The organism is Spirosoma endbachense (assembly GCF_010233585.1).
Lineage (GTDB): Bacteria > Bacteroidota > Bacteroidia > Cytophagales > Spirosomataceae > Spirosoma > Spirosoma endbachense.
Genome location: NZ_CP045997.1, coordinates 8,389,820 through 8,505,162, shown reverse-complemented (window position 1 = coordinate 8,505,162; position 115,343 = coordinate 8,389,820). Strand labels below are relative to the sequence as shown.

Below are 115,343 nucleotides of genomic sequence, written 5' to 3'. Positions count from 1 at the left end.
GTCAATAATCAGATTGCCTCTGAAGCGCTTACGAACCGGCTTGGTCCATTTGCACCGGGCGCAGGCGTTGGCCTTCGGTTGACTACCAATAAATTCTCCCGTCTGAACGTGGCGATTGATTATGGTTTTGGGTTAAACGACTCCCAAGGGCTCTTCTTCAACTTCGGCGAGTATTTCTGATTTTCTAGTGGCACATTGCGATTTGAAACGCTTCATCAAGTGGGGCCTGAGCTATGGGCTGTATAGAATCCGTGTAGAGAATCAGCCAGTTGTCGGCCTGCTCCAGACGGCCACGCAGCTGAACAGGTCGGCCAATGTCGGTCAGGATACTGGCGTTAAGCGATTGCCCCGTTGGCCCGACAATCAGGTAGTAATTAGCCTGCCCTTGGCTGTTACGTACCGATAATAAAGGCGGAATACCGCCTGAAATGCACCGTACTGCACACGAACGATGCGGCCGTCCTTCACCCGGCTTCATCACACCAAGCATGCATTTCGGATCGGTGATTTCGCCTGTTACTGTTATCATACCCAGATTGCCCGTTTCTGTCATAGGTTGAGCCTGAGTTCTGCCTGATTCAGGCCGGAGAGGCTGTGCTGGAACTGAAACACGGACTAATGCGTCGGCTTCTTCGGTCAATTCAAGAGCTGCTTTGCCATCGTGGTAAATGAGTGTCCCTCTTACTGTTAACGTTTTATTGGTTAACGATCCCTGCTTCGCTTCCCACTGATTGAGGGTCGAATCGGCGCCCCGTTTGTTATAGCCGATGAGCAACACACGCTCAAAAAGAAGCGCATTTCCGACAGCCTGTTTTACCGGAATTCGCAAAAAGGGTACGGGTGTCCGAATTAACTCACCTTCTAAAGTGGTTAGTTTGCCATACTCAAATACGGCTCCCGAAAAACCTTGCTGCTGCCACACAAGAAGCCCCGCAAGCAGGGGCAAAACTACCGCAAGTACTAGTATAGCCCAACGAACCGCTTTTCGAAATGGGGTTGGCACATCGGCCTGCCAGCCGATATAAAAATCATTGTCTGGTTTCATCTAGACTGAAGAGTAAAAAGAGTAAATGAGCGAAATGGGGCATAGGGCCTCAATTTCCATTAAATGAACGCTGGTGGTTGGGGTGTTCCGGGCGGGTTAGGCGTTGGGTTGACCCAAACTGTTGTACCCATGCATTTTACGGCATAGGTTTCCACTTTTTCGGTGAACGGAGGGGGCGACTGCCCGTTATGTGGCAGATACTGATAACCATGCCAGGGGCAGGTGATGCAACCATCAATGATTTTACCCTCGCCTAGTGGCCCATTCTGGTGCCGACATTGATTATTGACTGCCGATAGTTTACCGTCATACCGGAAAAGGGCAATGTTCTGTCCATTAATCATCAGCGTTTTTGCCCGATTTTCGGCAATGTCACGTACGTCGCATACCTGAACAAAACCGTTCGTTTCCTGACCTGATGGATGTATATCACGCCGTTGGCTCACGATGGCTGCGGCCAGATGAAGGCCAATAAGTTTGAGCATCCCCAGGCCAAGCAACATCGCATAAACGACTGAGGTTTCCTGCTGCAATACGCCCAGCAATACATGCATCACGATCAGGCCATAAGCTACGTAAACACCCATATGCAGCGTTTTCCAGATGCGGGGAGTCAGGTTTTTGAGCCAGAAATCGTGGCTCGTAGCAGCCATCAGGAATAGAATCAGCAGCGCAAAAAATCCCAGTGTCTGAAACGGAAACTGGGAAAAATGCCGATAGTCCGGTTCTGAGGTAAATAGTGAAATCAGCGGATCGACGTTTCCATGCGAATGGAACTGAATCAGGCCGAATAGGCCATGTACCGACGCGATCAGAAACATAGTTACCCCCAGATGCCGTCGGTTGTAGAGCAACGGTAAAAAGCGAGGGTTGAGTCGACAGAGTGGCCCAATCGCCAGGATGATGTGCAGCATCAGAAAGGCAAGCGTACTGGTCGCCCGAATGATAACCGTTTCGGCCGTTACATCGGGAAATAATACCATCTGGAGACCGCAGAAAATGACCAGATACAATCCCACAAAACTCGTAATGGCCCAATCGTATCGTGTTTTCTGACGGTTCCAGGAAACAGCTTGGTAGTGTAGTCCCATGATGGCTTAAAAATGAATGGTTTGTAGCGTCGTGTGATGGATCTCATCCACGAGCGTAATGGCAGGATGACTACTCGAATCAGGCAGGGGAAACCGATAGACGCCCGATACCTCCAGCGTTCCGACGGCAAGCGGATTTGCCCCGGTTCCAACCCGAACAACGATCGAGGGAACTTCCAGCGGTTGCCGGACAACTAGTTCAAGCTGTCGCATCGATGATTGAGCTTCCCGGCGCAGATTAACTGATATACCCGGCTTGTCGACGGCCTTTATCAGTATCGGTAGGGCCGGGGCTAGTGGCTGGCTGATCAGTTGCTCCTGTATGGGTGGTATTCTGTTCAATTGCAAAGCGGCCACGAAACCAATCGGCAGACCGATGGCCAGTAGAAACCACATGATGCGGTGTGTCCGCCGAAGTTTTACGTTCATGGCAATGAGGGTTTAGAATCGGTAGGCGAGGGAGGTTGATGCTGTAGTAACTTCCGTAAGAGTAACGGCCAGAGTGCGAAAGAGCCGGGCAGGAGCAACAGCCGAACGGCCAGACTTAGTGTTTTCGCTTCTTCGTCAAGGCGAGAAGCACCCCAGCCAATGAAATACAGTCCAAATACGGCTCCAACGAACAAATAGCCATAAAACAGCATGATAAATATTTCGATCATTGTATTGTCAGTTAAGCCCGGTTATAGATTTTTACGACTGTTTCGCGCGTCATACGCCCCGTATCGCTCACCAGAAAGGCAATTAAATCCGCTATTTTTTCGGCCGGAACCCAGTAAGCCGAATCTGCATCGGGCATGGCGGCCCGGTTCGCTGGAGTATCTACCGTACTGGGTACAACTACCGTAGCCGTGGTGTGATGCAGTTTACCCGCTGCATTGATGAGTTTGGCCAGTTCAAAAACCAATGCCTTGCTGAGGGCATAGGCAACCATGCCTTTGCCTTCGGCAGGATTTAGCGTGGGCCGTGCGCCAATCAATATAAACTGACCTCCACCCTGTTGTTCGAAGCGACTCATCAGGGGTTTGATGATGTTAAATGCTGACATGAAGTTGAGGTCAATCATTTTTTCCAACAGGCGACTATCGGTTTCCTGTATTGTTCCCATGGCAAAACCTCCCACCAGCAATACGACCGCCCGCAGATCGAAATCGGCAGTTGAGGTCATGAACGCATCAACGCTGGCCTCATCCAGCACATTCACCACATACGAACGAACGTTTGGCAGATGGTCATAGAGTTTTATATCGCGGTCGGTGCTAAAGGTTGCCAGAACCTGATATCCTTGTTGATGGAGATGCTCAACAACGGCTTTGCCCAGATTGCCTGCTGCTCCTGTAATTAGAATTGTTTTCATGATGGGATTAGTGATTTTTGGTAAATTTTATTCATTATCAGGTTGTTAGATGGTATGGCGTCAGCTGTCGTGCTGTCATTATCCAACAGCACATCTGAATTCAGGATCGCCCGAAATAGCTACATCATGTATCGTTTAACCTATCCTTCGTCTTTGCTCCACCACAATACCTGATAGCTCTGGCAGCCATTTCTCTCTCCGGACAAGTGCATCGCCATGGTTCGGCACTGGCCAAAACGTCGGCGGTAGTTGCGCCGGTAAAGCCAGCCCGCTAACCACATTCCCGTAATAGGCCCGACGAAATAAAGCCACCAGCCCGTCCATAGTTGTGCAGAAAAAGCGGAGCTAACCGTACGAGCCGGATTGATGCTCATCCCCGAAATAGGGGCCTCAAAGGTGATGTATAGCGCCACAACTAGGCCTACAAAGTATCCCGTGAAGGGAGCCAGCCGGAAAGAGTTACTGAGTGTAAGCACCATCATTAACATCCCAAAGGCCATTGCAAACTCGAACCCTAAGGCTGTCCAGATACCGGTTGGGCCAGGCTGCGTGGCCACGAAGTTCACCGTTGGGTGGGCCAAATAATTGGGAATAAGCCAGTACAGCAACGCAATTGCCAGTGAACCACCAACAAATTGCGCCAGAATGTAAGCCAGCGCATCAATGGTAGAGATCCGGTTAAGTCGCCATTGGGCAATGGTAACGGCCGGATTCAGGTGTGCCCCCGACCGTTTGCCCCAGCCTGAATAAATCAGGCCAATGGCCGTAAGCCCCATCGCGATACCGATCAGCGCCCGACGAATCATGGACGATGGGATAACCTCCCGAATCGGAAAGGCAGGATGCTCCACAACAATTACGACCAATGAGGCTGAGATCATGAACATCCCCAATGCCCAGGCTTCAATCAGGTACAGAGACCAGTTTTTCTGAAGAGTTTGCATCTTTAATACGGGGTAATTGTGCCGGATAGTCTGCTAACAGTTTGACAATGGCCCCTACCGACCATGCCTGATTGGCGGTTCCACGACCTTGCTGCGGGTGTAAGCCGTCGAAAATTTCGGAGATTCCGAACAAACAGTCGTGCTCATAAAAATGCTGTTTTAACGTAGCCAGTTCGGTATACATCCGCTTACGCATTGTGACCGAATCACCATGAACCCGGAAATAAGCGGGCCAGTATTCGCCCAGCAAAAACGGCCAGACAGTTCCCTGATGGTAGGCAGTGTCGCGCAGCCACGAGTCGCCCCCATACACAGCCACAAAAGCCGGATCAGTGGGTGCGAGCGTCCGCAGTCCATAAGGAGTATATAAATGCTTATCGACCGTTGCCAGAATTTGTTGCTGGTCGGCCTTGTTCAGCAGGGGAAACGGCAAACTGAGCGCATAGATCTGATTGGGACGAATGCTGCTATCGGGCGATCCACCAGGAATCACTACGTCGTTCAGATACCCTTTCTCGTTCCAGAAAGCAGGCCGAAAACTCTCCTCAAACCGTCGGAGCATGAGCGCATATAAATCGGGTTTTCGATGCAATTGCTTTGCGAAATAAATCGTGATCTTCAGCGCATTATACCAAAGTGCATTAATCTCAACCGGGCAGCCGTGGCGAGGAGTTACGACATAATCGCCTACGCGGGCATCCATCCAGGTCAGCTGAGCTGTACCTTTTCCGCCGTATAACAATCCATCGTCGGTAACATGAATGCCATAGCGAGTACCGCTTTTGTGCGCATTCAGAATAGCCAGCAACTGCTCGAAATGCTGTTCGATAAATGCCAGATCGTTGAATCGCTGGTGGTATTCATAAAGAACCACAAACAACCAGAGTGTAGCGTCTATGGTATTGTACTCAATCGGGTCCTGGCTATTGTCGGGGAAGCGGTTGGGCAACATGCCATCGTCCAGATAGCGAAAAAAAGTGGCCAGAATCCGTCGGGCTGTCTGCTGATGACCTAACGAAATGCACAGACCACGTAGCGCAATCATTGTGTCGCGCCCCCAATCGGTAAACCAGTGATAGCCCGCAATAATCGTCTCGCTTTGAGCGGCCGGCGATCCGGCGGCCGGCGATCCGGTTGATTGTCGCTGTACGATGAACTGGTTGGCCGAAGCGACCAGATCCTGTAAAAACGGTTCAGTCTGGCTTTGGCGAAGCTCTTCGACTCGCCTGACTTCCGAAGCCCTTAGGTCGGCGGGGGCCGGAATCAGGAGTTTCTCGTCGGTCGAAAAGGTAAGAAAACACTCTTCGCCCGGCTCCAATCGGGTCTCTACATGGCCAATTGAATAAGCATCTTCCGTGAAATCCAGGCCGCGCTGTTGTTCTTCCCGGTACGTAAACTGATTATACCAGGCGCGATTTTCGGTAAACGCTCCTGATGAAAACGCCCAATACACAGGTGCTGCTCCATAATGAGCATAGAGTTTCAGGTAGGGATAGGTCTGAGCAATGTAGTAGTTCGCATAGTCGCTCTGGTGAAACAGGCTATGGTAATCACGCTGAACGAACAACGGCATTAGCTGAAGCGTAACCGCCTTTTTGCCGAGGTTTTGGTAAACAACCATTGTTGTGTTGGCCATTTGTACCATAAACACGGTTTTAGAAATGCGATGTTCTCCTGCCTGATAAACCCATTTGGGTAATGGCAATCGTTCGAAAGAGACCAGGTGTTGCCAGCCCTGCGGATGAACAAAGTCGCCATAACGATTGCTCGACAAAGCAACTGCACCCTGCTCCGTCAACAGCGTTTCGTCAACTTTCGAGACCAGCACCTGCCGGTCGGTGGGTGGGTGCTGCGCGGCAACAAGTAATCCATGATACCGTCGGGAATTGGCCCCTGCCAGTGTACTGCTGGCATAGCCCCCCAACCCATTGGTGATGAGCCATTCGCGCTGGGCGATGTCATCAAAATTGCTGGTTAGAACGTAATGCATAAGGTTTGGGTTTGGTATTTGTAGTTGGTTGGCTGGCTGGCCCGCCGACTTCTTGTGGTGCCTGTTTAGCATGATAGCGTGGTGTCGGTTTTTTGTGATGTCAGTTTCTCAAAACTGACATCACGAACCACCGAACCAGAAAACTGGCGTTCTTAGCCAATCAGATCGGCGACTACGCCGGTCCAGCCCGTTTGGTGGCTGGCACCCACGCCTTGGGAATTGTCGCCGTGAAAATATTCGTAGAACAAGACGAGATCTTTGAAGTGCGGGTCAGTGGCATACCGGTTTTCCTTGCCGTTGACCGGCCGATGGCCGTTGGTATCGGGTTGAAAAATGCCCGTTAGCCGCTGAGCCAGCATAGAAGCCGCTTCGCCAAGTGCTACCCGGTGGCCAGAGCCTGTCGGAAACTCAACCCGTACCTGATCGCCGTAGTAGCTATGATACGTTCGGAGGGCGCAAATGAGCAGGTAATTCATCGGCATCCAGATCGGTCCTCTCCAGTTGGAGTTGCCGCCAAAAAGCCCGCTCGACGATTCGCCGGGTTCGTAGCGCAGACCAAATTCCTGTCCGTCGATATGCACTGAGTAGCCATTTTCGTGGATTTTTGAGATAGACCGAATACCACCCGGTGCCAGAAACTCTCGTTCGTCGAGCATGGCATGAAGCAATCGCTCTAACCGCTCCGGCGGAATCAATGTCAACAGCAGATCTTCGTTTTCGGCAATGTCATCGACAACCACATGCATCTTGCCCTGCTTCTGATACTGCTGAAACCAGCGCATCCGTTTGGTGAAATCAGGCAGTTTGGTAAAGATACTTTTCGGAATTTTCAGGACGGCAAACATGGTAGAAAGGCCCACTAATGATCTGATCTTCAGTGGAATATAGTGATCGCCGGGCAGTTCCAGAATATCGTAAAAGAACCCCTCATTCTCATCCCAGGAGCCATCCCAGTCTTCGCCCATGCGGTTGAGCGATTCGGCAATGTAAACGAAATGCTCAAAAAACTTGGTTGCGACGTCCTCGTATGTGACATCGGTTTTGGCGATTTCGAGTGCCATTTCCAGCATATTCAGGCAATACATCGCCATCCAGCTTGTACCATCGGCCTGTTCGAGCCGACCCCCACCGGGAATCTGATTGCTGCGGTCAAATACACCAATGTTGTCTAAACCCAGAAATCCACCTTCGAATACGTTGTTGCCTTTTGCGTCTTTGCGGTTCACCCACCACGTAAAATTGAGCAGCAGTTTCTGAAATACCCGTTTCAGAAAATCTACGTCGCCCACGCCCGTCCGTTCGGCATCTAGCTTGTAAACCGCCAGGCACGACCAGGCATGAACGGGTGGGTTTACATCACCAAAAGCCCATTCGTAAGCGGGCAGCTGCCCGTTTGGATGCATGTACCACTCGCGCAAAAACAGAATCAGTTGATTTTTAGCAAATTGAGGATCTATTCGGGCCAATGGTACGCAATGAAAAGCCAGATCCCAGGCCGCATACCAAGGATACTCCCATTTGTCGGGCATTGAAATGATGTCCTCATTATTGAGCGTCCGCCATTGATGATTACGACCGTTTTTGCGTTCGGTAGCCGGAGCAGGCTGGCCGGGGTCGCCGTTGAGCCACTGTGGTATATCAATATGATAAAACTGCTTTGACCAGAGCATTCCTGCAAAGGCCTGTCGCTGAATCTGTTTCGTTTCGGCATCGGCTTTCTGTGCCTGAATGGCGGCATAAAACTGGTCGGCTTCTGCAATACGTCTGGCGAAAAGTTCGTCAAATTCAGCCCCCAGAGGTTGACTGTTCGTGGCTTGTGTCAGCCGTAGTTTTATCGTAATGGATTCGCCGGCAGGTATGATAACCTGATAAAGGGGGGCCACTTTTGATCCTTCAACTCGTTGCGTTACTCCGTCGATAGCGCCACCAATGATGGCCTGGTGAAAAGCATCTTTGGTAAACGGATGTGCATTTGGAACGCCAAACAAACGGTCTGTATTGGTCTCATTTTCAGTAAACAGCACTTTGTCGGTCTGCTCAAAATACAGCGTATAGTCGCCCTGTTCAGGATGCTCAGTGGTCACACTACCAGAGCCTTCTCCGTCTGGACCTCGCCGGATGCGTGGCTTTCTGTCGAGCTGCCCAAATGACCAGCCATTCCGAAACCAGAGCGTTGGCAACAGATGCAATGGAGCTGCTTCAGAACCTCGATTATAGGCAGTAATCCGAATCAGGATATCATGGTCAGCGGCTTTAGCATACTCCGTGAATATGTCGAAATACCGACTTTCGTCAAAAATGCCGGTGTCCAACAGCTCATATTCAGGTTGATTGCGGTCGCGGTAACGATTCGTCTCAACAAGATCAGCATAGGGGAAAGCCCGTTGCGGATACTTGTAGAGGTGTTTCATATAGGAATGTGTCGGCGTACTGTCCAGGTAATAGTACAGTTCCTTCACGTCTTCGCCATGATTGCCTTCATTGCCCGTTAGCCCGAAGAGCCGCTCTTTCAGGATCGGGTCATGACCATTCCAGAACGCCAGTGCAAAACATAGCCGTTGTTTGTCGTCCGAAATACCGGCAATCCCATCTTCACCCCAGCGATAAGCCCGCGAACGGGAATGATCGTGTGTAAAATACTCCCAGGCGTTTCCATGGGTGCTGTAATCTTCGCGGACGGTTCCCCACTGCCGTTCCGACAGATAAGGACCCCAATGCAGCCAGTCGTATTGACCAGTATATTGCTCCTGCAACCGAAGCTGTTCGGCTGATTGACGTGTTTGCTTTTTTTGCGGTTTCATTAGAAAAGGTTTGGTGTTTGTAGAGATGCCTGCCTGCGTCTCATGACCAGATGGTTTATACTTTGGTACAGTCAGCTGATTCAGTGGTGTCGGGTTCTCAAACCCGACGAGAGAGGTTTCTTAAAACCTTGTTCATATCATGCTTACGAGGTTTTAAGAATCGCCATGGCGAACCGTCTTCTCTGTGTCGGGTTTGAGAACCCGACACCACTGAATCAGTGAAACGGCTTTCTGTTAGGCGGGGGCATTGGCTATATTTTGCGTCAGCCAACCCCTGCAGCGGACGGGTGTAAACAGAAATTATTTTATTACCCATTATCTTCAAAACCAGGATACAGCGTCATGCCACCATCGACAACGAGGGTATGGCCGTGAATGTAATCGGCTTCGTCGGAGCAAAGCCAGGCAACGGTCGAGCCAATGTCGGAAGTTTCGCCGATTCGTTTGTAGGGAATGAGCCGCATGAGACTCGACAGGGCTTGTGGTGTTTCCCAGGCTCCCCGGTTGATGGGTGTTCGAATAGCGCCAGGAGCTACACTGTTGACCCGAATTTTGTAGCCACCCAACTCCTGCGCAATGGATTTCATAAGCAGCATCACCCCACCTTTGGAGGCTGCATAGTTCGAATGGCCTGCCCAGGGAATAATTTCGTGGACTGAACTCATACAGATAATTTTGCCGATAGACTGCGAAACGTCCGGGCGTGTACCACGACGCAGGAACTCACGGGCGGCTTCGCGGGCGCATAAAAATTGACCAGTCAGGTTCACATCCAGCACAAACTGCCAGTCTTTGAGCGTCATGTCGATAAATTTTGCATCCTTCTGCAAGCCTGCATTCGCCACCAGAATATCGACCGTACCGAAGGCATCAACCGCATCGGCAAACATCCGCTGTACCTGATCTTCTTTACTCACGTCAGCCTGTGCGAGCAGTGCCTGACCACCGTTTTCCTGAATCAGGCTGGCAGCTTCTTCTGCCCCGGCTGGGTTGCCAATGTAGTTGATCACAACGCTGGCTCCTTCACTGGCTAACGCAATGGCAGTCGCTTTACCAATGCCCGAGCTGGCACCGGTGACAATGGCTGTCTGGCCAACTAATCGTTGATTTGGTTTCTGAAACATGAGAGATATTACCTTGAAAAGTGACTGTTTTTTGTAGTTTTGATACAACCCCAACCGACCTGGTTATGAGTGTTACTGAAGCCTTCGGCGACGTGGCTATCCAAATGGCCCAGATGGCTCCCGACAAAATCGTTACGCTAAAAGCATCGCCCCATCTATCTGCCCGGCTCGAAACCCTGGTTGATCGAAAAAAAGATGGAATTATCACAAGCGAAGAGAGCGTTGAACTGGAGCAGTTTTTGACGCTGGATTTATTTATCAGTTTAACTAAAGCCCGCGCCCGGCTCTTGTTAACGAAATGAGACAGGCAATACCCGCTAAGGTTCGGGAATTGGTGGCTAATCGTGCAGAGCATCGATGTGAATACTGTCGGTTTCATGAGGACGATTTGTTTTTCTCGTTCGAGGTTGACCATATTGTTAGTATCAAACACGGGGGCGGTAATGAACCTGAAAATCTAGCGTTCTCCTGTCCGCACTGTAACAATCATAAAGGGTCTGACCTGACGACGATTCTTGACGATTACAACGACATTGTTCGCCTGTTTAATCCGAGGATCCATGAGTGGGCTTCTCATTTTCAGACTGTTGACGGAGAGATTATTTCCCTAACTTGAATCGGACAGGCTACAATTAAAATACTTCGCTTCAACCAGGCTGATCTTGTGATTTTACGCCAATTGCTGACACAGGCCGGACGATATCCTTAATAATCCATTGGCTTCGCTAGTTTTCCTCCGTTGAGCGTTCTGATTTTGTATAAGCCAGTATGGGCCGTGAGGTAGAGCGTTTTGCCGTCGTCTCCCCAGGCCATGTTGGCCGGGCGTTCGGGGCCGATGATTTTGCCGAGATACTTCCCTTCGGGCGAAATGATCCAGACACCACCCGGTGCTGAAGCAAAAATGTACCCCTTCGTATCGACTTTGATGCCGTCTAAAGCCTCGTCATCGTCGGTGTTGTTCATGTCGAAGAAAACCTTGCCATTTGTTAGTGTGCCATCGGGTTTTACCTCAAAGCGCCAGAGCGTTTTGGTATTGTGAATGTCCCGAATGTCCCAGTTGGAGACGTAGAGGTATTTTTCGTCGGGCGAAAATGCAATCCCGTTTGGACCACCTAAATTGGTCGTCAATAAATCGGTTTTGCCGTTTCGGATGCGGTATACACCCGAATGAGGTTGCTCTTTACGTGAATCGGCAAAGGCATTTGGCAGACCATAGGGCGGGTCGGTGAAATACACATCACCATTACTTTTTACGGTCAGATCGTTGGGGCTATTCAGTTTTTTACTGTCGTAACCATCCGATAAAATGGTCATTGGCCCTTTGATTTCGTCGCGGATTATCCGCCGATTCCCGTGCTGACACACAATCAAATGGCCAGCGGGGTCAATGGCCAGTCCGTTGGAACCTGGCTGGTGGTACTCGCCGATGTCGAAACCAGTATAGCCCGTTTTAGTCATGTACACCGTTATGTTACCCATTGCCGGGTCGTGCTTGTAGATGACGTTGGCGTTTGGATCGCTGAAGAGCAGATAGCCGTCAGGGTGCCATACCGGCCCTTCGGTAAATTGAAACCCATCAGCTACTTTCTGAATCCGGGTGCTGGGGTCCATCACCTGTTTCAATTCATCCTGTACCATTGTTAACAGGCCGAGGTTCTTCCACTCTGCTGGTATCGGCTTTTCAGCATAAAAATCGAGGGTTGCACTCCGAATCCAGACGTAGTTGTTGGGCAAATCGGCGATAGGGCCGTTCGTTACCAGCACGGCCAATTCGATCGTTTCGCCGGGTTTGGCACTATCCGTGAGCCATACGCGCTGTCGGGCGTTATAGCCATTGATAACACCATTGGCCCTGGCCCCAAACGATTTTCGGAGCGTGCCATTTACCCAGACCTCGCTGTAATCGTCGGCTACAAGTTCAAACAGAACCCGCGAACCCGTTACGGGAACTGTTCCAACTGTTGCGGGAATCGTTATAGTTGTTCGATACCAGACGTGGCTCAGTAACCCATTCCCACGCCGGGTTTCCAGATCAGTTGCGGCTACGGCTGACCATTGCGCCTGTTGAAAGGCCGGAGTTCCACAGCGTGGCTCAAGTGTATATGTACTGACTGGTTTACCCGTTGGATAGAGGAGGAGTTTATCGGTCGTCGACGGGCCGGGTGCATTGAAAGAGGCTGGTTTAATTTGAGCGTCCAGACTTTGCCAGTTCGCGTTTACCAGTTGACTTCCTGCTTCTGTTCGCAAATCGACTACCGTTATGGGATTGCCCCAGGCTAATTCCCGAATTTCCTGCGCCCGCACCGAAACCAGTGTCAGGATCAATACGGCAAACGAAAGAAAAGGCTTCATAGTTAGTCGAGTTTAACCGCTATACCAACTTTCGCTACGTCGGTGTCCTGATCGGCACTTTTGGTGCCGCTAACCCCAATTGCTCCAATAACCTCCCCTTTGTAAACGATAAGCAAGCCACCCTGCAACATCACCGGGCCAACGGTCGTGAGAGCTACCCGTCCGCTGTTGATGTTGTCTTCAAAAGCTTTGGTGTCTTTCTTAAACAAAGCCGCCGTACGTGCCTTCTCATACGAGACTTCGGCGGCCTGCGCAAACGTGTTGTCCATTCGTTCGAGGTAGAGCAGATGCCCGCCCGCATCTACAATGGCGATACTGCCTCCTGGCGCTGCGTTATCGACGGCATATTTGATCGATGCAGCCGCAATTTTCTTGCAGCTTTCCTGGGTCAGAACGTAGGTAGTTTTGACTTGAGCTTGTGTCCTATGCTGGACCAGCAAACCGAAAAACGTGAACAGGACTAGTCGAAATAAATTCATGACAGGGAGTTTTATGAATGATGGTTATTAGTCAGCTTGAGTGATGTGTTGAGTGGTGTCAGTTTCTCAAAACTGACACGGAGAGGACGGTTCGCCGATGCGACAGTTCGCCGTGGCGATTTGAGGACCATGTAGTGCTTTCGCGCGGTATGCTTACGGTGTCAGTTTTAAGAAACTGACACCACTCGATTTAGGTAGCTGTCAGCAATCTATGGTGCTGACAGTATCCGGAATTTGCTTATTTGACGGGCCCCTCAAACGATGTTTTTGAGAGTGACTCCTGCGTTTCATCACCATGAAGAATATCGTATTTGGCATCCTTCTGGCTGACAGTCGGCCATTTTTCCTGAGCTTGTTTCAGGTGTTTCGAAGGCTTGGCAAGCCAGAGCTTGCGGGCTTTAGCATTGTGGTTCACGACCAAATGGCCGTCGGTAATGCCATGCGTCCAGACCTGAATCGGGCGGAGATTCCCCTCCGATACGGCTATGGCGCAGAAGCCACCATATAGGGGAGCATATTTGGCGGGGGCAGCATCGAATGTGGCTTTGTTTGCCGCCGTAGCGAACCAGTAGTTGGCTCCTTCAAAGCTGGATGCAAATTCTGATTTGCCTTTGATGGTCGAATCAGGCATCGTAAACATCGCTACACAGTCATAACCTTGCAGGGCACAGCCGTTGGCGTCGAGGTTCTGGAGGTACTTTCCGTCTACTTTAGCCGGAAACTGAGCAAATAAAGGGGCAGATACCAATAGGCCCAGGGCGAGAACAAGAAATGATTTCGTTTTCATCGTGAATGGTTTTTATTGATTGTACAGAAATTGAGCATTGAGTAAAGTGGAACCGGTTTATTCGCAAAGCAGCAGTACATGACCATCGGGGTCGCGAACCAATAGCCCACGTCGAGCCGGAATGCCCGGATAAGAAATCGGAACAATGCCCGGCGAAATCATAGAATATTTTTTCTGCTGAATAATCCGAAATACGGTATCTAACTGACTGATCAACAAGGTTGTATGCCAATGCCAGAGGTCATTTACGTGCGATGAAGCGGGGTATGGTCGCCCGCCCGGTGGGGTTAGGTAATCGAGCAGTTCGACACCCGGCCCGGCTCCGGCCGTAAGGCCCGTAATCAGCAAGTGCGCGCCAAATACCTGATTCAGGTGCTCCTGCTCCGGGCCGTAGTTTTCGCTGGAACCGCTGATTTTCAGTCCAAGAACATCCCTGTAAAACGCCAGTGATGAATCGGTATCGGCACTGCCAATAGCCGTGTGATCGATGCCTAGAAATAATCGATCAGCTTCCTGGCTACCGGTAGGCTGCCAGTTGGGTTTTCCTTTACCAGCCGGAAACGAAATGAGTTCAAGTACGTGTCCATCGGGATCGCGGAAGTAAAAAGCCTTTACTCCGGCAGCAGCCGAAATGTAGGCCGGGAGCGTTTGTGGAGACGATGATACATGGGCCACTTTATGCTGACGTAGCAGGCTATACGCTTTATCGATATCGCTTACTACTATGGCTACGTGCTGAAACCAACGGTCGTTGCTACGCGAATCGGCAGGGATTACGGCACCGGTTTCTGGTTTGCCAAAATCGAGCAGATCAAGGGTTTCATTGCCCAGGCGAAGTGTAGCAATACGGGCCGTCGCTCCGGCATTCTTCACGCCAAATAATTCACGTATTACCGCAATCGGTATGTCCTGAATACCAACCAGTTCAAATGGCAGGGTTTGGGTATAAAAAGGCAATACCCGGTCTAAATCAGATACTGTAACGGTAGGCCGTAACACTTCCTTTACAGTCTGGGCACTGCCAGGCAGCATTAGCAGTGAAAGAATGAAAGACTGAAAGAACAAGAGCACAATAGGTGTAAGGGTACGTTTCATAGCATGATCTTTTTGAGTTCAATCCGTTGATTAGGCAGCGTACACGGGAGGGCAAACAAACCCCGCCAATGCGGTCGAAGTGGAATGATCTGGCCTGAATTGCCATTGAGGCTATAAATCACTTGGCCGTAACCGTTCAGCAATTCGGCTTTCAGGAAGGGTAGTTGTAAGCGAATTTCGCGGGCGTTTTCATCGACACTAGCCAATGGTGACTCCTGGATGGGTGCGATTTCGTCGCTGAAAAGCCAGCGAACAGCGCGTTCCAGTTCGCGCCCCCAGAACCATTCGGCATGAGAGCCATCACAGTAAAAATCAAGATGAATTTTATGCTCGAAATAGCCATTGTCCAGTAGCGTATAGTAGAGTGCCAGCAAATCGGGTAGCATAGACTCCCCCGCGTAAACCTGTACTGTAATTCATGGCGCGTTGAGGTGCATCACCGTTCGATTACAGCACGTTTTTCAATAAATAGTCGCCTACCCGTAAGGCATTGGCTGCCGTTGTCAGCGACGGATTATAGGCACCCGACGAAGGGAAAAAGCTGGCATCAGCCACAAACAGATTGTCGAGTTCATGGGCTTTGCAGTTCACATCGAGCACCGAAGTCGCCGGATCGATACCGAAGCGGAGCGTGCCACATTGGTGAGAAACACCGCTGATTCCGAGGTCATAGCCCGACCAGTACACCGTTTTCAGAGCCGGGTCAATATCGCCTAGTTTCTCGAATAACTCTTTGAGTTTTAGCTTTAAGGCCTCAAAAGCCCCTACGTTGTTGCGTTCGCGGTGGTAGATGAGTTGAATGGCTCCATCGTGCGTGAGCGTTACTCGATTCTCATGATCAGGCAGATCTTCGGCAGTGAGCCAGAAATCAATACTGTGGGTCGATAGCCAATTGGCCTCTTTGTCGGGTAGGAAATCGGTAGCTAAACCAACCACCGTCGGTGGATCGTTTTTCCCCATTAATTGAATTTCACCCAGCGGATGCTGATGTTCGGGAGTCGATTCGTAATAATCACCGATGCAGAAATACTTCTGAAAAAACGAGGTGTTTAATTTGTCGGGCGTGTAGGCAATCAAACAGCCGTTGATATGGGCCATATAATTCCGTCCCACCAAGCCATTTTTATTTGCTAACCCATTGGGGTGCTGATCATTAGCCGATCGCAGGAGTAAAGTCGCCGAATTGATGGCCCCGGCCGCCAATACCACTACATTAGCCTGATAGGTTTCGGTCTGGCCGTTGCGTTGCACCTGTACTGCCGTAATGCGCTGGCCATCCTCATCGGTAATGAGTCGGGTAGCAACCGTATTTGTCAGCAGCATTACGTTAGGGTGTTGCAGAGCGGCCCGAACGCCGGTCACATGCGAGTCAGCTTTTGCTTCAGAAGGGTCGGGAAAACCATCAAAATTACCCAGCACCGTCGGCGCATCGGGTCGTTCGGGCTTGTCCTGGGCGAGCCGTACCGCCATCGGAATTGGGAAAGGCTTCAGGCCAGTCTGCCGAACGTTTTCGTACAATTCTTCAGCAAACGGCTCAGGCCTAATCGGCCCAAACGGAAACGGTTCGGCGGCAGGGGGCTCGGTGGGGTCACTGCCCCGCAGACCGTGAACACTAAACAGTTGTTCGGCCTGGTCGTAGTAAGGCGAAAAGTCAGCGTAGGTCAGCGGCCAGGCTGGCGAGATACCCGCCTGGTGTTGGGTCTGCCGAAAATCAGACTCCCGAAGCCGGAAACTGGCAGCACCGTACATCTTGCTATTACCGCCTACTACATAATGGGTGAACGGTTTAAAGGGTTGGTTATCTTTGTCGTACCAAACCTCATCGGTGCGGTAGCGGCCATTGACGACAACCTCCGTAACGTCCCAGTTTTCTTTTTCTTTCGGAATGAAATCGCCCCGTTCGAGAATCAGGATTCGCTTTCCCGACGGTGCTAAACGCTGGGCAATTGTACCACCACCAGAACCGGTGCCGATGATAATGATATCGTAGGTAAGTGTAGTCATGGTTAGAATTGGGAGGTTCTTTCTGTAATCGACCCAGTCTACTGTTCTTCAGCAGCCAGTCTACTTTATAGTGCCAACTACCATACCATTTAGCGAAGAAGGCAAAAAAATAGCCCCAGTTGCTCAGAAAGGCCGTTTTTCTATTTATACACAGCATACTGACCTGAAGGTAAATCCTGATATATCGGGAGTATATTGACATGTCAGGATAGAATACAGCATCTGAATAGTTTCTTTTTTAAGAATATCCTGATTAAGAGGGTGTTGTTGCCGTAAAACGTATGCAACTTCCGGACGTTGATACTGTCTTTTAAACGATCCTGCAACTGCATAAGCTGCTAACTTTATTACCCGTCTTTTTAGAATCACCTGAACGAACCCTATAACCACTATGTGTCGACGTTTTCAGCCCGCCCTCCTTCTTTCGTTTCTGCTCCTTATTACATATGCTCAGGCTGATGACCTGGACGATTTCATTCGGAATCAACTACAAAAACGGCACGTGCCTGGGTTATCACTGGCCATTATTCAGGATGGTAAAATCGTGAAGGCCAAATGCTATGGATACATCGACAAAACCGGTTCTACTCCACTCGCCACCACTACGTTATTTCAGGCAGGTTCTATCAGCAAATCGGTTGCTGCCGTCGGAGCACTCCGGCTCGTTGAACAAGGCAAGCTAGCGCTCGATGAGGATGTTAACACTAAATTGAGTACCTGGAAAGTACCCGAGAATGAATTCACGAAGGACAAGAAAGTAACGCTGAGGGGTTTGCTCAGCCACACCACAGGCTTAACCGTTCATGGATTCCCTGGCTACGAGGTAGGCAGTCCTGTGCCATCAATCGTACAGATTCTGGATGGTTCGCCCCCCGCCAATACGGCTCCCGTTCGGGTGAATTTTGTTCCCGGTACTCGCTGGCGTTACTCCGGTGGAGGGTATACGGTCATGCAACAACTCATGCTGGATGTGACGGGCAAATCGTTTCCTACTTACATGCAGGAGGCCGTACTGGAACCGCTGAATATGCAGGCAAGTACATACCAACAGCCGCTACCGGCTGATAAAGCGAGAGCCACGGCTAGAGGGCACTATGGCGATCGTAGTCTGGTTAAAGGCCACTGGCATATTTATCCCGAGATGGCCGCTGCGGGATTGTGGACAACTCCTTCCGATCTGGCGCGTTTTGCAATCAGTATTCAGAATGCTTTTGCCGGTAAGGCTGGTGCATTGTTGACACAACAAATGACAAAGCAAATGCTTACCGATCAAAAGGATAATGACGGGCTGGGTGTTTTCCTGCAAGGTGAAGGGCATACAATGCGTTTTGGACATAACGGTCGGGACGAAGGCTTCGACGCCCTGATGACAGCCACTGTTGAAACGGGGCAAGGAGTGGCCATTATGATCAATGCCAATGACAACTCTCAGATGCTCGGCAGAATCGTGGACGCGATCGCCAAAGAATATAAGTGGCCGGGTTATGCGGCCAAGACACCAGCCACACGCACAGTCGTACCCGTCAATCCTAAAGAACTAACCGCTTTTGAAGGGCGCTATGAATTGGCTAACAATCGAATGATTACCTTCCTGGCAGAAAATGGTCGGTTATTTACGCTGGTCGATGGTTTTGCGGATGAAGAATTTGTGCCCGAAACACCCACCCACTTTGCGTCGACAGATCGGGAGGTTTCTATAACATTCAATCCTGATGCAAAAGGTGAGGTGAGCGAATTAATCTGGAAGAATGGCAAAGAAGAACGTAAAATCCCTCGTATTGGTCCGCTTTTTCGGTTAACAAAGGCGATACCAGACCCAGACCCAACTCGTACCCGGCAAATCGAGACAGCTCTAAAGGCTATGTCGCAAGGGGGTAAAGCAGTTGAGGAAACGCCTGGAATCACGCCCGGAGCCCGGCGGGATTTTTCCGGAGGCAGCCGTGAACTAGCAGGACTAAAATCTATTTCGTTTATCAATACAATGGATGTCAAAGGGCATGGTATCGAGCGACATGATAGCCCGGTAGGTCAGATACTGGGTTATAAAGTGGTGACCGATAAAGACCCTCATTATGTAATCGTCCACTTGACTGCGGATGGATTGGTAACCGATTACGACGTAGTAGACAACTAATTGTTCTATCTTGTCAATGATGAATTGGGTCGTAAAACCTTCTTTTGAACATATTCAGAATAAAAAAGCAATGGCCGGGAATGACCCGGCCATTGCTTTTTTATTCTACCTGCGTCATAGCGCCATCAGCGGTAAGTCGGCACCTTCTTCGACAAATTTTTTCGCCGTGACTCCAAGCCAAAGTCCTATTAAAGATCTCTTAATCCACCATCCAGTAAAAGCTCCGCGCCGAGCATGAATGAAGACTCGTCGGAGGCCAGATAAACCGCACCGGCCGCAATCTCATCGGAAGTGCCGATCCGTTTAACGGGCGTAAAGTTGCCCATAGCCTCCATCATCGCTTTGGCCTCGTCGGCATTGCTGGTAACGCTATGGAAAACCGGGGTGTCTATCGGGCCCGGCGTTAACGTATTGACCCGGATTTTGCGATCGAGCAGTTCTGCCGAAAAGCTGCGGGCCAAGGAACGTACCGCAGCTTTGGTTGCCGAGTAGGCTGCGTGATTGGGAATTCCTTTACCATTTACGGTCGATGATACCAGAATAACCGAAGCGCCATCTTTTAAAACCGGCAACGCTTTCTGAACCGAGAAGAAAGCCCCTTTGAAGTTGATGTCGCTGACGGTATCAAACTGTTCTTCGGTAAAATCGGCCAGTGGAGCAAGGACATAAACACCCGCATTCACCACCAGCGTATCGACTTTGCCAAATCGTTCGTCAACGGTCTGGTAAACGCGGTTTAGATCATCCAGATTCGAAACGTCTCCCCGGACGCCCAATCCATTCGGTCCGATTTTCTGAAGTGCTTTATCAATAGAGGCCTGATTGCGTCCTGTGATGGCTACGTTAGCCCCTTCCCGGGCAAAGCGTTTTGCGATGCTCAACCCGATTCCACTGCTCCCTCCGGTGACAATGGCTACTTTGTTTTTTAATTTTCCTGACATTTTCCTGCGTGTTAATTACACTGCAAAATTGCCGGGTAAGGAAGGCTGAAAACGATGAAGTAGCTTAAGAAAAATGGGTGAAGTAGTTCACTTTTTATGCGCTTTATCGTTTCTGATTTTCGATAGAAACTCTCTGGTCATGTTCAGGTAGGAAGCGATCACATACTGGGGCAGGCGCTGAACGGCTTTAGGAAAGGTTTCTATAAATTCGGTGTACCGCTGTTCGGCATTCTGCGTCAGGTTGGAAACGATCCGGCGGGCTAAATAGGCCGCTGATTTTTCGGCCATCATCCGGAATAGGGTTTCCAGCTCGTGACTATAGGCTTTCAGGTCCTGTTCATCCTGGAAATCAACCTGCAAAATGATGCTATCTTCCAGAGCAACAACAAACTGGGTTGCCGGTGTCTGATAGATGTAGCTGTTGTAGTCGGTAATCCACCAGTCATCGATCGCAAACTGGATGGTATGCTCAATCCCTTTTTCGTCAATCGCATACGAACGAAAAGATCCTTTCAGCACATACGAACGATACCTGGCTACAAAGTCTGGCTGGATAATAAATTGTCTTTTCTTGACCCTGACCACCTTGAACGCTTTGAGCAGTCGATCCAGATTATCAGGCGACAGGCTTACTTTTCTGCTTACATTCTCAAGAAATGGGGCCAGGTCTTCCATGGTTTACACCTTTTTAGTACAAATGAAACAGTAATTGTCTTTTTGAATTAATCGGGTTTTGGATTTATTATCCAGACTTGATAAAACCTGGCGTATTGATTTTCGGAATACCCTGAAAATTAGCTTATTGTTGATCTGTGAATTAGCCGATGTTGTGTTGTGATGTGTTGTCAGTTTCTTAAAACTGACACAGGGAGGACGGTTCGCCGATGCGACGGTTCGCCGTGGCGATTTTCAAAACCTCGTTGTTCGTTCCGGATGCAGTTTCTTAAACCACAAGGGTCAGGTTGAAGATCCCGACTCCACGCTTCTCCGCGCTAACCAGGAACAGGCACAAATGGATAATTCATTAATTTCATGATATATCGTGAATGTTCGGATATGTCGTGAATGCGTCCAGTAATTTTTCCACTGCTTTTTACTGCATTTTCTTAGAAATGAGCTCCTATACTCATCTATGCCCATTTAGATCAGCTATCCATTCTGGTCAGAAAACAGGAATGAAACTTGATGGCTATTGGACAGGGCTCTAACGCCTTGATTACCTCCATTGGTCAGGTGATTCCGGTTTGACAATCAGAAAATGGCAGATAGCACGAAAACGGACGAGAAAACGCTGCGACTGTCGCACTTTACGGTTGAAAATGCGCTCGAAGCCATCATGCTGATTGATCAACATGGGCAGGTATATCGGGCAAATAAAGCAGCGGGGTATTTGCTGGATTATACGGTTAGTGAGCTAAAGCAACTGACATTTTTCGATTTCAGCATCGAGTACGATGCCAGTCGTTTTGCCCGTCTGTGGAAATCATTGGAAAACCTCCCGACGCTAACCTTTGAAACCAGACAGCGCCGGAAAAGCGGTCTACTGCTTCAGGCTGAGGTAGGCATGAATTTAATCAACTTCGAAGGCGATCGATACCTGTGTTGTTTCCTGCGCGATATAACCGAACGGAGTCAATTGGACGAAACGCTACGATTGATTTCAGAAGGAACGGCGGGCGTGACGGGTATGGATTTTTTTCAGACCCTCGTTCGCCATATTACCACCACGCTTCAGGTACGGTTTGCGTTGGTCACCGAATGCGCTAACGTAGAAAAAACACGGGTGCGAACACTGGCTTACGTAGAAGACGATCGGCTCCTTGAAAACATCGAGTACGACCTCTCCGACACACCGTGCAGTATTGTGATGCAGGGCCGGGATTTTTATTATCCCTACGATGTTGAACTGAATTTTACCAAAGAAGTCGGCATTGAGTCATACGTTGGCGTACCTATCAACGACCGGGGTGGCCAGGTAATCGGACATATCGCTATCTGCGACCATCGGCCCTTGCTGAACCAACAGAAATACCTGAGCATACTGCGCATTTTTGCATCGCGGTCGGGGGCCGAAATCGAGCGGAAAGTTGCGGAAGAAAAACTACTTCAGACGCAGGAACAACTGGAAGCAACGGTTATTGAGCGAACGCGGGAATTTCTGAAAGCCAAAGAGGCCGCTGAAATGGCGAATCAGGCCAAAAGTGAATTTCTGGCCAATATGAGCCACGAGTTACGGACTCCCCTCAACGGCATTCTGGGGTATACACAGCTATTCCGGCGAGACCAATCCCTGACTGGTAATCAGCAGAATGGCATCAATATCATTCATAACTGCGCCGAAAACCTGCTGGTGCTCATCAATGACGTATTGGATCTGTCGAAAATTGAAGCGCAGAAGCTGGAACTCGACCAGAACCCGTTCAGCCTGAATGAATTGTTGACCAATATCACCAGCCTGATTCAGGTGAAGGCAGAGCAGAAAAATCTGACGTTCTTCTACAAAGCCCCAGATCCCATACCTGAACTGGTACTTGGTGACGAGCGTAAACTGCGTCAGGTTCTCATTAATCTGCTGGGTAATGCCGTCAAATTCACCGACAAAGGAGGTGTTTCCCTAAAAGTGAACTATGCGCCCGGCGAAAATCAGGTCAGTTTTCAGGTTGACGATACCGGTGTTGGTATTCCGCATGATAAGTTAGATCAGATTTTTCTACCCTTTCAGCAACTCCGCGAAGAGGGGCGTTTTGTGGAAGGAACAGGATTAGGGCTGACCATTACCGAAAAATTAGTCACCATAATGAACGGCGAATTACGGGTTACCAGCACTCTGGGCAAGGGTAGTTCGTTCCGGATAACGCTCAATTTGCCCGCTATTGCTTCGTCGTGGCAAGTGATTGCCAAACGTAATCGTCAGATTAGCGGCTATCAGGGAACGCAGCGAACGATTCTGATCGTCGATGACCACTGGGAGAACCGGTCGGTATTGACAAACTTGCTGGAGCCGCTTGGTTTTCGAACAATAGAGGCCGAAAACGGAGCCGTCGCTCTAACGCGTGCACGGGAATTCACACCCGATCTGGTGCTGATGGATCTGGTAATGCCTTACATGGATGGATTCGAGGCTGTTCGGCAATTTCGCAGGCAGCACGCTTTTTCTGCCGTTAAGATTATTGCGCTCTCCGCCAGTATCCTGAACAGTTACCAATTAAGCATTGATGCGGGTAGCGACGATTTTCTGCCTAAACCCATCCACATCGAGCAATTGCTGAATGCTGTTCAGAAACAGCTACAATTAACCTGGATCTATTCCGATCTAGCTCCCCTGTCGGCAAGTGGACCGATGAAAGCGAACGATTTCGGTCCCGGAGGCAGTCCCGTTCGCTTTCCGCCGATACACCAACTCGAAGATCTCTACGCTACAGCCCTTACTGGCGATATTCAGGGCGTGCTGACACGATTGGATTCGATAGGTACTGCCGAACAGGATAGCACCGCGTTTGTCAACTCAATTCGAGAACTGGCTCGCCAATTCGACATGAAACAGATGCGTGAATACCTAAAATCTTGTTTAAGATAATAAGCCGCACCTCCTTGATAGTTAACAGGATATGAACGTTCGGAATTTACTGATTCTTGTTGGATTACTAGTCGGTTGGGCAGGAAGGGCGCAAGAAACGGGAAGTCCACTTATGCAGCATTTCAGCCCTAAAGATTATCAGGCACATCCCGAAAATCGGGCCATTGTTCAGGATCAACGAGGGGTCATCTATGTGGGTAATTACAACGGACTGCTCGAATACGATGGCTCCTCCTGGCGGCTCATCGATGTACCAGGACTAACCGTTCGATCTCTGGGCGTTGCCGGCAATGGTACGGTTTTCGTCGGTACTCAAACGGATTTTGGTTATCTAAAAGCCACCCCGACAGGGCAAACGCAGTTCGTATCACTGTCGCATAAGCTACCGGCTACTGACCGAAACGTGCCGCCTGTCTGGCGATTATTCTGTACGCCGGAAGGGGTCTATTTCTGTACATTCGAGAAGATCATTCGCTATCGGCCGAACGAGTCAGTGCGAGTCTGGTATCCGAAGCGCCAATTTAAGTTAGCGAGTTATGCCCGGCAAAGGTTGTTCGTTCAGGAGGATGGGGTTGGGCTGATGCAGATCGACAAAGGGGGAACGATTAAACCTGTACCGGCAGGAAATCAGTTTGCCAATGTCTCCATACAGTCTGTCCTGCCTTTTACCGATCAGACATTACTGATCGTGACGCAACACAATGGATTGTTTCTCTATGATGCACCATTCCTGCATTCCGGACCCGGTCAGGCGTCTGTTACACGATTTATCACAACCGAAGACGAGTGGCTCCGGCGCACTGATCTTTCACAGGCAATTGCCCTGCCGGATTCAACGACTGGGCGCATTCGTTACGCTATTGCGAGCCTTCGTGGAGGCATTCGTATTCTTGAGCAAGACGGTCGGCTTTGGCAGCGAATCAATGAGCAAACCGGCTTAACAAAGAACCGGGTGCACAGTTTGTTTCTGGATCAACAGCAAACGCTTTGGGCGGGATTGGCGAACGGCATCAATAAAATTGAAATCAATAACCCGATTACCCGTTTTGGAGCCACTCAGAATATCCGTGCTACCGTCTGGGATGTACTTCGACACCAGCAGCAACTCTATGCAGGCACCAATACCGGACTGGTTTATTTAAACGAAAAGACTGAATCGTTCCAGCCTGTACCTGGTTCCGAGTCGCCTTGCTGGGATATGATCTCCTTCAATCAGGATTTGCTGGTTGGGTCGATGGGAGCGGTTCTTCGGGTTCGGGATGGGAAAGTCCAGCAATCGGTACACATGAGTGGCGGAATGGCCTATGCACTCACTCGGTCAAGAATAGATACAACTGTAGTGTTTGCTGCCATGTTTGATGGGGTCAACGTACTGCGATTTACGAACGGACGCCTTCAATGGCTTGGATCTTTACAAGGTATTGCGGGCGAGTGCTGGTCGATTGTGGAAGATTCAACCGGAAATCTCTGGGTCGGTACGCACCTACAGGGTTTTTACTACGTCAATCTAGCAAAAGGTATCCGCCTGAATCCGCCGATTCGTCACTATGGGCTTACGAAAGGGCTCAATCAATTAACCTGGAATTACGTCTTTTCAACCCCAGAAGGGCTGTTTTTTACGACAAAAAATCGCATTTACCGATACCAGGTCCGAAGCGATCGTTTTATAGAAGATCCCCGCTTTACCGCTCTTTTTCATAATCCGGCGACGACCGGGTCGCCTTATTTCGCGCAGGACCAGAAGCGCACATTCTGGTTTTCGAGTCCACTGGGTGTTTTGCGTCACCAGGGTAATGGCGCCTTTGCCTACGATAGCACCAGTCTGTTGCCCTGCCAGCGTGGCGGTTTCGCGGTTTATACGGATACCGATGCCAGCATCTGGATTGGCAATGATGAAGCATTGTATCGCTACAACGACAGCAAAAAACTGCCCAAACGCCCCTATTCAGCCCTTATTCGGAAAATACGCCTGACTGAGTCAGACTCGCTCCTGGCAATCGGGAACCAGAGTAAATCGCCAGCCCTTAAACTCAATTATCACGATCGGGCCATCACGTTCCACTTCGCTGCGGGCAGTTTTGTGGGCGAGAGCGGCAATGAATTTCAATACCGGCTGATGGGTCATGGCCTGATGATGGACGATACGAACTGGTCGAAATGGACGAAGGAAACAAAAAAAGAGTACACCAATCTGCCCGCCGGGATGTATACGTTTTTCGTTCGGGCCAGCAATCCATACCATCAGCTTAGTCAGGAAAGTACCTACGTGTTTACTGTACTTCCACCCTGGTATCAGACGAAAATAGCCTATCTGCTCTACAGTTTTGCCATCTCACTGGGTCTGATTGGATTGATTCGCTTCTATACCCGCCATCTGACCAACGAGAAAACAAAACTGGAACGACTGGTGCAGGCCAGAACCGCGCAGGTTGTCCAGCAAAAAGAAGAACTCGAAGCGCAGGCTGTTCACCTAAAAGCGGCCAAGGAAGCGGCCGAAACGGCGAACCGGGCTAAAAGTGAATTTCTGGCCAATATGAGCCACGAACTACGGACTCCCCTCAATGGTATTCTGGGTTTTGCACAACTGTTGCGGCAGGATGCTGCCTTGACGGATAACCAGATGAAGGGCGTTCGGATCATTGAGGAAAGCGGGGCGCATCTGTTGACGCTCATCAATAAACTGCTTGCCATTACCCGAGTCGAAGGTCTTGAAAATGGCGTATGGAACGGAAATTTGGAAAGTATTACACTCAAAAGCATTGATACACAAACACATACCGAACCACTCCAGTTGCCCCCTGTTCAGTACCTCGAAGCCTTGCATGAGCTAGCCATGACGGGCGACATTCAGGGTATTTTGACCCAGCTCCGTCTTGTTGAAACGCTTGATTCGCACTATCAGCCCTTTGTGAAAGAGATTCGGGATATGGCCGACGAATTCGATACAAAGCATATCCGACAGTACCTTAAAACTTGCCTGGAAACCCATGATTGATCAGCCCGACAACCCATCTGCCAACATTCTGATTGTTGACGATACACCCAATAATATCAGCATCCTATTCGAAACCCTAAGTAGCCATGGCTACAAAGTACTGGTTGAACGTGATGGGAAAAGCGCCCTTGAGCAAATTCGGTATGCCCGTCCTGATTTAGTGTTGCTCGACGTGATGATGCCCGGTATGGATGGCTTTGAAACGTGTCGACGACTCAAGCTCAATCCGGACACACACGACATCCCGGTGATTTTCATGACAGCTTTGTCGGAAACGATTGACAAGGTCAACGGCTTTAACATGGGGGCCGTCGACTACATCACCAAGCCTTTTCAGCTTCAGGAAGTACTGTCGCGCATTAACACGCACCTTACGCTTCGCAAACTACGCTGGGAACTCCAGCAGGCAAACCAACTGCTCGAACAGCGTGTGGCAGAGCGGACAGAAGCGCTCTCGAAGGCATTAAAAGAGGTTGAAAATCTGACGACTCAGCTGCAGGCCGAGAATGTTTATCTGCGCGAAGAGATTAAGTCGAAAAGTAATTTTGAAGAAATCGTCACGGAGAGTAAGCCGTTTCGAAAAGTACTCTCGCTGGTAGAGCAGGTAGCCTCAACGAATACAACGGTGCTGATTCTGGGGGAATCGGGCACAGGAAAGGAACTGCTTGCACGGGCAGTGCATAATCTCAGTACCCGCCGAAACCGACCATTAGTCAAATTAAACTGTGCCGTTCTACCCGCTACCTTGATCGAAAGTGAGCTATTTGGGCATGAAAAAGGTGCGTTTACCGGCGCTACAATCCAGAAAATCGGCCGCTTTGAACTAGCGAATGGTGGTACTATTTTTCTGGATGAAATCGGAGAGATGCCGATCGAACTCCAGGCCAAACTGCTTCGGGTGTTGCAGGAAGGGGAGTTTGAGCGAGTGGGCAGCAGTAAAACCCTGAAAGTCAATGTTCGGGTGATTGCCGCCACCAACCGCAATTTAGAGAACGAAATTCGGGAAGGGCGGTTTCGGGAGGATCTGTATTATCGGTTGAACGTTTTTCCGCTCCAAAGCCCGCCTTTGCGCGAGCGGAAAGAAGACATTCCTTTACTGGTACAACATTTCTGCGCGAAACACGGCCCCAGTATCGGTCGAAAAATAGAGGTCATTACGCAGGATGTTATGGATGCCTTGATTGCCTACAACTGGCCGGGAAATATCCGCGAACTCGAAAATATTGTCGAGCGCTCGCTGATCATCTCATCGGGCCGCCGGCTTGAACTGGGAGAATGGTTATTACGCAAAGGTACACTTGACAAAAAATTAGGCCCCATTACGTTGGAGGAGTGTGAAAAGGCTCATATTTTATCCGTACTGGAAATGACTCGCTGGAAAGTAAGCGGTAAAAACGGGGCGGCAGCCATCCTGGATGTAATTCCTACCACGCTGGAGTCGAAGATGAAAAAATTGGGTATCAGCCGGAGTGCCTGATCGTTATACGACTCTAAACCCATTTAATTCGACTACAGGTTGGCCTGGTTTTCCGATAATGATCCCAGGCTTTCTAGTAATCTCATCGATCAGGTCAAGCCTGGGCGGATACCGAAGTAATACAAAAACGCCCGATCTCAAGGAGAACGGGCGTTCAATTCTATACACACTTTCAGATAATATATACTCAGTGGCCAGGTATAAATTATCTGAATCTAAAAGTACTTACCAGGAGGTTTATAACTAACGGATACAAATTCTGTCAGCATGAACGTATTCGGCATCCATTGCCCATGATCTGCAACAGAAAAGGACTCTGTCAACGGAAGGAGAAAGTCATTCAGCATTGACATTCCGGCATGAATGCCGGTTGGCAGGAAAAGCGATAGGGTTAATCATCGGCTGCGGTGGCAGGGGCGTCGCGAAAGTCCTGAGAACTCTCCTATAATTTACTGAAGATCAGTTTTTTCACCCGGTAAAATACGGGAATTTACCCGTGTGGCTGTGTTCCTGAAGGCTTACCTTTAGATGCCTTTTAGACCTTTAAGAACCCATGGCTTTCTTCTTTGATTCACACATTCATCCCTCGCTGAAAAAGCAGTTTGCTAACCCCGTTGAAGTGCCTGTTTCAGGGCTTCCTGCGGTTAACTCCTGGCGGACAATCGATACAGAAGATTTTAACGTGAGTCTACCTGCTTCGTTACCTATTGATAAGGTCGCAGATCGGATATTTTTTGAAAATGGACGTGATTTTGTCATTGCCCGACTGGATGCAATTAATGCGTTACCCTAGTGCTAGGTTTCCTTCAGGTCTACACAGCTATGCATCGATATTTATACGGCCTCTTTTTCATCTGGGTCTTGTCCGGTAGCTATAAAGTTGCTGGACAACCTACGCCTTTGTTTCCGCTAAAGCAGGGGAAAATAGAGGCCGTTCTCAATAAGGATTCGTCGAGGCTGGCGGTTAAAAAATTCCGGAACTACCTCTATAAAAAGCTATATCGTTGGAATGGGTTACAGAATTATGTGAGCCCTCCTTTTTCGGAATGGCACCTGGGAAACCAGACAACACATCGTAATTATTACCTCTCTGCTGATATCAACCCACATTTCTTTCTATTTAACGACATGAAAGGAAGCGTAGCGATCGATCTGACTCCCCGGTATATCGTACGAATTCTAAGAGACAGTAGTTACTCGCCCCGCGATCATCAAAATGCAACATGGGACCGGTCGTTTCCCGTACGGACGCCCAGCTATTTGCCTGGAGGGACCGTTTACTTTGCGATGCCCAATCTGAATCGTGAAAAACTGGAAGCCTTCAGCGTTTTTGAGTCGGAAAGCGATCGTTATCTGCCGTATCGTTATTACAGTTTCTCACTTTTCCATCACTCAAATGGGCAGGATGGGAGAAACGATGATCCTGCTCGTCCGCCCAATCGGAATTTCAACATCTATAATGGCAATTTCTCCGTCAATTTAGTCACTGAGTTAGGCGTTACCTGGGGCTATTGGAAAAAAGGGGGGCAAACCTCACTGAATGAGTTAGCTGCAACGAAGACAAACGTTCATAATTGGGACAAAATTCGGAGTTGGTTTATTGGCGTTGAACATGTGCTGATACCAGGTGAGCCTTCGCTGAAATGCAATTGCTATAGCCTCGCTAAACTGCATTTGCGGGGACAGTGGATTGATGTAGCCCACTATAATGACCCTCAGACCTTAGGCATCATACCCGATTCGCAGTATGAAAAACAGCGTTTTATTGTCGATGTATCGATCGGTTCCAGTAAATACATAGGTGCGGGTTCGGGTCCGTGGCGACTCTGGCCCAATGTTGAGTTTCGATACCATGCTGGCTTTTATCAGGCACTGCGTAGTTCAACGACATCGGCTTTTATTGCCGTCGGTTATCGCAGCCAGGATATTTATAATATCTATCTCGAAGACAGTTACCCGTTTGTCCAGCTAGGACTTGTCATGGGCTTTAAGGTTCACAATGATCAGCGGGAACCGTTTATGGATGGCTGGTTTGTTCCCGCGAAACAGGCTAAGCAATCTCAACAGGCTAAAAGTCAATAAGAGCGCCTTTACAGCCTGACCGTGTTACCTGTCAGGCCTTTGGCTTGGAGCCGTGCCACGGTTTCTAATCGTGTTTCTAGTAACCTTGGCACGGTTCCAAGCCAAAGGCTTACCTATAAAAGCAGCAAATAGTCCTCGCAGGTTTGACTAAAAATTACGGGGTTCTGGTAGTTAAAATCAACTTACAAACAGTTTCTAAATTCCTACTCCAATGTCTATTAGCCTAAATCCTCAACTCACAGCCGAATACGAAAGTCTGTTTGGCTCTTGTCTGATTAATCCCGCGAAACAGAATGAAGCCGTAAAAATCAAAAACAAAATAGTGGCCAATAAAGCAGTCTATGAACTGGTGGAGAACGCTACCAGTGTACCCTGGTTTGTTGTAGCCGTTATCCACAGCTTAGAGGGTGGGCTAAATTTTAAAACTCATTTGCACAATGGCGATCCGTTAAGTGCCAAAACGGTTCATGTCCCGAAGAACCGCCCTCCCGGAAAAGCCCCATTTACCTGGCAGGAAAGTGCTATCGATGCGTTAATTTTTGATGGTTTATCAGGTGTGCAAAATTGGCCTTTGCCCGTCATTCTGTTTAAACTGGAAGGTTTTAATGGGTTTGGCTACAGAATTAGGCACCCGGAAGTATTGACTCCTTACTTATGGAGTTTCACCAATCATTATCAAAAAGGAAAATTTACGCAGGATGGTAAATTTGACCCAAAAGCTGTATCAAAACAATGTGGTGCTGCGGCCATTCTGCAAGTAATGGTGGCTGATGGCGATATACTAATTTAGGCGTCGGTGCCGACGATGTATTTTGTTTAAAGTAAGTCAGAAAATAGTAAGTCGAGGAACGTCCCGATTGACTCGTTGTCGCTTACCGGGTATCAAAATCCCGAAAAACACCCATTTCTGCAACAATAAGCGAAATATTTGGTACTATATCAGAAGCTTTTTCGCGAGTATCGTCGGAAACTTGTAGCGGCAAAATCAACTTGATTTTGCCGCTACAAGTTTTTTTACGTTTAACCCCTCCTCAACTTATGCAAATTGATCAATTCACACGAGTTTTGACTACCTCAATTGCCCTACTTATGGTTGCCGTTAGCTGCACCTCAACACCAGATGAAGCCGATGAGAAAACAATAGCTCAAACCGACACGCTGGACTATTTCCTGCTACGGCCTGAGGTCGAAAAAAGTTACGGCTATTCAAACGCCGTCCGGATTGGCAACGATCTGAAAATATCGGGGGTCGCCAGCATGGACGATGCCGGGAACTTAATAGCCCCTGGCAACCTGAGAGAACAAATGAAAAACTGCTATGCTGACCTTGGCAAAGTACTGAAACACTACGGCTACACTTTCGACGACGTTGTGGTTGAGAATGTGTATACGACCAACATGCCTGAGTTTATCAATCAATCGGGATATAGAAATTCGATTTACCAAAAGAATTTCCCCACAGGTACGTGGCTCGAAGTCAAAGGGCTGGCGTTACCGGGTCAATTGATTGAAATTAACCTGGAAGCCCATAAGACCCAATAAGTTGGGTATATTGTCTTCATAAAACATTGGAACAGCCCAAACCATGAGCGTATCAAAAAAACTACTCCTCTCCGTGGTCACCGCTTTGTTGACGTTATCTGCTTTTGCCCAATCGACATTACCCGTTGCTTCGACTGGTAACACGGAGTATGGCAACAATGCCAAAGTTGGAAAATACGCCAAAATCCGGGGTTTCAACATGTATTACGAAGTCTATGGTACGGGTAAACCTCTGCTCTTCATTCACGGTAACGGTGGTTCGATCAATAACTTCAAAAACCAGATTCCGTATTTTACCAAAAATTACAAAGTGATTCTGGCCGATAGCCGGGCGCAGGGAAAATCGACAGATCCTGCCGATTCGCTTACCTACGAAATGATGGCCGACGACTTTAATGCCCTGCTGAATCAGCTGCATGTGGATTCATGCTACGTTGTTGGCTGGAGCGACGGAGGCATCGATGGATTGCTGTTAGCGATGCGGCATCCTGAAAAGGTAAAGAAACTGGCCATTACCGGGGCAAATTTATGGCCCGATACAACGGCCGTTGAGCCTGATCTTTTTCAATGGATCGTATCGACTAATGATAGCCTGGCGAAGGTTCCGCAAATACCGACGGTCAAAGCGCAGAAGAAATTGCTCAGCTTGATGATATTCCATCCGCATATCTCAACGGCGGATCTGAAACAGGTGAAATGTCCGACGCTGGTTATCGGTGGCGATAATGACGTGATTCTGCCAAAGCACACGATGGCCATTGCTCAGGCAATTCCACAATCGTATCTATGGATTTTACCCAATTCCGGCCATTCGACACTCATCGGTTACAAGGATATGTTCAATCAGGTCGTCGGCGATTTTTTCAAAACACCTTACCGAAAAATAAAAGGCATGGGCCAGCTCGACTAGGTGTACGAATAATTACTGCCTGAACTTTGCTCCTGTATGACTTTCGTGCTGTGCCACGGTTAGTCATGACACTTAAAAATAACCACGGTCCGCCGTGCAGTGACACGGCACGAAAGTCCTGATCTGAATACATCAACTTTCTCACTACTTAACCCATGCGTTTACTCTCCTTCCTTGTAGCGATTTGCCTTCTTGTTTCCTGCAAACAGAACGATACGTCAACGGCTGTCTCCGTCGCAGATTATTTTAGTTATGGTGATTCACTGGAATCGGCAGGGGTAAAACTAATCCCGATTAAAACGCCAGCGGGTGAGTTCAAGGTCTGGACAAAACGGTTTGGCAACAATCCAAAAATAAAGATCCTGCTATTGCACGGTGGCCCCGCCATGACGCATGAGTACATGGAATGTTTTGAGACGTTTTTTCAGCGACAGGGCTTTGAATTTTATGAATACGATCAATTAGGTTCTTACTACAGCGATCAGCCCAAAGACACCGGCCTCTGGACAACCGAACGATTTGTTGAGGAAGTCGAACAGGTTCGCCAGGCTATTGGAGCCGACAGTTCAAATTTCTATGTGCTTGGCAATTCATGGGGTGGTATTCTGGCAATGGAGTATGCCCTGAAGTACCAAAGGCATTTGAAAGGATTACTGGTTGCCAATATGATGGCCAGCGCCCCTGAATATGGAAAATATGCGGATGACGTGCTTGCCAAACAAATGAAGCCCGAAGTGCTTGCGGAAGTTCGGGCGATTGAAGCGAAAAAGGATTTCACGAATCCGCGTTATATGGAATTGCTCATTCCCAATTTCTATCATGAACATTTATGCCGTCTGGCCGAATGGCCTGATGGCTTTAACCGGTCTATGAAACATGCCAACAATGACATTTATGTGTTGATGCAGGGGCCGAGTGAGTTTGGGATTAGCGGTCGACTTGCCAGGTGGGATATTAAAAATCGCCTGAACGAACTGACAGTCCCTACCTTGATGATTGGTGCCAAACACGATACGATGGACCCCAAGGCAATGGAGGAGCAAAGCAAACTGGTCAAAAAAGGTCGCTATCTCTATTGCCCCAACGGAAGCCATCTGGCAATGTGGGATGACCAACAGGTGTTTATGAACGGAGTCATCAAGTTTATTCACGATGTAGATTCTGGAAACTTATAAAACCGACTATTCACATGACCAACCAGTTTACCGTACTCCTTTTCGTAGTGGCAAGCCAATTTTCGGTTTTTGCCCAGAAGCCAAGAGCAAGAGAAATTGGCATTCCTTTTTCGGGAACGCCCGGAAAATTCAATGCCATAACCGATGTAAAAGGCGTAGAAGTCGGGTATAGCACCATCATATCGGGCCAGGGGAAAAATATACGGGGAAAAGGTCCCGTCAGAACAGGCGTCACCGCTATTTTACCAAGAGGCAGAACGAATAACCCTGTTTTTTCAAATTGGTATTCATTGAATGGCAATGGAGAAATGACAGGAACAACCTGGATTACTGAATCCGGATTTCTCGAAACACCCATCATGATCACCAATACAAACAGCGTGGGGGTTGTTAGAGATGCCGTCCTGAAATGGTTCGTCAAAACGGGCTGGTATAAAGAAGATTATTGGTACACGTACCCAATTGTGGCCGAAACATACGACGGCGGACTGAATGATATTTACGGGTTTCATGTCAAAGAAAGCCATGCTTTTGAGGCATTAGACAAGGCTAAATCGGGCATTTTGGAAGAGGGCAATGTGGGCGGAGGAACAGGTATGATGTGTCTGGGCTTCAAAGGGGGGACAGGAACATCGTCGAGAGTCGTAAAAATTAAAGACTCCGCCTATACCGTAGGTGTACTGGTGCAATCTAATTTTGGTACCAAACGACATTTAACCATTGCAGGCGTACCCATTGGCGAAGAACTGAAAGATACGCTGAATTATGAGATCAAAGGCCCGCCATCCTACAAACAGGAAGGGGATGGGTCTATCATTGTGGTTGTTGCCACCGACGCCCCTTTATTACCCCATCAGTTGAAACGGATAGCCACCCGAGTTTCGCTGGGCGTGGGCATTGTTGGCGGTAAAGGAAACAATGGTTCGGGAGACATTTTCATTGCCTTTTCAACCGCAAACCCAACGGCTTTTCAACGGGAAAATATCGCCAAACTCGATCAACTGCCCAATGATCAGATGAATCCGCTTTTTGAGGCCACCGTTCAGGCCGTAGAGGAATCCATTATCAACGCCATGGTTGCCGCCGAAACGATGGAGGGCATTAATGGAAATAAAGCGTATGGCCTTCCGCATAAGCGGGTCGTTGATTTACTGAAAAAGTACAGGCGAATTAAGTAAACTCAGCAGGTTTCGATAGAAAACACTAGATCGGTCTAAAAGCCTGTTTCTGAGTTCAATAAGCTAAAAACACGCGCCAAAACTTTCTGACAGAGTCCATGAAAAACACACTACTCGTTTGCCTGTTTCTGGTTTCATCTGTGGCAAGTGCCCAGGTACAGACAACCAACCTGAAAATCAATCAGCAGCGGATACAGGATCGGCTGCTGGAGTTATCGAAAATTGGCGCATTGCCCAACGGTGGAGTTGGTCGGGTCGGGTATAGCAAAGCCGATCAGGAAGGCCGGGCCTATTTTATGGGCTTGATGAAAAAAGCCGGACTCGTCGTAACGGTCGACTACGCGGGCAATATCATTGGCCGACGAAAAGGGAAGAATCCAGCCCTGAAACCCATCGCCTTTGGTTCGCACATCGATAGTGTACCCAATGGCGGTAATTACGATGGGCCTGTCGGGTCCATCAGTGGGCTGGAACTCATTGAAACTCTCAACGAAAATAACATCATCACGGAACACCCGCTGGAACTGATCATTTTTGCCAATGAAGAAGGGGGTACAATCGGTAGCGGTGCCATAATCGGAAAAATTACCCCACTCGCGTTAAAGTCGGTAACTCAAAGCGGGCTGACGATAGCCGATGGCATCCGGGCAATTGGCGGTAACCCGGATAGTCTGAGCAAAGTGGTCAGAAAAAAAGGCGATTTGACCGCTTTTATCGAACTGCACATCGAGCAGGGCGGTATCTTAATGACAGAAAATTTACAGATTGGTGTGGTAGAGGGGATTGTTGGGATTGAACACTGGGACGTAACGATTGAGGGCGCGGCCAACCATGCTGGCACAACGCCCATGAATAGTCGACGCGATGCGCTGCTGGCAGCGGCTAAACTGATTGTTGCTCTGAACGAAGTAGTTACCAGTCACGAAGGCAGGCAAGTCGGTACGGTCGGCAAAATAGCGATCGAACCCGGTGCGTATAATGTCATTCCGGGTAAAGTAGTGTTAGGCATAGAAATCAGGGATTTATCGTACGATAAAATCTGGAAACTATTTCACGAAGTAGAAGGCAAAGCCCAGGAAATTGCCAAAACCTCCGAAACGACGATCACATTTGAAAAGTCTGGTGTGCCGGTAACTCCCGCTCTCACGGCCAAACCGATTCAGGACAAAATCATCGGTGCAGCCAAATCGTTGGGCCTATCGTACCGGTATATGCAGAGTGGGGCCGGGCATGACTCGCAGGAAATGGCACAAATCGCACCCGTTGGCATGATTTTCATACCCAGCGTGGGCGGTATCAGTCATTCGCCCAAAGAATTCTCAAAAGGAGTTGACATTGGACATGGGGCCAATGTGTTATTACAAACGATGCTGGCCATCGACCGAAACTAGTACTCTTGTGATTACAAACCTATAAGGTTTTTGATACCGCTACGGCGGCCCGGCTTATAGGTTTGTAATCACAAGAGCACGAGGCAATCAAGCATTAAAATTCAAACTGAGACACCACCCATTTAAAGAAAAAGTCAGATTCTTGACGGCGATGAACCGTACATTTTTTTAAAGGCAAACGAAAAATGTGACAGGTCCTCAAAGCCCAGGTCGAGGTATACATCCGAGGGGGCTTTACCTTTTTCTTTAATTAGGTAATGCGCTTCCTGTAGCCTTTTTTGCAGTAACCAGCGACTGGGCGAACTATGAAATATCTTCTCAAAATCACGCTTAAACGTAGCAAGGCTTCTACCCGTTAAATAGGCAAACCGTTTCAACTCCACATTGAAGTGAAAGTTTTTGTTCATAAATCCTTCCAGATCAATTTTGCCCGGTTCCGAAAAGTCGAACAAAACGGTCTTTAATTCCGGATTTGTTTGCAGCAAAATCAAAATCGCTTCCTTCAATTTTATGGACTGCAGGTTTTCATTGGCCGGCTGCCGTAGCTGATCATAAGGCATCAGCGAATTCATGTAACTTTCGTAAAGTCTGGCAGGCTTTAGCTGAAGTATGGAATCGCCTTCCTGATGTTTTTCGCCATTAAAGCCATATTCCAGACTAACATTTCGAAGGGTTTCCTGATCAAGATAGACGGATATAGATTTAAATTCACCGCCTTCGGGTGGCTGCTTGTTAAATTTAACCAGGTGATTTCGTTTGCAGAATCTGAAATCACCTTCATTAAAAATATACTCTTTATTCCCGTCATTCATGGCCAGCGTCCCCGCAATCTGGTAGCTGAAAATATGCTCAGGAATGAACTGTTCGCCCTCCCGGCTTCGGGTATGGTAGCAGGAATAGAGTATTTGTGCCGATCTCTTTTCGCCCTCGAGCAGCGTCATACGGATACATGTTTATTCAAATAAACAGAAGCTGCTTAACAGCTTACGGCAGCCCCTTTTCAGCGCTTACTTTAGGCGTTAAGCAGTTACTGTTACCAGAGTCTTTGGTGAACCCAAAGAACCCAAACGGGTCATTCGTGCGAGTTCAATGTGCTTAAAGACGAACAATAATTCGTACGAATTGAATCCCGCTGGACTATTAAATGAGTTCTAATGATCCTTGCCAATAGATCATTGATCCTGTTAAAATGCCGAGCGGATGGTGCCCCCATCGACACGCAGAACGGCACCACTTATATAATCGGCATAAGAACTCGCCAGATACGAAACGGCTCCGGCTATTTCTTCCGGACGGCCAAAACGTCCTATATCATTTGGCACAAAATCACGGGCCGCATTTCGTTCAATCTCGTCCCAGGTAGTGCCCCAACCTTTAGCTGGTGCAAGATTCATCAGCAACGCTTTAACACTTGGGACAAGAATGGCTCCCGGCGCTACAACGTTTGACGTCACTCCTGAGTCTTTCAACTCGCGGGCCAGCGAAACGGCCAGATTATGGCGAGCCGCCAACGAAGCATTATAATCGGGCTGCATCGGGATCGGCTGCTGGGCAAGACCTCCACCAATCTGGATGACACGACCCCAGCCTCGCTCACGCATCTGCGGCACCAGCCGGTGTATCATTCGTACGCCGGACAACACATTCGATTCGTACGTCTCGATCCAGTTTTGGGGAGTAGCTTCCATCCAGTTCATGTGGTGATAGGCTCCGGCGTTGTTGACCAGAATGTCGATTGCTCCGCCGTTCAATGCCGTATTGGCTACGGTATCGGCACCGGAATCGGTGGCCAGATCGCCGATGGCAACATCGGCCTGACCACCTTCTGTACGAATGGCCTCCGCAACGGCATTAGCCCGATTTTCGTCACGACCATGCACTACAACGGCTGCCCCTTCGGCGGCCAGCATCCTGATAATCGCTTCGCCCAAACCGGAACTTGATCCGGTCACCAAAGCACGTTTACCTACTAATTTCAGGTCCAAAATAACCTCCTTTTTTACTTTTTATTATTTTCTGACTTCCTGCAACGGTACCCGATGTTAGTCATAAAGGCCGTGTATCCGACTGACATACAGGTATATAGTTTTATTGCTATAGATCAATGAAGTGATCTCTGGCAACGAGTAAGACAACAGCTCTCGGGGCTGATGCCTATCGTTTAATCATTACCCTTCCGGTTCACAAACGCTTTCCCTAACGCTGTTTCCAGAAAATTGGCGGCTTCATCATGATCGGTGGAGATGCTTACCGGCATCCATTTTTCGAACTCAGCCTTTCGTTCGGCGTCGGCGTGTGTCAAAAGACTGGCGGCTTCACTGCCCAGTACCAAATGCACAGGCGGCTCCGGATGCTCGACCAGATCAATCATTGCTTTTGCGGCCTTATCGGGATCACCCATTGGAACAAAGGAGCCACTCTTAAAGTAATCGGCCCTTTGGTTTACAGTTGATGCATAGTCGTCAATTGACGGAGCATAGGTCATGGACTCACCAGCCCAATCGGTACGAAATCCGCCGGGTTCTACGCTCGTTACCCGTATGCCAAGGGGAGCCACTTCTTTATTCAACGCTTCACTAAAACCACCCAGTCCAAATTTAGCGGCCTGATACATCGTTAATCCGGCATTCCCGACTCGGCCGCCTACTGAACTGATTTGCAGAATGCGACCAGAGCGCTGCTTACGCATGTAAGGCAACACAACGCGGGTTACTTCGATCGGCGCATAGAGGTTCGTTTCCAACTGGCTGCGTACCTGCTCGTCGGTAAAGGCTTCTGCGGCACCAATGATGCCAAATCCAGCGTTATTTACCAATACGTCTATACGACCAAAACGGGTTATTGCCTGTTCAACAGCGGAGATGATCTGTGCTTTATCGGTAACATCCAACCGGACCGGGTAGATCTGATCCGGATACTTCTGGGTAAGTTCTGCTAATTGTTCCGGCTTGCGGGCTGTTGCCACTACGTGGTCACCATTGGCGAGTACGGCTTCGGTAAGACTCCGTCCAAGCCCCCGTGAACTTCCTGTAATAAACCAAACTTTTGTCATTGTCTGTGATTTTTATTTTGACAAAGGTCGGCTCTATTTGGAGGGGCAACTTTGTTGAAACGCTCAAAGTTGGTTTGTTGAAACGCTCACTTTACTCAGACAGGTCTTTAAAACAGAGCGGGCAGGAATACCCTCGATGAGGTCTCCTGCCCGCTCTGTTTATGACGATATGGCTTACGCTTCTTCTAATGTTTTGATGTCAAGCTTAGACATTTTCATCATGGCTTCCATAACCCGTTTTGATTTCTCCGCGTCTTTGCTCTGCAACAGGCTATTCAATACCGACGGCACAATTTGCCACGATACCCCGAATTTGTCTTTGAGCCAGCCACAGGGGCCCTTTTCACCACCTTCAGAAAGCTTCTCCCAAAAATTGTCTACTTCCTCCTGAGTTTCGCAGTTAACGAAGAGTGAAATACCTTCGGCAAACGTAAAATGAGGTCCACCATTCAAGGCTATAAATTCCTGCCCATCGAGGTGAAACATAACAGTCATTACCGTTCCTGCCGGTGCCGGACCTGCCTCACCATACCGGGAAATGTGGTCAATTTCTGCGTTTTTAAAAATCGACGTATACAGATTCGCGGCCTCTTCGGCCTGGTCGTTGAACGTCAGGAATGTCGTGATCTTTTGCATGTTGTTTACCTTATTGCCAGTTAATACTAAGGCAAATATACGCTTGATCGTTGCCGTTAATGGAGGGCGAAAACGACAAAAAGGGGGGCTATTGCGGCACATTATTCAACGAACCATACAATGCCCAAAATCAGGCGAGATTATGCTTTTCCTTGTTCTGGCGGGCTTCCGGGCAATAGGGAAACATGAACGAATCTACCTGAGGGTTGCCGTTTGCGACTGGGGCTGACTGGCCGGGTTTTTCTCCGACGAACCAGCACGTTGCACAAGAAGACGGTCGATCGAATAGCGACCACTGCCAATAATTAGCAAGGCCAGGCTCATGCCGAAAATGAGCAGGTCCATTTCGTAACCTTCTCCTTTCTGGTTGCCGAACCAGTTCATGGAGAAGCCAACTGGCAAATGTGTGGTCAGCATCGCTCCCAGCATAACAGTAAAGGTCGCCAGTGCATTGACCCGCCCCAGCAAACCCAGCAGCAGTCCGATAGCGCCAATCGTCTCGATGCCAATGGTCAAAAGACCAATAAGCCAGGGGATATGAACCGTATCGGTGAAGAATTGCATAGTATTGCTGAAGCCAAAGCCGCCAAACCAACCGACAGCTTTCTGCAATCCATGGTATAGCATTACTGTGCCGAGCGGCAAACGAAGTACCAATCCCGCCCAATCGCTGCGGGTGGCAATGATTTTTTGAAACATGATGTTGTAAGTTATACGGCGATTAACCGTTGGGCTTCGATGATAAAAAGAGTTCAGGCGGGTACCGAATCATAGAAGAATTGCTCACGAACGATTTTGTCGTTGCGCCAGTGCTGCACCGATACCTGCGTGTAGTTTTTGCGACCCCACTCTTTGTGCGTATAGTCATACTGCCAAACGACCATCGTTACGCCATCACCCGCGGCTGTGTCGAGTACCCGAGCCGTATGTACGGCCGTGAGGTTGCTATAAAACAGCTGTTCGCGCTGACGATTTGCGGCTTTACCGATTGTAGGCGGCAATGCATTTTCCTGCATGACGACCTGTTCGTCGTAGTAGTGCTCGAAGGCATCTATTGCCCGGCCGTCGAGCACGAGCTGGTTCAGTTGTTGAATGTTGTTGAGGAGCTTGTCCATTGCTTTGTCTTTTTTTAATTGTCGTCTTGTTTTGACAGGACAAAGCTACGGCAAGCCCTTAGGCGGGTTCCTTGATGTAGTTTAGGAAATAGTATTGATCTAGTTTAAGCTTTCCGGGTAGCCAGTTGCTTTCGGATGCGGCTAAGAAACTCGGGTGTAAAACCTAAATAGGAGGCTATGAGGTGTTGAGGAACACGCTGGTCGATGCCAGGGTAACGCTCGATGAAGTGACGATAACGTTCCTCGGCGGTTTGGCTGATGGTCGCAATCACCCGTTGTTCCGCTGCCACAAACGCCCGCTGACTGAGAATACGAAAAAATCGTTCAAATTTGGGGACACGCTCATACAGCTCATCCATCGATGCCTGATCGATCTGTAAAAGCTCCGAGTCTTCGAGGGCGTCGGTATTGTAGGCCGCTGGCGATTGTGTCAGAAAACTATACAGATCGCCCGTCCACCAGTTTTCAACGGCGAACTGTACCACATGCTCGTCGCCACGATCGTCCACAAAATAGGTTCGCAGACAACCTTTAAGCACAAATGAATCGAACTTGCATACATCACCGGCCTGCACCAGGTATTGGCGTTTGCGCAGCAGTTTATACTTCAGTAACGAGGTGAAATAGTCCGTTTCGGCCGGTTCGAGCCGGATATACTGACCTACATGAGCGAGGATCGGATCGTACATAGTCATACATCAACTTTACCGGCCAAATTTCAGCGTTGTGCCAATTCGGAACCCTACTCCCTGGTATTTGGCGTCCTGCCACTGCGAAATAACTTCCACCCGGAAAAATGGCAGCACCTGTGGAATCAGGCCATCTAAACCATAGCCAACTTCGGTGTAGTGCTGCGAATTCGGCGTGTAGAGGTAATGCACAAATAGGTTCTCTTTCAGGCCAATGAGCCGAACAATTGTCAGTTGAGTTACGAGAAACTTGCGGAATTCGGCCAGAACATGCCCCTCAACAAACCGCTTTCCGGTGCTGTATTGATAATACGGCAGTAGACGAAAACTGGAGACAACATCGCCCTGCTGGAAGAAAAACTGGTTTCCCGCAAAGTGCTTGAAATCGGGGAAATACACTTGTTTGTCATTCAGAAAAGCCCCGGCACTGATCTGATAATTCAGACGGCTCCGGATGCCGGTTTCAAATGAATGGCTGATGCTGGCCTGGAGAAAATCATAATCAACGTCGGAATCAGCAACGCCATGAATACCTTTTCGGTAATTTACGGTCAGTAACGGGCTATCATTATCGCGCTGGGCCGTCCGCCGTCCATTCCGGATGATGTATTGTGTAGAACCCAGCCGCGCCGAAGCCGTTAGGTTCAGTACCAGCGCATTGTGGACCGGGAAACCCGTGTTGGTCAGTTCCGCATTTTCGGGTCGGTTGGGCGTATAGACACGATTGCGCCAGTTTATCCACGGTTTAAGGTCTTCTTTGTAGTTGGTCAGTTCTGTTCGCTGGGCATATTCCAGGCTACCGGCTAGGTTTAGTCGTTGTTTAAACGGCGACGCGCTGACAGATAGGTTCAGGAAATCTTTCTGATAGAGTTTCGCAAAATTCTGCTCGAACAGGAGCGTTGTCAGCGAATTCAAAAATGGGCTGATTGGATTATCGGAATTGAACTGATATAAATACCGTCCGCCAGAGAGACCAATTCGGGTGTTTTTGTACTGGTAGCTGGCCTGCCCGTAACCAACAAACTGCTTGCGGCCAAACTGATAGCGGCCCGTTCCACCGATATTCCATTCGCCCAATGGAATTTGCCTGAACCGATTTACCGAATCTACTCTAGCCCGATAGCGGAAATTCCACGCCCCTTCCAGTGAGTAGCCTTCAACCGTATTGTACTCGATCCGGGTGATTGGGCTGGTATAAATCAGGGAGCTGCGTTTACTCAGGCGCCATGTGTTGCCGCTCAGTAATTGGCCAATGGAAAACTTATTCGGTGATTTCTTCTTCGTTGAGTCCCGTCGGGTGGTATCGGTAGTTCCGGGGGCCTTTATCTCACGGGTTAGTCCCAGGCTATCGGCTTTGCGGTAGCTTTTGATTTCGGCGGTTGTCAGCGGCACCGACCGCAGCGAGTCCCAGAAAACATTGGATCGTTTGCGGGCCAGTGAATCGACTACCAGTGAATCGTCGCGCACAACGGTTACGTCTTCTTTCCGATTTTTGCGGGCCTGTTTTTCCTGCTTTTCGTATTCCTTGACGAGCTGCCTTAAATTTTTGGTTGAAAATTCCTTCTGCTTTTTCACCAATTCATCCAGTTGTTTGCCCTTGATATCCCCTTTGGATAGTGTTGTGGCGGGTGGCCCTTTTTTCTCATCGGCAACCTCAATTTCCTCCACAAAGGCTGGATTGACCACGAATTCGCTAAACGTAAGGTTACGGATATAGTAGCCCGTTGCTTTCACGCCCAGGTAAGACCCACTGCCATTGTAGCGTTGGTTTGTCGGCATCCAAACGCCCTGGATAGGCGTACAGACATGGCGAACGGTGAAAGAAATTCCGATGTTGTTGACCGTCTCCAGCTGCAAACTGTGAATAGCCCAGGTGTTTTCGATGATGTAGATCGTGCCTCGGAAAACGCCCTCGCCATACTGCCTTGGAATAACCTGGATTTTGCTGATTTCTATCGCTTTCCCATCCGGCCCCGGCTCCCGAAAGGTGCCCTTGTATTCAAATTTATAGTACGCAAACGCTTTGGGCGATAGGGGTGATACCGAATTAGCGATGGTTGGATTGTAAAAACTGGCGTTATAAAACTGGTTGGGGCTCAGAAAATCGCCCTGCGAATTACGATTCGCAATGATTCGCTGCCGGTAGGTATTTGGCTGACTAAACGAAACTTCGGCCACGGTTTCGTTCAGCAATGGCACACCAACTTTGAAGTTGGCCTCCTTTTCCGCTTCTTTTAGCTGCTTCCGAAACGCCATCTCGGCCAGGTTGGGAAGGTCAAGCACTGTAACTGATGATTTGGTGTAGACTCTCGCCTTAAACCGCTGTACCTGCAATTGATGAAACCGGCTTTTGGCAATGGCCCGACGCATGATCGTATAGGCCGGATCTTCGTTGCCCGCTTTCGCTTCTACCTCCGCCAGGCGAAGGGCCTGCTCCTCCAGGGTAGCGTCTAAGGTGGTAAATCCGGTTCCAATCTCTACTGGCTTCTGGATTGTCTGAAATCCCAGAAATTGAAAAACAATGGTGTACTTGCCGGGTGCCAGCGCGATTTCATAGCGCCCCTCGGCGTTGGTAATCGTACCGTTGGGTGTACCCTTAACAATGACCGCAGCATAAGGCAACGCTTCGCCCTGAGCATTCTTAACCATTCCCCGTAGGCCCGTGCCGCCCGTTTGCGCGATGCCTATTGTTGAATAAAAGAAAGCGAACAGACTAAGTAGGGTGATCTTCATGCAAGAATAGGTTGTATAGTCAGTGTCAGACGCCAGCAAGCTAACGAACGTAATTTAGCATTTTATGCCCAAACATCAGATTTTGGGGAATCAGTCAGTGAAGGCACTCTGTAGGGCAGATGCAGATACGAATCAAAACGTTGTCTGAGCGTATTGTTAAAAATCTATAATGTCTTTGTGTATCTTGCTTCAAACTGCTCACAACCTGCATCCTATGTATAAATCAGTACACCTTTTCCTCTGGATATTTCTATTTTCGCTTGTTCTCTCCACCGCAATTGCCCAACCCACACAACCATCGACCGTTTTGCCGGAACGCGAACGGGCGCGCGTAATCGATGATATTGTGGATGATCGATTCACGAACTTCCTCCCAAAACTGATGCGCCGGGAAGGTCTCGATATGTGGATCATTATTTCCCGCGAATACAATGAAGATCCGGTATTGAGAACCATGCTGCCCAGTACCTGGCTATCGGCGCGTCGACGGACAATCATCGTTTTTTTCGATAATGGAAAAGAGGTTGAGAAGCTGGCCATCGCTCGCTATGATGTGGGCAATCTGCTGAAAGGTGCGTGGGATATTGACGTTCGCCCGAACCAATGGGAAGCACTGGCGAAGATCATTGAAGACCGTAAGCCCAAAAAAATTGGCCTGAATATGTCCACCAACTATGGGCATGCAGATGGATTATCCTTTTCTGAACACGAAGAGTTCCTTAAAAAGCTGCCTGCCGACTATCAGAAACGCCTTGTTTCGGCTGAGAAAGTAGCGGTTGGCTGGCTCGAAACCCGAACCGAAAAGGAAATGGCGATTTATCCGCTTATCTGCCGCTTATCGCACCAGATTATTCAGGAAGGTTTTTCGGAACAGGTCATTCAGCCGGGTGTTACCACCACCGACGACGTTGTCTGGTGGTTCCGCCAGCGCATTACCAGTCTGGGTCTGGATACGTGGTTTCACCCAACAGTTGACGTGCAACGGGCCGACGAACAGGATTTTAATCACCTTCGCACGTTCTCGAAACGCCCCGACAAACAGGTTATCATGCCGGGCGATCTGCTTCACGTTGATTTCGGAATTACGTATCTGCGCCTGAACACCGATCAGCAACAGCACGCTTACGTACTGCGACCCGGCGAAACCGACGTTCCAGAATCGATCAAAGCTGCCTTTAAGCAGGGAAATCGGTTGCAGGATATTCTGATCGAGCAATTCAAGTCCGGGAAAACAGGGAATCAGATGCTGCTGGCGGCTCTGGATCAATCGCAGAAAGAAGGCATCAAAGGCACGATTTATTCCCATCCCATTGGCGTTCACGGTCATGCCGCTGGACCAACAATCGGGCTGTGGGATCAACAAAAAGGCGTTCCAGGCCCTGGCGATTATCCACTATTGGCCAATACCGCCTATTCTATTGAACTCAACGCTGCCGTTGAGATTCCGGAATGGAAGAAAGTCGTACGCATCATGCTCGAAGAAGACGGTTTTTTCGACGGTCAGACATTTCGCTATATCGACGGTCGGCAAACGGAAATTTATACGATCCCCCGAAAATTGGGCTATGTAAAATAAACTAGAGACCGGTTCGTCAGTACAGTGCAACTCTGACCAGATTGATGTGTTAGCGAACCGGTTTCTACCTCATTTCACTTTAACCGGCGAACCATCCCGAATTTCTTCGGTGGCAGCTGTAATGAATTGATCGCCTTCGGTCAACTGGCCGAATACCTCGATTTTTTCATCCGCTTCAAGCCCTGTTTTCACCGGAACCCATTCGGCTTTACCATCCTTAACTTTGACAATAAAGACCCCCGTTGTTGAGTTAACAATGGCCGATTTCGGCACAATAAACGTATTGTTTTTTGTCGGCAGTGGCACGTTGACTTCAGCCACCATGCCGGGCAGCAGCTTCTTGTCATTATTGATGACATCGACCTCTACACGCTCAGAACGTAAGCGTTTGTCGAGCGCGCCAGCCTGACGTTTTACCTGGCCTGTGAATTTCTTGTCGGGGAAGGCCTTCACGGTAAAGCTCACCGCATCGTTCTGATCCACATAACCCGTATACGCTTCCGGAACTGAAATAACCAGGCGTAATTTCTTCTGCTCGGTTAATACGAACAACGGGAATTCGGAGCCTTTCCCGGCGGGACCGATGTAGGCACCCGTGCTGGCATTACGTGCGCTGATAATCCCGTCAAAAGGGGCGCGGATCTCAAGGTATTTCTTCAGGTCAGATACTTCCCGGTAGGCCGATTTAGCCGCTTCCAGTTGAGCCAGGTCGGCATTTCGTTTCGCAAGCGCCTGATCGACATCGTTTTTCGAGACTGCTCCCGAGAATTTACTGGCTTCCAGTATACGCTCATAATTGGCCTTACTTCCAATCGATATCGCTTCCTGTCCTTTGAGTTTCGATTCAGCCGACGACAGTTGGGCGCTCAATTCGGGCGCTTCGGCGAGGGCAAGCAGTTGGCCCTGCCTCACTTCAGACCCAACATCAACATGCAGGGCTTTGATGAAGCCACTCACTTTGGCATAAATATCAACATCACGAAAAGCTACCAGTTCGCCCGGCACTTGTAAGGACGACGATAGTTTTCCTTTTTTTAGCGAGAATACTTCCGTCGCTGCCGGTGCATCAGGAGCTTCCGCAGCTTCTTCTTTGCCTTCGGACGAATGACAACTGGTTACAGAACTGAGCAGGAATAAACTCCCAACAAGGGCAAGCAGATTAAAATATGGTTTGTTAATTAACCGGTTCATACGAGGATGGAATATAATACTTACTTTCTTTGTCTTCAGGATCGAGCGATACTGAATCGGTTGAGGTTTTACCCTGTACCCACGCAAATACCAGCGGAAGAATAAACAGGGCTGCAAATGTCGATGCGATCAGGCCACCAATAACGGCCCGGCCCAGCGGAGCGGCCTGCGAACCACCTTCGCCTATGCCCGAGGCCATCGGAATCATTCCGACAACCATGGCTACGCTGGTCATCACAATAGGTCGCATACGCACAGAGGCCGCTTCTCGGGCCGAAAGCAAGGCGTTCCCATTTCGCATTCGAAGTTCTTCGGCGTTGGTTACCATCAATACGGCATTGGAAATGGATACGCCGACCGACATGATCATACCCATGTAAGATTGTAGATTGAGCGTTGAGCCGGTCAGCATCAATAAGACCAACGAACCGACCAAAACGGCGGGAACCGTGCACAACACAACCAGCGAAACCTTGAATGACTGGAAGTTAGCCGCCAGCATCAGAAAAATGACGACGATGGCCGTAAACAACCCCGTTTGCAGGCTATCGAGTGTGTCAATTAACACCTGCGTCAGGCCCTGCATCTTTACCGTTAATCCCCGGGGCAATTCACCCAGCGAGTCAATGGCTTTCTGGACATCACGGGCCGCTGTTCCTAAATCGATGTCGTTGAGATTGGCCGTTACCGACAAAACCGGAATGGCACCAACATTGTCGTTTTCGCCGTAGGTCGTTCCTTTTTGCAGGGTAGCCACATCACTCAGAATTGGGCGGTTGGCATTCGGTGAAACGGGTATTTCGCCCAAATCATTGACGCTGGTCATCTGGTTTTCAGGTACCTGGACCTGCACCGTATAGGTCTGGCTCGATTTTGGGTCAATCCATACGCTTTTCTCGGTATAGCGCGACGACGAGGTAGCGGCAATCAATGACCGTGAAATAGCGGATATATCGGTTCCTAACTGAGCCGCCCGTGTCCGGTCAATGGTTACGTTAATGGCGGGGTATTTAGTGGCCTGACCAATCTGAACATCGCGCAGGTATGGAATCTTGTTCAGCTTGGCAATTACTTTATTGGCGTACTCTTCGTTTTGCTGTTTGTTTTTACCCGAAAGCTTTACCTCAATAGGTGTTGGCGACCCCTGGCTAAGAATCTTGTCGGTTAATTCTATCGGCTCAAACGACAGCTTTACTTCAGGTAGGTCCTTTTTCATGCTGGCCCTGAATTTATCCTTCAATTCATCCAGATCAACATCGTAATCTTCTTTCAGGCTTACCTGTAAAACTCCTTCCTGTGGTCCGGCCATAAAGAGATAGATCGGGCTCGTCGAAAACTGAGCCCCGTGCATCCCAACCATGGCCGAGGTAATCTCGATGTTTTCTTTACCGACCAGTTTATTCAGCACATCAATGGTTTTGAGCATGGTCCCTTCGGTTTTTTCGAGCCGTGTTCCATCTGGATTACGCAACCGAACCTGAAACTGTCCGCCACTTACTTTCGGCAACACATCACGCCCAATGGATGTGATCAGCAGAAAAGCAATCCCTATCGACCCGACAACATAAACCAGAACGATAGGTTTCCGGTAGGGAAGCATCCGCCCGATGAACCGCACAAACCGCGCCCGAACGCGCTCAAAGTAGCTGATTTTGCCGTTGTTGTCGAGGTCGACCCGATGCGCCAGTTTCTTCTTTTCCTGTAGCAGATCATCGTGTTCATCGTGTCCGTTCGACCCTGATCTGCCATTTGATTTGATCAGTTTCCCTTTTACGAGATCCTGCTTTGTCGCTTTCCCATTGCTGACAGGATGGTGTTCTTTCATCATCCAGTTGGCCAGTACGGGCACCAGCGTTTGGGCCATCACATAAGACGTGATCATTGAAAAACCAATGGCCAGGGCAAGCGGTAAAAACAACGCGCCCGGAATGCCCGACATCGTAAACGCGGGAGCAAATACGGCCAGGATACAAAACAGAATCAGGAGTTTGGAAAAGGCTATTTCCTTACAGGCATCCCAAATAGCCAGGGCTTTGGGTTTCCCCATATCCATATGCTGGTGGATGTTCTCAATCGTTACGGTACTTTCATCGACCAGAATACCAATAGCGAGCGAAAGGCCGCTCAACGTCATAATGTTGATGGTCTGGCCAAATAACGACAGGAACAAAACCCCCGAAATGATACAGGTCGGAATGGTTATGATCACAATCAGCGCACCCCGTACATCGCCCAGAAACAGCAGGACCATTAAGCCGGTCAGGATCGCCCCAATAGCGCCTTCGGTCATCAGACTCTCCACGGCATTGATCACATAGACCGATTGGTCGAACGTATAGGTCAGCGTTACATCTTCCGGCAACAGGGCCTGAAAACGAGGCAGTGAGGCTTTCAGGTTTTGTACGACCTCCCAGGTAGAGGCATCCGCCGATTTAGTAATGGGTAAATAGACGGATCGTTTCCCGTTAACCAATACATAACCCTGCGTAATATCGGCTCCATCTTCAATGGTGGCTACGTCTTTCAGAAACAGGTTTTGAACCGTTCCGGTATAGAGCGGGATATTACCGAAGTCTTCAATATTCTTGACTGTCGTGTTAGCTGGCGTAAAATAGTTCAGGTCGCCAATACGCACGTTTCCTGCCGGTGTTGCCTGGTTATTGATCCGTAGGGCAGCCACCAACTGGTCGGGAGTCAGATTGTGGGCACGCAGTAATTCAGGGTCAGCTTTAATGACAATGGACCGGGAGTTACCCCCAAATGGAGCGGGTGACACCAACCCCGGAATGGATGTGAAACCAGAACGGATGTATACGTTGGCCAGATCCTGCAATTCATTGTTACTACGCTTCGGACTACTCAATACCAATTGCCCTACCGGTAAGGTCGACGCGTCGAAACGCAGAATAAACGGCGGTTGCGAACCGGGTGGGAAACTAGACTGTGCCCGGTTGGAATAGGCAGATACTTCGGCAGCTGCCTGCGCCATATTGGTACCTTCGTAAAAGGATAATTTCAGTAAGGTTATGCCTTGAATATTTTTACTCTCAATACTTTTTACCCCCGACACATAAAGCAGCAGGTTTACATATTGTTTCCCGAAAAACGACTCCATCTGATTGGGCGTGTAGCCGCCAAATGGCTGGGATATGTAAATAACTGGCAGATTCAGGTTCGGGAAAATATCAATCTTGATGTTACGGACTGCATTTATACCGAAGAAGAATAAGCTAGCTACTAAAACCAGAATCGTAATTGGCTTTCGTAACGCGGATCGTATTAAATTCATTACTCGACTGAGCTAGTTAAATGGTTTTACGTTCAGATTTTCCTATACCTGAACAATCAGTAGGATTTTGCCCAACTTTTTCCAGAATACATCACATACTGCGGTATTCGATCCTAAAAGTTACGAATTTGTCTGATACTTTTCGGTCTTTAGCCTGTTGGTTTTAAGAGAGAATTAATCAGCAACGGTTTTGTTACAACACCTTATGCATGATCTACTTACGCTAAAAAGTCAGTAAAAATGCTTAGTATCTAAGGGCTCATTTTGCCACTTCCACTGCTTATTAATGTGTATTTTATACATTTTCTACCGATAGCGAACAAAAAAAGGTGCCAGATCGGTTAAATCTGGCACCTGAATAAGCTAGAACACCTGTTCGAATAATCACTCTATTTCTACGGACCGACGTAATGGCTGCCTTTTCCAGTAGGTCAGACTACGCCAGACCCACTCAAGCGGGCCAAACTGGAACCGTTGCAACCACAATAAGCTAAAGAGAATGTTGACAGTCCAGATTCCCAGCACCACTGCATACAACTGGTAGTATTGTAAATGGCCAAAATAACCCAGCCCATAGCCAAAGAAAATAAGGGTGCAAAGAATTGTATGAAGAATGTAATTGCTGAAAGCCATTTGTCCTACAGCACCCAACGCTCGAAAAACACCCTTGGCCACTCCAGCCTGAATCAGCAAAATGAGCACACTGACATGGGCAATAACCAGTAACATCCGCTGAATAGGGTATAACAGGCTACTGATCGATACCGGTTGCGAATCTAAAAAAGCAGTCGTGTTCGGAAACTGATGGCCATACCACCAACTGAATATGACAATAGGAATGCCCAGACTATAGCCTACTGTCAACAAGCGCCAGTAGACTCGACGGGGGAGTTGTCCGGTTAAAAAGCCCCATTTAAACAGAGCCATTCCCAGTAACATGAGGCCGAGAGCATCCCAAATGGATAAAATCAGGTAATTGGTTTCTATTTTAAAGGCAAATGGTCGAACGTGGCTGGCGACTTCGGTATAATTCCCCCGCATTAGCCGCGTGTTTTTGTCGATTTCCGCTTTGTCTGGAATAAACTCCTTCGCTGTTTCAAGCCAGGCGGTTTTAGCCTCCTGTTGCGTTTTCGTTAGCGGTTTATTCAGTTTTTCAGCGGCTACAACGTCCAGATAAGCCAGGCGTTGCTCACGAATATGATGATAGAACAACTGGCCGGTAATGGCATCGAAACTTCCCAGCGCCAGGGCAATGCCCAGTAACCAGGATGGTTTTAATTTCCTGAACCAGTATAAAATAAGCGCGCAGACACCATAAATATAAAGGATATCACCTAGCCAGAGCAGTACATGAGCATGAATTAACCCGAAGAGAATCAGCCAGCCCATTCGCCGGTAATAAAGACCGGTTACAGCCCATTTTCCTGCGCCGGCCTGCTCTTTACGGGTCGTAAAAATGAGTACGCCAGCGCCAAATACCATTGAAAACAAGGCCCGCATTTTTCCTTCAAACAGAACCGTAATAAAAAAATGGAACCGATAATTGATATTTTCCGGATCATTGCGAAAAGCGTCCGTAAAGCGATCCGGCATAGCAAAACCAGGAATATTCATCAGCAAAATGCCTAGTAGTGCCACGCCCCGCAGAATGTCGATGGTTTTGATTCGTTCACTCTGAGCCACGGGTTTATACAACACGGGCGATTGGTCATTAGGGAGGGTAGCTACGGCTGCGGATAGGTTTGCCATATGTCTGTCTGTTAGCGTATTGTCTGGACAAATCAACTCATAATCAGTCATTAATTATAGCGTAGAACTACTGGAAATCGCCACCGGTCGTAAGCAAAGCCATGAGTCATTCCGAATTTCGGGATCACTTATGGTTACGATTAATGCACGGCTATCCCGTCATTATTCGATGAACGTTCATTGGTTTAAGGCATTTAAGAACCTTTCGGGGTAGCGGGTGCCGGAGACGATTCCGGCGGGCATGATCGCTTCAATGCTTTCCAGATCTTCTCTGGTGAGCTGTACGTTTTCGGCGGCCATGTTTTCTTCGAGATGGCTGATGCGTTTAGAGCCGGGGATGGTAATGATATCGTCACCCTGGGCCAGCACCCAGGCAATCGCCAACTGAGCTGGAGTGCACCCTTTTTCGGCGGCCAGCGTCTTGATCTTTTCAACCAGCTCAAGATTTTTGTAAAAGTTCTCACCCTGGTAGCGGGGCATGTGTACACGACTGTCTTTGAGATCGTCGGGCGTTCTGATTTCACCGCTTAAAAAGCCTCGGCTTAGCGGGGCATAGGCTACCAGACCAATACCCAATTCGCGGATGGCAGGAAGAACTTCGGCTTCAATATCGCGCGTCCAGAGCGAGTACTCGATTTGTAGTGCCGTGATGGAATGTACAGCAGCCGCCTTACGAATAGACGCTGCCGATGCTTCCGAGAGACCAATGTAACGAACAATGCCCTTGTCAATGAGATCGGCCAGTGCGCCGATCGTATCTTCTATTGGGACATTGGGGTCGACCCGTGCAAGGGTATAGAGATCGATGTAATCCGTTTTCAGACGCTGGAGACTGTAAAAGACAGCATTGCGAATGTAATCAGGATGACCACTTACCGGGCCGGGCCCCATCGATTTGCTAGGTCCGGGAGCTACCAGTTGACCCGTTTTTACCGAGAGGAAGGCTTTATCGCGTTTGCCTTTGATGGCCTGGGCGATCAGCTCTTCGTTATGGCCTACGCGGTAGTAATCGGCCGTGTCTAAAAAGTTGTGTCCGAGTTCAAGGGCTCGTTCGATGGTGGCGATGGACTCTGTATCGTCAGATTGTCCGTAGGCCCCCGACATGCCCATGCAGCCTAACCCTACTGCCGATACATGAGGGCCGTTTGTTCCTAGTTTTCTGTTAATCATTTGCGTATTTATTAGAAGAGCAAAGGTCCAGAGAACCTCAGGAAAGGAGCCGGACAAATCGTATTAGTTCCCTGACAAATCCTGAACGAAGGTGGCTATTGTCTGGCCAGTTACTTTTTTAAACAAACGGGAGAAGTATTCAGGATCGTTGAAACCCAGGTCATAGGCTAGCTCCTTAATGGAACTTTCAGCATAATAGAGCCGACGTTTTGCTTCCAGTATGAGCCGGTTGGTAATGAATTCTTTGGGAGAAAGGCCGGAATAGTGTTTAACAAGGGTATATAAACTGTTGGTGTTGAGGGCGAGTTGTTCCGCGATTTCATGGACGGTTGTATGCTCGGTGAGGTTGTTCTCGACAAAAAGTTTGAACCGGATGTAATGGGAAAGTTTGTCGTCGGCGGGATTTTTGTCGATTGAAAAATAAGCGGTGTTGATTTCGGTTAACAAGCTATTGAGGTGAGCCAGGATGAGCTCGGGATCGGTATCCACTGCGCTTAATAAGTCGAGAAGAATGTCGAAGATGGATTTTAGTCTGGCGGCAGTTGATGGAGTGAATTGTATTTTCTGATTGTTGAATGGATTAATGAGAAAGGGATATTGTTTAGGCAATAGGGACAGGCAATTTTCATCAAAACCGAGCTTGAAGTAGTCAGTGCCTTCTTTGGTCGTAGGAAGCCGGTGGATTTGATGAGGCAGAATGAACAGGAGTTCATTGCTTTTTAGATCGAATTGCTGGAGATCAACACCATGCTGGGTCCGACCTTCTCGCAGAAAGAGAAAAAAGTAGTAAGGTTTGCGGTGGGTAAGGCCGTATCGATCGGCGATTTCGGACGGAACATGACCGAAGGTAGGCGAGATAAGACGGATAGCGAGTTTGTTGTTTTGTCGGTTGAGAATGAGAAGTGATTCGATGTCTTGCATAGGGTAAAAATAGTGAAAATAAGTAGCTGGGGGATTAAGGAACGCATAGGGACTTTTAGGAGTTGGGCTGACCACCTTTTACCAGATACGTTCACTATGCAAGAGGTTCAACAACTCGATAAACGACTTTGCGTTGGGAAAATCTCCTTTAGGGAGTATCTCACAGGAACCCATGGCCCAAACTCGATCAGAGTTGGCATAAAATCGATAGCCTTATTGCCAGATCTTCCTCAATATTGGGGTCACAACAGCAAACCGATCGGCCTGTCGCCCAAAATCGGAACCTAATGGCTAATTCTTTTATTTTCAATATATTTGATTCTATTCAACGTCAGGATGAATCGCCTGCTCAGGCTAATCCATCCCAATAGAGCTTCTGGTTGGTCATTCTCATGTCACTAGCAGCCAGTAGTCATTCATCGATTGGTTAACTCCCCAATCGCCTGCTCGACGCCTTGTTAATCGACACCCAATCCGTATTGGTCAATTGGCCACATCGTCCGGTTGACAGTCCACATGAACTACTTCTTTTGGTTACTGCTGCTGGGATTATCCACTTCGGCCGGTTTAGCCCAGCCCGTTTTTCGCATCGACAGCCTACCTCCAAAGGGCGTATTGCTCGATAAAGGCTGGAGGTGGCACGCAGGGGATAATCCCGAATGGGCAAAATCGGACTTTGACGACGCAAAGTGGCAAGCGATTAATCCAGCACTGGATATTCACGACCTTCCACAGGTACGACAAGCCCAATTGGGCTGGTTTAGGCTCAAACTACAGGTCGACTCTACCATCTTGCAGCAGGCACTGGCACTGGCTATTCGGCAGGTAGGGGCTTCGGAAATTTACCTGGATGGGCAAGTGATTTACCAATTTGGTGTGGTGAGTAATGTTCCAGAACAGGAGCAAACCGCCAATCTAAAAGGAGAAGTGTATAGTTTTCAACTCAATGGTCAGTATACTCACCAACTCGCCATACGGTATTCATTTACAACTACCAATTTTTATCATAATATTGATGGCTGGAGTAATCCGTGTCTGGCTCTCCAGCTTCAATCCAGCAATCAGGCTCATATCGACCAGTTAAATGGCACCCTTATTCCATTCATACTGCATTTTGTGCTGTCATCTCTTTATTTATTACTGGGTGTTACATTTCTGTTCTTCTATTTCTCGTTCAACACGCGTAAGCCCTACCTTTTCTTTGGGTTATATGCGATCGGTCAATTAATCGCCTATATTTTTTTTCTGCTCCGACTCCGCCCTACCTCAACGTCCTTTGATGCATTCTGCTTCTTAGTGGGTTATGCGCTGATCAATATCTTTATTCTGTTTCAGCTGATAGGTACATACGGGCTCTATAACAGACCCAAAGGGTGGGCCTTTTACGGTCTGGTTGGGTATGGTATACTCACCATTCCGGCTATGTTGTTGTTTTACAAGGATGCCTGGATGGTCAATACAGGATTTTACTTACTCGCCACCCTGGATCAGTTGCGGCAGTATTGGTACGGAATGAAGACCCGTCAGGCCGGGGGGCGGACACTCTTCCTGACTCTTCTGATTTTCTCTGTTTTTTTTCTCCCATCTCTAGCGTTGCGGTTGGCAGGTCAGGGCTTTTTAGCTTACATTTTTGTTTCGATTGGGTCTTTTGTTTTACCCATCGGGTATAGTTTATTTCTGGCCAGTGAATTTGCCCGCACCGCGCATACCTTGCGGAAGCGTGTAGTTGAGGTTGAAGAACTGTCAGCAGAAAAGCAACAGATTCTCTTGACCCAAAATGAAATCCTCGAACGGCAGGTGGAGGCCCGAACCGCCGAGCTAAGCCATAAAAATCAGGAACTGGTCGTGGAAGCGGCTCTGGAACGAGTCCGGTCCCGCTCCTTAGCCATGCATTCAAGTGAGGAGTTAAAGCAGGTCATTGTCCTGGTTTTTAACCAACTAAACCAATTAGATATTGCCATTACTGACGGTTCCGCCGTGATTGCTTTACTTAGTGAAGGCTCCAGAGATGTCATCCATTGGACTGCCAACCCCGACCGTATATCGGAAGCTACCTCCTTTCGGTTGCCCTATATTGACCACCCTGCTAATAACCGCTATTGGGAAGCCCGAGAGAATAGGTTAGGTTTTGTAGCTGATTCGCTTACATTCGACGAAAAAAATAGTTATTGGGAGCAGATTCTTCGGGTGTCTGATTATCAGTATTTGCCCGAAGCAACAAAGCAGTGGATATTCGCCAGTCCGGGTTATGCTTACTCAATCGCCATTGAAAAGCATTCGTCCCTGTTTATCGATTCCTTTCAGGGGAAAATGTACACGGAACAGGAGAATGACATTTTAAGACGTTTCGCCCGGGTGTTTGAGCAAGCGTATGTGCGATTCCTGGACCTGCAAAAAGCGGAAGCACAGGCCAGAGAAGCTCAACTAGAAACCGCTTTGGAGCGTGTTCGTTCCCGTTCGTTAGCGATGCAGCATAGTAATGAGTTACAAGCGGTGATTACCTTAGTCTTTCAGCAATTAAATCAAGTTCAAATTACCATTGATGGAGCCGCCATCATTGGCTTATATACCGAAAACGCACGAGAGGCTGTGCACTGGACCGTTAATCCCAACCAAACGGTAAAAGCCACTTGTTTTAAGGTTCCCTATTTCGACCATCCCTTTACGAATGCCATTTATGAAGCAGCCGAGAAAGGGATGGATGTCGTTACCCAATCCCTGTCGTTTGACGAAAAAAATAACTATTTCAAGGTGCTTTTCACGCATACGGATTATCGGTATTTACCCGACGAGGTAAAACAACTGATCTATGAAGCCGAATCGTATACGCTCAATGTTGCCTTTGAGAAATATACATGCCTGATGCTTGATTCGTATGTAGGCAAGATCTACTCAGAACAAGATTTAAGCATCTTGAAACGCTTTGCCCGCGTATTTGACCAGGCCTATACCCGATTTATGGACATAGAAAAAGCCGAAGCCCAGGCGCGTGAAGCTGTCCGAACAGCCTCACTAGACCGGGTGCGGGCCCAAATAGCGTCCATGCGCACTACCCAGGATTTAACCCGCATACCGCCCCTGATCTGGCAGGAACTTACCACTCTGGGCATCCCCTTTGTTCGCTGCGGGGTGTTTATCATCGACCAACAACAAGAGCAAATCCATACCTTTTTATCCAGCCCGGACGGAAATGCCATTGCTACTTTCAAGACACCTTTTGCCACATCAGGCCTTTTGGCCGATGCACTGCCTCACTGGCGAAACAAACAAATCTACACAACGCATTGGGATGAAGCTAACTTGTTAGTGCAGGCCCAGGTACTCATCCGTCAGGGCGTGATTTCTTCGCCCGAAGCTTACCTGACTGACCATCGGCCAACCAGTCTCTACCTGCACTTACTACCCTTTATGCAGGGGATGCTGTATGTGGGCAATGATACGAGTCCGTTAACCGAAGACCAGTTAAGCGTGTTACAACTGCTGGCGGATGCTTTTTCGACGGCTTACGCTCGCTATGACGATTTTACCCAGCTGGAAGCGGCCAAACGGCTGGCCGATTCTACACTGAGCGAACTGAGAGCTACCCAAACCCAACTCATTCAGAAGGAGAAAATGGCGAGTTTGGGTGAACTCACCGCTGGCATCGCCCACGAAATTCAGAACCCCCTGAATTTCGTCAACAACTTCTCCGAGGTTAGCGCGGAGTTAGTAGCCGAACTGGAAGAGGAGCAACAAATGCCCAACCGGGATGCGGAACTGGAAGCCGAAATTTTGAGCGACTTAAAGCAAAACCTGCAAAAGATCACCCACCACGGCGGGCGTGCTTCAGCTATTGTCAAAGGCATGCTGGAACACAGCCGTACCAGCACCGGCCAAAAAGAACCTGCAAATCTTAACACACTGGCGGATGAGTACTTGCGGCTGGCTTATCATGGAGTACGAGCCAAAGAAGCCGCTTTTACCTGTCAACTCGTTACGCACTTCAATTCTGACTTACCTCCAATCGAGGTCGTAGCTCAGGACATTGGGCAGGTATTGCTGAACCTGTACAACAATGCCTTTTATGCCGTTCAGGAAAAGCAGAAATGGACTCCGGCGGATTATCTGCCCACTCTCACCGTCAGCACGCGTCGGCTGGTGAATTCAGTCGAAATCCGGGTGAAGGATAATGGAACAGGTATACCTGAATCAGTGAAGACCAAAATTTTCCAGCCCTTTTTCACGACCAAACCCACCGGTGAAGGCACGGGATTGGGCCTGAGCCTGAGTTACGACATTGTCACGAAGGGGCATGAGGGAACACTAACCGTGGAAAGTCATGAAGGGCAGGATTCTGAATTTGTGATCACTTTACTGCATACCTAACCGCTGGGCTTGACCGAACTTCCTTCTGTGCTTTTCCATTCGTTAAGCTGAGCAAAAACAATGGGCTTGGCTAGAAAATCATCGGCCCCATCCGCCAGGGCCTGCTCGTGCGTTTGTTGATCTCTATTATTTATGATCATCACTTTTGGATTGGGTTCTAAGGAACGGCTATAAGGCTTGCGTGCAACTCCAGCGTACGCTGGGGATCAGGCTTGTGCTTACTGGTCATTCAAACGAAACCCTCACTTCTATTCGAAGTTCGTTCATTTAAAGGGCGGTTAATGCATCTTAACTGGAAGGTAACCTGCTAATAATGCTAAGTTTACGCTTATAATCTGTCAGTAGAAACTGTCCATTTAAACGCCCGGCTAAAATCAGGGCAAGACAGGTTGAGAAATGTTTTTTTACTTAAGTTAAAAATGATTGATTTATTAAGCTTGAAATTTGGCACGACAGCCTCTTTGTAGAGATAGGCGTCTTTACCCAGTCAGCCTTTTTATACTTGATTTTTTGTCATTGATTTACCGCTCACTCGCTGAGGCAAGGAAGCGGTAAATGAAAGAATTGACTCTATGGATGAACATCATGAACTGCTGAATACGCATTTAGCCAACTTTGCCGCCATGACCGGTAAAGATATTGCCGATAGTAAGCCTTACTGGAAATCCCGTAAGCTTAAAAAAGGTGACTTCTTTAATATGCAGTCAGTCGTGTGCAACGATCTGGGGCTGATCGTCAAGGGTATCTTCCGGATCTATTATAGCGACCCGGAGACCAGCGAAGAGAAGAACATTTTCTTTTTCTCCGAGAACCAGTTTATTGTTTCTTTCAGGAGTTTTATCACTCGTAAAGCCTGCCATTACTTTATACAGGCCATGGAGGACTCAGAAATTGTTTATATTTCTTACCGGGATTTGACCAGTTTATATGAAACGCATCCCAACTGGGCCAGGTTCGGCCGGTTGCTGGCCGAGCTATTTTTTACGTATTCACAGACGCGTGCCGAGGAGTTTCTGTTCAACACGCACGAGGAGCGTTATATCAGGTTGCTGGAAGAGCACCCCAATATCATTAACCGCATTCCTGCCTACCATATTTCCTCCTATCTTGGCATCACCAACCCGTCCTTAAGCCGGATACGCAAACGAATACTGAGATAACGGCAGTTGTACCCTTGCTATCAATGTAATCGTGTGGATTCATATCCTTAAGCAACTACAGGTGCTGTTTTAATCGTTTTCGACAACCTATTGGCGGCCAGGATAAAGTAAAAAGCACCAAATGCCGCATAACCGGCTAAAGTAGTGATTCCCGAATTGGGCGCATGTGCCATAGCAATAAAGGAACCACCAGCCAGCATGGACTGACCACCGCTAATGATCATCGGCCATTGACCCCCTAATTGTTTACGGCGGCTCAAGCCCAGGATCAGTTGGATAAGCCCGGTAAGGATCGCCCAGACTCCAAAAACGATCAGTGCCTCGGGTACGCCTTTTTGCAAGGCCAGTGCGACGGCCACGGTTGTGGTAATACTGATAGCTGCGTTTAAAACCTGCATCTTTTTTGACACCTCAGGTGGATTGGCCTTGATATCCAGAAAGGTGGCAAGGACATCCCAGGCTGGGTAAATGGTGAAGAGGATAGTCGCTATACCGGCATTGGTTTTTGCGAAAGCCAAAACCAGGATCACCCACGCAAGCGAAAATGCAGCACGCAGGAAGTAAAGTTTTCTTAACGATTTGGCCGTTTCAGCCGTCTCATTGGAAACGGTAGCGTTGGATTGATTTAATGAATTCATGACGTGACGTTTTTAAGTTTTTTGCCACATCAAAGGTCAGGGATACACCTTCGCCGGATTTTCACTTAAGTTAAAACTGGCAAAAAAATCTGAAAATTACTTCATAGTCCTTTCGATTCGAGCCGTGCCACAATTACTGACGCTGATCCTGATAACCAAGTAGAAAAAACACCGCGAACAGCAGCCACGTCGACGCATGGCGCAACTGATACCTGATCTCAAACCGGACGATTTTCCTGAATTTCAGATTATAGAAACGATTTGGAAAGGATAGTGAGGGAGGCAGATTGGCAGCGGTATCAGGCCCCACTATTAAAATAGATAAGGCAAATAAATGATCAGAGCGCATAGTACCGCGAAGAGGCATAGGATGCTCACGGCTCCCGATGCCATATCTTTTACGTGAGCGATCAATAAGTCCTGATCCTGAGTAACCCGATCCGCTAATTTTTCAATGGCAGTATTAAAGACCTCTGCCATCCAGACCAGCCCGATCAGCATCAGCGTAATGAGCCATTCTGTCCGGCTGATCTGAAGCAGAAAATTGACCAGGATAACGCCAGCCGTTGCCGCCAGATGGAATCGCATAATCGTTTCGTAGTGGAAGGCGAGACCTATTCCGCGTATCCCATGTTTATAACTGGCGAGGTGTTTTCCAATTGTGTTCATCGTTCGTTCCAATGGCTTGATGTTATTCCAAAACGTGTGATAAATAGACAATTCCATAAGAGATGAAGCAAACCATTCTTCTTCCGTTTATCGGCATCAGTATATTTTGCTTATCCTGCTTGTCATCGAAAGCGAAGGTAGCAATGAACCAAAAGATGACAGTGGCCCAAATGTCCATCAGATCGAACCGCCCCTTGGTGACATGAAGTAATTGAGCTATTTCCAAACCAATACAGCAGATAAGGGGGACTACCTGGCAGTTGATGCGTCGGTTTTTCTGCTGGATATAGTAAGGCCTGGACGTAAGTGTTATGCAAAACGCCCATAATCCTTCTGGCAACGAGTAGATTACGAACTCATTCAGCGGCAAAAATCGGTTGACAGCTTGCCTTAATGAGGCATAGTTATCGAATGAAATCGTGCGAATGACGACCTCATTAATAAGAGTCTTATCTGTCCGATAGAACAAATAAATAAACAGGCTGACCAGTAAGGATGCGATAATGAAGGAATAATGCTTTTTCATTTCTTCTGGTAAACCAAAAGTTTGAAATAGGACAGGGGGGCAAAACGAACTTCTTTTAACAGCTGGAATCGGTTGATCGTCGGTATTTCATGCATGCGAAAAACCGATTTGAAATGAACCATTTTCGAGATAATTCCGAAAGCCCGGTCTACATATTTTAGCCAGTTATCTGGCGTAAAATGATTGAGGATAAGTAGTCTTCCATTGGGTTTCAACACTCGGAAGGCTTCCTCTAAAAGCCGTTCCGGGTTATCGACGACGGCAATTACATGAGACAGAACTACGTAATCGAACTGCCTATCTCCAAATAAAAGGGCTTCTCCATTCATCTGCATCAGCAGAATATGGTTATGATTTCGCTGGCTGGCGATCTGAAGCATTCCCGAGGAAGTGTCAATACCGGTGATGTGATGCTTTTCATACAGGTGCAGTTGAGCGCCGTTGCCAACCCCAATGTCAAGAAGATTGCCGTCAGGCAGCCGGTTGATCTCGTGGAATAATCGAGCCTTTTGGGGTCTCAGGAAAAAATCAACCAACGGATAAAAGACCGCGAATCTGTTATAAAAAGAATGGGTTTGATAACTCATCTCGAACTACGTTGCAGGAACTGAAAAACATAGCTACCCACTACTACTGGTTGCCCTTCTATTGATTCGTTCTGTTTGCTTTCTTATAGTCGATCAGGCACTCGTGAAGCGGTTTGCCCCGATTATGAATGCAATCACAAAATTCTTCGCAGGCCTTTGGATTGCTATTGCCAGCACATCCATTTGTGCATTCAATCAGGGAGTTACCAGGTCGAATGTCATACAGGAACTGGTTTATGACTATTACTACAGCGATCATCGCAAAAACACATCCGAAGAATAGGAGCGGAAATTTGTTGCTCAACGGTTTTTCTCTTGCCGAGTAACCATCCTGTTTAACTGGTAAAATGTATTTTATTCGGTCGTAGTCCCAGCATAATAAATACAAATTGGCCAGCACCATTAGCGTTGTAATACGAGTGCCTTCAAATCGGACAGCATACGCCAGGATGCATATATTCAGGATAATGGGAAAATACATCAATGCACCCAGAAGTGCCGTTCTTGGCATGAGTAACAAAAGAGCAATGACTAACTGGGAAATACCAATAAAGGTGTAGTAGGATTCGGTGTGATAAAGTGCTTCCAAATAATGCCCCAGCGGATGATTAACGGATAAGCCGCTGGCGAACCGTTCTCCCATAACTTTTACAAACCCTGATGGAATAAATCCCAAGGCCAACATGACGCGGCAGAAAACGGCAAAATAATGAAACCACCTGTTCCCCTTTGCCTCATCATACAGCTGGTTAATCCTGCCTGATATAGTCATAAAATAAACGATAGGCTGTTGGGCACGATTAGCCTTGGAATCGTCTGTTGACCTTACCAATAGTTGCTATGCCAAATCACCTGAGTTGACTGAAAGTACTTTGAATTTCAAAGTAAGTGAAAAAATATAGGACATTCAACGCAGGCAGGAATTATTTTTTAGGTGGCTATCTCCCTGATCTGTAGCACAAAGACCGAAATGTACTGAGAATCCCTTAATGAATGGTTTTACAAATTCGGGGATATCTGCCTTTTCCGCTTACTCGTACCTGCCAACCAGCGTCACAATTGACCGGGGCTCCAGATGAATTTGACCGGCAGCAACGATGGATTTGGCCAGCGTTTTTGTTTCAGTCGTTGTATAGCAGGAGAAATGGCCGTTGCGAATAGTCAAACCATTGAGTGGTAAGGTTAGTAAATCGGGCGTTATGTTAATGCAAACCAGCACGATTTGCTTCGTACGTATGTCTTTGTAGGCCGAAATCATACACGTACCAGCCTCCTGTATGGGATCGCTATCGGCCAGTTGAACAGCTACCCGCTTCATGCCGGGCCGAACGAATCGAGCGTAGTTGCCAAAAGCCCAAAGCTGTTTTGAATCGATGACCTGTCCATCCTGCCGGGCGTTGTCGTGCTTTTTGTAGTCGCCATCAGGCCCGTTGATGTACACCAGCCCATCGCTGTAATTATACGGATTGATAGCCAGCCACCATTGCCACGACGTGACATTGGCAATGGCCAGGTCGTTATGAATGACTTTGGCCACATACAGGCCATAATCGATGTCCGTGTGACGGGGACTTCCGTGGTAACGGCCGCAGATGTCGCCCAGAACACCAAACTCACTTTGCCAGAGCATCGGATTACCGACCGATTTAACGCGCTGGGCCGCTTGCTGTCGAACAGCCACCAGTGCCGAATCGGAACAGGTGGTAAAGTAGCTATGATAGGCCCAAATCGGTTCAACGTTGGGAAGTTTGCTTACCGGCGCACCTTGTTTTGAACCAAAAAAGTAGTCTAATTGATTACCCCGGCCACTTTCAGCTTTTTCGTAGAGGAAGTTGAGTTGTCCTGCTTCACCGGTAACTACGGTCGTTGTTGCTTTTTTAGCGGCCAATTTTGTCGATAACGCCTTTGTAACGGCAGCAATATCGGCGTTTTCGGCGGGTGATCCTTCTTGCCCGGCTTTACCATTTTTCCCGGCGGTCCAGTCCCATTGGGGTTCGTTGATGGGACTTAGGTAATCGAACTTGAAATGATCGGCAACTGTCGCCAGAAAATCAGCGAAGTCATCCTGCGCACCCGGTTTGAGATTAATCGATTTGCCTCCCGGCGAAAAGGCTTTGCCATTTCGGGTCATCTGAACGGGAGCCGAATTTGTAAAGCCGAGCGTATAGCGCACACCCCGCTGCCGGGCAGCCTGCAAAAACCACTGATTCCCTGCCTGCTTTGTCCAATCGAAACGGCCCCGGCTATCCAGAAAACACTCCTCCCGACGCCATTGATCATTAATGTAGCTGCTGTCTCCCTGCTCATAGCTGCCAGCCCCGATGTTCATTCGCCACAACGACAAGCCAATCCCCTTAGGCTGACCATCAGGCAGTGTATCTAAGCTAAATAGCAGGTCAGCGACATGATTTTTCTTACTGTCATCGCGCCATTTGCCAATAAACTTTGCCGACCAGCAATCCGACGCGCCAAAACTATGAATGGTCTGAAATTCTTTCTGTAGGTCAATGGTTACCGATTTCCCAATACGTCGATGCTGCGGAGTGGTTTGGCCTGGTGGATCAATGATCCTGACAGTACTGCTTAGACTGGTCAGGGCAATCAGTGCCAGCAGATTAATTTTAACCATGGCTTTCATTACTACTCGTGGTTTATATGTAGTCGTAATAACAGGAGCGTAAAGATCGTCGACTCTACTGATGGCCTTTTACGAATACGCTTTCTAATTCCTGAAAGGTATTGCTAGTCAGTTATTTGTGGAAACTTAGATCGGCTGGCCGCTTATGAATGGGTATAGCCGTCACTAAGCGGGTAAATACACGCTGAAAGTGGCCCCCTGATTTGGCTTGCTACTGGCTGTAATGGCACCTCCATGATTGGCCACGACCCGTTCACAAATCGCTAAGCCAATTCCTGTTCCGGCAAACTTATTCTTACCATGCAGGCGTTGGAAAACCTGGAAGATGCGATCCAGATATTTCTCATCAAAACCAATGCCGTTATCGACTACATCGATTTGGTAGTACGCTTTGACTGCTCTGGAAGGTTTAACCGAAGGGGGTAACTCGGTAGCCAGTACTGCATGGCAAGTGATCTGAACCGCTGGCGGTAGAGCAGGCTGACGAAATTTTAATGCATTACTGACTAGATTTTGAAACAACTGATCGAGTTGAGATGCATCACCCAGAATCGTCGGCAATGGCTCGATCGTAACTACTGCCTTTGTTTCGAGAATTGTCAGTTCCAGCGTTGTCAGCACCCCTTCCACTATGTTATGGAGCGATACAAACGTCCCCGCATTAGTGTCATGCTGAGTGGAAATACGCGAAAAGTCGAGCAGATCCCGAATCAGGGTAGCCATTCGACTTGCGGCTGATTGCATTCGCTCAATAAACATCAACTCTTCGCCCGACAGCCCCTTGAGCCGGGCTCGCAACAAATCCCCGAACTGTTGAATCTTCCGGAGCGGTTCCTGCAAATCATGGGAGGCTACGTAGGCAAACTTTTGCAGGTTATCATTGGACCGATTCAGGAGTGTGTTAGCTTCTTCCAACTCTTCATTGATAACCGCATACTCCTCATTATTAGCGGCCAATTCTTCATTGCTGGCCGCTAATTCTTCATTGGCCGCTTCCAGTTCTTCTGTCCGAAGCTGTACTTCGGTTTCGAGCGCCAGTTGAAGTTCACGCTCAATCGTAATGTCCCGAGCGGTCCCATTCATTCGGATGGCTTTCCCGGATGCATCAAATATGGCCCTGCCCAGCGCATGCAGGATTCGTTTCGTTCCTGTCCTGGAATTAACGATGGTATAAACTTCATCGAAAATCCCCCCAGAATCAGGTGTCAAAGCCATAGCTACTGCCTTCGTGACCCGTTCCAGCTCATTCGGGTGGAGGATAGGACTTACCTCCACATAGGACTGCTCTTGTGGATTATACCCAAACCAATCAACCATCCGGTCAGAATACGTGAGCTGATCGGTGGCCACATCAATGGTCCAGGTTCCTAACTGCGCTAACTCGATGGCCCCTCGCAGGCCTGCTTCGGCTTCTTCCAGCTTTTGGCGGGCAATCACCTGCGGGGTTACGTCGATAGTCGTACAAATGACCCCATAGACGGTTCCCGCCATATCCAGTAAGGGCTTGTAAGTATAATTATAATAACCCCAATGCGATTCGCCATTCCTGACCAATTCAATGCGCTCGGCCGTTTCCACATGGATCTCGCCCGTAGCCAATACCTGTTGGTATTTATGGACGAGTTGTGTCCGTTTTAATTCGGGGATAGTTTCCATGATCGGTTTACCAATGATGGAAGCATCACGCCCAAAGAGGTCGAGCATCTTTTCATTGGCTTCCCGCAGGACCATATCCGGTCCTACATATACCAGCTTGGCAACGGGTGAGTTGTAGAAGACAGTGCGTGAAAAGCGCTCGCTTTCCTCAATCGCCCGGCGGGTTAAAACCTGCTGGGTTACATCGGTAACCACGACCAGCACACCCGAAACGCGCGCCACGCCGGAGTTCCGGTCTGCTTCGTGCCGAGGCTGATAGGTCAGATCTAGATAAATGGTTTCGAGTTGATTGTTCCGAACAAGGTCAACGGCTACTTCCTTGGCAATATAGGGAGCGCCTGTTGCGATTACCTCCTGAAGTAAACCATCAAAGCCCTGACCGACTAATTCGGGTAGGGCTTCCAGCAAGGGTTTACCAACGAGCTGACTGGGCTGGCGGCCGACCAGATCTCCATAAAAAGGGTTGGCCATGCGAAAAGTCAGATTGTCCTCGCTGATAAGGGCTATACCGACTGGGGATTGCTCAAACAAGGCCAGTAACTGGAACTGACTTTCTTCAATTCGTTGCCGAGCCAGGACCTGTTCTGTAACGTCGACGGCCATATTCAAAATGGCATAGACCTGACCCCGTTCATCGAAGATAGGCTGGTAGGTGAAATTGAAGTAAAATGTACGCCACTGACCGTCGACTACCAGGTCGCAGCGGTCAGCTGTAGCCTGGTAGGGCTTACCGGTAGTATAGACTTCATCCAGAATCTTAATGAAGGGTTGATCTTCCAGTTCTGGTAACACCTCGGCAAAGGGCCTGCCAAATACGGTATGGCCTTTACCCCAAAACTGAATCATTGGTTCATTTGCCAGCTCAATAATAAGATCACGTCCCATCAGCAGGCCAGTAGCCACGGGGGCCTGTTGGATCAGTGAACGGAAACGGGATTCGCTTTGCTGGAGTGCTTCCCGGCCCGATACAATCTCCTCAATGTCTGTACAATAGCCCGCATAACCAGCCAGGCTACCATCTTCCCGGTAGTATGGATCACCGGCAGCCCGGCACCAGACTACCTGACCATCTGCTTTTTTAATTCGGAACTGAACATCATAATGAGTGCGGGTAGTAATCGCTTTTAAAAAAATGTCGGCACTCCGCTGCCGATCCGTCTCAATAATTGCATTGGCCCAGCCTGCGCCTAAGAGGTCTTCGTAAGCTATACCAGTCCAGTCAACCAGCGTTTTATTCAGATAGGTAAGTGAACCCGTCTCGTCGGAGAGCCACAGACCAGTGGGCGAACTGTTGGTTACATTCCGGAATAAGGCATCACTTTGCCGCTGTGCCTGGGCAAACTGTTCTTCGGCTTTGAGCAAGGCAAGACGCTGATTCTCTGATTCAGTAATGTCTCTGACGGTCCCCGAGAAGATGATGGGCTGCCCCGCTTCATCATATATAAAACCACCCATCACCTGAATGAAGTGGATCGAGCCATCCGTCCAGATAACCCGGGTTTTGTAGTCAATGTCGCCCGTTTTCAACCCGATTTTTGTCGCAGCATCCCGCACCTGCCGATCGTCAGGATGAACGTATTTTAAAAAGCCGTGTCGGGTAAGTTCTTTTTTTGTCGAATCTCCGCAGACAACAGCAGCATAGGCGGGGGTATAATCGATCTGTTCAGTAATCAGGTCCACTCGAAACAGCCCAATACCTGAGCTTTTAATGGCTAAATCAGCCAGTTGCTGGGCTTTTTGTGCCTTGGTGATATCCTGTAAGGTACCATTGAATCGGTAAGCCACCTGCTCATCGGTAAACCAGGCCCGCCCTTTCGCCCTGACAATCGTTTCCTGCCCGGTATGCGGGTGTATAATGGTATACTCGACCTCATAATAGCCACCAGACGTATAATCTAAGGCATGCTGAATTGCATCACTTACGCGTTGCCTATCTTTCTCGGCAATGACACGGATCGCTCTTGAGAGCTCCACTTCGTCTTCGGGCGATAGCCCAAACCACTCTTTTAAGCGGTTATTAGCCGTAAACCTGTTGGTAGCCGGATTTAGGTCCCAGGTACCTAACTCGGTAGCTTCAAGGGCAAATGATAATTGGTCTTTGCTTTCCTGAAGTTGTTCGAGGTTTTTTACTTTCTGTGTGGTTTCCGTACAGGTAACAAATACCCCCGCCGGACTTCCTGATTCATCGGATACAGGGCTGTAACTGAACGTCCAATACACATCTTCCATTTGACCGTTTCGGTAGATGGGGAGCAACTGGTCTTCGTTCCAGGTAGCTCCCTGATCCGAAAGGACCTGGTCGATTAATGGTTTGATAAATTCCCAGATTTCGGGCCATACCTCAGCTCCGGGTCTACCCAGGGCGTGGGGGTGCTTGCCGACATTACCCAGGCTTGGGCGGTAAGCATCATTATAGAAACAAAGGTGCGTCGGTCCCCAAAACAGAAACATGGGAAACCGGGAGTTAAGAATGATACTTAGGGTAGTGCGCAGGCTTTGGGGCCACTGGTCCGGTGTTCCCAGTGATGTTTTCGCCCAGTCATACGTGCGGGTGAGCGCCCCCATTTCTCCACCCCCCTTTAAAAAAGGGTATGCATTTTCGGTAGCTGTTGTATCCACAGGAAAAAGGTATGGCTCATGCTAAAAGCATGACATGTATTTGAGGTAACCGCTTTAGCCGACCCAGCCTTATTAATCGTACTATTTCAGGGTAGTGACGATCAATAAATGGAATTATTGATTTGAAAAGCTTGATCAGCGAATGTAAGGTTTTATCTTTTGGGAATGTATACCTGTAAGCAAAACCATGTCATACAGTTTACCTACTTATTGGCGAATCGATAAGTGTTTGCTATATTTTTTACAAAAAAGAGTAAACTACCCTGGAAGGATGTCAACTATTGTGGAAATACTTATCCAAACCTTTGGGAAAGAGTGTGTTCGCACGCGCGACGAGGCAAGCGTACGTGTGGCGAGCAACTGGCGGCAAACGGAACACCTGAATTGCCTGGCACTTCTTCGTCCAAAAACGACCGAGGAAGTATCAAAAATTCTCAGGATCTGCAACGAATTCAATCAACCCGTTGTGCCGCATGGCGGATTAACCAATGTTGTCGGGGGAGTAGTCACGAAGCCGGATGAAATTGCCCTGAGTCTGGAACGGATGAATGGAATAGAGGAAATTAGTGTGCAGAACAAAACTGCAACGGTTCAGGCGGGGGTTATTTTGCAGAACCTACAAACTGTTCTGGCAGAAAATGGCCAGCATTTTCCGCTGGATTTAGGCGCTAAAGGAAGTTGTATGATTGGGGGAAACATTGCCTCAAACGCGGGAGGTTTGCAGGCGTTGCGATACGGCGTTATGCGAAATTTAGTGTTGGGGGTGGAAGTCGTTCTAGCGGATGGAACGATTATATCATCCTTGAATAAAATGGTAAAAAATAATGCAGGTTATGATTTGAAACAGCTTTTTATTGGCTCCGAAGGTACATTGGGAATCATCACACGAGCGGTTTTAAAAATAGATGATCTGCCTAAAAGCAAGAATACCGCCTTTGTTGCAGTGGAGAGTTTTGAAAAGGCGAATCTGTTATTACAAGTTGCCAAAAAACAACTAAAAAATGACCTCACCACATTCGAATTGCTTTGGCAGGATTATTATCGGTTAATGACCTCGCCCCCTTCACCTTATTCGCCCCCTTTACCCCAAACGTATCCATTTTATGTGCTGATGGAAGCACTGGGGCAGGATGCAGACAAAGACAAAATTTTATTTGATGAATTGCTGGAAAATTGGTTGCAGGATGGGTTGATTGCTGATGCCGTTATTGCGCAATCGCAACAGGAATTAGAAAAGGTATGGGGTATTCGCGAGAATGTAGACTTGATATTTTCTGTGCATAGCCCCGTTTTCTTATTTGATGTGAGTCTGGCCATTTCTGACATGGACGACTACATAAAAAAGATTAGATCAGACCTTCAGCAAGTTTGGCCATCTCTCCATTTTTATGCCTTTGGCCACATGGGTGATGGAAATTTACACTTGTTCATAAACTGTGGTACGAATGACGAGGAAACAAAGCATCTGGTCGATGCGATTGTTTACCAACCCCTTCAACAAATTAGTGGCTCGATAACCGGAGAACATGGGGTAGGTTTGGAAAAAAAATCATGGCTTTATCTAACTCGCACCACGGAAGAAATTGAGCTGATGAAAACGCTAAAAAAAGCCTTAGATCCCAAAGGTATTTTGAATCCAGGGAAATTACTACCTGATTAGGCGGAGGTGATTTACCTGGTAAAAGGCATTCCGTAGGTTGCCAGAGGACGGCGGTATCAATCGCTGTTATCTGGTTGCCAGTCAGCCAGGATGGTCGACTTATGATGAACAGGATACAAAGTAGGTCAGCGTTAAACGTAAGGGTTGCGGTCTTACGGGGCGAAGGAAAAGAGGGGAGTTACGGTAGTAGCATACGGCCCTCTACTGTCTTTCTAGCGAGGGCAGACTTCTCAGGTAGAATATGAACGTTGGCTCAGCTTTAAAAAATAGTATTACTATGCAAAAATCACTGCTTCTGGTTTATTTCCTGATCTCCTTGTTTTTTAGCTATTCTTCGGCGCAAACGACGCAAAGCGTTACTAGAGCTAAAGCCACCTATACTAATCCTCTGCCAGTCCAATTTGGTGACCCTTACGTGTTATACACCCAGGGCACCTACTATATGTACGGCACAGGCGGTGGTGCGGATAAGGGATTTGCCGCGTATTCCTCAAAAGATATGGTCAACTGGAAGTCGGAAGGACAGGTGTATTTTCACAATAATAAAAATGGCTGGAGCGATCCAAAAGCCAGTTGGGGCGGTGCCTATTGGGCCCCTGAGGTGTATGAAGTAAAGGGCAAATTTTACCTGGTTTACAGTGCACAGTGGCAGGTAAATCCAACTCAGGAAGCAGAAAATTTCCGGATTGGCGTTGCCGTTGCCGATAAGCCCACTGGTCCGTTTATTGACCTATCCAATAAACCAGTTTTTGATCCTGGGTATCCCATCATCGATGCCAACGTGCTTTTTGATACCAATGGCAAAGCCTATTTATATTTCTCGCGTTGTTGTTACAAACATCCGGTCGAAAGCGAAGTGGCCGATTTGGCCCGAAAAAAAGGGTGGTTCAATGCAATTGAAGAAAGCTGGGTATATGGTATCGAACTTAAACCCGACTTTTCCGGCGTCATCGGCGAACCGGTTTTAGTGCTGAGACCACCCGTTAGCCTCAGCGACAAACAGGCCGACTGGGAAAGCCGATCCGTTACGGCTCGTGAAGTCAACCGCCGTTGGACGGAAGGTTCGGTTACATTCAAAAAAGACAACCTGTATTACATCATGTATTCGGCCAATCACTTCGGCGGTCGGTATTATGCCATTGGATACGCCACATCCAGTTCGCCCTTAGGTCCGTTTAAAAAAGCGGCTAATAATCCAATACTTCAGCAGAATACCGACCAGGGAGGCAGTGTTACAGGAACAGGGCATAACAGCATTGCCTACTCGCCGGATCGAAAAGAGATGTTCTGTGTGTATCATGCACGAACCGCCAAAACCGGAGACGAACGGGTGGTTTGTATTGATCGTATGGAGGTGAAAAATGGCAAAATAATGATCGCCGGCCCAACTACTACGCCACAAAAATTCCCCTCAGGCGCAATAAAACACTGAATAACAATTGATGGCAAAGCCGTTGCTCTGTGGTAGCAGCAACGGCTGATCAGACTAAGCCAGACCCCATACCGATCAGACTTACAGATATTCTTCTCTATTCGTTTTTGTGTTAATCACGGGTAGACCTTCGATAACGGCTCCACGATCGACGCCATCCAGAAAGGACATTATACCGGCTTGATTTCGGCTTTCCCGAAACCGGGAGTACACATAACCCTCCTCAATCGACAACGCGGCTAAACCATTTAACTTGTCTTTCCTGACAAAATAGGCATTTACACCTGCCTGATTACAGCCCACAAAGGCATAGCCCTTCTCAGTCGCTAAGTCATACAAAGCGGGGAGCGAAGCGCCAAAGTACAAATACGAATAATGAGCCTGCTCGCGCATAAAATTAGGGCTGTAAGGTATACTAATCGCTCGCTCAGACCCGAACAAACTATTATATTCGATAACCACAATGTCGGCCTCGACCACCGTAATGGCTTTCCACACCCAATAATCATTCCCGTCGATATCAATACTGAGCAACCCGATCTGACCGACAATGCCATTGCTAACCAGCAGTTGGTTTATGTTTTCGGCGGTAATAAAACTGGTAATGGCTTTTAGGCTATAGCGCCAATAAAACGAACTCGTCTTAATCGAATCCATAAAGGTTGACGAACCATCCATAATCAACCCCTTCCAGTTATTATTCATCAACAAAAAGCGGGTGTTGGCTTCTTCATAATCCTCCACGCCAAATTCAACGAATGTGTCCACGCGGGGTTTTACCCTATCAATCAGATATTGAATAATGCCGTCATCCCCAAATTGAGAAAATACCTTAAATTCGGCTTCCTTAATGGTTGTAGCCTGCTTGATTAGCTTAGCCAGCGCAGCCCCCATCACTAATTTAGTGGCCACGTTATCTGCTTTGGCTTGTCTGAGTTGCTCTTGCACCTGATTGATTTGTGCCTGCAGCGGTTCAATAAGCCATTGCCTTATTTTTTTGGTTAATTTCATACGACTTGACAGTTGTGGCTATCAACAAAAAGTGCTGTTCTACAATGGGTCTGAGTAACCAATGTTCATCCGGTTATGATCCGTTTTTTCTTGTCCATTACGGTGGACCGGTGAGCCAGCGCGGCTGCCGCTTTGCTTTTTGATGGGGAAGAACGATATCCGCCGGATGGTGCTTAAAGGTACTTTTTTTTGCAATTTTACCGTTGAGGGTGCTCAGAATCATGCTTAATGGAAGGTCTGTTTCTTTTGTCAGAAGCGTCGGCTTCGACGCTTCTGGACGAGTCATGAGGGTTAAGGTCCCTTTTTTTAACGCATCCGATCTAAAAAAAGATGTATGGCCTTAAGTAAACCTTTATGTGAACGGTTTCAAGCTTATAAGTTGATAGAATGGTCAGTAAGTGAGCATGGCTGTTCACTTATCGACTCGTTTTTGTGAACGATCATAACGCAATACAAATCTTATATAATTCTAATGGCAGGTTTGTTAGCATGGACATAATCCTTTGTGATTCACCGTTGTTCAACGTACACGCTCGTGCCGCCATTAGGCAGGCTACTGAGTTGATACACTGCCCCGATAGCGTTAGCACGCTTTTTCATGCTGTCTAAGCCATTACCCTGACCAACGGCTCCCTCATTAACTCCCCTTCCATTATCGTCGATACGCAGGCTCACTTTGCCACCCGTTTGCCGTATCGTCAACCGAACAGCCATTGCCCCTGAATGTTTGGCAGCGTTGTGGAGGGCCTCCTTGCCAATCAGGTAGAGATTTCGCACTTTGTCCGGTCGCAACGTCAGCCGGTCCAGTTCCGCATCGGCATCAACGGTTAGCTGGATACCTCTGACCGTGAGCAGTTCCCGACCCACACTTTCCAATCGTTGGGCCAGCTGACCTGCATTGTTAGTGTCTGAGCGCATCGACCAGACTACGTCGCTCATCTGGGCAATGGTCTGGCGGGCATGGTCGGCAATTTTGAGCAGGAGTTGGTAGGAGTCGTCGTGTCGTCCCTGCTGGTGCATCTGTTGGGCGGCTTCGGAGTAAAACGAAATGCCGGAGAGGATGCCGCCCACATCGTCGTGGAGATCACGGGAAATCTGGTCGCGGATGGCCTGTTCGCGTCGGAGTAGGTTGATGCGGTAGCGGTAGGCGGCAAAAAGCAGGTAGGCAAATACAAGGCCCAGGATGATTTTGAACCAGAGGGTTTGCCACCAGGCGGGTCGTATAATGACCGTTAGGGAGGTGCCTTTCTCATTCCAGACACCGTCGTTGTTGGAGCCTTTGACGCGAAAGGTGTAGGTGTCGGGATCTATGTCAGTGTAGCTGGCGTAGCGCCGGGTGCCACTATAAACCCAATCCCGATCCAAACCAACCAACTGATAAGCGTACTGGTTCTTCTGTGAATTGGTGTAATTGAGGGCCGCGAATTCAAACGAAAAGAAATTCTGGTCGTGGTCGAGGATAATTTCTCTGGCTTCCTGCTTACCGGGCAGAATTTTATCAAACAGTCTGAATTGGGTAATCACAATCGGGGGCAGCTGCCTATTGGAATGGATTTTTGTCGGATCGAAGGCGTTGAAGCCATTGTTTCCACCAAAATAAAGCGTTCCATCCTTGCCTTTGAAAGCGGCCCCTTCTGTATACAAAGCGGTAAACATGCTGCCCTGTAGTCCTTCTTCGGCGCTGTAATTCGTGAATTTATGCGTAGCCAGTGAAAACCTGGAAAGCCCTTTGTTGGTGCCAAGCCAGAGATTAGCTGCGTCATCTTCCAGGATGGAAAAGACCGAGTTTCCTGCCAGCCCATCCTGCTCGGTGAAGGTGGTAAATGTTTCGGTGGCGTGGTCGAACCGGCACAGTCCACCTTCACCCGTCCCGAACCAAAGGCTTCCTTTTGAATCTTCGTAGATGCTGGGAATGGTCGTGGAACTGATGCTGCCCCGGTTACGGCTGTCGTATCTATACTGTTTAAACGTACCGGTTTTTCGGTCAAATCGGGTGAGCGCCTGACTGCCTGGCCCGATCCACAGGTTGCTCTTTCGGTCCTCAAAAACGGACAAAGCCCACCAATCACTAAGGCGCTCTGGATGATCGGGATCATAGGGGTAACTGACGGTCTTTCCCGTACTTCGGTCAAAACTCAGAATACCATTATCCGTGCCCAGCCAGAGCGTACCCTGCCGATCTTCGCAGATAGTGAAAATGGGCGAAGCACTGGAATCCACGACGAAAGGATGATGCAGCGAATAATGGGTGAAGGAAGCATCATCGCGGTTAAAGCGGGAGAGATAGTATCCGTTTCCCACCCAAAGGCTTCCATCTCTGGCCTCATGAATCGCCGTTACTGCATCACTACGTAAACTGGTTATTTTTTCGGGCTGGTGTCGGTAGTGCGTAAACTGTCCGGTTGCCTTATTCAATACATTCAAGCCGCTTTGGGTTGTGCCAACCCAGAGTACGCTCAGGTGATCTTCGCAAATAGCAGCAACGTTATTCTGGCTCAACGAGTGGGCAATAACCGGATTATGACGGTATACCCGAAATGGCTTGCGGTTGGGATCTAACTTAATCACCCCTTGCAGGGTAGCAGCCCAGAGAATCCCCGACTTATCAACCAGGAGTGAGACGATGGAGTTATTGATAATGCTGCCTGGGTCAGCCGAATTATGCGTAAAATGAGTGATGAGGCTACGGTCTTTACTCACTTTATACAGCCCGTTTTGGAACGTGCCTACCCACAGGTTTCCTTCCAGGTCTTCGGCGATGCCTGTTCTCAACTTTCGGAAGAGATCAAGCTTACGCGTAGGGTCAAGCGGATAGTGGGTAAACTGGCCCGACCGGCGGTCAAACGCCTGAAGGACGCCTTCGGAAGTGGTTACCCAGAGCACACCACCGCGGTCTTCGTACAGGCCGGTTACGAAGTTTTGGCTCAGGCTGTTCGGATTGGCAGGATCATGCCGGTAGTGCGTGAAACTCATGCGGGAAGGCTTACCTGCACCGGCTGCTGTCAGGTTGAGCCGGTGCAATCCCGTTGGGCTGCCCACCCAAAGTGTTCCGGATTTATCCCGCAGGGTCAGGTGAAGCCGCTGATCGGTGCTGGGGTCGACACCAAACAGATCGGCGTAGTTAGTAGCGGAAAATTGACCCGTTTTACGGTCTGCCTGTCGTAATTCTCCTGCAAAGCCTCCTCCAACCCACAAGTTACCTTTCCTATCCTCACTGAAGGACTGAGCATAGGTAAAGGCATATGGATTTTTGGGATTCTTCACCAAACGGGTAAACGTTTCCGTGCGCGGGTCAAATCGGCAGGTTTCTTCGCTGGTTCCCACCCAAATCAATCCATACCGATCTTCCCAAAGCGTAAAAACCTGGTTTTTAGTCAGCGACGTTGTGTCGCGGGGATCGAATTTATAATTCGTAAATCGATAGCCATCGTACTTGTCCAAGCCCGTTCCAGTGCCAAACCATAAATAGCCTTTTCGGTCCTGCATGATGGTCATGACAAAGTGAGTGGAAAGGCCCTGTTCTGTCGTCAGCCGTTCGAATTGAACCGTAGAATTGCCTGACTGGTAAGCTTGTCCCCAAAGCCGCAGCGGATAGCCAGTCAGCACGCTTATCAGCATACAGATGGCTAACCACCGCCATGAAACCGATGACTGTATAAAGGCGATCATTAATAAAAGGCTGAATAGTAGGCTAATATATTGTTTTCTGACGGAATTGTTCCTGTGAGAACAATTGCTCAATTCACCCGTTTGCGTTCTTCGTCCGAAGCGGTTCGACGTTGGCTGTTGACTTTCATGCTGGCTTTCCCAAAGCTCCGCGTGTAGGCCAGTCGCACAATACGAGGTTCGTTCAAGGCAAAGGTCGTCAGTTTATCCAGACGCAATTCCGGGACCGTAGTGAGGAAGCGAAGTTGATTCGTCCAGAGTAGATCCGTTACCGAAGCGGTCAGTGTACCCCGATTACCCGATAGTTTTTTCTGAACGCTCACCGTTACCTCGCCCCGACTCAATAGCCTACCGAATTCGTTTGCGGTGGGGGTTGCGTACCAAGCTGTTACCTCTGCCGTAAATTCATGGGGTAATCGGAATGTGTGCGTCATATTGAATTGCCCGCCAAACTGACCAATGTGATACGTTTTGTTTTGAAGTGTGAGCGAATTTTGGGCAAATGTCATCGCCAAACTGTTCTGAGTCTGCCACCAGGGGCAGATAGTAACAGGTAACGATAGAGACAGCGTTAGCGCATCGGAGCGATCCAGGTTGCCAGGCCCAAAACCAATCGCGTTATTGGTCGGATTGATCATCGGCGCGGACCGACTTAGTGGGTTCCGTTCGTGGCTATAGCATAGGGCCAGCGAGAAGCGGTTCACCGAATACGAAGCCCGGATAATGTCGGCAAATGTCGGCTGAAGGGCTGGATTTCCCGTCATTAGCAGCGGGTCCCAAAACATACTGAACGATGCAATCGCATCGAACGGAGAGCGAAGGATTTGCCGAGTGTAGCTTAGTTCATATCGACCATTTTCCCCGATTTTATGCGATAACGAGAATGTTGGCAGTAGACTCCAGTACTGACGATTCAGGAACGATGCGCCTTGTGCATCATGCATCTGACTGTTTGTATATTCCGCCCGAAGGCCAATGGCTAAGGTGGTTTTATCCGAAAAACGGGTAGTCAGGTTTGTGTATGCAGCTCCAATGGTTTCGTTCAGTCGATCATTCCGGTTGAAGGCCACATCCGACTGCCAGCCGGTTGCTTTCCATTGGCTGCGGTCAACGCGGTTGAGCAACAATAATCGGGACGCTTTCACCCCGACTTCCAGCGTACTTTGCTTACCCAGAGGCCGAACGTAGTCGGCCTTCATAACCTGAATGCGAATGGGTGTTTGCCGGTCTATGTTCATGCGTGCCGGGTCGGTTTTCTCGGTAGTTTCATCCGCATTCTGACTCCCGTACTGGTTGGGGTTAGAGTCCGTGTAGGCAAGGTAATCGACGTCGAACGATAGGCTGTGGCCTGCTGCAAACGCATGTTGCACATGGGCATTTGCCATTCGCTGCTGCCAGCGTCGGTTTTCGAGCATCTGCCCATCGATGCGGTTGCGAGTCCATCCAGACAGGATTGTGCCCTGCTCCGATGCCATCTGGTAGCGGGCATCTATTTGCGCCTTGTTGGCGAAGCCGGATACCAGCAGCCCGACCATTGTTTTCGAACCTGGCCTGAAATCAGCTCCTACATGCAGGCTATGATTGGTTTGTGTGACCACTCGGTTCATGCTGATGTTCGTGTGCAGAAATCCCTCGCCGATTGGGCTGCTGCAGTCATTGGAAATCTGCTGTAGCGCTTTGTCGTTTGTCATCGTGTAAGCCAGATAAAACGATGCCCGTTTTTGCCGGTGCGTCAGTTGCAGCGAACTCCCCGAACGTGGGTACCAACCCAGACCACCCATTAAGCTGATCTGCCCAGCTGTACCGAGGGAATCGTTTGTCGTTGCCTCCCTGTTTACCATCGATTGAGCATACAAACCTGCCGAAGCAGCCCAGAGAGCCAGTAGAAGTAGCGAAGTTTTCATGACCGTGACCGTTTAGAAGCCTTGATTCAGCATCGTTGAATCCTGAATCAAAGTTGGCGGAACGCAAAGGGCAGCACAATCCCCAAATTCGGGGTAGTGCTGCCCTTTTTTCGTTTTCAGCATGCAGTTGAAAACAGGCACAGGCCTTAACCAGCCTGAGGCCGGATATTCTGGTTGACCCGGAAGAGGTTGTCGGGGTCGAATTTGGCTTTGATGGCCGCTAAACGGGGGTAATTGTCGCCATAGGTAGCTTTCACCCGGTCTTCGCCCTCTTCCATCATGAAATTGATGTATGACCCGCCAGCGCTGAAGGGATGCAATGCCTGCCAGTAGTCGCGCGCCCAGTTGGTGATGGCATCTTTGTTGGCCGGATCAGGGTCGACTCCGGCAATCACCATCGCCCAGGTTGCATCCCGATAGCCCCAGGCGGTGGCGTGATTACATACACGAGAGGCAGCCCCATTGATGGGATACAGGTGCATGGTCGAAAGCATCGAAGGCAGGGCCTCACCATAGTTGAGGTGTAACTCGATGACTTCGTCGCTTAGTTCGTTGACATAATCGCCTTTCCAGTACCATTGTAGCCCCGGCGGATATAGTGCATCGAACATGCCCTGCATGACGGGTACGGGCATGGGACCAAGCATTTCCAGTACAGGTTTTTTAATCTGGCGGATTGGCTCAAACACTGATTCGGCTTCTTCGGGTGGGCCACTGTAGCACCAGACAATGCCGCACATCTTTTTCAGGTGAAGCTCCTCCGGGAAAGGCGGACCCGGCGGCACGGTCAGGAAGGCAAACCAGCCATTCAGGGTATCGGGTGCTTCCTTGATAAAGGTTCGATACCAGCGTAGGATATCGCGGGCGTCGTCCAGGTTCCAGAGCATCGGTCCGGCTACCACTGTGCTGATGGGATGTGTACGGAATAAAAAGGACGTCACGACGCCGAAATTGCCTCCTCCACCCCGAATGGCCCAGAACAGATCGGCATGCTCGGTGGCCGAGGCTTTTACTACCCGCCCGTCGGCCAGCACGATGTCGGCTTCGAGCAGGTTATCGATGGTCAGCCCACATTGCCGGGTCAGATACCCTAAACCTCCACCCAGCGTTAACCCGGCCACCCCGGTGGTGCCGTTGATCCCCGTCGGTACAGCCAGTCCGTGGGCATGCGTGGCTGCGTCTAATTCGCGTAACAGGCAGCCTCCCTGAACCCGAACGGTTCGCTCGTCCGGATTGACCTCTATGTGTTTCATTGGCGATAGATCAATTACCAATCCTTCCTGGCATACGCCCAGACCCGCACCATTATGGCCACCGCCTTTTATTGCCAGTAACAGATCGTGTTCACGGGCAAAGTTGACCGAGGTGACTACGTCGGTTTCGGTGGCGCAACGGACAATCAGGGCGGGGCATTTGTCGATCATGCCATTGTAGACGCTGCGGGCAATCTGGTAGTCCACTTCATGGGGTTCGATGAGCTGGCCTTGTAAACTGACCCGAAACTGAGCAATGGGTAATTCGGCAGTTGTCATGTTTCTACTGGTTAAAAGGGTTGGCAATGAGTTTGTATGATTCAGAGGCCCGGCTGCTCTGTTGAGGCCAGGCCACTAAGAGCTTGGTCTGACTGATGAATCAGAAGCCAGTCCGGTCTGGACCGGGTCACTCCGGACCGGGACAAAATTCACAAATAATAAGAGGGGGGTAAATCCCCAAAAGTGGGGGTATGCCGTCCTTGTTTTCGAGGATAGCGACGGCGGGAAGACGAAAAAATGAAGACTCTAGCTAGACTAGACCAGCCCATCTTTAAGGGCTTTGGCTACCGCTTCGGTCATTGACGCCACGTGGAGTTTGCGGTAAATACTTTTCATGAATGAACGCACCGTTTCGTAGCTGATACCGCCCATACGGTCGGCAATCATTTTGTAGCTTAGCCCTTCCACTAAATACTTGAGCGTTTCGGCTTCACGCTGGGTCAGTGGCTCGGCATCGGAGGGAGCGTAGCGATTGTGCATTACCTGCTGGAACACCTGAACGGCTTTGCGGGCAATACTGGGCGAGAGCGGAGCGCCCCCGGCATGGGCATCCTGCACAGCTTCGATCAGGCGGATGGGCGTGGAGTTTTTCAGGATGTAACCGACTGCCCCAGCGCACAAGGCCCGAAATATTTTGTCCTCTTCCTCAAAGACGGTCAGCATGACGATGTTGATGAGCGGGTATTTAGCGTGGATAGCCTGGGTGGCCTGAATACCGTCGAGACCGGGCATTTCGATATCCATCATAATGACGTCAGGCTGAGCGTCGCGCAACTGGCGATCCCACTGAACTGGATTAGGGAACGCTCCGATTAGTTCGATACCGGGCATTCCGTCGAGAAGGATGGAGAGGGAATCACGGATGGCCGTATTGTCTTCGAAGAGGATAACGCGCATGGTGAGCCTAACCGGTTGATTGTGACGTAAACTACGGCAAATCGTTTGGCAACATCAATCCCCGAATGTGGGGATACGTCAAACAATTTTTTATTTGTGAATCGCTAGATGAATCTGGACGAGTGATTAAAACATAAAGCGGTGATTGTACCAGTACACATCCGTATTTTCTTCCTACAAGGCACAATCTGGCTGCCGGAGCAGTGGAGAATTTCAATTCGTTGGTGGGTCTTCGGCTGGTCCGGCCTGACGGCCCTGGCATTGTGGTCGAATTTCTGCATTATTTATGGTTGAAGACTCACTTATCCTCTGAAACCGAAATCTCCTTCCCATCAGCATACAATTTGCCCCAATTACATAAGCTGTCCAAAATCGGAACCAGGTCAAGGCCTTTATTCGTCAAAATATACTTTATGCCAGTTGGTACTGTATTCGGGATTTCCCTTTTTATCAAAATTGCGTGACTTTCCAATTCCTTCAGTTGTCTTGCTAAAACCATCTCAGAAATAGCGGGCAATCGTTGCTGTAAGAGATGAAAACGATCATTACCTTGGGAGATGTAGTAAACAATTTGTGATTTCCACCGGCCACTCACCATACTAATCGCGGAATTGCGTTCACACACCTGAAACAGGAACTGCTCATTCAGATAATTAGTCGATTGTTTTTTTCTCATAGTCAAAAAGTAAAGGCTAACAATTATGTTAGCCATTGCCCGTAAAATGGCCGATTAAGACATTTGTAAAAATACAAAAAAATGAAAATTACCATCTATATAGCTGTTTCGACAAATGGCTTCATATCCAATACAAGAAACGTTCCTGACTGGTTGTCGGAGGAGTATGGGCAGGGGCTTTATGCTATTTGCCAAAAATTTAACGCAGTTATCATGGGTAAGACAACTTATGATATACTGGCCCCGAATTATCTTCCCCTTAAAAATGAGGGAACAACGGTTGTGCTGACCACCAACAAACAGGCAAAATCAGATAACTCGACAGTAGTTTTCACACAAGAAAGTCCATCTGAGATCGTTCAGATGCTCACTGACAAAGGACACACTGAAGCGGTTATAATTGGAGGGGCAATGGCTATTAGTGAGTTTGTGAATGCTGGTCTCGTGAATGACATTTATTTTGTCATGGAGCCCGTCCTCTTCGGAAACGGCTTATCTCTACTGAAAGGAGTTGAGATTGATTTTAAACTGAATCTACTAGAGGTTACAAAATTAAATAATAGCTCCCTCCAACTGCATTATGAATTACAAAAATAACCTAATTTGAGGTCTTGTGAGCGCTAATGCTATGTTAGCGACCGTCGTTATCACCTGTTCAATTAAGTTCGACAATTTGGAAGTGGCAGGACGAGAGTCTATTACACTCAAATAGCTTGACCGTTTTAAACGGGGGAGGGGCTAGCCAGACATTTGGCTTATGAGCTTTTGTAATGACAGGATCACTCCAGATGCATGGATCAACTAAACTAGTGTAACTCGCTGGCTATGAGAAAACAGGTGCTTTTTATACAGGGCGCAGGTGAGGATGGGTATGAGGCAGACGCTAAGTTAGTGGCCTCCCTGCAAAACGCATTGGGGACGAATTATGAAATCAGTTACCCTCGACTGCAAACGGATGAAGCTGCTCCGGATTTTGGTTGGATCAAACAAATCGGAAATGAAATTGATAAACTCAATGACGGTGTTATTTTGGTTGCCCATTCCTTAGGTGCCTCACTATTGCTCAAATACCTGTCTGAAAATAAGGCGTCGAAAAAGGTAGCCGGGATTTTGTTGCTATCCACCCCATTTTGGACTGGTAATGAGGACTGGGTACAGGGTTTAAAACTTCAGGAAGATTTCGCCCAAAGCCTTCCCCAAAATAGTCGGATTTTCTTTTTCCATTGCCGAGACGATGAAGAGGTTCCGTTCGATCATCTTGCCACTTATAGGCAAAAGCTTCCAGCGGCCACTTTTCGCGAAATTGAAAGCGGGGGACACCAGCTCGGAAACAATCTTACTCTAGTCGCAAAGGACATTCAAAACCTATAAATTCTTCACAAATCAGCCATCTCGTGCATAAGCTGGATAAGCCACAACAGCCAATTTTTTTTTGATCGATAAATAACTATATAGGATCTACTAAAAATTGTATTTTGCCTGTCAGTTACGAGGTCTCTAAACTGAATGCTTTACCTTTTTAAGATTCCTTTGTCAACGCTGTCGTTAATAAGCTCTTCCGCGTATTGCCAGATTGTATTGGAACCCTGTTGAATCACCTGTTTTTTGGTATACACCTGCTCGTAATTCACCCCGAATTCAGTCCATGTACCTCCCTTGTTCGACACATTCTGTAGTAGGGGTTCGAATCGGTCCATGGCTCGGGCAAACTTAGCTTCATTTGTTTGCCGCGCTTCAAACTCTTCCCAAATGGCTATCATTTCATTTGCCTGATGATCAGGTAGTAAGCCAAAGATCCGTTTAGCAGCTTCCCGTTCTTCAGCCGTATTATCATGACTTTTTTGTGTATCATAAATAAATGTGTCTCCAGCATCTATTTCGACAATATCATGAATCAGCAGCATCTTAATAACCTTGAGCAAATCAACCGGAAAATTTGTATGCTCGGCTAAAACAATGGCCATCAAGGATAGATGCCAGCTGTGTTCTGCGTCATTCTCGTTCCGATCACTGTTTAACAGCTTCGTCTTACGAAGGATATATTTAAGCTTATCCACTTCCTTTATAAACTCAACCTGCCTTAATAGATTAGCCGTTTCCATTTGTTCCTTTTTGATGATGGAACAAAATTGAGGGGTAAGACTGTAAACGCAATTGCCAATTGGCAAGAAACACATTAGGGGATATTTTTTCGTATCCGACTGAGCGAAGATGGAGTGATGCCCAGATAAGAGGCCAACATATTGAGCGGAACACGATTGGCCAGTCCTGGGTAATGGTCGAGAAAATTCAGATATCTTTTTTGGGCGTCCTGAACCAACATATTACTGGTAACCTTCAACTTATTTTCCAGTACATAGGACGTGATTTTAACGAATATATCGTGCCATTCGGGGATGAGAGCGGAAAGCTTTATAAAGTCCTCTTTGGAAAAAACTAAAAGCTGACAATCTGTAATCGCTTCAATGTACTCGGCTGAGGGCATTTCATCGCGAAAACTGTTCATGTCAACGACAAATCGGTTCTCATAGACGAAGTATCGGGTGAAACTGTCGCCTGATTTATCGTAGTAACAGACCCTGAAAACCCCGTCTGTTACGTATCCTATCTGTGTGGAAATTCTTCCAGCTTCTGCAAAGTAAGCTCCTTTGGCAATGTTCTTCCGTTTAGCCTTAGTCTGAATCAATTCACGTTGTTGTGAGTCGAGGTGTCCAAATTGGAGCAAATAGGCAATGAGTTCTTCCATTAGTCAAACCTATTAAATAATACACAAACATTGACCGCCATGGTTAAAGACAGACAATGCAGGTAAACAATCCTGGAAGCGTCTTTCTCTGTCATTTACGGCTAATGATTCGCAATCTCACTAAATCTTCATGTATCTGTTTCGTAAACAGGGCATTTTATATAAAGGCCAATTCGGCTGATTGACAAAGGTTAACCTTGAGTATTGCCTCTATCGTTACCAATTATAGTAGGTAAAATATACAATAGGTCATGCCTAGATTAAAGCCTGAATGGCAGAGGATAGCCCCTAGAATTGAACTGGAATAGGTTTTGAACTTAATGAACAGCATGCTGACTATAAACATGCTTACCACCCAAATTAAAGCCGGTACTACATAGAAATGCCATTGATTATGGATAAATACGAAGCCAAAATGAGAGAGGTGAGTTAGAGCGAAGGCAGAACCATCGATTTGAGTAGCTTTTCTGTCACCCACTGAGTTGGCAAAACTGGCGTGAACGATTCCTCTGAAGAATAGCTCTTCGCCGATTGGGCTAAACAGCATCCCTGTTAGGGCCACAACAGCAAACAGAATTGATTTATTAGACGGGTTGATAGCCTGGGGTATGTTATATGATTTACCAATATACACGTACCAGTTTTGGTAGGTGTTAGCGTATAAACTCCAGCCTACATAGTAAAGTAGTAAACTGAAGATAAGGCCAGCTAAAAACGCCACTAATAGCCAGCCATATCGCTTTGGTCTGGTTAATCCGATTCGTCGGCGTCCAGAAGAGGTCAAAAATAGAAACGGACATAAGGCCGAGATGACCATGATTGCCCCGATTGAACTGTAATTACCTGATGCGTTAGCCAACAAGACCAATAAAAAGCGGGGGATACAAATGAAAAGCAGTAAGAAAAGACCGAATTTCCAATCTAAAGTAACTAGTTTATGCCAAATGGGCCTTACTGAGTATTCCACAAGGTGCTGGTATATGATGACTGTTCCGGATAAATTAATGGATCTTGGTGCAATGATTACAAACCTATAAGCCGGGCAGCCGTTGCGGTTTTTGAAACCGTATAGGTTTAAATAGGCCGAGCACTAGTTTGCTTTCATATAAACAGGACTTTGGCCTGGAGCCGTGTCATCGCACGGCGGACCGTGGTTACTAATGATGGATAAACAAACCGTGGCACCGCTGGCGGACCGTGGCTCCAAGCCAAAGTCCTAAATGTAAAAGGGGATTGAGAGAGTTGTCTAATCGTTTTGGCGGGCGAGCCGTTCGATGATGATAGGAATCGAGCTGTAAACCTGTTGCAAGAAGAAGCAGGAATCACTGGAAAAGGGGTTTACGTCTAAAAAGAACCATCTTTTTAGAAGCAAATGGCGTAGTAGCCATTTATCAAAGCATTGGCTAAACGGAATCACAACAAGTCATTTTTTTACGTTTAGTGATTATACAATGGCTCATTTGAAACCAGCAGGATAATAAAAATTGTACAATTTTTGTAAGACAATCGTAGCCTTAGTTATCTAATCGCATTAACTAGCTCTGGTAGTAGGTAAATAGGGCGAATAGGATTCATTTCCAAGGCCGGTGAAATACACCAGGCAATCCATGAAAAAGTGAAGGAAAATTAGGATTGGGCCGAAAAGTCGCGGGGTGATAGCCCGTACATAGTCCGGAAACACTTGGCGAAATATGCCGGGCTCTCAAAGCCTACCCGATAAGCCGTCTCGCTGACGGTCAGCCCTTCGCGTAGGTAGAAAGTGGCCTGTTTGAGACGGTACTGGCGCAGAAGATCATTGGCCGATAAACCCGTTAGCGTTTTCACTTTACGAAATAGATTCGTGCGGCTCAGGCTTAGCTGGCTCATCATCGTTTCTACTCCGAATTTCGGATCGGTTAGGTGCGCATCCATGAGTTGGTAAAGCTGGGCCAGAAAAGGATCGGGCGTCTGGGGTGCCAATGGCACGGGGTCCGGACTGCCAAGCGTCGAGCGGACCCACTCGCGCAGCCGCTGTCGGCTGGCTAGTTGATTACGCACCCGCAGTTGCAACTCGGTCAACTGAAACGGTTTGGTTAGGTAATCGTCGGCACCCTGCGCCAAACCCTTCAGCCGACTCTCGACGGACACTTTGGCCGTCAACAGCAGAACGGGAATATGACTCGTTCGGATATCTGACTTTAGTTGATGGCAGAGGGTATAGCCATCCATTTCGGGCATGAGCACATCGCTAATTACCAGATCCGGCATGAACTGCTGAGCCCGTTCCAATCCCTCAACGCCGTTACGTGCCCAGTGAATCTGATAATCCTGGGGAAGACTTTCGGTGATAAAATCGGCCAGTTCCCGATTATCTTCCACGAGCAGCACAATCGGCCTATAGTCGGGGATATCGTCGATCTTTTCGCCAGTTGCCTCCCCCCCGTCAGCGGAAGGGAGTTCAGCCAGCACCGAATCGGTGGACAGTGCCGGACGATACGGCAAGTAAAGGGTGAAACTCGTGCCTTTACCCACCGCGCTTTCGGCTTTAATATACCCCCCTTGTCGTTCAGCGAGTTCTTTCACCAGGGCCAGCCCGATGCCGGTGCCTTCCTGCTGGCGTGTCGCTGAATCGTCAACCTGATAAAAGCGATTAAAAATTAAGGGCAGTTGGTCAGGCGCTATGCCGATGCCAGTGTCCGCGACGGTTAGCGTAAGGGGGGAAGCCTCCAGGAGGGAAATACTAATGCGCCCGCCAGTAGGGGTGAACTTTATCGCGTTCGAGAGGATATTAACCAGAATCTGTTTGAGTTTGTCGGCATCAAACCAGTAGTCTCCCGGAAGCTGGCCGTTTACCGACAGGGTGATAGAGCGGCCGTCAGCTTGTCCTTGAAAGGTGCTAATTACGCTACGGATGAATTCGTTCAGGTTGCCGACTGAGGCATGAATGGGCATCATCCCGGCCTCTAGTTTGGTCATGTCCATTAACTGATTAATCAGCCCCAGTAACTGACGGGCATGGGTTTCGATCCCTGATAGTCGTCCCTGAATAGCCGTGGACTGCCCTTCCTGCAACAGTTGCTCGATGGGACCCAGAATCAGGGTTAAGGGAGTGCGGAATTCGTGGGTGATGTTGGTGAAAAACCGGCTTTTCATCTCGTCTAATTGCCGGAGATTATCGGCCTCCATCTGCCGTTGGACAAGTTGCTGGCGTAATTTGTACCGGCTGCGCAACGATCGATACAGAAACAGCAAGCTACAGGTTAGGATAAAACTCACTAACACAAAGAACCCGCCGGTTTTCCAGAAAGGAGGTTGTACAATCAGCTGGAATGTATGTCGCCTGGCCTCCCATTGGCCCGCTTTTAGCGCTCGATTAACCACGAAGGTGTAGTTACCCGCCGGTAATTGATAACTGGCTGTTGCATCGACGCTCTCCTCTACATTCCATTGTTGATCAAAGCCTTGCAGCCGAAAGCGAAACGTCGAGGAATGCCAGCTCGCGTAGGGTGAAAAGCGGATACTCAGTAAATCGTTCTCCTGAATGGTCAGTGTGGTTCGCCCCAGACTGGATGGTCCCCGACTGGATGGTCCCCGACTGGATGGTCCCCGACTGGATGGTCCCCGACTGGATGGTCCCAGGCTATCCCTGTCCAGGCGACGCTCGTCTGAATTGGTTTCTAATCGGGTGCCATTAATCACTACGTCCAGCAGATTCAGGGGAGGCAATGGCTGCATCTGGCCAAGATCATACTCGAACAATGTCCGGCCCGTCGTTACCCATAGTCGATTGGTGGAACTGGGAAAGCAATCGGATGGTAATTGCATGGGCTGATGCCCTTCAATGCGCTCAATGACACCCCGGCTGGTATACCGGTAGAGTGTTGTTTCAGTCGGAAAGTAGGTGTTCCCCTGCGGATCATCGAAGCAGTCAAACACGATTTGACGGGGAAAGCGGGTGGAAGGAATCAGGCGTAGCTGCCGGATCTGTCCGGTAACCGGGTTTAATAGATCAATTTCGTTATCCAGGCCGATCAGGATGGTGCCATCGGAGCGGATGTGCAAGCCGTAGGTAAGCAGACTGCCCAGTGAGGTATCCGAATGCTGTGGATCAGGCTGGTAGGCCGTTAGGCGAGTGGTAGCTGGATGATAGACATAAAGCCCCTGATCACTGGTAAACCAGATACGCCCCTGCCGGTCCTGGGTAATACAGCGCACATTCGCTTTTTGGTTAAATACGTGATCAACGGCACCGGTACGCGGATTAAAGCGAAGCATGCCCTGGCCTCGTAACCCAATCCAGAGATTAGCCTGGCCATCGGCGAACACATAGTGACAACCGTACTTGGCTAAATACTGACGGACCAGCCGTGTCGTGTCGGCCACGCGCCGAATCTGCTGTCGCTGCGGATCAAAGTAAGGCAGCGCATAGCCTTCATCTTGCTTTAGCCAGATGCGGCCATCGGGGGAGAACATACAATGATAGTAGTAATCCCCTTGCTTGAGCACAGGGTCATGGAATACCCGAAACCGTTGTCCGTCAAACCGCACCAGCCCATTATGGGTAGCCAACCACAGCCTGCCCTGCTTATCTTCTTTAATTTCGTTGGTTTTCAGGCTAATACCGGGCGGTTCACCAATCTGGCGAATCAGCCTGGGCATCAGCTGCTGAGCCAGTAGTCGCCCACCGGTCAGCCAGGCCAGCAGGTATCCGGCGACCATCAATTGGCTAGATCGTTTCACAGGCTACAAAGATACTAATTGCCGAATTCTATTGATGCTGAGTGACTCTGTGACCTCACCAGGCTGAGCTGCTACGTGCCCCGGCAGGCCATTCAATCGCCCAGCTCAGCCTGGGAGTCTGCCATCCACTTTTTAAAGCGTCACATCACTTCTTTTTTAGCCCTTTTAGATAAAAAAAGCCCCCACTAAGCCCAACATGGAACATCCGTTATCGTATTTGGAACATCTGTTATCGTCTCTATTGGGGGGGAGTTAGAACTTTACAGCGCGAAAGCAAGCCCATCCGGCAATCTCCAATCAGATAATCCAAGGATGCTCAACTCATACTAACCTATAGCCTGATGCAACCTATACGACCTTACTGCCTCCTGTCCTGATGCCCTGATTGAATACTGGCCTGCTCTCTCTAGCCCTATCCAGTTCATCAGATTTTCACCCAAGGCATAAACAAGTCTCAACTTTACCGATACGCACTATGAAAAAACTTCTTCCTACTAACTCCATTTTTCTCAGCTCGACACGTCGTTGGATTAGGCTACTGTATTGTTGACTGCTATGGGTAACTACTGCCCGAGCAAGCACCTTTCCTGTTTCTACCACGGCTAACTCGGGAGCTGGTTCACGGCAGCAGTCTATTCTGGATGCCAATGCCAATCCTCATAGTTGTGAGCCATTGGCGCAGTTGTTACGCCGATGGAAAGGCATGTTCTCCTACCCGCCCACGTAATTACGCCGTTCGGAGACTGCACAAGACCAACTCAGTTTTGCCAATGCCTGGTGGGAACCATACCGGAATAATCTTTTCTGGTATCGTTTAATTTTTAAGTCTACTACGTCAGCATAAATTCTATACTTTTTTGTCCTGACCCATGATCAACGTTTACCGTTCCGTTTTATTCGCTATTATTTTGTCCAGCCTGCTGCTGGGGTTGCCGCATACAGGTTGGACGCAGGTAATCCGCTACGTCAGCACCACCGGCACCAACGCTAACCCCGCCAGTGCCACCAGTTGGGCTACCTCCACTACCAACCTGCAAGGGGCTATCAATGCCAGCAGTGCTGGGGATCAGGTCTGGGTACGTTCGGGAACGTTTAAGCCTACCCTTACGGCGGCCCGCGACATTAGTTTTTCGATGAAAAACGGGGTGGCGATCTATGGTGGTTTTGTGGGCAACGAGACCAGCCTGAGCCAGCGAGCTGCCATCAATCCCACGGCAGGAACTCCCTCCAGCACCACGCTTTCCGGCAATCTGGATAGCGATAACACCCCGAACAACAATAGCTTCCACGTCATCAACAACAACTCAATCGGGCTAACGAACACGGCTATTCTCGATGGTTTTGTGATTGCTGATGGCGCTGCCAATGGGAGTGGTACGGCGGGATATGGGGACGGTAGTCTGGGATACGTTCTCAGTGGAGACGATCTCGGCGGGGGAGTGTTTAACGGCGCGGGCTTCAATGGAAACCAATGCAGCCCCACGTTCCGGTTCTGTACATTTGCGAATAATCAGGCATCGCAAAAAGGCGGGGCTATGTTCAATAAGGGGTATGAAGGAGGCATCTGTGACCCGGTACTGACCAACTGCGCTTTTCTGAACAATCAGGCCAACGGTGGGGGCGCTATCCTCAGCTGGGGCGATGGGTATGTGTACACCGGCTTTAGCAGACCAGTACTGACCAACTGTGCCTTTTGGAGTAATCAGGCTACGTATGGCGGAGCTATGTACAACGATGGAGCTAAGGGCAATAGTAGCCCGGTGCTGACTAACTGTGCCTTTCTCGGCAATCAGGCTCAGATCGGCGGGGCCATGTTCAATGATACGTTCACGGGTTTCTGTAACCTGGTGCTGACCAGCAGTACCTTCCAGAGCAACGTAGCATCCAGTGCCGGTGGGGCTTTGTTCAACAATACGTTCAGCAACGTCAGTGTAGTGCTGGCCAACAGCGTTCTATTTAACAATGGGGGAGCCAACAGCGTCGCCGGGGCCACGGCAGCTGCTACCTTCACGGCTACCTATACCCTGCTGGAAAGTTCCATTACGGGTGTCAACATCAGCGGCCCAGGCAACCTCCTCGCCACTACCACACCCTTTGCCAGCACCAGCAGTGCGGCTCTGGCGGTTGGCTCGGCAGCCATCAATGCGGGTAACCCAGCCAGCCAGACCGTTGTCAATGGGCCGTATTCAGCCACAGCCCTGCCCGTTACCGACTTCCAGGGGAATCAGCGTATCGTGGGCGGGCGTGTGGACATGGGCGCAGTGGAGTCCCCGACCGTTGCTTCTGCACCACCCATGCGGCTCTACGTCGCGGCCAGCCAGACGACCAACATAGCCGACGGGCTAACCTGGTCCAGTGCCTTCCCCAACCTGCAATCAGCACTCACCTATCCTAACAGCCAAAGCCTGACAGAAATCTGGGTGGCTGCGGGTACGTATAAACCCACTGCGACCACGACCCGGACCCTGAGTTTCCAGATGCGGAATGGCCTGGCGATTTACGGCGGCTTCCGGGGCAACGAATTAGACCTCAGCCTACGCCCGGCCATCAACCCTGTAACGGGCAGCCCATCCAGTAGTACGCTCTCCGGCGACATTGACAACGACGGGACGCTGAATGGTAACAGCATACACCTCATCAACAACCCCACCGGGCTCACTACCACCGCCGTGCTGGATGGGTTTGTGCTGACGGGAGGCAATGCCGATGGCAGTTCCCCCAACGAGCGGGGCGGGGGCATTCTGAACAACGGCGGCAGTAGCCCCACCCTGCGGAACCTGATGTTCGAGAACAACTCGGCGCAGTTAGGCGGGGCTCTATTCAACAGCGGGGGTAGTGCAGTCGTTACCAACAGTAATTTCCAGCGAAACATATCGACCGGGTTTGGCGGGGCCATTTATAGCGATGGAGCGAGTACCTACGCCCTTACAAACTGTGGTTTTCGAGAAAATCGTGCGGTCAATGGGGGGGCACTTGCCGCGCTTGCCGCTAGCCAGCCGACCATCACCAACTGTACGTTTCTGAGCAATACGGCCACCAGCGGGGGCGGGGTACTCTTTGCCGACAATAGCAGCCCTTTGTTTATAAGCGGTAGCTTTCAGAACAATCAGGGAGGGAGTGGGGGCATCTCGGCTATCCAGAACAATGCGGCTCCAGTGCTGACCAACTGTGTACTGTTTGGCAACGGAGGAGCCAATACATTCAACAGTCTCGTCACCGTGCAGTATAGCATGCTCGACCAAACCGTTATCCGGTATACCAGCGACCCCACCAACCTGACCATTACGGCCTCGCCCTTTGTCAGCACCACACCCGGCACGCCCAGCGATCTGGCCCTGAATGGCTGTACTCCTGCCATAAACGCGGGTAACCCAGCCAGCCAGACGGTGGCTTCGGGACCGTATTCGACTACGGCCTTGCCTGCCACCGACTTGCTGGGGAACCCGCGCATCCGGGGCAACCGGGTCGATATGGGGGCTATTGAGTACCAGACCACCCCGAACCCATATGTAGGCATTACCCAGCAACCATCCGCCAATGGGTTGGCTTGCGCGGGGTCCCCCTATTCATCAGTGCCGGTGAGCGCGTCGGGGACGGGGCCGCTGACCTTCCAGTGGTACAAAGCTGGCCCTTCCGGGATTCCGGTCCTACTGCCCGACCAGACTTCGGCCACGTTGAGCTTGCCGTCGGCGCAGACTGCCGATTCGGGCAACTACTCAGTAGTGGTGACGGGAGCCTGTAATTCTGTGACCAGTACTGCTTTTAGCCTGACGGTGAATCTCACGCCCAGCCGCCTGTACGTGCGGGCCAACGCGATGGGTGCTGGCACGGGCCTGTCGTGGGCCGATGCCTTCCCCGATCTGCAAACCGCCCTCGCCTATGGATATGGTAATAGCTGCGCCCAGAACCTAACCGAAATCTGGGTGGCACAAGGCGTCTATAAACCTACTTCTTCCACCGACCGCATGGTGAGCTTCGCGATGCGGAACGGAGTGAGTATCTTCGGCGGGTTTGTGGGCAACGAGACCAGCCTGAGTCAGCGACCCACTATCAACCTCGCTAACGGTCCCGGCGGGGCATCGCAACCCAGCAGTAGTACGCTCAGTGGCGACATCGGTGCGGTGGGCAACAACGCCGACAACAGCAATCACGTCATTAGCAACCCGCGGGGACTTGACGCTTCGGCTGTGCTGGACGGCTTCGTGATTACCGGCGGCAACGGCGATTTGGGCGGGGGCGTGTACAATAATGGTATCTATGTGGACGTGACTACCTACAATATCAGTTTTTGCAATCCTACGTTTCGCAACTGCGCGTTTGTGAGTAACTCGGCGGGACAGGGTGGAGCCATCTATAACAACGGTTTTCGAGGGGCGGCTAGCCCTACGCTGCTCAATTGCCTGTTTCAGGGCAATTCGGCCAATCAGGGTGGAGCTATCTATAACAACTCAACGGCGGGGAGTGGAGCGAATCCGAAGCTCATCAGCTGCGCATTTCTGGGCAATTCGGCGGGACAAGGCGGAACTGTCTTTACCTTCTCGTATGCAGATGGCAGCAGTCCGGAATTCATAAACTGCTCCTGGCAGGGCAACTCGGCGGGGCAGGGCAGTGTCCTGTTCAACCGAAGCGAAGGCTATTTTGTGACTATCAATCCCGTGCTCACCAACTGTGTGCTGTTTGGTAATGGGGGAGGCAATACATTTGTCAACAGCAGCGAGGGCAATAGTGTCTTTGCCAGCGTGTCGGCCAATTACTCCCTGATGGAGCCGTCGGTGGGAGGGTATAACGGAAGTCAGAATATTATTACAAACATCGCTCCTTTTGTGAGTACGACTACCGTAGCCCTCAACACCTGTACGCTGGCTATCGACTCCGCCAACCCGACGACTACCTCGGCTACGGTGGGCAACACCGACCTGTCGGGCAATCCACGGGTTGTGCATAATGGTCTCGACCGGGGGGCTGTAGAGTTACAGGAGACGCCTGTGGCCTACGCGGGCTTTATCAGCCAACCGGCAGCCGGTTCGCTCGTTTGTGTGGGAACCGCTGTGAACGTACCCGTCAGCGTAAGCGGTACGGAGCCGTTGAGTTACCAGTGGTATAAAACAAGTTCGTCGGGAGGAACGATACTGGTAAATAATCAAACCTCAGCTACGCTCATGCTGCCCTCAGTTACCACCGGAGATGCAGGTAGCTATTCGGTTGTGGTGACAGGTAGCTGTAACTCCGTGACCAGCACCGCTTTCAACCTGACAACGCCCACCTTGACTGCGGGTACGCTCACCTGCGCACAAACCAGCGTGACACTAACCGCAACAGGCGGCAGCCAGTACGCCTTTGCCGGGCCAGGTGGTGGGTCAACAGGGATTGTTAGTCAGGACATAAACAGTGGCATGGCAGTGGTTAATGTAGCCGGGGTGTACTCGGCTACGGTTACGGATGCAGGGGGGTGTGTCAGTTCGCTCACGGTACTAGTGACCAGCAACACTACCCCGCCCCCGGTGATGCTAGAGGCTAGTGCGACGGTGCTTTGCAACCAGTCGAGCCTGACACTGACGGCGACGGGCGGCACCAGTTATACTCTCCTGGGTACCAGCAATTCTACCGGAGTGTTCGTTTTTTCCGGCGGTAGTTTTCCGGTGGGTGTGCAAACGTTCACCGTGGCGGCTACCCCCACCAACGGTTGCGCTACGGCGGCCATGGTGAGTGTTACGTTTGTGGATGCTAAGCGCCTGTACGTGCGGGCAGGAGCTGATGCAACTGGCAATGGGCTAAGTTGGGCAACGGCCTTTCCCGATCTAAAAACGGCTCTTACCTATAATGGTGTCTGCGCCCAGAACCTGACCGAAATCTGGGTGGCTCAGGGCGTCTATAAACCCACCTCTACGACCGACCGCAACGCCAGTTTCCAAATGCGGAACGGGGTAGCGATTTATGGTGGTTTTGTGGGCAACGAAACCAGTCTGAGCCAGCGACCCATCATCAACCTCGTTGACAGTCCCGGCGGGGCATCGCAACCCAGCAGCTCCACCCTCAGTGGTGACATCGGTCAGGTGGGAAACCCCGCCGACAACAGCTATCACGTCATCAACCATCAATACGGTTTGTATCTCGACGCTTCAGCGGTGCTGGATGGTTTTGTTATTACGGGCGGCAATGCGAATGAGAATAGTTTCCCGGACAATAGTGGTGGAGGTATATACAACGATTATAGCAGCCCTATGCTGGTTAACTGTTTGCTGCAGGGCAACAATGCAGCCTTCTTTGCCGGAGCCATGATGAATATTGCTAATAATTCGGTGCTGACGAACTGCGCTTTTCGGGGCAATACGGCTGCTGGGGGCGGGGCCATCGGCAACGCCAGCAGTGCCCCGCTATTGGTGAACTGTAGCCTACAAGGCAATACGGCTTCTGAGGGCGGTGGGGCTATTTATAACACCGACGGCAACCCGGTGCTGGTGAACTGTAGCCTACAGGGCAATACAGCTCCCGCAGGTGGAGTCGTATACAATGGCATCCGTAGTAGCCTTCGCCTGACTAATTCTGTAGTATTCAATAACGGGGGGAGTACTACGTTCTTTAACCCCGATGGCACCGTTACCGCTACCTACAGTCTTTTCGACAACAGCGTGACGGGCTACATCAGCGACCCCACCAACCTGACAACAGTCACCTCACCCTTTGCATCGACCACGAGCGTGGGACTGAACCCCTGCTCACCGGCCATCAACGTGGGAAATCCAGCCAGCCTGACCTCTATTACGGGGCCCTACTCCGAAACGGTCCTACCGGCAACCGATCTGGCCGGTAATTCGCGTATCGTGGGTGGTCGGGTGGATATGGGGGCCGTAGAATATCAGGCGGAGACGCTGGTAATTATACAACAGCCGGTGGCAGGCTCGGCCGTCTGCGGGGGAAGTACGGTGGTGGCCAGTGTGCGTGTGAATGGTTCTGCCTCTGCGTATCAGTGGTACAGGAACGGTACTGCCCTGACAGGTATTGCCTCGGCGACGACCGCCAGCCTGACGCTGACCAACGTGCAGACCGGAGATGCAGGAAGCTATTCGGTGGTTATTAGTGGTGATTGTCTCAGCCTGACCAGCACAGCATTCGGCCTGACGGTGAATAGCCCGCCAACGGTAACGTTGACGGCCAGTATCTCCCTGCTCACCTGTACTACCCCCACCGCTACCCTGACCGCCAGTGGAGCAGCCGGCGCTCCTGGCACTTCCTATAGCTTTAGTGGCCCCGGTATCCTGGCTTCGAATCCGACCAGTGGTACGGCGCTGGTCAATGCGACTGGCAGCTATTCGGTCACCGTGACGACGGCCAATGGCTGCTCGGCAACGGCCAGTATTGCATTGAGTTACCAGAATTGTGCCCCTACGGTAGCGAACAACATCCCATCTCAATCGGCCACAGTAGGTAATTCGTTCAGTTACAGCATCCCGACTAACACTTTCACCGATGCCGAAACCCCCAACAGTCTCATCCTCTCGGTGGTAGGCTTGCCAGCTGGTCTAAGTTTTGTTTCTCCCAATACGATCACGGGTGTACCTTCGACAACGGTGGGTTCCCCTTTCAGCGTAACGGTGGTAGCCAGCGATCCGGGGGGTGGGTCGGTAGCGACGATTTTCCAACTGAGTGTGAGCCAGGCAGGCGGCTGTAACAGCATGTACACCATAAAAGCAGGCAATTGGACGGATGTCAGCGTATGGTCGTGTGGGCGGTTACCGACAGGAACGGACGTGGTAACTTTGAATCATGCCGTAAATCTGCCGGCTAGTTATCAGGGGCAGGCCTTACGGATGATTTATTCCCTAGCTGGGAACCTGGTGATGGAGGCCAATAGTCGGTTGCAGCTGGGAAGTAATTAGATAGTTTTTCTATGAAGTAACTTAAGATTAAATAATCGTTTATCAATAACTTGACTGAGTTAGGGTCAACCTTTTTCAGGAAACGGCAGTAAAAAAGAAAAGCCTCAAAACAGATGTTTTGAGGCTTTTTGCTCCCGAAGCTGGGCTCGAACCAGCGACCCTCTGATTAACAGTCAGATGCTCTAACCGACTGAGCTATTCGGGAATCGTGGTGCAAAAGTAGTGCAGAGAACGACACCACGCAAGAGATTTCTGTAAAAAAATGCGATAAGACGCCAGGGAAATAGATGCTTATTGCGCAACTTAATGACAGTCAGAGCAAAACATGACGTAAAAAAATCAATAGTTAACGTGTTGGATAACCTCCCTGTGCCGGGCCACCGAATGTGTCAGGACGATGACTGGGAACATTCTGTAAGATCAGATCCTTGATTCGCCGGGCGTCTCCCTTTGTGAAATTCTTAATGACAATCTCCGGACGGGCACGGGGAATAACCCGAACTGTCGCGAAGAACAAGCCATTATCAATCTCTACCCCTGAGATATCAGAATAGAAGACAAAATTGTCAGTGCCTCCTATCAATTTACGCACTCGAAACGTAACCCCTTTATCGCTAAATTCAACCTCGTCGCGGTTGATGGGATCTTTAAAACTGCTGCTGTGGAATTTTTCTGCCATAGTGTGTGAACCGGTATTTAGCTGATTAGAGGATTAACTGGATTTTGTAACAAGCTTCTCATGAAAGCAAAACCTGATTAATCCCTGAATCCCTTAAATCCCGGTTATTTTTTAGGGATGTATATTACTTTTTTAGTTTCAAAAAACGGCTCATCAAAATAGTCTGAGAGGTCGTAAACCCGGTAACGATCAGGTACTTCCGCAAGCTCTTCTGCCAGATCACCCCCTTTTAGGTACAAAACACCATTGGGGCGGTCGTTGTTGCCCGACTTATGAATTTTGTAGCGTACCCAGCCCAAAAATGGTTTTAGTCGTGTAACGGCCCGGCTTACCACAAAGTCGTACGTTGTGGTTAATTGTTCAACACGGGTTTGTTCGGCTTTGACGTTCGATAGCTCTAAGGCAGTCGATACCTCCTGTACTACTTTTATTTTTTTGCCAATACTGTCTACTAAATGGAAATCGACGAGCGGGAATAAAATAGCTAGCGGTATTCCCGGAAAGCCACCCCCTGTTCCAACATCTAAAATCTCGGTTCCCGGTTTGAATTGCACGATTTTGGCAATTCCGAGTGAGTGCAGGATATGCTTTTCATACAGTGCATCAATATCCTGCCGGGAAACTACGTTAATTTTGGCATTCCAGTCACGGTAGAGGCCATCCAGAGCCTCAAAGCGTTCTTTCTGTTGGGCCGTTAAACCAGGAAAATACTTCAATAAAATGTCTATATTCATGCTGTCTGTACTTTGAGCAGTTACCTTCTGGGCTACACTACATAAAACAATTGTATGCCCTGACCAGACTGCCTTATCGCCAGTAAATTCGTTTTGTACGGCGTGTAATTAGCGTTTTTACGCCCGCAATGGCAAAATAAATTGCCAATGCCAAGTCCATAAGTGGCACAAGACCCCAATGCACTGTGTGGGCCAGTCGGTAACTAATACGTCCGACGATACCCCAGAATGCCAATATCCGAAACGCAAATGCGCCCGTACTGATTAGCAAAAGTAGCCATTCATTGGCTGTAAACGTATAAGAGCGGCTTACACACCATAAAACGATCAGGCCAATAAATAAGCCAATAATCCAGGTCAATACATGCGAACCTGTCAGTAAACCAAGTCGGAGTTTATTGCCCGGTTTATAATAGTTGCCTACATTGAGATGTCTGCGTTTTTGGAGCCGCCATTCAGCCCATGTCTCCTTTGGCTTCGACCACATAAACGTGGCCGGGTTCAGGCACACTGCGGTGTTTTGAGCAGTTGCTACTTCATTGACAAAGAGGTCATCGTCGCCACCAGACACATTCATGTGCGTGTAGAATCCCCGGTTAGCGAAGAACAGTTGTGTGCGATAGGCCAGATTACGACCTACCCCCATATAAGGTCGGCCTGCCAGCGCTAACGAGAAGTATTGTACAGCCGTAAAAAGTGTCTCAAATCGAATGAGCAGATTTAACAATCCTGGCTGATAATCATAAGGTGAAAAGCCCAGGACAATCTTTTTCGCTTCGTCTACCAGCGGAGCCGCCATACCCGCCAGCCAGTCTGTTGAAGCAGGACGACAGTCGGCATCGGTTACAAGCACAGTAGGGTATAGGGCTTTTTTCAATGCAATGGTGAGGGCATATTTCTTGGGCGTCACATGCTCGTACTCCTTATCAATGCGTATAGACCGAACTCGGCTCAGGTCAATAGCCGCCTGTTCCAGAAATTCGATAGTGCCGTCAGTCGAGCGATCATCCATCACCAGGACTTCGAATGCTGGGTAGTTCTGGTCGTTTAACAAGGGTAATAGTTCAACCAGATTTTCCAGTTCGTTTCGGGCACAAACGATAATCGTGACTCCCTGAAGTTCCGAAAAGCTTGCCGACTCATCAGGATCATTGCTTTTGCTGAGTGCTGTGCGGGAAAAGACAAAGAGAATATAAATAAGCTGAATACTGACCATGACTAGCCAGAGTATCAGCAACGCAGTGATCACAAAGAAAGGGGAGCTTTACTCGTTAAGTGAATGGTTTTCTGAATCGAAGCGCAAAGATATGGGAGTAGGGGGCAGGGAGCAAGGGTCAGGAGTATATTGTACAAAGCCAGAGCGATAAGTCAGCTCCTTGCCCCTTGCTCCCTGCTCGTGTATCTTTGTGGTATGACATTTTCTATTACTGCCCAAGATCCGCAGTCGAAAGCCCGTACGGGTACACTCACTACTGATCATGGGCCAATTCAGACACCAATTTTTATGCCCGTTGGGACGGCCGGGACGGTGAAAGCCGTTCACCAGCGTGAACTCGAAACCGACATCAATGCCGAAATTATTCTGGGTAATACCTATCACCTCTACCTGCGGCCAGGTCTTGAGGTAGTAGGTCAGGCGGGTGGCTTGCATGCGTTCAATGGGTGGCGTCGGCCAATTCTGACCGATTCGGGCGGTTATCAGGTGTATTCATTGTCGAATACGCGAAAGATTAAGGAAGAAGGAGTTACCTTCAAATCACACATTGACGGTTCGAAACATATGTTTACACCCGAGGGTGTAATGGATATTCAACGAACTATCGGAGCCGATATCATAATGGCATTCGACGAGTGTACGCCTTATCCCTGTGAGTACACCTACGCCCGGCAGTCGATGGAGATGACACACCGCTGGCTCGATCGATGTATTAACCGTTTTGATACGACTGAAGGACATTATGGCTATCGGCAAACCCTATTTCCGATCGTTCAGGGAAGTACCTATTCGGATCTGCGAAAGCAGTCGGCTGAAGTGATTGCATCAAAAGAACGCGAGGGGAATGCCATTGGTGGATTAGCGGTAGGCGAGCCAGCCGAAGAAATGTATTCGACTATTGACCTGGTTAATAGTATCTTACCTATCGATAAGCCTCGTTATTTGATGGGCGTTGGAACGCCCGCTAACATTCTGGAGGCAATTGCCTTAGGCGTCGATATGTTCGATTGCGTAATGCCGACGCGGAATGCACGGCACGGAATTCTATTCACGACTGAGGGTATTATCAATATCAAAAATGAAAAATGGAGCCGTGATTTTAGTCCACTAGACTCTGGCCTTGGGGGGTATGCCAGCACATTCTACTCTAAAGCGTATTTACGACATCTCTTTAAAGCCGAAGAATTGTTGAGTGGGCAAATTGCCAGCTTACACAATCTAACCTTTTATCTGTGGCTTGTTCGGCAGGCGCGTACCCATATTGCGGCAGGCGATTTTTTGTCCTGGAAAAACGGCATAGTTGCTCGGTTAATGCAGCGCCTGTAACCTAGCGCCGAAGCCTGAAAAATCAAGTATTAAGGAGATACCCGCTTGTGTAAATTAGCGGGTATTTTTATTTTTAATACTTATATGTAGTCGAATGTTTTAATTAAATCTATATGTTTGTGGCCAGATAAGGAAAAAGTTATAAAGGTTTAACTTGTTAATCTGACTGAAGTGCTGGGTATTTGTTTTAGTCTCTTACGATCTCGTAAAGCCCTATTTTTAATTGGATTTTATATAACGCTCAATGGATCAGCGCAACAGGTAGAAAATTTAACCGACGGACAGATACAGCAGTTTGTCCAACAGGCGCAAAGCACGGGTATGTCGGAAACGCAAATCGAACAAATGGCACGAAGTCGGGGCTTTACGTTAGCTGATATCGATAAAATGCGTCAGCGCATTAGTCGGCTAACGGACGGAACGCCAAAATCAACGACAATTTCTACCGGACATAGTCCTGCCGAAACGAATGTAATTCGTGAACAACCTGCACTTCCCGTGTCCGTTCCAGTTTTAGTTGAATCGCCCGTTTTTGGAGCCTCCTTATTTACAAATTCCAGCCTGACGTTTGAACCAAATTTGCGCATCCCAACGCCCCGCAATTATCAGATTGGCCCTGAAGATGAGCTTGTTGTTGATGTATATGGCAATGCGCAACAAACCTACCGTCCTAAGGTAAGCCCCGAAGGAAGTATTCGCATTGAAAACCTGAGCCCTATTTACGTGAATGGACTCACTATTGATCAGGCAGAGCAGCGAATCGTTGGGCGACTCCGGGCACTTTACCAGGGACTAAATTCGACCGGAAGTGGTATTGGTGCTCAGGTTACGCTTGGCAGTATCCGGAGTATCAAAGTAACAATGCTGGGACAGGTTGTTCGGCCAGGAACCTACACATTGTCATCACTGGCAACGGTTTTTAATGCCCTTTATGCCTGCGGTGGGCCTTCGCCCGACAGGGGTTCGTTTCGGGCTATTCGGGTCTATCGGGGCAATCGGCTCGTGCGTACCCTCGATGTATATGATTTTCTACTCAGGGCTGACCAGAAGGATAATATTCGGCTGCTCGATCAGGATATTGTGTTTATTGATCACGCCAGCACCCGAATCGAATTGTCAGGAGAAGTAAAACAGCCCGGCATTTATGAAACCGGGCCAGACGAAACGCTCCGAACCATTCTGAATTTTGCCGGAGGGTATACGGATCGAGCGTATACAGCCTCTATCGGTGTGCGCCGAAATACACCAACTGAACAGCAGCTACTTACGATCGCCGGGAGTGAAATCGGTAGTTTTCTGCCGAAACCGGGCGATCACTACACGATTGGTTCGATTCTAAACCGGGTTGAGAATAAAGTAACGATTACTGGTGCCGTATTTCGACCGGGGGAGTTTTCGCTGGAAAAGAACACAACGATTCTGCAACTTATTAAGAACGCTGAAGGGCTGCGCGAGGACGCTTTTCTAAATCTTGCAACCATTCGTAGACTTCGCCCTAACCTTGACCCGGAAGTGATTTCGATTGATCTGGGGAAACTACTAAGGGGCGAACGGCCTGATATGGTGCTCCATCGCGAAGACGTTGTACAGATTAATTCTATCAGTGAGCTTCGTCAGGAACGAACCGTTTCGATTAAGGGGGCCGTAAACAAAGGGGGAACCTTCACGTTTGCCGATAGCATGACTGTTGCCAATCTGATCGTTCTGGCGGGTGGTTTTTCAGAGAGCGCTATCCCATCGCGTATGGAAATTGCCCGACGTGTCAAAAATGATACGACGGGATTGCCCAACGGGCAGAATATTCGCATCATTGCGTTTGAGATTGACCAGAATCTACGGCTTAGTCCGGCCGATGCCAAACTCATATTAATGCCTTTCGATCAGGTGTTTGTCCGGACATCGCCCCGCTATGAAGTTCAGAAAGGAGCTACCATAAATGGGGAAGTACTCTATCCCGGACCTTACGCAATTCGAACCTCTGCCGATCGAATTACGGACCTGATTGAACGGGCGGGTGGTCTAAAGCCTGAGGCCTATTTATCAGCGGCCCGTTTAACACGCAAGGGGGAGATTATATCCATTAATATGCGGACAATCCTTGAAAATCCGGCTGATCTGGGGAATCTCTTACTTGATGATGGCGATTCATTAACAATTCCGCGTCGGGTTGAATTAGTTCGGATTCGTGGCGAAGTACTAAATCCAGCTACTGTAGAATATGATCCAGCCAAATCGTTTCGGGGATACATCGCTGAAGCGGGTAATTTCACGAAAAAGGCCCTACGTCGGAAAATCTATGTGATGGATGCTAATGGCAAAATAAGACCGACTAAATCGTTTCTGGGTATTCATCAATTTCCAAAGCCGGAACGCGGCATGGAAATTATAGTGCCAGCCGAACCTGAAAGGGAACAAAATAAAACGTCACCGGCTGAACGGGTAGCCACACTGAGTGTAATAGCTTCGGCGGCAGCGGTCGTATTATCGGCCTTACGCATCTTCATGAACTAATAGCTAACGGAACTAAAGATGGTAGCGCAATCGCCTGATAATGTGGAGAATATAGGCAGTAACTGGCCTGATCTATCGCTAGAAACTAGTATTCGCATTGCCTGGCAAGGACGGCTTCGGCTGGTAATCAGTACAGCTCTGTTCGCTATATTGGGTGTATTTATTGCGTTAATAACCACTCCGGAGTTCGTATCGGATGCCCGAATTATGCCGGAAATGAACAGCGGCTCAGGTGGAATATTTAAACGGTTAGCCTCCGTAGCCGGATTTGCGGGTATGGATTTGTCGGATGCTGAAGGTGTTGATGCTGTTCGTCCTGATTTGTATCCGAATGTACTACAAAGCACGCCTTTTGTGCTGTATCTGCTCGATCAGGTTGTTGTCCAGACAAACGGAGAACGAACTACAGTCGCCAACCTATTGATGCCTACTGACGACTGGTCGCTCATAAACTGGCTCCAGAGAGATCAGGAAGAGAGAGTAGCTCCGTTCAAACAGATTGCAGGCAAACCGGTAAAACTGACGAGAAGGCAGGAGAAACTGGTAGAAGAAATTGGTAAACGGGTGAATGCAAAGCTGGATACGCGTTCCGGCATAATCACCATAACCGCTAAAATGCCCGATGCCAGCGGTGCAGCTACAGTGGCGCAATTATCGATGGATTACCTAACGCAGTATGTGACAAGTTATCGCACCGAAAAAGCCAGGCAGGACCTACAATTCTATTCCCGGCGATTGGCCGAAGCTCGTCAACGTTACCAAATGGCGCAGTATTCCGTTTTTCACTATAACGATCAACACAAATACTACGTTGTGCAGGCGGCAACTATGGAAAAACAGCGTATGGAAGCTGAATTAGCCATTGCCCAGACAGTTTATACCGAATTGTCACGGCAGTTTGAGCAGGCAAAACTCAAAGTTCAGGAGCAAACACCCGTTTTTAAGGTGCTTGAACCGGCTAAGATACCGCTCATACGCGTATCACCTAAACGATCTATTCTGGTTTTAGGCTATGCTATTGCCGGATTCTTGTTGGGGGTTGTTTATCTGGTTACGCAACAAATTGACCTGCTCCACAGATTGAAAGCGATCATAAAGGACTGATTAGTCTACTGCTGACTTCTGCTATCTGCTTTGGAGTTCACGAGTTCTTTTCCATTTTAATAAACCTAATTGATATACCTTGTTCAACGTACTTAAACAGAAGGAAAAGCAAATAGCAGTGATCGGATTAGGCTATGTTGGCCTCCCGATTGCCCTTGAATTTGCCAGGCAGTTTCGCGTTATCGGCTTCGACATTAATGAAGACCGTATTGCGATGATGCAGCGGGGAGAAGATCCTTCGCGGGAGATTTCACCGGATGCTTTTTCCCACGCAGATATAAGCTTCACCGCTAACCCTGATGATTTGAAATCGGCCAACTTCTTCGTTGTAGCGGTTCCAACACCCGTAGATGATTATAAGGTGCCTGATTTGAAACCGCTTCAGCGGGCCTCTGAACTAGTTGGACGGGCATTAAAACCAGGCGATTATGTTGTCTATGAATCCACGGTTTATCCAGGATGTACGGAAGATGACTGCGTTCCTGTACTGGAAAAAAACTCTGGCTTAAAGCTGGGGAAGGGCTTCAAAGTTGGTTATTCACCCGAACGCATCAACCCTGGCGACAAACAGCACACACTGACGACTATTCTGAAAGTCGTGTCGGGTAACGATACCGAAGCATTACGGGAGATTGCGGCTGTTTATGGCGCCATCATCCAGGCCGGAGTTTATCAGGCTCCCTCTATTAAAGTGGCCGAAGCTGCTAAAGTGATCGAAAATGTACAGCGTGATCTGAATATCTCGCTAATGAATGAATTGTCGATCATTTTTGACAAAATGGGGATAGATACGCATGAGGTACTGAAAGCTGCTGGTACAAAATGGAATTTTCTGCCCTTTACACCGGGACTGGTGGGTGGTCATTGTATTGGTATTGATCCTTATTATCTGCTCTATAAAGCCCGGCAACTGGGATATGACCCGCAGGTGATCAATTCGGGGCGTCGGATCAACGACGGTATGCCTGCCTATATCGCTACCAAGTTGCTTCAAATGCTGCTTCAGCGGGGAAAGAACCCGCGTCAGACGAAGGTGCTGGTTATGGGGCTAACCTTTAAGGAAAATGTGTCAGACATCCGTAACTCGAAGGTAGCCGATTTGGTGCGCGAACTCATGAAGTACGCTATTAATGTGCACCTGGTCGATCCTCATGCGTCGCCAAATGAAGTTGCCCAGGAATATCGAATGACATTGATGGACACCCCATCAAACCAGTATGATGGAATAATTGTGGCAGTAGGTCACGATGAATACAGGTCGCTCGATGTGTCATACTTTAAATCGCTCATGAACGGGGCACCGATTCTGATGGATTTGAAAGGCTTATTCACAATAACAAAAGGAGATGGGATCGAGTATTGGCGAATGTAACAGCTTTGTTCATGAAGATTAGTCTCATCGGCAGCAAGGCTTTCGATTCACTTGAGTACCACGTAAGTGAATCGTTACGGGTGTTGGGGCATGAAGTTCTACAGGTCGATGTCAGTGACGTATCATTTCTATCGGCCAGAGTCAATTATTGGGCTTCCCGCTTTAGCGAATCGTATGATCGTCTTATCGGCCTACAGTTGGCAGCCAAGGTGATCGCCGAGGGACCCGATCTGGTGTTGGTCGTTTACCGAAATCTGCACCCTATTTTGGTCGATGAGGTCAAAAAAAGGTTACCTGGTGTGCCGGTTGTTCAGATAAATCCAGATGCTTTGTCGAATCTTGAGAAGCAGCAAATCATTGCGGCCAATTTTGATCATTACTTTTCCAAAGAGCCCTATATGGTTGAATTTCTCCGGGACAAAGCAGGCGTAAACGCCCATTATCTGCCCGAAGGTTTCAATCCACGCGTTCATCAACGGCCAAAAATTGAGAAAGCTGGTGCTGAACGGGAAACGAAGATAGATGTACTGGTATTTGGCAGTTTGTACGCCTATCGTGCCAGAATGGTTGATCAGTTGATTCGGGCGGGAATCAACGTAGCAGTCTATGGCACCACAGGACCGTATCTGCTTTCCTCGATCATATCGGCCTTTCGCGAACAGTATCTTATCGGCGAACAGAAAAATCGAATTCTCTACGGTGCTAAAATTGTGTTCAATAATTTTCACTACGCTGAGGTCACATCCGTAAACCAGAAGTACTTTGAAATCAACGGCATTGGGGCGTTTCAGCTCTGCGACTACAAACCTACTCTGGACGAATATACCGCCGTTTCGGCCGAACGCGTCACCTATCGGACAATGAACGAAGCGATCGATAAAATACGCTACTATCTGGCTCATCCTGTCGAACGTTACCAAATCGCCGATCAGCAATATCTTCATTTTCAGCAAAACCACACTTTTGATCTTCGTATGAAGGAGATGCTTTCTGTAATAGGATACGCTGAATCGATAAGAAATTTAGAATCCAGTCAACTGCCGTAGCCCATGAATGCAGCGTTGATTTCGCTCAAGTTCAGGAATAAACCATTGTCCGTATTAATGAGTGGACAGGGTGTGGTCGCGTTGGCTAACCTGGTGTATGGCAAAGCAGTTGCCCTCTATATTTCGCCAATCGAGTGGGGGGGGTATAGTGTCCAGTTGGCCGTCATGCTGTTGCTGCATAGCCTTATGGTAACGCCAACAATTCAGTCTTTTAAGGCTGAGATGACAAGTTCGGATTACCGGCGGATTGTAAACTTTTACGGCCGGATCTTAGGGGTAATCTATATTGGTGTTTTCGCCTTGATGGCTATCGGGGCCGTTCTTTATACACATAACATAATCTGGGCGCTGGTGTGGGTAGCAGCCGTGGCGCAGGGGCTCTATTCTCTGAGTAACGATTCCCTGAACTTTGCTGGCAAACATAACACCTACTCGTTGCTACTGATCGGTTATGCGGTCTTTAATCTCCTGTTATATGGTGTCGTTGTCTGGGTTTTTGGACAGAATAAAGCCATAAATCTATGGCAGATACTAGCCTTGTTGAATGGCGTATTTGCTGTCGTATCAGTATGGCAGGCTATTCGACTTATTAATGGATTCAGGATTGACTATCAGGATTTTACCGATTGGTTCCCTACTGAACTTCTGCGCAAATACCAGTGCTATATATGGCCTTTGGTAAGCCTGGCTGTCTGGGGTTGGCTCATCAATTATGCAGACCGATATCTTATCCGCTTTTATATGACTGATGCTGACATTGGTCAGTATACACTGGGCTATGGCATAGGGTCGAAAATGCAGCTAGTTGTGACCCCCCTGATTGCGTTTCTGACGCCATTGATTTTTCAGTTAAAAGCCGACAGTAAACTGCCAAAAGAGGTGGATAAATTGCTCTGGCATTACCTCAAACGGTATTTCCTGATCGCGGGTGGACTGTGTATCGTGTTCTGGGCGACATACCCCTGGATCGGTCTGCTGCTCCTGTCGATGGCTTACAAACCGGCATTTGTTATAGGGCCGATTGTGGCATCCGGTTATCTATTTCTGACCTGTATTCATATTCTGGAGATCAAATGGTATGCTTATGGCCTGACCCGGTTTGTTTTATGGCACAATTGTGCGGGGGCGATCATGAATGTGATTCTGAATATTATTCTGATTCCTCGTTTGGGTATTGTAGGGGCCGCAATGGCAACATTACTGGGATTTGCAGGACAGTTCCTGATCGTGTTATGGTTATTTCAATATGATGCTAAGTCCTGACGATAAGAATTTTATACGGTATGCGGCTCTGGCTGGGGGAAGTGCACTGATCTCACTTTTTCTGCCATCCAATTATCTGCTGGTTTGTACCGGACTTCTGTCACTCACGGGTGGACTATATGGTTTTTCGACATTGCTGAAATCACCCGAAAGTCGATTCAATTTTTTTGTCGTTGGAGCAGTCGTTATTGTACTGGGAAGTTCACTGGGAATGTTGCTCAGTTTTGCCTCGACCTCACTGGTATCTTCTGATATATGGGAAATCACGATTGACTATGCTCACGCTACAACAGCCGATATTGCTCTTGCGCAGGCTTATACAAATGCATTTGCTATTGCGTTTCTGCTGATCGGCAATCGCCCCCAATTACAAAAAACGATAACGCTCATTAATCAGGATTTTCGGTATTGTCTGAAGGAACATAAAAAAATTATATATGCATTTGTCGTAGCTATTCTTATTTGCCAGATTTATTTGTTGAATACTGGGATAATAGTATATGGCGGAAAAAGTTTAGCTGATGAAGGAGAACCGACGCATCCATTATTAGCTCTAATTTCGCCAGTGGTTCCTGTGTTGCCTGTCGTGCTGGCATATTATTTGCGTGAAAATTTTTATGCTGGACAGAAATTAGGTGTACTACTGTGCCTCATTTTTTTATTAAACGAATTAGCCTGGTTTTTCCTCTTTGGCAGACGTAGTGTTATCTTCTTCTTTTTATTAACGTTAACTGGAATTTTCTTTGATAAATCATTAGATAAACGATTCTTATTGAAGAATATAATTCCAATTCTTATATGCTGTTATACGGCGGTTAAGATTGCCGATTTATATCATAAGATGCGTGTAGTTTATAGCTTTGAACAAGCTCAGCGGATGAGCATGGTTGATGTAATTTCTGGCCTAGAAAGTGCTGATAATGAGAAGTATAATCAGATTAGAAATATGAATGTTGCCGCTCGTGCGGCTTATAGCTCGCTTGCTCTTGCCCAATTTGTAAATTTATTCAGGACAACAAACAGCGCCCCGTTGATGGGGCAGGAGCTTCTTAATAGCATTCTATTTGCGACGCCAAGTAATTTTTTGGTGGATAAGAAAATGATACTGGCTAAGGAAGCACTTTATTCAAATGCCTATTCATTGGATATTACAGATATTAGTGAAACACTTTATCTGGAAGCGTTTATTGACTTTGGTTGGGCTGGTTTTTTTGTATATCCAGTCTTTATTTTTTTGTTATTCTCGCTTGTGTATGCTTTACTAAATAGTGTAAGAAATTCTTTGTTTTCATTGATTGTGGCTTGCGTATCGTTTTCATTGGCACTAATGATGATTGAAGTTGACATGATAATATTCCTGTCGACTATTCGAGCGCTTATTAGTTGCTATTTATTCGTAATTATTCTCAAAAGAAGAGCATCAGTTCAGCGCAACAAAGACGTAGTTTACACTATTCCTTACGAAATTATCGGATGACCATTACCTACCTATTTCGGAGCTCCGGTACTGGTCATAGCATCGAAACCCTATTCGGTGTTATTCAGCAGGAGGTGGGCAAGTCGTTGCCCGTAAACCACGTGCGATTACCACACATTAGTCAGGGAATTCGATCTGTTTGGAAGAACCTTCGGTTTGTGATCCGGCAACGATTCAACAGCATTGTACACATTACCGGGGATGTCCATTATACGGTTCTGGTCCTATCATCTTCCCGAACAATACTGACCATTCATGATTGCATCACGCTGGAAAAACATAGGAATGCTCCTTTACAGTATGCGTTCTTTTGGTGTTTTTGGTTTTACCTCCCAGTGCGCCGGGCTGCTGCCGTAACGGTCGTTTCTGAGAAAAGCCGACAGGAACTGATTCATTACTTAGGTCGAATTGCAGAAAAAGCTATCGTTGTATCAAACGCTTATCAGCCTGCATTTACATATCACCCAGGTTCATTCAATAAAGAGAAGCCAACACTTCTGCAGATTGGTACTGCTTCTCACAAGAATCTGCTCCGCTTAACGGCTGCCCTGGATGGGATAGCCTGTAAACTAATTATTATAGGTCCCTTGTCAGAATCTGTTACTGATGAGTTGATTGCTCGTCAAATAGCGTATGAAAATCACACGAACTTAAGCCAGGCGGAGATTCTACAGATGTACGTCAGGTGCGATATCGTACTTTTTGTCTCGACTTATGAAGGGTTTGGGATGCCTATTCTGGAGGCCAATGCGGTGGGTCGGGCGGTTGTTACATCGGATCGATCACCCATGCGAGAGGTAGCCGCCAACGCAGCTCTGCTCGTTGATCCGACTGATGTTACAGCGATTCAAAAGGGTATCCAGCGAGTAATCGACGACGACGATTATCGGCAGGCATTAATTGAAGAAGGGTTGCGAAATGCTGCGAATTATACAGTTGACGTTGTAGCTGCCCGCTATTTACCTATTTATCAGAAAATTGGGTGTAAACCAACTTAACAGGAAATCTGGTATGCATATCATGATGTCGGCAGACTGGTTTTATCCATCCCAAATGGGCGGTCCAAGTAATGGTATTTACTGGCAGGCCAAAGCGATGAGGCAAGCCGGGCGACAGGTAACAGTGGTGGCTACTTCACAGGATCTACCACCGACAGTTCCTATTGACCGTTGGCTGGAGATGGATTGTGGGCAGGTAATCTATACAAAAAACCCTCATTTCTATCTCCCTTTCAAACACATCTGGTATGCAATTGGCGCTATCCGCAAGGCCGATGTAGCCCATATCAACAGCTTATTCTACCCTAGTTCGGTGCTTCTGGTAATGGCTGCGCAACTATTGGGTAAACGCATCATTTGGGCACCACACGGAGAGTTAAGCCCTAGTGCGCTAAGTTATCGACCAAGATTGAAGCGACTCCTGCTTCGTTTGTTTCGGAGCATAAGTAAAGGAATTGTGTTTCATTCGACTTCTTTAGCCGAAACGGATCACATTCGAAAGCACTTTGGTCCGAATGCGGCCATAAGTGAAATTGAGAATATGATGGAAATGCCGCCAGTAGTTGAACGGAAGGCGCGAAACTACCTGCTTTTTATCGGACGCTTACATCCAATTAAGGCCATTGATCACCTGATTAAAGCACTGAGCGAATCAGTTATTTTTCGGAGGAGCGACTTTGTTTTGACGATTGCAGGACCTGATTCAGATGGCTATCTCCAGCATTTAAAAACACTCGCCAAAAGCGTGAATCTAGCGGAAAAGATAAACTTTGTTGGGCCGGTTTGGGGTACTGAAAAAGAGCAATTGTATGCTGATGCGCGGATAACCATCCTGCCGTCGCATGCCGAAAACTTCGGGAATGTCGTGATCGAGTCGTTAGCACAGGGTACACCCGTTGTTGCCTCGACAGGAACGCCCTGGCAATTGCTCGAAAGCGAACAGGCGGGTAGTTGGGTTGCCAATACACCCAATGAGCTACGGCAGGTGATCGAATACTACATACAAATGCCTTCAGAAACATACCACTTTTATCGTAAACAGGCGACAGAATTGGCGCATAGAAGGTTTGATATTTATGCAAATGTGGCGAAGTGGGAGAGGTTTTATGAGGAGGTAGCCAGATGAATAAACCGCTAGGACCCAGCGGAGAATTTAAGAAATTACTGCGTTTTGCCGGAATTTACGGTTGGTCACGGGCTATCAATAAAGCAATAGCCCGAACTCGCCCTCCCTGGTTACGACCTTTGGTTTTTATTCGCCGGAAACCGGCTATTTCGGTCATTGGATGCGGCCAGTTTGCCTTTAGTTGTGTGTGTTATTATCTGAAAAAACAAATCGGCACTGCGTTTCTGAGCGCATTTGATACGGATGGACAACAGGCCCGATCGCTGAGCCGGTACTATGGTTTTCGGGAAGTAACAACTACGCCGGATGCCTTACTGAATAATCCGGATCTGGCGGTTTTGTATGTGGTGTCGAACCATGCATCGCATACGGCCTATGCTGTAGAAGGATTGACCCGAAACAAAATCGTTTATGTCGAAAAACCTGTTTCGGTGACCCGACAACAACTGGTGAGGCTTTGTCAGGCGGTGCGGCAATCATCGGGTCAGGTGTTTGCAGGCTATAATCGACCTTACTCAAAAGCAATCCAATTGCTCCGAAAACGTGTGGATTCTTCTTCAGAAGCAGCTGGTTTTAGCATCAGCTATGTCATTAACGGGCATCAGATCCCGTCCGAACACTGGTATAGAAATGCTGAAGAAGGCACTCGGATCTGTGGCAATCTGGGTCACTGGATTGACCTGACCATTCATTTATTTTTCTGGCGAAGCATACCTGACTGGATTGACATTCAGATCGCTTATGCCAATCCGAATGAGCCGGACGACGATTTGACTGTAACGTTTACGACCGATCGTTATGACATCGTTTCGATCCTGTTAACGTCGCGGTCTGAGCCGTTTGAAGGGATTAGCGAATTCATCAATATTCAATATAACGACATCATCGCCCATATCGATGACTTTCGTCGGTTAACAATCTGGCAGGGGGCCGTAAAGAAAGTCTGGCGATTCTGGCCCAAAGATGTTGGTCACCAACGGGCAGTTATGCAGCCTTTTCTGGAAAATAATCGCAACTGGTTGGAAGTAGAGTTGTCCACCTTATTAATGCTGTTTATCCGGGATATGGTATTGAAACGGCAAACAGGCTTACGGTTTAATACGCATCAGGAACTAGCAGGCTTTGAGGCTGACCTACAGTCGGCTAGCCTATTATACCCACCGTTTACCCATGAAAAAAATTCTTAGTATTGTTGGAGCGCGCCCGAATTTTATGAAGGTTGCTCCCTTACATCGCGCTTTTCAGCATCATCCGGCTATTGAGTCGAAAATTATTCATACAGGCCAGCACTACGATGCGCGTATGAGTGATATCTTCTTCAATCAGCTCAATCTGCCTCAGCCTGATTATTACCTGGGCGTTGCAACAGGGACGCATACGCAGCAGACCGCCGAAATCATGCTGAAGTTCGAGGAGGTTATGCTTGTTGAGCAGCCAGATTGGGTGCTGGTTGTTGGAGATGTGACGAGTACGATTGCCTGTGCCCTGGTAGCCGTAAGAATGGGCGTTCGAATTGCTCACGTGGAGGCTGGCTTACGATCCGGCGACCGCCGAATGCCCGAAGAAATCAACCGAATCCTGACTGACTCGATTGCTGATACGCTGTTTGTGACGGAACAGGCGGGTGTCGATAATCTGAAGCGCGAAGGGGTAACTGACGAAAGAATTCAGTTCGTGGGTAACGTCATGATCGATTCACTGGTGCATTATCGCGCGAAAGCCAATGAGCTAACCAGCATAGAAAGCCTGGGGCTGAGCCCCCAGAGTTACGTACTGATAACGATGCATCGCCCGGCCAATGTCGATGCCGAAAAAGGACTACTACGTATTATCGAGATAGTGGCCAGTACTGCCCAGTACAAAACGGTGTTATTCCCCATGCATCCGCGTACGCGTTCTAGCCTGACGGAGTGTGGACTGATTGGCCAGCTAATGGCCATCCCGAATGTTCAGTTGCTGGAGCCACAAGGGTACCTGGAATTTCTGAACCTGATGGAACATGCGGCTATTGTGATCACCGATTCGGGAGGCATTCAGGAAGAAACAACTTATCTAAGAGTGCCCTGTCTGACGTTCCGTGATTCAACCGAGCGGCCCGTAACCGTCGAACTGGGGACCAATCAATTAGTAGCTGATCTGAATGCGCAAACCGTGCGCGAAAAAGTACTGGATGTGCTTAACGGCCGAACTAAACAGGGCGTCATCCCACCTTTGTGGGACGGGCAAGCGGCTGGCCGAATTGTTACAAAACTGATGGAAACATAAAAGTAGCAGAGGCTGGTTAGTTAGAATTGACTCAGGGCACTTTGTGAAGGTCTCTGTTCGCTATTTATTCCCACCGTCATGAAACAACTTATTCAGAATCTTAAAACGGGCGAAACACTGCTCGAAGAGGTCCCTGCCCCCCAGGTACGTCGAGGGCAAGTGTTGATTCAAACACATCGATCATTAGTCTCGCTAGGTACGGAGCGAATGCTCGTTGAATTTGGGAAGGCCAACCTGATTGCCAAAGCCCGGCAACAACCCGATAAGGTGAAACAGGTGTTGGAGAAAATCCAGAGCGATGGCTTGCGGCCTACCCTTGAGGCCGTATTTCGTAAGCTCGACCAACCGCTGCCACTTGGTTACTGCAACGTTGGAACCGTATTGGGTGTGGGGGAGGGCATTACGGATCTGCACATTGGTGATCGGGTGGCATCGAATGGTCCTCATGCCGAGCTTGTTTGTGTACCGCGCAATCTGGTTGCCCACGTTCCCGATGGGGTGAGCGATGATGAAGCGGTGTTTACCGTGATTGGCGCTATTGGCTTGCAGGGTATCCGGCTATTACTTCCCACCTTAGGCGAAACAATAGTCGTTGTTGGTTTAGGGCTCATTGGGCTGCTCACCGCCGAATTGCTGCGACTAAATGGCTGCCGCGTTAT

The 115,343-nt window shown here is 48.7% G+C and carries 87 protein-coding genes and 1 tRNA gene (2 of these 88 running past the window's edge); 35 read left to right on the top strand and 53 right to left on the bottom strand.

The features are described from left to right. Positions 1 to 180, top strand: the end of a protein-coding gene (locus GJR95_RS34465; RefSeq protein ID WP_162390174.1) for a BamA/TamA family outer membrane protein. Its footprint begins 1,047 nt before the window's first position; only the last 180 of its 1,227 coding nucleotides appear in the window; the start codon falls outside the window, past its left edge; it ends in the stop codon at positions 178 to 180. 4 nt (positions 181 to 184) lie between these two features. Here the strand turns inward: GJR95_RS34465 and GJR95_RS34460 are convergent, their stop codons facing one another. The 9 genes from GJR95_RS34460 to GJR95_RS34420 form a co-directional block, all read right to left on the bottom strand. Further along, entirely contained in the window at positions 185 to 1,045 is an 861-nt protein-coding gene (locus GJR95_RS34460; RefSeq protein ID WP_162390173.1) for a hypothetical protein, read from the bottom strand. 59 nt (positions 1,046 to 1,104) lie between these two features. After that, positions 1,105 to 2,136, bottom strand: a complete 1,032-nt coding sequence (locus tag GJR95_RS34455; protein WP_162390172.1) for a Rieske 2Fe-2S domain-containing protein — start codon at positions 2,134 to 2,136, stop codon at positions 1,105 to 1,107. A 6-nt stretch (positions 2,137 to 2,142) separates the two neighbouring features. Further along, positions 2,143 to 2,565, bottom strand: a complete 423-nt coding sequence (locus GJR95_RS34450) for a hypothetical protein (RefSeq protein WP_162390171.1) — start codon at positions 2,563 to 2,565, stop codon at positions 2,143 to 2,145. Next, positions 2,562 to 2,795, bottom strand: coding sequence for a hypothetical protein (locus tag GJR95_RS34445; protein WP_162390170.1), 234 nt, complete (start codon positions 2,793 to 2,795; stop codon positions 2,562 to 2,564). The genes GJR95_RS34450 and GJR95_RS34445 overlap by 4 nt, the downstream gene beginning before the upstream one ends. Before the next feature lie 11 nt (positions 2,796 to 2,806). Beyond that, on the bottom strand, positions 2,807 to 3,490 hold the full coding sequence (locus tag GJR95_RS34440; RefSeq protein ID WP_162390169.1) for an SDR family NAD(P)-dependent oxidoreductase: 684 nt from the start codon (positions 3,488 to 3,490) through the stop codon (positions 2,807 to 2,809). A gap of 140 nt (positions 3,491 to 3,630) precedes the next feature. After that, entirely contained in the window at positions 3,631 to 4,434 is an 804-nt protein-coding gene (locus GJR95_RS34435) for an MIP/aquaporin family protein (protein WP_162390168.1), read from the bottom strand. Next, positions 4,394 to 6,424: an amylo-alpha-1,6-glucosidase gene (locus tag GJR95_RS34430; RefSeq protein WP_162390167.1), complete on the bottom strand. Its 2,031-nt coding sequence runs from the start codon at positions 6,422 to 6,424 to the stop codon at positions 4,394 to 4,396. The genes GJR95_RS34435 and GJR95_RS34430 overlap by 41 nt, the downstream gene beginning before the upstream one ends. 152 nt (positions 6,425 to 6,576) lie before the next feature. Beyond that, positions 6,577 to 9,225: an MGH1-like glycoside hydrolase domain-containing protein gene (locus tag GJR95_RS34425; RefSeq protein ID WP_162390166.1), complete on the bottom strand. Its 2,649-nt coding sequence runs from the start codon at positions 9,223 to 9,225 to the stop codon at positions 6,577 to 6,579. A 308-nt stretch (positions 9,226 to 9,533) separates the two neighbouring features. Next, positions 9,534 to 10,349 carry an SDR family oxidoreductase gene (locus tag GJR95_RS34420; protein WP_162390165.1) on the bottom strand — a complete coding sequence of 272 codons (816 nt, stop codon included), beginning with the start codon at positions 10,347 to 10,349 and terminating at the stop codon, positions 9,534 to 9,536. A gap of 65 nt (positions 10,350 to 10,414) precedes the next feature. Between GJR95_RS34420 and GJR95_RS34415 the strand changes: the two genes are divergently transcribed. Both GJR95_RS34415 and GJR95_RS34410 read left to right on the top strand, forming a co-directional pair. After that, positions 10,415 to 10,651 carry a hypothetical protein gene (locus GJR95_RS34415; RefSeq protein ID WP_162390164.1) on the top strand — a complete coding sequence of 79 codons (237 nt, stop codon included), beginning with the start codon at positions 10,415 to 10,417 and terminating at the stop codon, positions 10,649 to 10,651. Continuing rightward, positions 10,648 to 10,965 carry an HNH endonuclease gene (locus tag GJR95_RS34410; protein ID WP_198424767.1) on the top strand — a complete coding sequence of 106 codons (318 nt, stop codon included), beginning with the start codon at positions 10,648 to 10,650 and terminating at the stop codon, positions 10,963 to 10,965. The genes GJR95_RS34415 and GJR95_RS34410 overlap by 4 nt, the downstream gene beginning before the upstream one ends. Positions 10,966 to 11,054: 89 nt before the next feature. Here the strand turns inward: GJR95_RS34410 and GJR95_RS34405 are convergent, their stop codons facing one another. The 6 genes from GJR95_RS34405 to GJR95_RS34380 all read right to left on the bottom strand — a co-directional run bounded on the left by GJR95_RS34405 (position 11,055) and on the right by GJR95_RS34380 (position 17,066). Next, on the bottom strand, positions 11,055 to 12,701 hold the full coding sequence (locus GJR95_RS34405; RefSeq protein WP_162390163.1) for an SMP-30/gluconolactonase/LRE family protein: 1,647 nt from the start codon (positions 12,699 to 12,701) through the stop codon (positions 11,055 to 11,057). Between the two features lie 2 nt (positions 12,702 to 12,703). Next, entirely contained in the window at positions 12,704 to 13,180 is a 477-nt protein-coding gene (locus GJR95_RS34400; protein WP_162390162.1) for a GlcG/HbpS family heme-binding protein, read from the bottom strand. 238 nt (positions 13,181 to 13,418) lie between these two features. Next, entirely contained in the window at positions 13,419 to 13,967 is a 549-nt protein-coding gene (locus tag GJR95_RS34395; protein ID WP_162390161.1) for a YHS domain-containing (seleno)protein, read from the bottom strand. 57 nt (positions 13,968 to 14,024) lie between these two features. Further along, positions 14,025 to 15,062 (bottom strand): VOC family protein, encoded by a 1,038-nt coding sequence (locus GJR95_RS34390; protein ID WP_232540959.1) that lies wholly within the window; start codon positions 15,060 to 15,062, stop codon positions 14,025 to 14,027. Then, a complete protein-coding gene (locus GJR95_RS34385; RefSeq protein WP_162390160.1) occupies positions 15,059 to 15,448 on the bottom strand; it encodes a hypothetical protein in 390 nt (129 codons plus the stop codon). The genes GJR95_RS34390 and GJR95_RS34385 overlap by 4 nt, the downstream gene beginning before the upstream one ends. A 61-nt stretch (positions 15,449 to 15,509) precedes the next feature. Beyond that, a complete protein-coding gene (locus GJR95_RS34380; protein WP_162390159.1) occupies positions 15,510 to 17,066 on the bottom strand; it encodes a GMC oxidoreductase in 1,557 nt (518 codons plus the stop codon). Positions 17,067 to 17,457: 391 nt separating this feature from the next. Between GJR95_RS34380 and GJR95_RS34375 the strand changes: the two genes are divergently transcribed. Continuing rightward, entirely contained in the window at positions 17,458 to 19,200 is a 1,743-nt protein-coding gene (locus tag GJR95_RS34375; RefSeq protein ID WP_162390158.1) for a serine hydrolase, read from the top strand. Between the two features lie 188 nt (positions 19,201 to 19,388). Here GJR95_RS34375 and GJR95_RS34370 read toward each other — a convergent pair whose 3' ends face one another. Beyond that, positions 19,389 to 20,141 (bottom strand): glucose 1-dehydrogenase, encoded by a 753-nt coding sequence (locus tag GJR95_RS34370; RefSeq protein WP_162390157.1) that lies wholly within the window; start codon positions 20,139 to 20,141, stop codon positions 19,389 to 19,391. Between the two features lie 87 nt (positions 20,142 to 20,228). Next, positions 20,229 to 20,816: a Crp/Fnr family transcriptional regulator gene (locus GJR95_RS34365; RefSeq protein ID WP_162390156.1), complete on the bottom strand. Its 588-nt coding sequence runs from the start codon at positions 20,814 to 20,816 to the stop codon at positions 20,229 to 20,231. Between the two features lie 583 nt (positions 20,817 to 21,399). On the opposite strand from GJR95_RS34365, the gene GJR95_RS34360 reads away from it, so the two are divergent. From GJR95_RS34360 to GJR95_RS34310, 11 genes are all read left to right on the top strand, one after another. Beyond that, positions 21,400 to 23,718 (top strand): ATP-binding protein, encoded by a 2,319-nt coding sequence (locus GJR95_RS34360; RefSeq protein ID WP_162390155.1) that lies wholly within the window; start codon positions 21,400 to 21,402, stop codon positions 23,716 to 23,718. A 31-nt stretch (positions 23,719 to 23,749) separates the two neighbouring features. Beyond that, the gene (locus tag GJR95_RS42380) at positions 23,750 to 26,713 is read left to right on the top strand and encodes a ligand-binding sensor domain-containing protein (RefSeq protein ID WP_232540958.1); all 2,964 of its coding nucleotides are present in this window, start codon (positions 23,750 to 23,752) and stop codon (positions 26,711 to 26,713) included. Further along, on the top strand, positions 26,706 to 28,190 hold the full coding sequence (locus tag GJR95_RS34350) for a sigma-54-dependent transcriptional regulator (RefSeq protein WP_162390154.1): 1,485 nt from the start codon (positions 26,706 to 26,708) through the stop codon (positions 28,188 to 28,190). Before GJR95_RS42380 ends, GJR95_RS34350 begins: the two co-directional genes overlap by 8 nt. 553 nt (positions 28,191 to 28,743) lie before the next feature. Continuing rightward, complete coding sequence (locus GJR95_RS34345; RefSeq protein ID WP_162390153.1) at positions 28,744 to 28,983, top strand: hypothetical protein; 240 nt, start codon at positions 28,744 to 28,746, stop codon at positions 28,981 to 28,983. A gap of 29 nt (positions 28,984 to 29,012) precedes the next feature. Continuing rightward, complete coding sequence (locus tag GJR95_RS34340) at positions 29,013 to 30,272, top strand: hypothetical protein (RefSeq protein ID WP_162390152.1); 1,260 nt, start codon at positions 29,013 to 29,015, stop codon at positions 30,270 to 30,272. Between the two features lie 211 nt (positions 30,273 to 30,483). Continuing rightward, positions 30,484 to 31,062, top strand: a complete 579-nt coding sequence (locus tag GJR95_RS34335) for a hypothetical protein (protein WP_162390151.1) — start codon at positions 30,484 to 30,486, stop codon at positions 31,060 to 31,062. A gap of 248 nt (positions 31,063 to 31,310) precedes the next feature. Further along, a complete protein-coding gene (locus GJR95_RS34330; protein WP_162390150.1) occupies positions 31,311 to 31,814 on the top strand; it encodes a RidA family protein in 504 nt (167 codons plus the stop codon). Between the two features lie 43 nt (positions 31,815 to 31,857). Beyond that, positions 31,858 to 32,724 (top strand): alpha/beta fold hydrolase, encoded by an 867-nt coding sequence (locus GJR95_RS34325; RefSeq protein ID WP_162390149.1) that lies wholly within the window; start codon positions 31,858 to 31,860, stop codon positions 32,722 to 32,724. A gap of 155 nt (positions 32,725 to 32,879) precedes the next feature. Continuing rightward, positions 32,880 to 33,899: a proline iminopeptidase-family hydrolase gene (locus GJR95_RS34320; RefSeq protein ID WP_162390148.1), complete on the top strand. Its 1,020-nt coding sequence runs from the start codon at positions 32,880 to 32,882 to the stop codon at positions 33,897 to 33,899. Positions 33,900 to 33,913: 14 nt separating this feature from the next. After that, the gene (locus GJR95_RS34315; protein WP_162390147.1) at positions 33,914 to 35,077 is read left to right on the top strand and encodes a DmpA family aminopeptidase; all 1,164 of its coding nucleotides are present in this window, start codon (positions 33,914 to 33,916) and stop codon (positions 35,075 to 35,077) included. Between the two features lie 98 nt (positions 35,078 to 35,175). After that, positions 35,176 to 36,468, top strand: a complete 1,293-nt coding sequence (locus GJR95_RS34310) for a M20 family metallo-hydrolase (RefSeq protein ID WP_162390146.1) — start codon at positions 35,176 to 35,178, stop codon at positions 36,466 to 36,468. A 134-nt stretch (positions 36,469 to 36,602) separates the two neighbouring features. Here GJR95_RS34310 and GJR95_RS34305 read toward each other — a convergent pair whose 3' ends face one another. The 8 genes from GJR95_RS34305 to GJR95_RS34270 form a co-directional block, all read right to left on the bottom strand. Beyond that, a complete protein-coding gene (locus GJR95_RS34305; RefSeq protein WP_162390145.1) occupies positions 36,603 to 37,409 on the bottom strand; it encodes a helix-turn-helix domain-containing protein in 807 nt (268 codons plus the stop codon). A 243-nt stretch (positions 37,410 to 37,652) separates the two neighbouring features. Next, positions 37,653 to 38,453 carry an SDR family NAD(P)-dependent oxidoreductase gene (locus tag GJR95_RS34300; protein ID WP_162390144.1) on the bottom strand — a complete coding sequence of 267 codons (801 nt, stop codon included), beginning with the start codon at positions 38,451 to 38,453 and terminating at the stop codon, positions 37,653 to 37,655. A gap of 176 nt (positions 38,454 to 38,629) precedes the next feature. Next, complete coding sequence (locus tag GJR95_RS34295; protein ID WP_162390143.1) at positions 38,630 to 39,520, bottom strand: oxidoreductase; 891 nt, start codon at positions 39,518 to 39,520, stop codon at positions 38,630 to 38,632. Between the two features lie 174 nt (positions 39,521 to 39,694). Further along, positions 39,695 to 40,156, bottom strand: coding sequence for a VOC family protein (locus tag GJR95_RS34290; protein WP_162390142.1), 462 nt, complete (start codon positions 40,154 to 40,156; stop codon positions 39,695 to 39,697). Between the two features lie 195 nt (positions 40,157 to 40,351). Continuing rightward, positions 40,352 to 40,855, bottom strand: a complete 504-nt coding sequence (locus tag GJR95_RS34285; RefSeq protein ID WP_162390141.1) for a DoxX family protein — start codon at positions 40,853 to 40,855, stop codon at positions 40,352 to 40,354. 53 nt (positions 40,856 to 40,908) lie between these two features. After that, positions 40,909 to 41,271, bottom strand: a complete 363-nt coding sequence (locus GJR95_RS34280) for a nuclear transport factor 2 family protein (protein WP_162390140.1) — start codon at positions 41,269 to 41,271, stop codon at positions 40,909 to 40,911. A gap of 104 nt (positions 41,272 to 41,375) precedes the next feature. Next, positions 41,376 to 41,960 carry a Crp/Fnr family transcriptional regulator gene (locus GJR95_RS34275; RefSeq protein ID WP_162390139.1) on the bottom strand — a complete coding sequence of 195 codons (585 nt, stop codon included), beginning with the start codon at positions 41,958 to 41,960 and terminating at the stop codon, positions 41,376 to 41,378. 15 nt (positions 41,961 to 41,975) lie between these two features. Then, on the bottom strand, positions 41,976 to 44,693 hold the full coding sequence (locus GJR95_RS34270) for a DUF5686 and carboxypeptidase regulatory-like domain-containing protein (protein ID WP_162390138.1): 2,718 nt from the start codon (positions 44,691 to 44,693) through the stop codon (positions 41,976 to 41,978). Between the two features lie 214 nt (positions 44,694 to 44,907). Here GJR95_RS34270 and GJR95_RS34265 point away from each other — a divergent pair, with 214 nt between their 5' ends. Continuing rightward, entirely contained in the window at positions 44,908 to 46,269 is a 1,362-nt protein-coding gene (locus GJR95_RS34265; protein WP_162390137.1) for a M24 family metallopeptidase, read from the top strand. A gap of 69 nt (positions 46,270 to 46,338) precedes the next feature. Here GJR95_RS34265 and GJR95_RS34260 read toward each other — a convergent pair whose 3' ends face one another. From GJR95_RS34260 to GJR95_RS34240, 5 genes are all read right to left on the bottom strand, one after another. Next, on the bottom strand, positions 46,339 to 47,460 hold the full coding sequence (locus tag GJR95_RS34260) for an efflux RND transporter periplasmic adaptor subunit (protein WP_162390136.1): 1,122 nt from the start codon (positions 47,458 to 47,460) through the stop codon (positions 46,339 to 46,341). Next, the gene (locus tag GJR95_RS34255; RefSeq protein ID WP_162390135.1) at positions 47,444 to 50,749 is read right to left on the bottom strand and encodes an efflux RND transporter permease subunit; all 3,306 of its coding nucleotides are present in this window, start codon (positions 50,747 to 50,749) and stop codon (positions 47,444 to 47,446) included. The genes GJR95_RS34260 and GJR95_RS34255 overlap by 17 nt, the downstream gene beginning before the upstream one ends. A gap of 384 nt (positions 50,750 to 51,133) precedes the next feature. After that, positions 51,134 to 52,498: a DUF418 domain-containing protein gene (locus GJR95_RS34250; protein WP_162390134.1), complete on the bottom strand. Its 1,365-nt coding sequence runs from the start codon at positions 52,496 to 52,498 to the stop codon at positions 51,134 to 51,136. Positions 52,499 to 52,675: 177 nt separating this feature from the next. Further along, positions 52,676 to 53,668 carry an aldo/keto reductase gene (locus GJR95_RS34245; RefSeq protein ID WP_162390133.1) on the bottom strand — a complete coding sequence of 331 codons (993 nt, stop codon included), beginning with the start codon at positions 53,666 to 53,668 and terminating at the stop codon, positions 52,676 to 52,678. A 63-nt stretch (positions 53,669 to 53,731) separates the two neighbouring features. Continuing rightward, complete coding sequence (locus tag GJR95_RS34240) at positions 53,732 to 54,589, bottom strand: helix-turn-helix domain-containing protein (protein ID WP_162390132.1); 858 nt, start codon at positions 54,587 to 54,589, stop codon at positions 53,732 to 53,734. Between the two features lie 516 nt (positions 54,590 to 55,105). Between GJR95_RS34240 and GJR95_RS42905 the strand changes: the two genes are divergently transcribed. Continuing rightward, positions 55,106 to 58,954 (top strand): sensor histidine kinase, encoded by a 3,849-nt coding sequence (locus GJR95_RS42905; RefSeq protein WP_394369974.1) that lies wholly within the window; start codon positions 55,106 to 55,108, stop codon positions 58,952 to 58,954. Here GJR95_RS42905 and GJR95_RS34230 read toward each other — a convergent pair. After that, the gene (locus GJR95_RS34230; protein WP_162390131.1) at positions 58,951 to 59,094 is read right to left on the bottom strand and encodes a response regulator; all 144 of its coding nucleotides are present in this window, start codon (positions 59,092 to 59,094) and stop codon (positions 58,951 to 58,953) included. The two genes, GJR95_RS42905 and GJR95_RS34230, sit on opposite strands and share 4 nt — an antisense overlap. Before the next feature lie 432 nt (positions 59,095 to 59,526). Between GJR95_RS34230 and GJR95_RS34225 the strand changes: the two genes are divergently transcribed. After that, positions 59,527 to 60,114, top strand: coding sequence for a Crp/Fnr family transcriptional regulator (locus GJR95_RS34225; RefSeq protein ID WP_162390130.1), 588 nt, complete (start codon positions 59,527 to 59,529; stop codon positions 60,112 to 60,114). Positions 60,115 to 60,161: 47 nt separating this feature from the next. Here the strand turns inward: GJR95_RS34225 and GJR95_RS34220 are convergent, their stop codons facing one another. From GJR95_RS34220 to GJR95_RS34190, 7 genes are all read right to left on the bottom strand, one after another. Continuing rightward, positions 60,162 to 60,752: a hypothetical protein gene (locus GJR95_RS34220; RefSeq protein ID WP_162390129.1), complete on the bottom strand. Its 591-nt coding sequence runs from the start codon at positions 60,750 to 60,752 to the stop codon at positions 60,162 to 60,164. Positions 60,753 to 61,064: 312 nt separating this feature from the next. Beyond that, complete coding sequence (locus GJR95_RS34215; RefSeq protein ID WP_162390128.1) at positions 61,065 to 61,421, bottom strand: diacylglycerol kinase family protein; 357 nt, start codon at positions 61,419 to 61,421, stop codon at positions 61,065 to 61,067. Positions 61,422 to 61,443: 22 nt separating this feature from the next. Continuing rightward, a complete protein-coding gene (locus GJR95_RS34210; RefSeq protein ID WP_162390127.1) occupies positions 61,444 to 61,947 on the bottom strand; it encodes a hypothetical protein in 504 nt (167 codons plus the stop codon). After that, on the bottom strand, positions 61,944 to 62,534 hold the full coding sequence (locus tag GJR95_RS34205; RefSeq protein ID WP_162390126.1) for a class I SAM-dependent methyltransferase: 591 nt from the start codon (positions 62,532 to 62,534) through the stop codon (positions 61,944 to 61,946). The genes GJR95_RS34210 and GJR95_RS34205 overlap by 4 nt, the downstream gene beginning before the upstream one ends. Positions 62,535 to 62,592: 58 nt before the next feature. Continuing rightward, positions 62,593 to 63,177 carry a DoxX family protein gene (locus tag GJR95_RS34200; protein WP_232540957.1) on the bottom strand — a complete coding sequence of 195 codons (585 nt, stop codon included), beginning with the start codon at positions 63,175 to 63,177 and terminating at the stop codon, positions 62,593 to 62,595. Between the two features lie 387 nt (positions 63,178 to 63,564). Then, a complete protein-coding gene (locus GJR95_RS34195) occupies positions 63,565 to 65,172 on the bottom strand; it encodes a glycoside hydrolase (RefSeq protein ID WP_162390124.1) in 1,608 nt (535 codons plus the stop codon). 165 nt (positions 65,173 to 65,337) lie between these two features. Further along, positions 65,338 to 69,447 (bottom strand): PAS domain S-box protein, encoded by a 4,110-nt coding sequence (locus GJR95_RS34190; RefSeq protein WP_162390123.1) that lies wholly within the window; start codon positions 69,445 to 69,447, stop codon positions 65,338 to 65,340. 229 nt (positions 69,448 to 69,676) lie between these two features. Here GJR95_RS34190 and GJR95_RS34185 point away from each other — a divergent pair, with 229 nt between their 5' ends. Next, positions 69,677 to 71,107 carry an FAD-binding oxidoreductase gene (locus GJR95_RS34185; RefSeq protein WP_232540956.1) on the top strand — a complete coding sequence of 477 codons (1,431 nt, stop codon included), beginning with the start codon at positions 69,677 to 69,679 and terminating at the stop codon, positions 71,105 to 71,107. A gap of 277 nt (positions 71,108 to 71,384) precedes the next feature. Further along, complete coding sequence (locus GJR95_RS34180) at positions 71,385 to 72,539, top strand: glycoside hydrolase family 43 protein (protein WP_162390122.1); 1,155 nt, start codon at positions 71,385 to 71,387, stop codon at positions 72,537 to 72,539. 81 nt (positions 72,540 to 72,620) lie between these two features. Here the strand turns inward: GJR95_RS34180 and GJR95_RS34175 are convergent, their stop codons facing one another. The 7 genes from GJR95_RS34175 to GJR95_RS34145 all read right to left on the bottom strand — a co-directional run bounded on the left by GJR95_RS34175 (position 72,621) and on the right by GJR95_RS34145 (position 82,225). Beyond that, the gene (locus GJR95_RS34175; RefSeq protein WP_162390121.1) at positions 72,621 to 73,550 is read right to left on the bottom strand and encodes a hypothetical protein; all 930 of its coding nucleotides are present in this window, start codon (positions 73,548 to 73,550) and stop codon (positions 72,621 to 72,623) included. A gap of 97 nt (positions 73,551 to 73,647) precedes the next feature. Then, positions 73,648 to 73,836 (bottom strand): hypothetical protein, encoded by a 189-nt coding sequence (locus GJR95_RS34170; RefSeq protein WP_162390120.1) that lies wholly within the window; start codon positions 73,834 to 73,836, stop codon positions 73,648 to 73,650. Positions 73,837 to 74,060: 224 nt separating this feature from the next. Further along, positions 74,061 to 77,219, bottom strand: coding sequence for a ligand-binding sensor domain-containing protein (locus tag GJR95_RS34165; protein WP_162390119.1), 3,159 nt, complete (start codon positions 77,217 to 77,219; stop codon positions 74,061 to 74,063). Between the two features lie 68 nt (positions 77,220 to 77,287). After that, complete coding sequence (locus tag GJR95_RS34160; RefSeq protein WP_162390118.1) at positions 77,288 to 79,120, bottom strand: outer membrane beta-barrel family protein; 1,833 nt, start codon at positions 79,118 to 79,120, stop codon at positions 77,288 to 77,290. A gap of 146 nt (positions 79,121 to 79,266) precedes the next feature. Next, positions 79,267 to 80,652 carry an FAD-binding oxidoreductase gene (locus GJR95_RS34155; protein WP_162390117.1) on the bottom strand — a complete coding sequence of 462 codons (1,386 nt, stop codon included), beginning with the start codon at positions 80,650 to 80,652 and terminating at the stop codon, positions 79,267 to 79,269. A 255-nt stretch (positions 80,653 to 80,907) separates the two neighbouring features. After that, positions 80,908 to 81,549 (bottom strand): response regulator transcription factor, encoded by a 642-nt coding sequence (locus tag GJR95_RS34150; RefSeq protein WP_162390116.1) that lies wholly within the window; start codon positions 81,547 to 81,549, stop codon positions 80,908 to 80,910. 298 nt (positions 81,550 to 81,847) lie between these two features. Beyond that, entirely contained in the window at positions 81,848 to 82,225 is a 378-nt protein-coding gene (locus tag GJR95_RS34145; RefSeq protein ID WP_162390115.1) for a winged helix-turn-helix transcriptional regulator, read from the bottom strand. A gap of 81 nt (positions 82,226 to 82,306) precedes the next feature. On the opposite strand from GJR95_RS34145, the gene GJR95_RS34140 reads away from it, so the two are divergent. Beyond that, positions 82,307 to 82,822 (top strand): dihydrofolate reductase family protein, encoded by a 516-nt coding sequence (locus GJR95_RS34140; RefSeq protein WP_162390114.1) that lies wholly within the window; start codon positions 82,307 to 82,309, stop codon positions 82,820 to 82,822. Between the two features lie 228 nt (positions 82,823 to 83,050). Then, the gene (locus GJR95_RS34135; protein WP_162390113.1) at positions 83,051 to 83,596 is read left to right on the top strand and encodes an alpha/beta hydrolase; all 546 of its coding nucleotides are present in this window, start codon (positions 83,051 to 83,053) and stop codon (positions 83,594 to 83,596) included. Between the two features lie 140 nt (positions 83,597 to 83,736). Here the strand turns inward: GJR95_RS34135 and GJR95_RS34130 are convergent, their stop codons facing one another. The 4 genes from GJR95_RS34130 to GJR95_RS34115 all read right to left on the bottom strand — a co-directional run bounded on the left by GJR95_RS34130 (position 83,737) and on the right by GJR95_RS34115 (position 89,690). Continuing rightward, on the bottom strand, positions 83,737 to 84,327 hold the full coding sequence (locus GJR95_RS34130; RefSeq protein WP_162390112.1) for an HD domain-containing protein: 591 nt from the start codon (positions 84,325 to 84,327) through the stop codon (positions 83,737 to 83,739). Between the two features lie 74 nt (positions 84,328 to 84,401). Beyond that, on the bottom strand, positions 84,402 to 84,971 hold the full coding sequence (locus GJR95_RS34125; protein ID WP_162390111.1) for a Crp/Fnr family transcriptional regulator: 570 nt from the start codon (positions 84,969 to 84,971) through the stop codon (positions 84,402 to 84,404). A 223-nt stretch (positions 84,972 to 85,194) separates the two neighbouring features. Next, positions 85,195 to 85,938, bottom strand: coding sequence for a CPBP family intramembrane glutamic endopeptidase (locus GJR95_RS34120; RefSeq protein WP_162390110.1), 744 nt, complete (start codon positions 85,936 to 85,938; stop codon positions 85,195 to 85,197). A 659-nt stretch (positions 85,939 to 86,597) separates the two neighbouring features. After that, the gene (locus tag GJR95_RS34115) at positions 86,598 to 89,690 is read right to left on the bottom strand and encodes an ATP-binding protein (protein ID WP_162390109.1); all 3,093 of its coding nucleotides are present in this window, start codon (positions 89,688 to 89,690) and stop codon (positions 86,598 to 86,600) included. Between the two features lie 869 nt (positions 89,691 to 90,559). Here GJR95_RS34115 and GJR95_RS34110 point away from each other — a divergent pair. Next, positions 90,560 to 97,567: a choice-of-anchor Q domain-containing protein gene (locus GJR95_RS34110; protein ID WP_162390108.1), complete on the top strand. Its 7,008-nt coding sequence runs from the start codon at positions 90,560 to 90,562 to the stop codon at positions 97,565 to 97,567. 131 nt (positions 97,568 to 97,698) lie between these two features. Here the strand turns inward: GJR95_RS34110 and GJR95_RS34105 are convergent. From GJR95_RS34105 to GJR95_RS34090, 4 genes are all read right to left on the bottom strand, one after another. After that, positions 97,699 to 97,772 (bottom strand) — tRNA-Asn (locus tag GJR95_RS34105). A 141-nt stretch (positions 97,773 to 97,913) separates the two neighbouring features. Then, entirely contained in the window at positions 97,914 to 98,246 is a 333-nt protein-coding gene (locus GJR95_RS34100) for a PH domain-containing protein (protein ID WP_162390107.1), read from the bottom strand. A gap of 104 nt (positions 98,247 to 98,350) precedes the next feature. Further along, complete coding sequence (gene rsmG / locus GJR95_RS34095) at positions 98,351 to 98,980, bottom strand: 16S rRNA (guanine(527)-N(7))-methyltransferase RsmG (protein WP_162390106.1); 630 nt, start codon at positions 98,978 to 98,980, stop codon at positions 98,351 to 98,353. 73 nt (positions 98,981 to 99,053) lie between these two features. After that, entirely contained in the window at positions 99,054 to 100,229 is a 1,176-nt protein-coding gene (locus GJR95_RS34090) for a glycosyltransferase (protein ID WP_232540955.1), read from the bottom strand. A 162-nt stretch (positions 100,230 to 100,391) separates the two neighbouring features. On the opposite strand from GJR95_RS34090, the gene tgt reads away from it, so the two are divergent. The 12 genes from tgt to GJR95_RS34030 all read left to right on the top strand — a co-directional run. Beyond that, on the top strand, positions 100,392 to 101,522 hold the full coding sequence (gene tgt, locus GJR95_RS34085; RefSeq protein WP_162390105.1) for a tRNA guanosine(34) transglycosylase Tgt: 1,131 nt from the start codon (positions 100,392 to 100,394) through the stop codon (positions 101,520 to 101,522). A gap of 171 nt (positions 101,523 to 101,693) precedes the next feature. Beyond that, the gene (locus GJR95_RS34080) at positions 101,694 to 104,033 is read left to right on the top strand and encodes an SLBB domain-containing protein (protein WP_232540954.1); all 2,340 of its coding nucleotides are present in this window, start codon (positions 101,694 to 101,696) and stop codon (positions 104,031 to 104,033) included. An 18-nt stretch (positions 104,034 to 104,051) separates the two neighbouring features. Beyond that, a complete protein-coding gene (locus GJR95_RS34075) occupies positions 104,052 to 105,137 on the top strand; it encodes a GumC domain-containing protein (protein ID WP_232540953.1) in 1,086 nt (361 codons plus the stop codon). Positions 105,138 to 105,216: 79 nt separating this feature from the next. Further along, entirely contained in the window at positions 105,217 to 106,509 is a 1,293-nt protein-coding gene (locus GJR95_RS34070) for a nucleotide sugar dehydrogenase (protein WP_162390104.1), read from the top strand. Positions 106,510 to 106,520: 11 nt separating this feature from the next. Then, on the top strand, positions 106,521 to 107,555 hold the full coding sequence (locus GJR95_RS34065) for a CgeB family protein (RefSeq protein WP_162390103.1): 1,035 nt from the start codon (positions 106,521 to 106,523) through the stop codon (positions 107,553 to 107,555). Positions 107,556 to 107,558: 3 nt separating this feature from the next. After that, complete coding sequence (locus GJR95_RS34060) at positions 107,559 to 108,818, top strand: lipopolysaccharide biosynthesis protein (RefSeq protein WP_162390102.1); 1,260 nt, start codon at positions 107,559 to 107,561, stop codon at positions 108,816 to 108,818. After that, the gene (locus tag GJR95_RS34055; protein ID WP_162390101.1) at positions 108,802 to 110,295 is read left to right on the top strand and encodes a hypothetical protein; all 1,494 of its coding nucleotides are present in this window, start codon (positions 108,802 to 108,804) and stop codon (positions 110,293 to 110,295) included. Before GJR95_RS34060 ends, GJR95_RS34055 begins: the two co-directional genes overlap by 17 nt. Then, the gene (locus GJR95_RS34050) at positions 110,292 to 111,293 is read left to right on the top strand and encodes a glycosyltransferase family 4 protein (RefSeq protein ID WP_162390100.1); all 1,002 of its coding nucleotides are present in this window, start codon (positions 110,292 to 110,294) and stop codon (positions 111,291 to 111,293) included. The genes GJR95_RS34055 and GJR95_RS34050 overlap by 4 nt, the downstream gene beginning before the upstream one ends. Before the next feature lie 13 nt (positions 111,294 to 111,306). Further along, positions 111,307 to 112,419, top strand: a complete 1,113-nt coding sequence (locus GJR95_RS34045; RefSeq protein ID WP_162390099.1) for a glycosyltransferase family 4 protein — start codon at positions 111,307 to 111,309, stop codon at positions 112,417 to 112,419. Then, positions 112,416 to 113,606 carry a Gfo/Idh/MocA family protein gene (locus GJR95_RS34040; protein WP_162390098.1) on the top strand — a complete coding sequence of 397 codons (1,191 nt, stop codon included), beginning with the start codon at positions 112,416 to 112,418 and terminating at the stop codon, positions 113,604 to 113,606. Before GJR95_RS34045 ends, GJR95_RS34040 begins: the two co-directional genes overlap by 4 nt. Further along, complete coding sequence (gene wecB / locus GJR95_RS34035) at positions 113,590 to 114,684, top strand: non-hydrolyzing UDP-N-acetylglucosamine 2-epimerase (RefSeq protein ID WP_162390097.1); 1,095 nt, start codon at positions 113,590 to 113,592, stop codon at positions 114,682 to 114,684. Before GJR95_RS34040 ends, wecB begins: the two co-directional genes overlap by 17 nt. Before the next feature lie 78 nt (positions 114,685 to 114,762). Further along, a protein-coding gene (locus tag GJR95_RS34030; protein ID WP_162390096.1) for a bi-domain-containing oxidoreductase crosses the window boundary here: on the top strand, positions 114,763 to 115,343 show its 5' end (the start). 1,597 nt of this gene lie beyond the right edge of the window; only the first 581 of its 2,178 coding nucleotides appear in the window; it begins with the start codon at positions 114,763 to 114,765; its stop codon lies off the right edge, out of view.

Coding starts and splice junctions, on each gene's coding strand:
- GJR95_RS34325 (WP_162390149.1), top strand. CDS start 31,858: ATGAGCGTATCAAAAAAACTACTCCTCTCCGTGGTCACCGCTTTGTTG.
- GJR95_RS34285 (WP_162390141.1), bottom strand. CDS start 40,855: ATGTTTCAAAAAATCATTGCCACCCGCAGCGATTGGGCGGGATTGGTA.
- GJR95_RS34335 (WP_162390151.1), top strand. CDS start 30,484: ATGTCTATTAGCCTAAATCCTCAACTCACAGCCGAATACGAAAGTCTG.
- GJR95_RS34440 (WP_162390169.1), bottom strand. CDS start 3,490: ATGAAAACAATTCTAATTACAGGAGCAGCAGGCAATCTGGGCAAAGCC.
- GJR95_RS34075 (WP_232540953.1), top strand. CDS start 104,052: ATGGTAGCGCAATCGCCTGATAATGTGGAGAATATAGGCAGTAACTGG.
- GJR95_RS34290 (WP_162390142.1), bottom strand. CDS start 40,156: ATGCAAAAGATCACGACATTCCTGACGTTCAACGACCAGGCCGAAGAG.
- GJR95_RS34230 (WP_162390131.1), bottom strand. CDS start 59,094: ATGATCATAAATAATAGAGATCAACAAACGCACGAGCAGGCCCTGGCG.
- GJR95_RS34310 (WP_162390146.1), top strand. CDS start 35,176: ATGAAAAACACACTACTCGTTTGCCTGTTTCTGGTTTCATCTGTGGCA.
- GJR95_RS34055 (WP_162390101.1), top strand. CDS start 108,802: ATGATGCTAAGTCCTGACGATAAGAATTTTATACGGTATGCGGCTCTG.
- GJR95_RS34365 (WP_162390156.1), bottom strand. CDS start 20,816: ATGGAAGACCTGGCCCCATTTCTTGAGAATGTAAGCAGAAAAGTAAGC.
- GJR95_RS34375 (WP_162390158.1), top strand. CDS start 17,458: ATGTGTCGACGTTTTCAGCCCGCCCTCCTTCTTTCGTTTCTGCTCCTT.
- GJR95_RS34050 (WP_162390100.1), top strand. CDS start 110,292: ATGACCATTACCTACCTATTTCGGAGCTCCGGTACTGGTCATAGCATC.
- GJR95_RS34385 (WP_162390160.1), bottom strand. CDS start 15,448: ATGCTACCCGATTTGCTGGCACTCTACTATACGCTACTGGACAATGGC.
- GJR95_RS34400 (WP_162390162.1), bottom strand. CDS start 13,180: ATGAATTTATTTCGACTAGTCCTGTTCACGTTTTTCGGTTTGCTGGTC.
- GJR95_RS34315 (WP_162390147.1), top strand. CDS start 33,914: ATGACCAACCAGTTTACCGTACTCCTTTTCGTAGTGGCAAGCCAATTT.
- GJR95_RS34270 (WP_162390138.1), bottom strand. CDS start 44,693: ATGAAGATCACCCTACTTAGTCTGTTCGCTTTCTTTTATTCAACAATA.
- GJR95_RS34320 (WP_162390148.1), top strand. CDS start 32,880: ATGCGTTTACTCTCCTTCCTTGTAGCGATTTGCCTTCTTGTTTCCTGC.
- GJR95_RS34100 (WP_162390107.1), bottom strand. CDS start 98,246: ATGGCAGAAAAATTCCACAGCAGCAGTTTTAAAGATCCCATCAACCGC.
- GJR95_RS34210 (WP_162390127.1), bottom strand. CDS start 61,947: ATGAAAAAGCATTATTCCTTCATTATCGCATCCTTACTGGTCAGCCTG.
- GJR95_RS42380 (WP_232540958.1), top strand. CDS start 23,750: ATGAACGTTCGGAATTTACTGATTCTTGTTGGATTACTAGTCGGTTGG.
- GJR95_RS34205 (WP_162390126.1), bottom strand. CDS start 62,534: ATGAGTTATCAAACCCATTCTTTTTATAACAGATTCGCGGTCTTTTAT.
- GJR95_RS34250 (WP_162390134.1), bottom strand. CDS start 52,498: ATGGCAAACCTATCCGCAGCCGTAGCTACCCTCCCTAATGACCAATCG.
- GJR95_RS34150 (WP_162390116.1), bottom strand. CDS start 81,549: ATGCGCGTTATCCTCTTCGAAGACAATACGGCCATCCGTGATTCCCTC.
- tgt (WP_162390105.1), top strand. CDS start 100,392: ATGACATTTTCTATTACTGCCCAAGATCCGCAGTCGAAAGCCCGTACG.
- GJR95_RS34220 (WP_162390129.1), bottom strand. CDS start 60,752: ATGAATTCATTAAATCAATCCAACGCTACCGTTTCCAATGAGACGGCT.
- GJR95_RS34340 (WP_162390152.1), top strand. CDS start 29,013: ATGCATCGATATTTATACGGCCTCTTTTTCATCTGGGTCTTGTCCGGT.
- GJR95_RS34175 (WP_162390121.1), bottom strand. CDS start 73,550: ATGAAATTAACCAAAAAAATAAGGCAATGGCTTATTGAACCGCTGCAG.
- GJR95_RS34295 (WP_162390143.1), bottom strand. CDS start 39,520: ATGACAAAAGTTTGGTTTATTACAGGAAGTTCACGGGGGCTTGGACGG.
- GJR95_RS34390 (WP_232540959.1), bottom strand. CDS start 15,062: ATGAAACGTACCCTTACACCTATTGTGCTCTTGTTCTTTCAGTCTTTC.
- GJR95_RS34140 (WP_162390114.1), top strand. CDS start 82,307: ATGAAAATTACCATCTATATAGCTGTTTCGACAAATGGCTTCATATCC.
- GJR95_RS34045 (WP_162390099.1), top strand. CDS start 111,307: ATGCATATCATGATGTCGGCAGACTGGTTTTATCCATCCCAAATGGGC.
- GJR95_RS34280 (WP_162390140.1), bottom strand. CDS start 41,271: ATGGACAAGCTCCTCAACAACATTCAACAACTGAACCAGCTCGTGCTC.
- GJR95_RS34330 (WP_162390150.1), top strand. CDS start 31,311: ATGCAAATTGATCAATTCACACGAGTTTTGACTACCTCAATTGCCCTA.
- GJR95_RS34160 (WP_162390118.1), bottom strand. CDS start 79,120: ATGAAAACTTCGCTACTTCTACTGGCTCTCTGGGCTGCTTCGGCAGGT.
- GJR95_RS34170 (WP_162390120.1), bottom strand. CDS start 73,836: ATGACTCGTCCAGAAGCGTCGAAGCCGACGCTTCTGACAAAAGAAACA.
- GJR95_RS34135 (WP_162390113.1), top strand. CDS start 83,051: ATGAGAAAACAGGTGCTTTTTATACAGGGCGCAGGTGAGGATGGGTAT.
- GJR95_RS34275 (WP_162390139.1), bottom strand. CDS start 41,960: ATGTACGATCCGATCCTCGCTCATGTAGGTCAGTATATCCGGCTCGAA.
- GJR95_RS34430 (WP_162390167.1), bottom strand. CDS start 6,424: ATGCATTACGTTCTAACCAGCAATTTTGATGACATCGCCCAGCGCGAA.
- GJR95_RS34245 (WP_162390133.1), bottom strand. CDS start 53,668: ATGATTAACAGAAAACTAGGAACAAACGGCCCTCATGTATCGGCAGTA.
- GJR95_RS34130 (WP_162390112.1), bottom strand. CDS start 84,327: ATGGAAACGGCTAATCTATTAAGGCAGGTTGAGTTTATAAAGGAAGTG.
- GJR95_RS34145 (WP_162390115.1), bottom strand. CDS start 82,225: ATGAGAAAAAAACAATCGACTAATTATCTGAATGAGCAGTTCCTGTTT.
- GJR95_RS34155 (WP_162390117.1), bottom strand. CDS start 80,652: ATGACAACTGCCGAATTACCCATTGCTCAGTTTCGGGTCAGTTTACAA.
- rsmG (WP_162390106.1), bottom strand. CDS start 98,980: ATGAATATAGACATTTTATTGAAGTATTTTCCTGGTTTAACGGCCCAA.
- GJR95_RS34450 (WP_162390171.1), bottom strand. CDS start 2,565: ATGAACGTAAAACTTCGGCGGACACACCGCATCATGTGGTTTCTACTG.
- GJR95_RS34040 (WP_162390098.1), top strand. CDS start 112,416: ATGAATAAACCGCTAGGACCCAGCGGAGAATTTAAGAAATTACTGCGT.
- GJR95_RS34180 (WP_162390122.1), top strand. CDS start 71,385: ATGCAAAAATCACTGCTTCTGGTTTATTTCCTGATCTCCTTGTTTTTT.
- GJR95_RS34445 (WP_162390170.1), bottom strand. CDS start 2,795: ATGATCGAAATATTTATCATGCTGTTTTATGGCTATTTGTTCGTTGGA.
- GJR95_RS34425 (WP_162390166.1), bottom strand. CDS start 9,225: ATGAAACCGCAAAAAAAGCAAACACGTCAATCAGCCGAACAGCTTCGG.
- GJR95_RS34125 (WP_162390111.1), bottom strand. CDS start 84,971: ATGGAAGAACTCATTGCCTATTTGCTCCAATTTGGACACCTCGACTCA.
- GJR95_RS34225 (WP_162390130.1), top strand. CDS start 59,527: ATGGATGAACATCATGAACTGCTGAATACGCATTTAGCCAACTTTGCC.
- GJR95_RS34060 (WP_162390102.1), top strand. CDS start 107,559: ATGAATGCAGCGTTGATTTCGCTCAAGTTCAGGAATAAACCATTGTCC.
- GJR95_RS34305 (WP_162390145.1), bottom strand. CDS start 37,409: ATGACGCTGCTCGAGGGCGAAAAGAGATCGGCACAAATACTCTATTCC.
- GJR95_RS34265 (WP_162390137.1), top strand. CDS start 44,908: ATGTATAAATCAGTACACCTTTTCCTCTGGATATTTCTATTTTCGCTT.
- GJR95_RS34435 (WP_162390168.1), bottom strand. CDS start 4,434: ATGCAAACTCTTCAGAAAAACTGGTCTCTGTACCTGATTGAAGCCTGG.
- wecB (WP_162390097.1), top strand. CDS start 113,590: ATGAAAAAAATTCTTAGTATTGTTGGAGCGCGCCCGAATTTTATGAAG.
- GJR95_RS34420 (WP_162390165.1), bottom strand. CDS start 10,349: ATGTTTCAGAAACCAAATCAACGATTAGTTGGCCAGACAGCCATTGTC.
- GJR95_RS34255 (WP_162390135.1), bottom strand. CDS start 50,749: ATGAATTTAATACGATCCGCGTTACGAAAGCCAATTACGATTCTGGTT.
- GJR95_RS34200 (WP_232540957.1), bottom strand. CDS start 63,177: ATGGGAGAACGGTTCGCCAGCGGCTTATCCGTTAATCATCCGCTGGGG.
- GJR95_RS34395 (WP_162390161.1), bottom strand. CDS start 13,967: ATGAAAACGAAATCATTTCTTGTTCTCGCCCTGGGCCTATTGGTATCT.
- GJR95_RS34195 (WP_162390124.1), bottom strand. CDS start 65,172: ATGAAAGCCATGGTTAAAATTAATCTGCTGGCACTGATTGCCCTGACC.
- GJR95_RS34380 (WP_162390159.1), bottom strand. CDS start 17,066: ATGACTACACTTACCTACGATATCATTATCATCGGCACCGGTTCTGGT.
- GJR95_RS34240 (WP_162390132.1), bottom strand. CDS start 54,589: ATGCAAGACATCGAATCACTTCTCATTCTCAACCGACAAAACAACAAA.
- GJR95_RS34360 (WP_162390155.1), top strand. CDS start 21,400: ATGGCAGATAGCACGAAAACGGACGAGAAAACGCTGCGACTGTCGCAC.
- GJR95_RS34350 (WP_162390154.1), top strand. CDS start 26,706: ATGATTGATCAGCCCGACAACCCATCTGCCAACATTCTGATTGTTGAC.
- GJR95_RS34215 (WP_162390128.1), bottom strand. CDS start 61,421: ATGAACACAATTGGAAAACACCTCGCCAGTTATAAACATGGGATACGC.
- GJR95_RS34405 (WP_162390163.1), bottom strand. CDS start 12,701: ATGAAGCCTTTTCTTTCGTTTGCCGTATTGATCCTGACACTGGTTTCG.
- GJR95_RS34165 (WP_162390119.1), bottom strand. CDS start 77,219: ATGATCGCCTTTATACAGTCATCGGTTTCATGGCGGTGGTTAGCCATC.
- GJR95_RS42905 (WP_394369974.1), top strand. CDS start 55,106: ATGAACTACTTCTTTTGGTTACTGCTGCTGGGATTATCCACTTCGGCC.
- GJR95_RS34260 (WP_162390136.1), bottom strand. CDS start 47,460: ATGAACCGGTTAATTAACAAACCATATTTTAATCTGCTTGCCCTTGTT.
- GJR95_RS34460 (WP_162390173.1), bottom strand. CDS start 1,045: ATGAAACCAGACAATGATTTTTATATCGGCTGGCAGGCCGATGTGCCA.
- GJR95_RS34410 (WP_198424767.1), top strand. CDS start 10,648: ATGAGACAGGCAATACCCGCTAAGGTTCGGGAATTGGTGGCTAATCGT.
- GJR95_RS34110 (WP_162390108.1), top strand. CDS start 90,560: ATGATCAACGTTTACCGTTCCGTTTTATTCGCTATTATTTTGTCCAGC.
- GJR95_RS34455 (WP_162390172.1), bottom strand. CDS start 2,136: ATGGGACTACACTACCAAGCTGTTTCCTGGAACCGTCAGAAAACACGA.
- GJR95_RS34415 (WP_162390164.1), top strand. CDS start 10,415: ATGAGTGTTACTGAAGCCTTCGGCGACGTGGCTATCCAAATGGCCCAG.
- GJR95_RS34370 (WP_162390157.1), bottom strand. CDS start 20,141: ATGTCAGGAAAATTAAAAAACAAAGTAGCCATTGTCACCGGAGGGAGC.
- GJR95_RS34345 (WP_162390153.1), top strand. CDS start 28,744: ATGGCTTTCTTCTTTGATTCACACATTCATCCCTCGCTGAAAAAGCAG.
- GJR95_RS34065 (WP_162390103.1), top strand. CDS start 106,521: ATGAAGATTAGTCTCATCGGCAGCAAGGCTTTCGATTCACTTGAGTAC.